Origin of the sequence: Streptomyces sp. NPDC052020, from assembly GCF_040680575.1 — a bacterium.
In the GTDB taxonomy this organism is placed as follows: domain Bacteria; phylum Actinomycetota; class Actinomycetes; order Streptomycetales; family Streptomycetaceae; genus Streptomyces.
Genome location: NZ_JBFAWY010000030.1, coordinates 1 through 80,839, shown reverse-complemented (window position 1 = coordinate 80,839; position 80,839 = coordinate 1). Strand labels below are relative to the sequence as shown.

The following is an 80,839-nucleotide window of genomic DNA, read 5'->3' as shown; positions in this document are numbered from 1 at the left end:
CTTCCTGGAGATCGGCCCCGACGCGGTCCTGACCGCCATGGCCGCCGACACCCTGCCCGACGACACCACGCGGTGTGTCCCGCTGCTGCGCCGGGCCCGGCCCGAACAGCCCGAAGCCCTCACCGCCCTGGCCCGCCTCTGGGCCCACGGACACACCGTCGACTGGACCGCCCCGCACACCGGCAGCCCCGCCCGCCACGTCGACCTGCCCACCTACCCCTTCCAGCGTCGGCGCTACTGGATCGACGGCTACTCCCCGTTCGGCGCGGCCTCGGGCGGTGGCGACCATCCGCTGCTCGGCGCGGCCGTCGTCCTCGCCGAGACCGACACCCTGGTCTTCGGCGGGAAGCTCTCCACCCGCACCCAGCCCTGGCTGGCCGACCACACCATCGGCGACACCGTGCTGTTCCCCGGCACCGGGTTCGTGGAGATGGCCGTCGCCGCCGGTGACCAGGCGGGCTGCCCGGTGCTCGCGGAGATGACGCTGGAGACGCCGCTGGTGCTCCCGGAGCGCGGTGCCGTCCACACCCAGCTCGTGGTGCGGGCCCCCGACGACTCGGGCCACCGCACCTTCACCGTCCACTCGCGTGCTGACGGCACCGTGGACGAGGCGCCCTGGGTGCGGCACGCCTCGGGTGTGCTCGCCACCGCGGCGCCGGCCGCCTGGGACGGCACGGAGTTCGCCGTCTGGCCTCCGGCAGGCGCGGTGCCGGTGCCGGTCGAGGGGGTGTACGAGCGGTTCGCCGAGGGCGGCCTGTCGTACGGCCCCGTCTTCCGCGGCCTGTGCGGCGCCTGGCGGCTCGGTGACGACGTGTTCGCCGAGGTCGCGCTGCCGGACGGCGTGGCCGTCGACGGGTTCGGCGTGCACCCGGCGGTGCTCGACGCGGCGCTGCACGCCGTGGCGCTCAGCGGCGCGGGGGAGCGGGCCGGGCTGCCGTTCGCCTGGACGGGCGTGGAACTGTTCGCCACGGGTGCCACGGCACTGCGGGTGCGGGTGCGCCCGCTGGGCCAGGGCGCGGAGTCCGGCGCCGGGGCGGTGTCGCTCGCGGTGGTGGATGCCGCCGGGCAGCCGGTGGCGTCGGTGGAGCGGCTGGACGTACGGCCCATCTCCGAAGAGCAACTGGCGCGGGCGCGGACCGAGTTCATCGAGTCCCTCTACCGGGTGGACTGGACCCCGCTGCCCGCCGTCGCCGACGCCGCCGGCACCGGGAAGTGGGTGGTGGCCGGCAGCGGTGCCGCCGCGTGGTCGGAGGCACTGGCCACGGTGGTGGGCAGCACGGCGGTGGTGCCGGAGGTCGAGGACGCGGGCGACGCGGACATCGTCGTCCTGCCGGTCCTCGGCACCCCTGTCACCACCGACGCCACCGACGCCGCGGGCGCCGTGCGCGAGCTGACGCACCGGACGCTCGCCGGCCTCCAGACCTGGCTGGCGGACGACCGGTTCGCCGCCGCGACGCTGGTGGTCGTCACCCAGGGCGCGGTGCCCGCCGCCGACGGGGATGTCACCGACCTCGCGGCCGCCACCGTGAGCGGGCTCGTACGGTCCGCGCAGATGGAGCACCCCGGCCGGATCGTGCTGGCCGACGTGGACGGCACCGACGCCTCGCTCGCCGCCCTGCCGGCGGCGGTCCGCTGCCAGGAGCCGCACGTCTCGCTCCGCGGCGGCGCCTTGACGGTCCCGAGGCTGGCCCGCGTCCCCGCCGTCCCCGCCTTTGCCGGACCGGAGGAGCGGGCCTGGGACCCGGAGGGCACCGTGCTGGTGACCGGCGCGACCGGCGCCCTGGGTGCCCTGGTCGCGCGCCACCTGGTAGCCGAGCACGGCGTCCGCCGCCTGCTGCTGACCAGCAGGCGGGGCCAGGACGCGCCGGGCGCCGCCGAGCTGCGCGCGGAACTGACCGAGCGCGGCGCGCACGTCACGCTCGCCGCCTGTGACGCCGCCGACCGGTCCCAGCTGGCCGGCCTGCTGGCGACGGTCCCCGCCGAGCACCCGCTGACCGCGGTCGTGCACGTCGCGGGAGTGCTCGACGACGGCGTCATCGGCTCGCTGACCCCGGAGCGCCTGGACCGGGTCCTGCGGCCCAAGGCCGACGCCGCCTGGAACCTGCACGAACTGACCCGCGACCTCGACCTGTCGGCGTTCGTGCTCTTCTCCTCCATCGCCGGCGCGCTCGGCGTCCCGGGACAGGGCAACTACGCCGCCGCCAACTCCTTCCTCGACGCCCTGGCCCAGCACCGGCGCGCCCACGGCCTGGCGGCCACCTCGCTGGCCTGGGGCCTGTGGGCGGACGACGGCGGCATGGCCGGCCGGCTGAGCGGCACCGACACCCATCGCATGACCCGCTCCGGCGCGGGCGCGCTCACCGCCGAGCAGGGCCTCGCCCTCTTCGACACCGCCGTCCTCGGCACGGAGCGCACCGGCGCCCCCGCCGACGCGCTCCTCGTCCCCGTCGCGCTGGACGTACGGGCCATGGCGCAGGGCGGCGACAGGGACCTGCCGCCGCTCTTCCGCGGCCTGGTCCGGGTGCCGGGGCGCCGCGCCTCCCAGGCCGTCGCGGCGGCGCCCGCCGGCCCGCAGGGGCTGCGCGCCCGCCTCGCCGGGACGCCCGCGGCCGAACGGATGGACCTGCTCATCGAGGAGGTGCGCGGACACGTCGGAGCGGTGCTCGGCCACGCCGACGCCGAGGGGGTCGACGCCGACCGGTCCTTCAGCGACCTGGGCTTCGACTCGCTGTCCGCCGTGGAGTTCCGCAACCGCCTGGGCGCGGCGACCGGGCTGCGCCTCCCGGCCGCGCTCATCTTCGACTACCCGAGCGTCCGGGCCGCGGCGGGCCACCTGTGGGAGGAACTCGCCGCCGGTGCCGGGGAAGACGCGGACGGCACGGACGGCGACTCGGCCGAGGCCCGCGTCCGCGGCGCCCTCGCGGCCATCCCGCTGTCCCGGCTGCGGGAGGCGGGACTCATGGAGAGCCTGCTGGAACTCGCGGGGATCGCGGCGGACGCCTCGGCCACCGGGGACGCGGACGCCACCGACTCCATCGACGCCATGGACGCCGACGCACTGATCAGCATGGTGCTCGCGGACTCCGGCCCCGGCGGCGGCACCGAGGGGGAGGGCGACGCGGACGACGCGTACGGATACGACCAGGACGAGTTCGACGTCAACGACACGACGTGGGAGAAGTGACACCGCCATGACCGAGACCACTCGTCCGGGCCGGGCAGCCCAGCCACCCGGGCCCGATGGGTCCGGCGCGAAGCTCGTCGACGCGCTGCGGGCATCAGTCAAGGAGACCGAGCGGCTGCGCGAGCAGAACCGCAAACTGACCGCCGCCGCGCGGGAACCCCTCGCCATCGTCGGGATGGCGTGCCGCTACCCCGGCGGGGTCCGCTCCCCCGAGGACCTGTGGCGACTGGTCACCGAAGGGGGCGACGCCATCACCGAGTTCCCCGCCGACCGCGGCTGGGACCTCGACACCCTCTACGACCCCGACCCGGAGCACGACGGCACGACGTACTCCCGGCACGGCGGGTTCCTCCACGACGCGGGGGACTTCGACCCCGCCTTCTTCGGCGTGGCGCCGCGCGAGGCCCCCGCGATCGACCCCCAGCAGCGGCTCCTGCTGGAGGTCGCCTGGGAGGCGCTGGAGCACGCCCGGCTGGTGCCGGGCCGACTGCGCGGCAGCCGCACCGGCGTCTTCGCCGGGGTGATGTACCACGACTACATCAACAGCTACGGCAGCGGCAGCGTCGTCCCCGGCCGGGTCTCCTACACCTTCGGCTTCGAGGGCCCCGCGGTGACGGTGGACACGGCGTGCTCCTCGTCGCTGGTGGCGCTGCACCTGGCGGCCCAGGCGCTGCGCAACGGCGAGTGCTCGCTCGCGCTCGCCGCGGGCGTCACGGTGATGTCCACGCCGGGGACGTTCGTCGACTTCAGCAGGCAGCGCGGGCTCGCCGCCGACGGCCGGTGCAAGTCGTTCGCCGAGGCCGCGGACGGCACCGGCTTCTCCGAGGGCGTCGGCGTGCTGGCCCTGGAGCGGCTCTCCGACGCCCGGCGCAACGGACACCGGGTACTCGCCTTGGTGCGCGGCTCCGCCGTGAACCAGGACGGCGCCAGCAACGGCCTCACCGCCCCGAACGGGCCCGCCCAGCAGCGCGTCATCCGGGCCGCGCTGGCGAACGCCCGGCTCTCGGCCGACCAGGTCGACGCAGTGGAGGCGCACGGCACGGGCACCGTCCTCGGCGACCCGATCGAGGCCCAGGCCCTGCTGGCCACCTACGGCCGCGACCGCGCGGCCGGCCGGCCGCTGTGGCTCGGCTCCATCAAGTCGAACATCGGCCACACCCAGGCCGCCGCGGGCGTCGCCGGCGTCATCAAGATGGTCATGGCCATGCGCCACGGCGTCCTGCCCCGCACCCTGCACGTGGACCAGCCGTCGTCCAAGGTGGACTGGTCGGCGGGCCGGGTCGAGCTGCTGACCGAGGCCAGGCCGTGGGAGAGCGACAGGCCGCGGCGCGCCGCCGTCTCCTCCTTCGGCATCAGCGGCACCAACGCCCATGTCATCCTGGAGCAGGCCCCGGGCGCCGGGGCGGCACAGGAGGACGGCCCCGCGCGGAAGGGCACCCGCACGCCGGTGCTCTGGCCGATATCCGGCGCCACCGCCCAGGCCCTGCGCGACCAGGCCGCGGCCCTGCGCGCCCGTATCGAGGACCCCGCGGCCCCCTCGCTCGCCGACCTCGGCTACTCCCTCGCCACCACCCGCGCCCACCTCGACCACCGCGCCGTCGTCACCGCCGCCGACGCCGCCGAACTCACCACCGCCCTCACCGCCCTCACCGACGACGCCCCCGCGCCGAACCTCGCCCGTGCCACCGCCCATACGAGCGGCAAGACCGCCTTCCTGTTCACGGGCCAGGGGGCCCAGCGCGTCGGCATGGGCGCCGGACTCGCCGCCGCCTACCCCGTCTTCGCGCAGGCCCTGGACGAGGTGTGCGCGCACCTCGACCCGCTGCTGCCGCGCCCGCTGAAGGACGTACTGTTCGCGGCCGAGGGCACGGCGGAGGCCGCGCTGCTGGACCGCACCGAGTACGCCCAGCCCGCCCTCTTCGCCGTCGAGGTCGCCCTGTTCCGGCTGGTGGAGTCCTGGGGCGTGCGCCCGGACGTGCTGGCCGGGCACTCCATCGGCGAGATCGGCGCCGCCTGCGCGGCCGGGGTGTTCTCCCTCGCCGACGCGGCGGCCCTGGTGGCGGCGCGGGGCCGGCTGATGCAGGCCCTGCCGGACGGCGGTGTGATGGCCGCCGTGCAGGCCACCGAGGACGAGGTGCGCGCCCTGCTGGACGGGGTGGACGACGCCGCCGTCGCCGCCGTCAACGGCCCCCGCTCCCTCGTGGTCTCCGGCGCCGCCGCCTCGGTGGAGGCGGTCGTGGCGGCCGTGAAGACACAGGGCGGCAAGACCTCCCGGCTGAAGGTCTCCCACGCCTTCCACTCGCCCCTGATGGAGCCGATGCTCGCGGAGTTCGAGGAGGTGGTGAGCGGCCTGGCCTTCCACGAACCCTCCCTCCCCGTCGTCTCCACCGTCACCGGAGACCTCGCCGACCTCGCCGCCCCCCGGTACTGGGTCACCCACGTCCGGGAGACGGTCCGCTTCGCCGACGCGGTGCGGTCCGCCGGGGCGCGGGGCGTCACTCGCTTCGTGGAGATCGGCCCCGACGCGGTGCTTTCCGGTCTCGTCCAGCCCAGCCTGAGCCCCGAGGACGCCGAGCGGGCCACCGTGGTGCCTTTGATGCGCAAGAACCGTGCCGAGGCCGGCACCCTCCTCGCCGGAGTGGGACTGCTGCACGCCGCCGGGGCCGGGGTGGACTGGCAGGCGCTCTACGAGCACAGCGGCGCACGGGCGGTGGACCTGCCCACCTACGCCTTCCAGCACCGCCGTTACTGGACCGTCTCACCCGCGCTCTTCGGCGGGGCCGTGCCGGACGCGCTCGAACCTGCGGCCGTCAGCGAGCCCTCCGACGGCTTCGCGGCCGGCAGGCTCCGCGCCCGGCTGGACGCGCTCCCCGAGCCCGAGCGGGAGAAGCTGCTGACCGAGGTCGTCATGGAGCACGTGGCCGTGGTCCTCGGCCATGACTCCGCGGAAGCACTCGCCCCGGAACGCGGCTTCCTCGAAGTGGGCGTCGACTCGCTGTCCGCGGTGCGACTGCGCGAGAACCTCCGGCGGGCCACCGGCCTGGAGATCCCCGCCGCCGCGGTCTTCGACCTCGGCACACCGGTCCGCCTCGCCGCACACCTCGCCACCGAACTGCGCTCCGCGCCACCGGTGGAAGCGCCCGGAACCCCCGCACCGGCCGCCGCCGCACCGGCCCGCGTGCCGGAGGCCGTCGGCGAGCTGTTCCGAGCCGCTGTCCGCGACGGCAAGATGGTCGAGGGAATGGCCCTGCTGGGCGCCGTGGCGGAGCTGCGCCCCGCCTTCACGACGGCCGCCGAGGCCGGTGACGTCAGCCCGCCGGTGCGGCTGGCCAAGGGCCCCGAGAGCCCCATGCTCATCTGCTTCCCGTCCCCGATGGCGCTCGCCGGAGCCCAGCAGTACGCGCGGCTCGCCGCGGGCTTCCGGGACGTGCGCGACGTGCATGTCGTCGCCCCGCCCGGCTTCGTGGACGGCGAACCGCTGCCCGTGTCGGTGGACGCCATCGTCGACCACTTCGCGAGGAGCGTGCGGGAGCTGGCGGGCGACACGCCCTTCGTCCTGGCCGGCTACTCCTCCGGCGGCCAGTTCGCGCACGCCACCGCCGGCCGACTGGAAGGCGACGGTGCGCCGCCCGCGGGGGTCGTGCTGCTCGACACCTACCTCCCCCTCGACGGCGACGACGAGCGGGCCACCGGTGCCGCCGACGCAGGCGACGGGCTGTGGGCCCGCATGCTGGACGGAATGATGGCGCGCGAGGACCACTTCGGCGTGTTCTCCACCACCCGGCTGTCGGCGATGGGCCGGTACGGCACCCTCATGCGGCAGTGCGCTCCCGAGGAGATCACGGCACCCGTCCTGTTCGTACGGCCAACGGAGTCGTTCGTCGACGAGAGGGAGGGGACCGGCGGATCCGCGGCCGCCACCGGGGCCGAGGACGACAGCTGGCGCTCCTCCTGGCCGGCCCCGCACACCCTGCGCGAGGTGCGGGGGAATCATTTCACCCTGCTGGAGAGTTCGGCCCGGGCCACCGCCGGGACCGTCGAGGAGTGGCTGCGCTCTCTCCGGGGCGGCGGTTCGTCCTGACCACCGCGCCCCGCGGGGCCGGGCGGATGGTTCGCCGGTCAGTGCGGAGGGGCGCGGCGCCGCCGCCAAGAGCCCTGGCGGGGCCTGGCGGGGCCTGGCGGTGAGCTCGTCGATCCGCCGGGCCCCCGGCCGGGCCCCTGACCGCCGCGCCGTGGTACGGCGACACCGTGACCGGGCAGGAGCGCGAGCCCCGCCGGCCGCCTGAGGAACCGGGCGCCGGCACGCCGTCCCGGGCCGAGTTTCTCGGCCATTGCGGTCCCGTATGCCGTCCCGAAGCGTATCCGGGCCCCAGGCGCGGAAACGCCGGCCTCCGGATACCCGGCGGGACTACGGTGACCAGCGCATTCCGCGGGCTGCCGACCGTATCCGCGCGCCGCCTGCCCCGGTCGGCCGCGGACGTAATCCCGCCTCCGCGCTCGCGGATCCGCCCGGAAAACCCCGGTCTGCCACCCGACCGAAAACCGGCTTCTATACCGCCGAGTAGGACGCTCTTTCAGCCACCCCTGCCACGCCAGGACAACGACAACACCCAGCTCAAGACACCAATCGCCGCTAGAGTGCCAATCCCGGCCATGTGATCAAGACACCTTCGGACATTCAAATCCGTTTGCTATCTTTACCTCTCCCGAGGGGATATGGACGTGTACGGGGGATGGTATGGAAACACGGCCAACGACGCAGCTTGTCGACCGCGAGCGTGAACTGGTCGCGCTCACCGCTTTGCTCAGCGACTCCGCGGGAGGGCGGAGTGGTATCGCTCTGGTCAGTGGACCGACGGGCAGCGGAAAGACGCAGTTAATCCAGACTTTCTGTAAACAAGCGGAGGCGACCGGTGCGACCGTACTGACCGCGGCCGCCTCTCCGGCGGAGCAGGACGTCTCGCTCGGTGTGATGGACCAGCTCTTCAGGAGCGAGGAGCTGCCGCTGGAGCTGCGGGACCGGGTCAGCGAGCTGCTGACGGAGGAGCTGTCCGCCAGCCGGGGCCGCGATCCCATCCTGGCGAGCCAGCCGAGCATCACGGTGGCCCACGGGCTGCGGTCGGTCCTGCTGGAGCTCGGCAGACGCGGGCCCGTCGTCCTGAGCATCGACGACCTCCAGTTCGCGGACGGCCCGTCCTTGCAGATGCTGCTGTTCCTCCAGCGCAGGACGAAGGCGTCGCGCACGCTGCTGCTGCTCGCCGAGGAGTCCACGACCCGCTCGCCGCACCCGGTGTTCCACGCGGAGCTGTTCCGGCAGCCCAACTGCCGCAAGATCCGCCTGCGGATGCTCTCCCGCGCCAGCACCCGCGCCGTGATCGCGGCGAGACTCGGCCCGGCCAAGGCGGTCGAGCTGACCGACACCTACCACGAGGCGTCGGGCGGCAGTCCGCTCTTCCTGTCCGCGCTGCTCGACGACTACGAGGCGGCCCACCGCACGACCGCCGGCGACCACCGGAACGAACCGTCCATCCCCGACGAGGCGTTCCGCAACGCGCTGACGGGATGCCTGTTCCTGGCGAGCCCCGCGGTGCTCGACGTCGCGCGCACCGTGGCCGCGGCGGGCGAGGTCATGCCCTCGGCGTCCATCGCCCACATCCTCGGCCGGAACACCGCCACCGTCGAGCACGCGGTCGCCACGCTCACCGCCACCGGCCTCCTGAACGCCGGCCGGTTCCGCCACCCCACGGCGCGTACGGCCATCCTGGAGCAGGTGCCCCCGGACCGGCGGCAAGAGCTGCACCTGCGGGTCGCGACCGTGCTCCAGAACGAGGGCACGCCGCCCGTGGCCGTCGCCGATCAGCTTCTCGCGGCGGGCAAGGCCCCCGAGAGCTGGATGATCAGCGTGCTGAGGGACGCGGCCCGCGCCGGACTGGCCGCGGGCCGGACGGAGACGGCCGGCGAATATCTCAGGCTCGCGCTCACGTACGGCACGAACAGCCGCCAGCTCGCCGCGCTCATCGCGGACCGTACGCGCATCGACTGGCGGAAGTCACCCCTGCGCGCGATGCGCCACACCACCTGGCTCAAGGACGCGCTGCGCCGCGGGCACCTGTCGGGGCAGGACTCCGGCCTGCTGATCCACAACCTGCTCTGGCACGGCCGGTACGCCGAGGCGCGCGAGTCGCTGGCGCTGTGGGAGAAGAACGAGGCGGAAGACCACGGCGCCCCCTCGGAGGAGCTGTCGGCCTTCCACTGCTGGGTCGCGTACACGCATCCCTCGCTGACCCCCGCCACCGGGAACGCCCCGGGGGCCGGGGGAGCGGCGGACCCGGCGGGGGCCGCGGGCGGCCGGCCGGGGAACGGGGCGACGGCCACGGACGTCCGGGCCGCCGTCGAGCCGGTGGGGTCGCTGGGCCGCAAGGCGATCACCGAGCTGGCCCGGCTGCTCGGCCAGGGCGTCGACGACGACACGGTGACGTCCGCGGAAGGCGTCCTGCACAGCGTCAGCCTGGACGACGACAGCCTCGTACCGCTCCACACGGCGCTGCTCACCCTGCTCTACGCCGACCGCCCCGACAAGGCGGCGGCCTGGTCGGAGGAGCTGCTGAAGGTCGCGGCGGCGCACGGGTCGGCGTCCTGGCAGGCGCTGTTCGCGGCGGTCCGCGCGGAGGCGGCGCTCCGGCAGGGGGACATGGCGACGGCCGTTCGGTACGGGGAGGCCGCGCTGAGGCACCTCCCTCCCACCGGCTGGGGGGTGGCGCTCGGCGGCACGCTGGCCATCCTGATCCTGGCCAACACCTACATGGGGCGGCACGAACAGGCAGTGGAGTACATACGGCTGCCGGTGCCGGACACGCTCTTCGAGGGCCGGTACGGGCTGCCCTACCTCTACGCGCGCGGGCAGTTCCACCTGTCGCGGAACAGGCCCACCGCCGCGCTGACCGATTTCGAGAGCTGCGGGCGGCTGATGGACGCCTGGGACCTCGACCTGCCGTCATTCGTGCCCTGGCGCGGCGGCGCGGCGGAAGCGGCGCTGGCCCTCGGGCAGCACGGGAAGGCGCGGTCCCTCATCGAGGACCAGGCGAGCCGCACCGGCACACATCTGCCGAGCACCAGGGGCGCCTCACTGCGCGTGCTGGCCGCGACATCGGACCTGAAGGAGCGCCCGGCGCTGCTGCACCAGGCGATCCGGCTGCTCCACCCGGACATCAGCCGGTTCGAGCTGGCCCGCGCGCTGTCCGATCTCAGCGACGCCCACCGGCAGTCGGGCGATGACGGCCAGGCCAGAACGCTGGCGGACAACGCGGCGGAGATGCTGCGGTCGTGCTCCGCCGCCGCGGAGTGGGAGCGGCCCTCGCCGGTACCGGCGCCCGCGCGCCCGCCGCTGCCCGCGGCGGCGACCGGAGAAACGCAGGCCGGGCCCGACGGCGCCGAGCTGCTGACGGAAGCGGAGCGACGGGTCGCCGAGCTCGCCGCACTGGGCTCCACCAACCGGGCGATCGGCCGCAAACTGTACATCACGACCAGCACCGTGGAGCAGCATCTCACGCGCGTCTACCGGAAGCTGAGCGTCAGCCGACGGGCGGACCTGGCGGAGCGGCTCAACATCGTCTCGCCGGACGACGCCGAATCGGCCTGATCCCGCGAGGCCCCGTCCCCGCGGGCCCTGACCGCCGGCCGGGGGCCCGCCGCCGCGGGTCCCGTCGGCCGCGGGCGGGGCCTATGGCCCGTAGCTCCACTCCAGATAGCACTCGATCTCGTCGGCGGCACGTCGCGCGCCTCCCGCACGGCGCACCCGCCGTTGGAACTCCCGGACGGAGCGGGTGATGTCGGGGTCCTCCACGACGGCGGCGACGGCGTCGGCCAGCGCGGCGAAGTCGGCGTCCTCGGGGGCGACCTGGACGCCGAGGCCGAGTTCGGTGACCCGGTCGGCCACCGCGCGCTGCCAGCGCGACGTCGGCACGAGGACCAGCGGGGTGTTGAAGTACAGCGACTCTATGACGTTGTTCGGATCCGCGTGGCAGACGACCGCTGCCGCCCGGCGCAGCACCACGGCCTGGGGCACGTTCTCGTGGACCTCCACGACGGAGGGCTGCCCGCCTTCCGGGAACAGGGTCTCCGGATCACCGTCCGCCGCGATCACCAGATGGAACGGTTTCTCGGCGAAGGCGGCGGCACAGCCGTGGAGGAAATTTTGGGGATCTCCGGTGAATGTATGGTCGAGGGTGAGGAACACGATGGGCCGGTCCGTGGCCGGCGGCACCCACCGTTCGGCCATCGTGCGCTCGGGTATGCAGGGCCCGACGAAAACCACGTGGCCGTCGAAGTGGTCACTGTCGGCCTGGAACTCCGGGGGCAGGAGCACTATCGACAGGGGTTCGGGCTTCGTATGGAAGTCGCGCGGGGATATACCGGCCTTTCCCGCCGGCGAGAGGAACCGGAGAAGCCGCTCTCGGACGCGGGCGGGCAGGGTTTCGACGCAGGCGGCGCTGTCGGCGTCCGGCATCGCCCGGGGCGCTTCGTCGCCGCCGACGACCATGTCGCCGTGGGCGAACGACGGGAGTATCTGCACGGCGGGCCGGTTCCAGCGGCTCGTCAGGAGGCGGGCGGTGATCCGCGCCGACGCGTCGTAGAGCACCAGGTCGGGTATGTCGTCGACGAGTGCGGCGTGGATGTCCTCGGCGCAGTCGAGGGTGTCCGCGACCGAGACGGGGTCGGCCGTGCCGCCGCACGCCCAGGTGTCCACCTCCAGACCGTAGGTGGGGCAGGACTCGTGCACGAGGACGTCGACGCCGGCGGCGACGGCGCGCGGGGCGAAGTCCCGGGTCGTCACGTAGGTGATCCGGTGTCCGCGGCGGCGCAGTTCCTGGGCGATCGGCAGCGTCGAGCGGGTCCGCCGCTCGGCTGGGGCATTCAGGATGACGATGCTGTAGCGCGGCGTGGGGAATTCGTCAGTCATGACGACGTCCTCCCCTGCCCATGGCCACCGCGGCGCGGATGGTTGTCGGCTCACGCACTATCGGATCGCATCCTGTGATCGGGCGCCGGGGCTTATCCCGCACAAGGCGCCACGCGAACGTTCGCACTCTTACAATCGAATGCTTCGACTGTAATCGACGGCCCACGGAACGACATACCCCCTCACCCCCCTAAGGGGGTGCGTATTGGCGCATTCTCGCCAGCTTTCCCGGCTTATTCGGTCGAGTCCCGCCGGAAACGTTTACCGGACTTCGAGAGGTGATGCCGTCCCGATTCGGGGGACAGCATGCCGGTCGGTGCGCTATCCGAATGTATCGTGCGATACCCGCAAGGAGCGGGCCGGCCGGCTCCGGGAGCGTGGCGCCGGGGAACGGATGCGGCCCCGCCGGCCACCCCCCGCCGGCGATCACCCTCGGTTACTATGGTCACTTCATGCCGGAGGCGGACGCCAGGTGCGCGACGGCCGTTCACGAGCTTGCTGGAGAGACAGGGAGGACCGCATGTCAGTCGGGACTCCCCGGTCCCTTCCCGGGGGCGGCGACGGGACAGGCCCGTGCGGGGCACCCGTGAGCGCGTCCGTGGGCCGCGAGGACGAAGAGGCGGGTGGCCTGGGAAAGTGCTGAGAGAGGTCACCGCGACCCGCTACATCGAGCCTCTCCGCACCGGCGGCTCCGTCCCCGGTGTCGTCGAGGCCGACGACCTGGGTACGTACGTCGTCAAGTTCACGGGCTCCGCGCAGGGCCGCAAGGCGCTGGTCGCCGAGATGATCGTGGGGGAGCTGGCGCGGGCGCTCGGGCTGCGCGTGCCCGAGCTGGTCCTGGCCCGCTTCGACCCGGCGCTCGGCGCGCACGAGCCGCACCAGGAGGTGCGGGACCTGCTGCACGCCAGCGCGGGACTCAACCTCGGCATGGACTACCTGCCGGGCGCCCGGGACTTCACGCCCGAGGTGGCGAAGTCGTTCCCGGTCGGCTCCCTGGAGGCGGGCCGGATCGTCTGGCTGGACGCCCTCACCGTCAACGTCGACCGCACGGTCCACAGCTCCAACCTCATGGTCTGGCCCACCCTCGGCACGGCGCCGGCCCGCCTGTGGCTGATCGACCACGGGGCGGCCCTCGTCTTCCACCACCGCTGGGACACCTCCGCGCCGGAGAAGTCCTACGACTTCCGCCACCACGCCCTCGGCCACTGCGCGCCGGACGTACGGGCCGCCGACGCCGAGCTGGCACCGAAGGTCACCGACACGCTCCTGCGGCAGGTCGTCGCCGAGGTGCCCGACGCCTGGCTGGAGGGAGAGCCGGGGTTCGCGACGCCGGACGAGGTGCGCGGCGCGTACGTCGACTACCTGTCCGCGCGCGTGAAGGCGTCCGGCGAGTGGCTGCCCACGGACTTCCCCAGCCGTGAGGAGCTCGCCGCCGAGGAGGCGCGCCGCGCGGCGCGGACCCGGCAGGGCCGGCCGGACTGGCTGAAGCGGGTCCCCGACCTGCACGGCAAGCCGGCCGCGGAACAGGATTGGTCGGTGCACCTGGGATGACGGACGCGCGGACGGACGTACGGCGGGTCGAGATCGAGTACTGCACCCGGTGCCGCTGGCTGCCGCGGGCGGCCTGGCTGGCGCAGGAGCTGCTGACCACGTTCGAGGCCGAACTGACGGAGCTCGCGCTCAAGCCCGGAACGGGCGGGGTCTTCGTCGTCCGGGTGAACGGGGAGGTGGTCTGGGACCGCCGTGAGCAGGGCTTCCCGGAGCCCACGGCCGTGAAGCGGGCGGTGCGCGACCGGATCGCGCCGGGGAAGTCCCTCGGCCACGCGGACCGCGCGGACGCCTGACGCACGCGCCCCCGGTGCTGTGCGGTACCGGAGGCGCGGGCGGCTGGGCGCGGGGGATCAGCCCTTGAGCTGCTCGTACGCCGGCAGGGTGAGGAAGTCGGCGTAGTCCTCGTCGAGGGAGACCTTCAGCAGCAGGTCGTGGGCCTCCTGCCAGTGGCCGGCCGCGAACGCCTCGTCGCCGATCTCGGCGCGGACGGCGTCCAGCTCCTTGGCGGCGACCTCGCGGGCCAGGTCGGCGGTGACCTTCTCGCCGTTGTCGAGGACGACCCCGGCGTTGATCCACTGCCAGATCTGCGAGCGGGAGATCTCGGCGGTGGCCGCGTCCTCCATCAGGTTGAAGATGGCGACGGCGCCGAGGCCCCGCAGCCACGCCTCGATGTACCGGATGCCCACCTGCACGGCGTTGACCAGGCCCGCGTACGTCGGCTTGGCGTCGAGCGCGTCGATGGCGATCAGGTCGGCGGCCTTGACGTCGACGTCCTCGCGCAGCCGGTCCTTCTGGTTCGGCTTGTCGCCCAGGACCTTGTCGAAGGACTCCATGGCGATCGGCACCAGGTCGGGGTGGGCGACCCAGGAGCCGTCGAAACCGTCGTTCGCCTCGCGGTCCTTGTCGGCGCGGACCTTCTCGAAGGCGACCTTGTTCACCTCGGGGTCCTTGCGGGACGGGATGAACGCGGCCATGCCGCCGATGGCGTGCGCGCCGCGCTTGTGGCAGGTGCGCACGAGGAGTTCGGTGTACGCCCGCATGAACGGGGCGGTCATCGTCACCGCGTTGCGGTCCGGCAGGACGAACTTGGCGCCGCCGTCACGGAAGTTCTTGACGATGGAGAACAGGTAGTCCCAGCGGCCCGCGTTCAGCCCGGCGGCGTGGTCGCGCAGCTCGTAGAGGATTTCCTCCATCTCGTACGCCGCCGTGATCGTCTCGATCAGGACGGTGGCGCGGACGGTGCCCTGCGGGATGCCGACGTAGTCCTGGGCGAAGACGAAGATCTCGTTCCAGAGGCGGGCCTCCAGGTGCGACTCCGTCTTCGGCAGGTAGAAGTACGGGCCCTTGCCCAGGTCCAGCAGGCGCTGGGCGTTGTGGAAGAAGTACAGGCCGAAGTCGACCAGGGCGCCGGGGACCGGCACCCCGCGCTCGTCGACCAGGTGCCGCTCGTTCAGGTGCCAGCCGCGCGGGCGCATGACGACGGTCGCCAGCTCCTCGTCGGGCCGCAGGGCGTAGGACTTGCCGGTCCGCTCGTCCGTGAAGTCGATCTCGCGCTTGTAGGCGTCGATCAGGTTGAGCTGGCCGAGGACGACGTTCTCCCAGGTGGGCGCCGAGGCGTCCTCGAAGTCCGCGAGCCAGACCCTGGCGCCCGAGTTGAGGGCGTTGATGGTCATCTTGCGGTCGGTCGGGCCGGTGATCTCGACGCGGCGGTCCTGAAGGGCGGCCGGGGCGGGGGCCACCTTCCAGGAGTCGTCCTCGCGGACCGAGGCGGTCTCCGGGAGGAAGTCGAGCGTGGAGGTGCGGGCGATCTCGGCGCGGCGCTCCGCGCGGCGGGTGAGGAGCTCGTCACGCCGGGGCGTGAACCGTCGGTGCAGCTCTGCCACGAAGGCGAGCGCAGCCTCGGTGAGGACCTCCTCCTGCCGGGGCAGGGGCTCGGCGTCGACGATGGCCAGCGGGGACGGCGCTGGTGCGGACATGAGCTGTCACTTCCTTCAGCGAGCTTCGTGGCACGGGGTGTCAGGGGCCCGGACAGGGCGGTCGGCGCCCCGCAGAGCGGTCGGGCGCTTCTGAACAGTGGATAGTAGTTTCCTCATGGTGGAAGTTCAATGGTTTGTTGATGTCGAGATTCTCTGAATCGAGGGAAGGTGGCGCAGGGTGCCACGCTCCTCACTCAAGGTGGACCAGGTCCTCCTCGGTGTCGATGTCATAGGGCCGGGCCACATCCCCGCACTCGACGAGCGCGACCGACTCCTCGTGCTCCTTCAGGTAGGCGCGTGCCCCCCGGTCCCCGGTCGCAGTCGCGGCGATGCCGTCCCAGTGCGCCGCACCGAAGAGCACGGGGTGCCCGCGCACCCCCGCGTACGCGGCCGAGACCAGCGACGTCTCGTCCCGGTAGGCGGCCCGTACCCGCGCCACCGCCTCCGGGCCGATGCCGGGCTGGTCCACGAGCGACACCAGCGCCGCCCGCGCCCCGGTCCCGGCCAGTGAGGCGAGCCCCGCCCGCAGCGACGTCCCCATTCCCCGCTCCCACGCGGGGTTGTCCACGAGCACGCATCCGTCGAGCGCGGCGCGTCGGCGTACCGCGTCGGCGCGCGCCCCCAGCACCACGTGCACACGGGAGCATCCGGCGGTCCGCAGGGCGGCGACCGCGTGTTCGACAAGGAGTCGCCCCCGGTGTTCCAGCAGCGCCTTCGGGCGGCCGCCGAGCCGTCGTCCGCCCCCGGCGGCGAGGAGCAGCCCGGCGACCTGGTCTTCGTTGTCCGTCATGGCTCCTGCATACCCGACCGTGCGCCGGGCGGGAGGACGCGGCGCAACCCGGCAGGGTGAGCGCCCGGTTTCGTGAGGCTGAATTTCGGTCCTCACGGTGGCGCGTCGCCTGCCGGGTGGCGTTTACTGACCCGCGTCCCCCGCGCCCGCCCAGCGCTTTGGGGGGCGCGCGGCGCAAGGACGGCGTGGAGGCGCACAACGGCGTGCGAGGGGGAGGGGCTGTGTTGCGGAGCGTCGAACAGGGGTCGGAGCAGAGGCAGGTCGCCGCCGGCGGCGGCGAGGACGTGAGGGTGGCGGAGCTGCGGACCGCCGTGTCCCGGTTACGCCGTCAGCTCGCGGCACTCCCGGCCGAGTTCCCCGACCGGGTCATCGCCGAGGAGGAGCTCGCTGCCCTCGCCGCGATGGCGGCGCACGGCGTCCCCGAGGTGCCGCGGCTGCGCCGCTCCCTGCTGCTGATCGCCGGGGCGATCGGTTCCGTCAGCGCTCTGTCGAGGGGACTGACCGACGTCCGCCACGCCGTGGAGCTGTTCGGGGAGCCGCCGCGACGGCGCTGAGGCGGCGCTGAGACGGCGGCGGACGGCTGCCGGCCGGCGGGGGCGGGGTCCCGGGCCAGTGTCCGCGAGGGCCCCGCGAACCGTGGTCGTCGACCTCCGTCGCCGGCCTGGCGCGAGGGCGGTCAACGGGGGCGCGGGAGCCCGCCGGTGCGAGGCTGGTTCAGGCCGCGCGTGAGGCCGACGGCGCGGCCGGCCCCCGGGGCGCGCGGCCGCCGCCCGGACCCGGGGAGGACGTGCGGCCCGGCCGCCGGATCACCGCGGCGCGCGGGCCGCCGCCCTGGGCCTCAGCCGGCCGGGTTGCCGTTCGAGGTGATGAGGGCCTCCGACAGCTCGGCCGCCACCTGCTGGAGCACCGGCACGATCTTCTCCGTCGCCGCCTCCGTGACACGGCCGGCCGGCCCGGAGATCGAGATGGCCGCGGCGGTGGGGGAGTCGGGTACGGGGACGGCCAGGCAGCGGACGCCGATCTCCTGCTCGTTGTCGTCGATCGCGTACCCCTGCCGCCGCACGTCCTCCAGCGCCGCCAGGAACCCCTCCGGCGTGGTGATCGTCTTGTCGGTCGCGGCGGGCATGCCGGTCCGGGCGAGCAGCGCCCGCACCTCCTCCGGCGGGAAGCCGGACAGCAGCGCCTTGCCGACGCCGGTGGAGTGCGGCAGGACGCGCCGGCCGACCTCGGTGAACATGCGCATCGAGTGCTTGGACGGCACCTGGGCGACGTACACGATCTCGTCACCGTCGAGCAGCGCCATGTTCGCCGTCTCGCCGGTCTCCTCCACCAGGCGGGCCAGGTAGGGGCGCGCCCAGGTGCCCAGCAGCCGGGAGGCCGACTCGCCGAGCCGGATCAGGCGCGGGCCGAGCGCGTAGCGGCGGTTGGGCTGCTGGCGTACGTAACCGCAGGCCACCAGGGTGCGCATCAGGCGGTGGATGGTGGGCAGCGGAAGACCGCTGCTCGCGGACAGTTCGCTCAGGCCGACCTCCCCGCCCGCGTCCGCCATCCGTTCGAGCAGGTCGAAGGCGCGCTCCAGGGACTGGACGCCACCGCTGGCGGAGGACCTGGCGGTGTCGGTGGTGCTGGCGCTGGACGTCGGCACGGCGCGTTCCTTTCGGGGCTGGCGGAGGGCAGAAGCCTACCCGGCAGACGGTTGACTCCCCGCTTGTACATAGCTACGTTCTGCTTGCCGGAATTCTAATTCCGCTTTGTGGAAACGTCCAGGGGTTGTTCCTGCCGGCGTGCCCGCGAAAAGTGTGCCCTTGACGGGGCCGAAGAGGGAGTGAAGACTCCTTCAACAGAACGTTGAAATCCGTTGTGTGACGGTTGATCCCGTTTCCCGTGAGGGATCCCGGCGGCAGACCGCCCGGGGGCGGACCCGGCAGACCAACGGCGGCAAGAGAGGGGTTCGGGTGTCCGACGCTGAACTGGTGCTGCGCTCGACGCGTGTCATCACTCCCGAGGGGACGCGCGCCGCTTCGGTCCACGTGACCGGAGGGACGATCACGGCCGTGCTGCCGTACGACGCACCCGTCCCGGACGGCGCCCGCCTGGAGGACGTCGGCGACCACGTCGTCCTGCCCGGCCTGGTCGACACCCACGTGCACGTCAACGACCCCGGCCGCACCGAGTGGGAGGGCTTCTGGACCGCCACCCGCGCCGCGGCGGCCGGCGGCATCACCACCCTCGTCGACATGCCGCTGAACTCGCTCCCGCCCACCACGACGGTCGACAACCTGCGCGTCAAGCGGAAGGTGGCCGCCGACAAGGCCCACATCGACGTCGGCTTCTGGGGCGGCGCCCTGCCCGACAACGTGGCGGACCTGCGTCCGCTGCACGAGGCCGGCGTCTTCGGCTTCAAGTGCTTCCTGTCGCCGTCGGGCGTGGACGAGTTCCCGCACCTGGACCAGGAGCAGCTCGCCCGGTCGATGGCCGAGATCGCCTCCTTCGGCGGCCTGCTCATCGTGCACGCCGAGGACCCGCACCACCTCGCCGCCGCCCCGCAGCAGGGCGGCCCCAAGTACGCCCACTTCCTCGCCAGCCGCCCGCGCGACGCCGAGGACACGGCCATCGCCAGCCTGATCGCGCAGGCGAAGCGGTTCGACGCGCGCGTGCACATCCTCCACCTCTCCTCCAGCGACGCGCTGCCGCTGATCGCCGAGGCCCGGGCCGAGGGCGTCCGCGTCACCGTGGAGACCTGCCCGCACTACCTCGCCCTCACCGCCGAGGAAGTACCGGACGGAGCCAGCGAGTTCAAGTGCTGCCCGCCCATCCGCGAGGCCGCCAACCAGGATCTGCTGTGGCAGGCGCTGGCCGACGGCACCATCGACTGCGTCGTCACCGACCACTCGCCCTCCACGCCCGACCTGAAGACGGACGACTTCGCCACCGCTTGGGGCGGCATCTCCGGCCTCCAGCTCAGCCTGGCGGCGGTGTGGACCGCGGCCCGCAAGCGCGGGCACTCCCTGGAGGACGTCGTGCGCTGGATGTCGACCGCCACCGCCGGGCTGGTGGGCCTGGACCGCAAGGGCGCCATCGAGCCGGGCCGCGACGCCGACTTCGCCGTCGTCGCCCCCGACGAGACCTTCACCGTCGACCCGGCGGCCCTCCAGCACCGCAACCGCGTCACCGCCTACGCGGGCCGCACCCTGCACGGCGTCGTCAAGTCCACCTGGCTGCGCGGTGAGCGCATCGTGGCGGACGGCGCCTTCACCGAGCCGAAGGGGCGGCTTCTGACCCGGACGCCCTGAGCGCACCCGCCGGCGTCCCTCCCGACCATCCGCATCCGCGAACGCACCGACTCCCGAAAGGCAGGACCTGATCACCGTGACGGCGATTCCCAGCTTCACCGGCGACGCGAACCCCTACGGAGGCGGTGACCCGTACGCGGACTACCGCACCGCCGACCTCCCCTTCACCCAGTACGCCAACCTCGCCGACCGCCGGCTCGGCGCCGGTGTGATCGCCGCCAACGACGAGTTCTTCGCCCAGCGCGAGAACCTGCTGGTGCCCGAGCGCGCCGAGTTCGACCCCGAGCACTTCGGGCACAAGGGCAAGGTCATGGACGGCTGGGAGACCCGCCGGCGCCGCGGCGTGTCCGCCGAGCACCCCTGGCCGACCGAGGACGACCACGACTGGGCGCTGGTCCGCCTCGGCGCGCCCGGCGTGATCCGCGGCATCGTCGTCGACACCGCCCACTTCCGCGGCAACTACCCGCAGGCGGTCTCCGTCGAGGGCACCTGCGTCCCGGGCTCCCCGTCGCCCGAGGAACTCCTCGCCGACGACGTGAAGTGGACGACGCTCGTCCCGCGCACCGCGATCGGCGGCCACGCGGCGAACGGCTTCGCCGTCGAGGCCGAGCAGCGCTTCACCCACCTGCGCCTCAACCAGCACCCCGACGGCGGCATAGCCCGCCTGCGCGTGTACGGCGAGGTCGTCCCCGACCCGAAGTGGCTCGCGGCGCTCGGCACCTTCGACGTGGTCGCCCTGGAGAACGGCGGCCAGGTCGAGGACGCCTCCAACCTCTTCTACTCGCCCGCCACCAACACCATCCAGCCGGGCCGCTCCCGCAAGATGGACGACGGCTGGGAGACCCGCCGCCGCCGCGACCAGGGCAACGACTGGATCCGCTACCGGCTGGTGGACCGCTCGCAGATCCGCGCCATCGAGATCGACACCGCCTACCTCAAGGGCAACTCGGCCGGCTGGGCGTCGGTGTCGGTCAAGGACGGTGAGGACGGCGAGTGGCGCGAGGTGCTCCCGCGCACCCGGATGCAGCCCGACACCAACCACCGCTTCGTCCTGCCGGAGCCGGCCGTCGGCACCCACGCGCGCGTGGACATCTTCCCCGACGGGGGCATCTCCCGCCTGCGCCTGTTCGGCTCGCTGACCGAGGACGGCGCGGCCCGCCTCGCCGCCCGCCACCAGGAACTGGGCGGCTGACCCACCCCGACCCGCGGGGCGCCCCGGCCTGACAGCACCGGGGCGCCCCGCGCGCCTCACCTCACCCCGCGGCGGCTCGTGCCGCGCGCGGGCTCATGCCGCCTGACCGCCGTCCACGGCGAACTCCGCGCCCGTCACATACGTGGCCCCGGCCAGGTACGCGACGAGCGACGCCACCTCGTCGGCCGACCCGTACCGGCCCAGCGCGGTCATCGCCGCCTGGCCCTCCGCCCAGGGGCTGTCCGCCGGGTTCATGTCGGTGTCGATCGGGCCCGGATGCACGATGTTCGCCGTGATCCCGCGCGGGCCCAGCTCCCGGGCCAGCGCCTTGGTGAGGCCCACCAGGGCGGCTTTGCTCATCGCGTACAGCGTCCCGCCGGGGCCCGGCACCCGCAGGGTTATGCAACTGCCCACGGTGATGATCCGGCCGCCCTCCGCCATCCGCGCCGCGGCGGCCTGCGAGGCGAGGAAGACCCCGCGCACGTTGACCGCGAGGACCCGGTCGACATCGGTGAGCGACAGGCTCTCCAGCGGACCCATCAGTCCCACGCCCGCGTTGTTCACCAGGATGTCCAGACGGCCCCCGAACGCCGCCGCCGTCCGCTCCACGGCGCCCGCCGCCTCGCCCGCGTCGGCGGAGTCCGCGCGCAGCGCGACCGCCCGGCGCCCCAGCGCCTCGACGGCCCGTACGACGTCCTCGGCCGCGTCCTTCCCGTTGACGTAGGTCACGGCCACGTCCGCGCCCTGACGGGCCAGCCGCAGCGCCGTCGCCGCGCCGATGCCCCGGCTGCCGCCGGTGACGAGGGCGGCCTTGCCGGCGAGGTCCTCGCGGACGGCCGCCTGAGCGTCTTCTTGGTGGTGCACGTAAGAGTTCATGCGCCCATTCCAGCGGCCGCCGGGCCCGGCGCGCTAGCGGTGAACGGACGTGGACGCCCGTCCGCACGGGCATGCACGCCCCGCCGACGGCCACCGGCCCCGGCCGCACCCGGCCGCACGGACGGAACTCCCGGCCCGCCCTCCCGCGTTCTCCCGTCGTGACACTTCGGCAAGAGATCGTCGGCAACGCCATGCAGATGGCGGTCGTCCGCCTGCGTCCCGGGCAGACCGTGTACTGCGAGGCCGGCAAGTTCCTGTTCAAGACGGCGAACGTGACGATGGAGACCCGCCTGAGCGGCCCGTCGAACGGCGGCGCGCGGCAGTCCGCGTCCGGCGCGGGCGGCCTGCTGCGCCAGGCCATGGGCACCGCCATGCAGGTCGGCCAGCGCGTCCTGGCCGGGGAGTCGCCGGCCTTGCAGTACTTCACCGCCCAGGGCGACGAGGGCACCGTCGGCTTCGCGGGCGTGCTGCCCGGCGAGATGCGGGCTCTGGAACTGGACGGCACGCGCGCGTGGTTCGCCGAGAAGGACGCCTTCGTCGCCGCCGAGTCCACCGTCGACTTCGGCATCGCCTTCCAGGGCGGGCGCACCGGCACGAGCGGCGGCGAGGGCTTCGTCCTGGAGAAGTTCACCGGGCACGGCACGGTGATCATCGCGGGCGCCGGCAACTTCATCGACCTCGACCCCGCCGACTTCGGCGGCCGCATCGAGGTCGACACCGGCTGCGTCGTCGCCTTCGAGGAGGGCATCCGGTACGGCGTCCAGCGCGTCGGCGGCCTCAACCGCCAGGGCCTGATGAACGCCGTCTTCGGCGGCGAGGGCCTGTCCCTGGCCGCCCTGGAGGGCCAGGGCCGCGTGATCCTCCAGTCCCTGACCATCGAGAGCCTGGCCAACGCCCTGAAGAAGGCCCAGGGCGGCGACAAGCAGGGCCCGGCCGGCGGACTGTTCTCCACACACGCCGGGTGAGGGGCCGCCCGGGTGCCGGGCCGGGGCGGCAGGTTAACCGCCCGCGAACACACGGGAGTTGGGGTGAACTTCTGTCGCTTGTCGTTGACATGACAGCGTCTACGCGCGTCATCATGACGCCATGAGATTCCCCCCACGCGCCACTCGGATCGGCGCCGCAGCCGCCCTCCTGGCCGCCCTCCTCACGGGCGGCACCGTCTCCGCGACCACGGCCGCCGCCGCCCCCGCGGCGGTCGGCAGCATCTGCTACAGCGCCCTGCCCTCCCAGGCCCACGACACGCTCGACCTGATCGAGCAGGGCGGGCCCTTCCCGTACCGGCAGGACGGCACGGTCTTCCAGAACCGGGAAGGCATCCTGCCCTCCCAGCCGACGGGCTACTACCACGAGTACACCGTGATCACGCCCGGTTCCTCCACGCGCGGCGCGCGCCGCATCGTCACGGGTGAGGAGTACCGGGAGGACTACTACACCGCCGACCACTACGCCTCGTTCGACCTGGTGAAGTACGGCTGCTGAGCGCCGCCGCACCGCCCGGCCCCGCGGACCCGCACGGAAGGCGTCCGCGGGCAGGCGCCCCGGCGCCGGGCGACGGGAACCGAGACGACCGGTGACTCCCCGGCACCGGGGCGGTCCCCCGTCTCCCTCCGGCGCGGGGCGCCGGCCCGGCGGCGGGCTCCCGCGTTCAGCGGGGCGTCCGGGACCCGGCGGCGCACAGGGCGAAGCCCAGCGCGAGCAGCGCCACGCTCGCGTAGACCTCGTAGCCGTCGAGGAAGCCGATCCGCCGCACCACACCCCAGCGCAGATCGGTGACCTCGTGCAGCAGGCCCATCACGCCCTGCGTCAGGGCGAGGAATCCCAGCAGTCCAAGTAGCCGCTTCATGCCCTGACCCTCGCCCGGCCGGCCGCCGCTCCGCATCGGCCGCGGGGCGAGACGGCGCCGACGAAAGCAGCCGGTCTCCGCGGCCGCGCGGGCCGGAAGTCGCCGGCGGCGCGACTTCGGTCGGCCGGCCCCGGCGAAGGAGGGTGGGCCGGGCCGCCCGTGCGTAGATTTGTCGACCGTGACAGCCGACAGTACGCAGCAGACAGGCCCGGCCTTCGAGGGACGCCGGTGGCTGTTCCCGTCCGCCCTGGTCCATGAACTCGTCCCGGACACGGGGCGGCCCGGACGGCCGCCCCGGCGCACGGCGCGCGACTGGGTGGTCGACTTCACCTGCTTCCTGCTGGCCGTCGGCCTCGGCCTCGCCGGCGCGGACACCGTGTCCGGCGACCCCGGCACCCCGGACGCCGTGGCCGCCGCCGACCAGGTGCTGGGCGCGCTCGCCTGCGCCGCCCTGTGGCTGCGCCGCCGCCTGCCGGTCGCGCTCGCGGTCGTGCTGACGCCCGTCGGCATGGTGTCCCTCACCGCGTCCGGAGCGGCCCTGCTCTCCCTGTTCACGCTCGCCGTCCACCGGCCCTTCCGCTACACGGCGTGGATCGGCGGCGTCAACGTCGTCACCATCCCGCTCTACGTCTGGCTGCACCGGGATCCCGGGCTCCCCTTCGCCGCGGACGTCGTGCTGACCGCCCTGCTCACCGTCTCGGCCATCGGCTGGGGCCTGTTCGTCCGCGCCAAGCGGCAGCTCATGCTGAGCCTGCGCGACCGCGCCCGGCGTGCCGAGACGGAGGCGCGGCTGCGCGCCGAACAGGCCCAGCGGCTGGCCCGGGAGGCCATCGCCCGGGAGATGCACGACGTCCTCGCGCACCGGCTGACGCTGCTGAGCGTCCACGCGGGCGCCCTGGAGTTCCGCCCCGACGCGCCCCGCGCGGAGATCGTCCGGGCGGCCGGTGTGATCCGGGAGAGCGCGCACGAGGCCCTCCAGGACCTGCGGGAGATCATCGGCGTGCTGCGGGCGGGCGAACCGGACGATGCCGGGGGCCGCCCGCAGCCGACCCTCGCCGCGCTGGACACCCTGGTCGACGAGTGCCGCCGGGCCGGCATGAAGGTCGCCCTCGACAGCCGGGTCGCCGACCCCGCGGCCGTGCCCGCCGCCGTGGGCCGGACGGTCTACCGCATCGCCCAGGAAGCCCTGACCAACGCCCGCAAGCACGCCCCCGGAACCGAGGTGACGGTGTCCGTCACCGGAGCCCGGGGCGAGGGCCTGGCCATCGTCGTGCGCAACTCCCCGCCCGAGGGCGACGTCCCGCCCGTCCCCGGCTCCGGCCAGGGGCTGATCGGCCTGACCGAGCGCGCCACGCTGGCCGGCGGGCGGCTGGAGCACGGCGCGGAGGCGGACGGCGGATTCGCCCTGCGGGCCTGGCTCCCCTGGAACTGAGCCGTCCGCCGCGCGGCGCGTCCCTGCTCGGGTGCCGCCGCGCCGCACGCCCCGCGGGGTTCCCGCGCGCGGCCCACCCCCCGGGTGGTGCCGGAACGCCGCCGGGCCCGCCCCCTCGCCCGCGACCGTGATTACGTGAGGCCATGACTACGATCAGACTGCTGCTCGTCGACGATGATCCGCTGGTGCGGGCCGGGCTGTCCTTCATGCTGGGCGGCGCCGACGACATCGAGATCGTCGGTGAGGCCGCCGACGGCGCGGAGGTCGCGGCACTGGTCGAGCGCACCCGCCCGGACGTCGTCCTGATGGACATCCGGATGCCGGCCGTGGACGGACTGACCGCCACGGAACTGCTGCTGGTCCGCGAGGACGCCCCGCAGGTGGTGGTCCTCACCACCTTCCACGCCGACGAGCAGGTGCTGCGCGCCCTGCGCGCGGGTGCCGCCGGATTCCTCCTCAAGGACACCCCGCCCGCCGAGATCGTCGACGCCGTGCGCCGGGTGGCGGCCGGCGATCCCGTCCTGTCGCCCGCCGTCACCCGCCAGGTGATGCGGCAGGCGGCCGGCTTCGCCGCCGGCGCCCGGCGCTCCCGCGCGCGTGAGCGACTCGCCGTCCTCAACGACCGTGAACGCGAGGTCGCCGTCGCGGTCGGCCGGGGCCTGGCCAACGCCGAGATCTCCGCCGAACTGTTCATGAGCGTCGCCACGGTCAAAGCCCACGTCTCCCGCGTCCTGACCAAGCTGGACCTCGGCAACCGGGTCCAGATCGCGCTGCTGGTGCACGACGCCGGCCTGCTGGACGAGGACGGCGCCGGGGAGCCCCGCAGGTGCTGACGGCACCGGGCGGCACCGGATCGCCGCGCGGCACAGACGGGCGCCGACGGGTGCCGTCGCGCGTTGGACGGGACCTCCACGCCGGAAGTCATCGGCCCGGGCGCGGCGGCTCACCCCGGCAGGGACTCCGCCGCTCCCGCGATCTCCGCCAGGCGGACCGGCCGGCGCTCCCGCCGGGACAGCTCGCACGCCTCCGCGATCCGCAGGGCCTGCAACGCCTCACGCCCGTCGCAGGGGTTGGGCCGCTCGCCGCGCACCACTTCGACGAAGGCCGACAGCTCCGCCTCGTAGGCGGGCCCGAAGCGGTCCACGAACCCCGTCCACGGCTTGTCGGCGGCCGGCGGGCCGGCCGGCTCGGTGGACGCGATCGGCGTACGGTCGTCCAGTCCGACGACGATCTGGTCCAGCTCGCCGGCCAGTTCCATGCGGACGTCGTAACCCGCGCCGTTCAGCCGTGTCGCGGTCGCCGTGGCGAGCGTGCCGTCGGCGAGGGTGAGCAGCGCCGCACCCGTGTCGACGTCGCCCGCCGCGCGGAAGACCGGCGGACCGGCGTCGGAGCCGGCCGCGTACACGTCCACGACCTCCTGCCCGGTCACCCAGCGCAGGATGTCGAAGTCGTGGATCAGCGTGTCCCGGTACAGCCCCCCGGACACCGGCAGATAGGCGGCCGGCGGCGGCTCGCGGTCGCTCGTCAGCGCGCGGACGGTGTGCAGCCGGCCGAGCCGTCCGCACCGTAACGCCTCCCGCGCCCCCGCGTAGCCCGCGTCGAAACGGCGCTGGAAACCCATCTGAAGGACCGTCCCGGCCGCCTCCACCTCGGCGAGCGCCCGCAGCGTCCCCGGCAGGTCGAGGGCGATGGGCTTCTCGCAGAACACCGGCAGCCCCGAGCGCGCCGCCCGGGCGATCAGCTCGGCATGGGCCGCGGTCGCCGTCGCGATCACCACGGCGTCCACACCCCACCGGAAGACGTCGTCCAGCCCCGGCGCCGCCGTCTCACCCAGCCGCTGCGCCAGCCGCTGGGCACGCGTGGCGTCCGCGTCCGTCAGGATCAGCGAGCCGACGTCGCGATGGCGGCTGAGGGTGTTCGCGTGGATGGTGCCGATGCGGCCCGTACCGATGACCCCGATGCGCATGTCATCAAAGTGGGCTCCCGCCCCACTCCCTGTCAATGTCCATGTCCGGACAACCTGACTACACGACTTCCCGTCATCAGCGCACGGAGCTACGCTCGGGCCGTGCCGAAATCAGAAGGGGCCCCGACCGTGTCGCTCGACCTCACCGTGGACCGCGGCAGTCCGGTACCGCTGTACTTCCAGCTGTCGCAGCGGCTGGAGGCGGCGATCGAGCGCGGGGACCTGACGCCCGGCAGCCTGCTGGGCAACGAGATCGAACTCGCCGCACGTCTCGGCCTGTCGCGGCCCACCGTCCGCCAGGCCATCCAGTCGCTCGTCGACAAGGGCCTGCTCGTGCGCCGCCGCGGCGTCGGCACCCAGGTCGTGCACAGCAGGGTCAAGCGCCCCTTGGAGCTCAGCAGCCTTTACGACGACCTGGAGGCGGCGGGGCAGCGCCCGGCCACCAAGGTGCTGGTCAACACGGTGGTCCCCGCGACCGCGGAGGTCGCGGCCGCCCTCGCCGTCCCCGAGGGCGGCGAGGTGCACCGGGTGGAGCGGCTGCGGCTGGCGCACGGGGAGCCGATGGCGTACCTGTGCAACTTCCTGCCGCCCGGCCTGCTCGACCTCGGCACCGGGCAGCTGGAGGCCACCGGCCTGTACCGGCTGATGCGCGCCGCGGGGATCACGCTGCACAGCGCCCGCCAGTCCATCGGGGCCCGCGTGGCCACCGCCGCCGAGGGGGAGCGGCTCGGCGAGGCGGAGGGCGCCCCGCTGCTGACCATGGAGCGCACCACGTTCGACGACACCGGCCGCGCGGTGGAGTTCGGCACCCACATCTATCGGCCGTCCCGGTACTCCTTCGAGTTCCAGCTGCTCGTGCGGTCGTGAAGCGTGCTGCCCGCGCGGGCGGCGCGACGGGCGTCCGGCGTGCGGTCCGGGAGGCTTGCGCCCGGCCGGGAGCCCGCCCGGACCGCCGACGCAATAGTCATGATGTCATGACAAAGTGACTGGCGTATGCTCCCCGGAGGCGTGGTGCCCAAGGCCCATGTCCGACAATGGGGCGTTTGCGGCCGGTCGGAGAACCGGCCCCACCTACGACAGAGCACGGCAAGAAGGGCACGGCCTCGTGGCACGGTTTCGGACCTGGGTAGGCATCGCGGTGGCAGGAGCGCTGTCGTTGTCGCTCGCCGGATGCAGCAGCACCGGCGGCAAGCGCGCCGAGGACGCCCGCAAGGCCGCGGCGGCCCAGGGCAAGGCGGCGGTGAACACACCGCGCTGGACCTTCGCGATGATCACCCACTCCGGTGATGGCGACACGTTCTGGGACATCGTCCAGAGCGGCGCCGAGCAGGCCGCCGTCAAGGACAACATCAACTTCCTGTACTCGCACGACGACGAGGCGCAGCAGCAGGCGCAGCTCGTGGACGCGGCCGTCGACAAGAAGGTCGACGGGATCATCGTCACACTCGCCAAGCCGGACGCGATGAAGGCCGCCGTGGCCCGCGCCCGCAAGGCGGGCATCCCGGTGATCACCGTGAACTCCGGCTCGGCCGAGTCCAAGGAGTTCGGCGCGCTCACCCACATCGGCCAGGACGAGACGATCGCCGGTGAGGCGGTCGGCGAGCAGCTGAACGAGCGGAAGCGGAAGAAGGCGGTCTGCGTCCTGCACGAGCAGGGCAACGTCGGCCACGAGCAGCGCTGCGACGGCGTGGAGAAGACCTTCGACGGCACCGTCCAGCGGCTGTACGTCAACGGCACCAGCATGCCGGACGTGCAGTCCGCCATCGAGGCCAAGCTCCAGACGGACAAGTCCATCGACACCGTGGTCACGCTCGGCGCCCCCTACGCCGACACCGCCGTGAAGGCCAAGCAGGGCGCGAACAGCGACGCCGAGATCGACACCTTCGACCTGAACGCCAAGGTGGCCGCCGGGCTGAAGGACGGCACCCTCGGCTTCGCCGTCGACCAGCAGCCCTACCTCCAGGGCTACGAGGCGGTCGACCTGCTGTGGCTGTACAAGTACAACGCCGACGTCCTCGGTGGCGGCCGGCCGGTGCTGACCGGCCCGCAGATCATCACCAAGGACGACGCCGACGCGCTGGCGGACTTCACCAGGCGGGGGACGCGATGAGCGCCACCACCGACGCGAAGACCTCCGGCGCGAAGGACGAGAGGACGCTGCGGACCTCGCCGCTGCGCAAGCTGCTGGGCCGTCCCGAGCTCGGCTCGGTGGTCGGCGCCCTCGCGGTGTTCGTGTTCTTCGCCCTGGCCGCCGACAGCTTCCTGCGCGCCTCCAGCCTCAGCACGGTGCTGTACGCCGCCTCCACCATCGGCATCATGGCCGTGCCCGTCGCGCTGCTGATGATCGGCGGGGAGTTCGACCTGTCCGCCGGTGTCATGGTGACCACGTCGGCGCTGGTGTCGTCGATGTTCAGCTACCAGATGACCGCGAACGTCTGGGTCGGCGTCGGGGTGTCCCTGCTGGTCACCCTGGCGATCGGCGCCTTCAACGGCTTCATGCTGACCCGGACGAGACTGCCGAGCTTCATCATCACGCTCGGCACCTTCCTGATGCTGACCGGCATGAACCTCGGCTTCACCAAGCTGATCGACGGGACCGTCTCCACCAAGACCATCGCCGACATGGAGGGCTTCCCCTCCGCCCGCGAGGTCTTCGCCTCGACGCTCACCGTCGGCGGCGTCGACATCAAGATCACCATCGTGTGGTGGCTCGCGCTGGTCGCCGTCGCCAGCTGGATCCTGCTGCGCACCCGCGCGGGCAACTGGATCTTCGCGGTCGGCGGCAACAAGGACGCGGCCCGCGCCGTCGGCGTCCCCGTGCACAAGACCAAGATCGGTCTCTACATGGGCGTGGCCTTCGGCGCCTGGGTCGCCGGCCAGCACCTGCTCTTCTCGTACGACGTCGTGCAGTCCGGCGAGGGCGTCGGCAACGAGCTGATCTACATCATCGCCGCCGTCATCGGCGGCTGCCTGATCACCGGCGGCTACGGCAGCGCCATCGGCTCGGCGGTCGGCGCGCTGCTGTTCGGCATGACCAGCAAGGGCATCGTCTTCGCCGAGTGGAACCCGGACTGGTTCAAGTTCTTCCTCGGAGCCATGCTGCTCCTCGCGACCCTGCTCAACGCCTGGGTCCGCAAGCGCGCGGAGGCCACCAAGTGACGCAGACCGCACCGCGTACGGCGCTCGTCGAGCTGTCCGGCGTCGGCAAGCACTACGGCAACGTCCGCGCCCTCGAAGGGGTCTCGCTGGAAGTCCACGCCGGCGAGATCACCTGTGTGCTGGGCGACAACGGCGCCGGGAAGTCGACGCTCATCAAGATCATCGCCGGGCTGCACCAGCACGACGGCGGCACGCTGGCCGTCGAGGGGGAGGAGACCCGCCTGTCCTCCCCGCGCGAGGCCCTGGACCGCGGCATCGCCACCGTCTACCAGGACCTGGCCGTCGTCCCGCTCATGCCGGTGTGGCGGAACTTCTTCCTCGGCTCCGAGCCGCGCAAGGGAAGCGGGCCGTTCAAGCGCCTGGACGTCGACCTGATGCGCGAGACCACCCGCGCCGAGCTCCTCCGCATGGGCATCGACCTGCGCGACGTGGACCAGCCCATCGGCACCCTGTCCGGCGGCGAGCGCCAGTGCGTGGCGATCGCCCGCGCGGTGTACTTCGGCGCGAAGGTGCTGGTCCTGGACGAGCCCACGGCGGCGCTCGGCGTGAAGCAGTCCGGCGTCGTGCTGAAGTACGTGGCGGCCGCCCGCGACCAGGGCCTCGGCGTGGTGCTCATCACCCACAACCCGCACCACGCGTATCTGGTCGGCGACCGGTTCGTGCTGCTGAAGCGGGGGACGATGGTGGGCAACTACACACGGGACGAGATCACCCTCGACGAGCTGACCCGCCAGATGGCGGGCGGCAACGAACTGGACGACCTCCGCCACGAGTTGCAGCGGCCCTAGGGACGAAGGCAGCGGTGCCATCCGGCGCGCCGCCCGCGCGGGCGGCATGGCGCGCACCGCCCCGTCGCTCCCCGTACGACACGCAGCGTGAGCGTACGGCAGAATCGGCCCCGATGAGCACCTACCGCGACCTCACCGCCCCCATCGGCTCCCGCCGGGCCACCGTGCTGCGCACGGTGGGCACCCGGGAGCGCCGCTCGCACCTGACGGCGCCCCGCGTGCCCACCGTCGGCATCGACATCGGCGGCACCAAGGTGATGGCGGGCGTCGTCGACGCCGACGGCAACATCCTGGAGAAGCTGCGCACCGAGACCCCGGACAAGTCCAAGAGCCCCCAGGTCGTCGAGGACACCATCGTCGAGCTGGTCCTGGACCTGTCCGACCGGCACGACGTGCACGCGGTCGGCATCGGCGCGGCCGGCTGGGTCGACGCCGACCGCAACCGCGTGCTGTTCGCCCCCCACCTGTCCTGGCGCAACGAACCCCTCCGGGACCGCCTCTCCGGCCGGCTCTCGGTGCCGGTCCTGGTCGACAACGACGCCAACACCGCCGCCTGGGCGGAGTGGCGCTTCGGCGCCGGCCGCGGCGAGGACCACCTCGTCATGATCACGCTCGGTACCGGCATCGGCGGCGCGATCCTGGAGGACGGGCAGGTCAAGCGCGGCAAGTACGGCGTCGCCGGCGAGTTCGGCCATATGCAGGTCGTCCCCGGCGGCCACCGCTGCCCGTGCGGCAACCGCGGCTGCTGGGAGCAGTACAGCTCCGGCAACGCCCTGGTCCGGGAGGCCCGCGAGCTGGCCGCCGCCGACTCGCCGGTGGCGTACGGGATCATCGAGCACGTCAAGGGGCAGATCCCCGACATCACCGGCCCGATGATCACCGAGCTGGCGCGCGAGGGCGACGCCATGTGCATCGAGCTGCTCCAGGACATCGGGCAGTGGCTCGGCGTCGGCATCGCCAACCTCGCCGCCGCCCTCGACCCTTCCTGCTTCGTGATCGGCGGCGGGGTCAGCGCCGCCGACGACCTGCTGATCGGCCCGGCGCGCGATGCCTTCAAGCGCCAGCTCACCGGCCGCGGCTACCGCCCCGAGGCCCGCATCGTCCGGGCCCAGCTCGGCCCCGAGGCCGGCATGGTCGGCGCCGCCGACCTGGCCCGCCTGGTCGCCCGCCGCTTCCGCCGGGCCAAGCGCCGCCGGGTGGAGCGGCACGAGCGCTACGAGAAGTACGCGGAGGCCCGCCGGTCGGCCCGGGAGGCGTCGTGACCGGTGACCTGCCGCACCAGGCCGGCTCACCGGAGGGCCCCGGCGGGCCCGCCGGGGAGCGCCGCCGGGTGATCCGCCGCCGGGCCCTGACGCTGCTCATCATCGTGCTGCTCATCGGCATCCCGGCCGGATACCTGGTGATCTCCGCCAACCAGAGCCGCGACAGCGGCCGGGACAAGGAGGAGAAGTACTCCGCGACCGGCCTCACCACGGGCTGGCCGTCGAAGCTCCAGCGCCGCCTCTACCAGGTGCCGGTCCCGCACCCCGCCGCCAAGGTCGCGTACTACGAGACGAACAACTGGAAGACCAGCCGTCTGTACGTCCAGTTCGAGACCACCGGCGCCGGACTGGACGCCTTCCTCGCGGGCGTGGGCGTCCACCGGGGCGACCTGGAGCGGGACGCCGTCACCATCAGCGCCCGCGACCAGCGGATCACCGGCTGGGACTTCACCGGGCCCGGCCCCTGGCAGGGCCTCGTCCACGAGCAGGAGAACCCCGCCCCCACCCACGACATAGTCGTCAACACGGCCGACCCGGACCGCCCGATGGTGTACGTCGTCTCCCGCACGGTTCCCTGACCCCCGGGCCCGGGCCGGGCTCCCGCGTGGAGCCGGAGGCCGGGGCCCAACGTTCAGAGGTTCGGGCGGGGCATCCCGCGGTGGTCCCGTTGTCCCGGCCCCGGGGTGTCCCGCCGACGCCCGGCCGTCCTCCGGACCGGCCTCCGGGGCCGATTGTCAGACCCCGCCCGTACAGTCGAAGACATCTGGTCGGACACACGGGCGGGAGGTGACAGGACGTATGAGCGACAGGGCCGCGCCACCGGCGCCCGCGCGGGCGCCGGGGGAGTCCGCCCCGGACGTCCCCCTCCGGCTCGCCGCCGTGTTCCTGCCCGCACCCCTCCCGCGCCAGGGCCGCGTCGCCTTCTGGGATCCCGAGGGCGGTGACCTGCCCGCCCACGATACGGAGCTCACCGTCGTACGGCGGCACGGCACCGGTGTGCGGCGCGGGACCGCGCCCGCGCGGGCGCTCCCGCTCGCCGAGGCCCTGCCCCTGCTGGTCCGCGCCCGCCACACCCCGGCCGCCCACCCCGCCACCGCCTGCTGGGGCGCCGCCGCCCTGCACGCCCTGCGGCTCACCGCGCGCGGCCGGCTCCTGCCCGGCCTGACGGCGACGGGCCACGACGCCTGGCGTGCCGGGCCGCTGGAGCCGGACGACCTCGCGCACCTGCGCGCGGTGGCCGCCGCCCTGCCCCCGGAGGGACACGCGGTGCCGCTGGAGGGCCCGGGACCGATCCGCCTGCCCGAGCCGGAAGCGCTGATGCGCTCCTTCCTGGACGCCGTCGCGGACACCCTGCCCCGCACCCCGGCCGCGCCGCACGTCTCGGGCGGGCCCTTCGCCGGGCAGGACCCCCAGCACCTGCCCGGGGCCCACGACTGGGCCGCGGAGGTCGCCGCCGGCATGGACGCCGGCGTGCGGATCTCGCTCCGCCTGGACCTGTCGGCGTACGACCTGTTCGACCGCGGCGACGACAGCGGCGTGCGCGGCGCCGGTGCCGCGATCGTCCAGGTGCACAGCCTCGCCGACCCCACCCTGGTGACCGACGCCGCCGACCTGTGGGCGGGAGCGGCGGACGCGGCCTTCGGGCCGCGCGCACGCGTGGACGCCGCCCTCGCGGTGCGCCGGGCGGCCCGGGTCTGGCCGCCGCTGGACCGGCTCGCCCAGCAGGACGTCCCCGACATCCTCGCCCTGTCCGAGGAGGAGCTCGGCGACCTGCTGGGAGTGGCGGCCACCCGGCTCGCCGCGGCCGGCGTCGCCGTGCACTGGCCGCGCGACCTCGCCCAGGACCTGACCGCGACGGCGGTGGTCACGCCCGCCCCGGGCTCGGCGACCGACGGCACCGGGTTCTTCGAGAGCGGAGAGCTGCTGCGGTTCCGCTGGCAGCTCGCCCTCGGCGGCGATCCGCTGACCGAGGCCGAGATGGACACGCTCGCAGAGGCCCACCGGCCCGTCGTACGGCTGCGGGACCGCTGGGTCCTGGTCGACCCGGCCCTCGTCCGCCGGGCCCGCAAGCGGGAGCTGGGCCTGCTCGACCCCGTCGACGCGCTGTCCGCCGCGCTCACCGGCACCGCCGAGGCCGACGGCGAGACGGTCGAGGCGGTGCCCGTGGGCGCCCTGGCCGCGCTGCGCGACCGGATCACCGCGGGGGTGCGCCCGGCCGAGCCGCCGCCCGGCCTGCACGCCACCCTCCGCGACTACCAGCTCAAGGGCCTGGCCTGGCTCGACCTCATGACCTCCCTGGGCCTCGGCGGCTGCCTCGCCGACGACATGGGCCTGGGCAAGACGGTCACCGTCATCGCCCTGCACCTGAAGCGGGCGCGCGGCGAGCCCACGCTCGTGGTCTGCCCGGCCTCGCTGCTCGGCAACTGGCAGCGGGAGATCCACCGGTTCGCCCCCGGCGTCCCCGTGCGCCGCTTCCACGGCCCCGACCGCACCCTGGACGGCCTGACCGGCGGCTTCGTCCTCACCACCTACGGCACCATGCGGTCGGCGGCACCGGAACTGGCCGGGCGGCCCTGGGGCATGGTCGTCGCCGACGAGGCGCAGCACGTGAAGAACCCCTACTCGGCCACGGCGAAGGCTTTGCGCACCATCCCCTCCCCGGCCCGCGTGGCCCTCACCGGCACCCCGGTGGAGAACAACCTCTCCGAGTTGTGGGCCCTGCTCGACTGGACCACCCCCGGGCTCCTCGGCCCCCTCAAGTCCTTCCGCGCCCGGCACGCGCGCGCGGCGGAGAACGGCGAGGACGCCGAGGCGGTGCGGCGCCTGGCCCGCCTGGTCCGCCCCTTCCTCCTGCGCCGCCGCAAGTCCGACCCCGGCATCGTCCCCGAGCTGCCGCCGAAGACCGAGACCGACCACCCCGTCCCGCTGACCCGCGAGCAGGCCGCGCTGTACGAGGCGGTGGTGCGCGAGTCGATGCTGGCCATCGAGACCGCGCAGGGGATGGCCCGCCGGGGACTGGTGCTCAAGCTGCTCACCTCCCTGAAGCAGATCTGCGACCACCCGGCGCTCTTCCTGAAGGAGGAGCACCCGTCGCAAGCGGGCGACCGGCAGGCCGCCCGCTCCGGCAAACTCGCCCTCCTCGACGAACTGCTGGACACCCTGCTCGCGGAGGACGGCTCGGCGCTGGTCTTCACCCAGTACGTCGGCATGGCCCGGCTCATCACCTCCCACCTGGCCGCCCGCGCGGTCCCGGTGGACCTGCTGCACGGCGGCACGCCCGTGCCGGAGCGGGAGCGCATGGTGGACCGCTTCCAGGCCGGGCAGAACCCGGTGCTCGTGCTCTCCCTGAAGGCGGCCGGCACCGGCCTGAACCTCACCCGCGCGGGCCACGTCGTCCACTTCGACCGCTGGTGGAACCCGGCCGTCGAGGAGCAGGCCACCGACCGCGCCTACCGCATCGGCCAGACCCAGCCCGTCCAGGTCCACCGCCTGATCACCGAGGGCACCGTCGAGGACCGCATCGCCGAGATGCTGGAGTCCAAGCGGGCCCTGGCCGACGCGATCCTCGGCTCCGGCGAGTCCGCCCTCACCGAACTGACGGACCGTGAGCTGTCCGACCTGGTGTCCCTGCGGAGGCCGTCATGACGCCCGGACCCGCCGACGAGGCCCGCCGCGCCCTGCGGGCCGCACGGGAGCGGCTGGAGACCACGCCGGGGCGGCCCCCGGCGGCCGACGCCGGGCCCCCGCGGCACCCGGCGGCGGAGCAGACCCCGGCCGCCGCCGGTGCCGCACACCCGGAGGACCCCTCGGACGCCGCCGACGCGGGGGCGGCCGGCGACCCCGTCCCACCCGGCGACGCGGCGGCTCCCGCCGGTGCGGCACCGGCCCACCCCGGCCCCCGTCCGGCCGACGCGGCCCGCGCGGCGCTGCGGCAGGCGGCGTCCCTGCGGCACGCCGTGCCACGGGGCGCCGAGGACTCACCGGCCGCGGGCGCGGCCGCCGGTGGCACGGTCACGCTTGACGCCTCCGCGAACACCCCGGAGGCGGAGCCGGACGCCGTCCCGCCACGGGACCCGCGCCCGTCCGGCGCCGTACCCGACCCCGCCCGGGCGGACCGGCGCTCCCGAGACGACCGAGCCGGAGCCCGCCCCGGGGACGCCGCGCGCGAAGCCCTGCGGGCGGCCCTCGACGCGCGGCAGGCACGGACCGCCGACGCGGCCGAGGACGCCGGGAGCGCCTCGCGCCCGCCGCGCCCCGCACCGTCCGCCCCCAGCGAGGCCGCCGTCCGGGCCCGCGCGGTACGGGAGCTGCTCGCGGACGCGTTCCGGCTGCCGGCCGGCACCGGCCCCGCCGCGGAGACGCCCGCCCCCGCCGCCGATCCCTCCGAGCCGTCCGCCCTCCCCGGGAGCAACGACCTCACCGGTATCCCCGAGCCGCCCCCGGCCCCCCGGCCCGGCGCCTCCCGCCCACCGGAGCCGTCCCGTCCGCAGTCGGCCGGCCCGCCCTCGGCGCCCCCGGCCGTGAGGCACCACGCCGACCCGGAACAGGCACGCCGAGACCACCCCGCGCCACCCGCCGCACCCCGGGCTCCCCGCTCCATGGCCGCCCCCGGGCGCGACGGCGAGCACCGGCGCACCTTCCCGGCCCTCCCCACCCGCACGACGCCCGACGGGGCGTTCGCCGAGACCTGGTGGGGCAACGCGTGGGTCGCCGCGCTGGAGGAAGGGGCGCTGGACGCCGAACGGCTCGCGCGGGGACGCGGATACGCGGAGCGGGGGCACGTCGACGCGATCACCGTGACCCCCGGGCTCGTACTGGCGTATGTACGGGGCAGCCGGCCGCGCCCGTACCGGGTGCAGGTGCGGCTGCGCACCCTCGACGACGCCGGGTGGGAGCGGTTCCTGGACACCGCCGCCGAACGGCCCGGACACATCGCCGCCCTCCTCGACAAGGAACTGCCCCATTCCCTCGCGGACTGCGGCGTCCCCCTCCTGCCCGGCCCCGGCGACCTCGTTCCGCGCTGCAACTGCCCCGACTCCGGCCATCCCTGCAAGCACGCCGCCGCCCTCTGCTACCAGACGGCACGACTGCTGGACGCCGACCCCTTCGTGCTGCTCCTGCTGCGCGGACGCGGCGAACGCGAGCTGATCGACGCCCTGTCCCGGCTGAGCGCCGCCCGAGCGGCCCGCGCCGCCCGGTCCGGGCAGCCGGCACCGCTGCCCGGCATACGCGCGAGCGACGCGCTGGCGCCTCGTCGGCTTCCGCCGCTGCCGCCGCCGTTGCCCGCGCCCCCGCACCCCGAACAGCCTCCCGTCTACCCGGCGGCGCCCGGTGGACCGGATCCCTTCGCGCTGGACCAGCTGGCCACCGACGCCGCCGCCCGGGCGCACACGCTGCTCACCACGGGCCGAGACCCGGTGGGTGAGCTGACGCTGTGGCAGGACGCCGTCCGCCTCGCCGCGGCCCGCCCCGGCTCCGGTCTCACCGCCGCCACCCGGGCCCTGTACGCCTCCCTCGCCGCGGCCACCGGCCGCACCACGGCCGACCTGGCGCGCGCGGTGGCCGCCTGGCGACAGGGCGGCCTGGAGGGCCTCACCGTCCTCGAAGCGCCCTGGGACCCGCCGGCCGGCCGCTTCGACCGGGCCCGGCCCCTCCTGCTCGCCGCCGACCTCCCCGCCTTCCGGCCCTGGCGCAACCGCCTCACCCACCCGCACGGCCACATACAGCTCCGCCTGGGCCGTGACGGCCTGTGGTACGCCTACGAGTCGGAACCGGGCCATGACGACTGGTGGCCCCGCGGCACCCCCGACCTCGACCCGGTCGGCGCCCTGACGGGCCTCGGCGTCCCCGGCGACTCCTGACACCCGTCGGCCGGCCTCTCTCACACGGCTCGCACCGGGTGCCGTACGACCGCGTCGAACAGATAGCCCTGGGTGTTGTGGACCGTGGTGTCCGGCTGGGTGCGGCCACCGCTGTCCGTCGCTCTGGCCAGCAGGGTGTACGGACCCGGCGCCGGCGGCCGCCAGAGGACCGACCACCGGACCCAGCCGTCGCGGCGGGGTGTGTCGTGCATCCGGGCCGGGCGCCAGGTGCCGCCGCCGTCGGTGCTGACCTCGACACGGACCACACCCCCCGTGCCGGACCAGGACCGGCCGGTCAGCCGGTGCTCGGTCCCCGCCCGCAGACCGGCGTCCCAGTCGAGCTCCCAGGCGCTCTTGATCGTCTGTCGGGTCAGCGGTTCACTGCCCTGTGCCGGATGGGAGTCGCCGAACAGGCGGTAGAGGTCGGTGTTCCAGGGCGAGTACAGCGGCCGCGCGGACACCTGGATGTCGCCGACCCATTTGATGGAGGCGATGCCGATCCAGGACGGTACGAGCACGCGCACCGGGTGCCCGTGGTCGTGCGGCAGCGGCTCGCCGTTCATCTCGTGCACGAGCAGGACGTCGTCCAGCGCCTTGGACAAGGGCAGCGGCCTGCGGACCCGGCCGAGGTTCGTGCCGTCGGCGGTGAGGTAGTCGGCGTCCAGACCGCGGGGCATCACGTCCACGGCCCCAGGACCGAGTCCGGCGCGGCGGAGCACGTCGGCGAGGCGGACGCCGCGCCAGCGGGCGGCGCCGATCGCCCCGAGCGTCCAGGCGGTGCCGCTGACGCTCTGGCCCTGCTGGGCCGCGAAGAGGCCGCGGCCGTTGCCGGCGCACTCGACGAACGCGCTGCGGGTGACGGCGGGCAGCCGCTTCAGGTCGTCCAGGGTGAACTCGACGGGGCGGCCGTGCGAGAGGCCGTCGCCCCAGACGGTGAGTGACCAGTCGTCGGCGGTCAGTACCGGGGTCGCCGTGTGATTGCGTACGAAGAAGCGCTCGTTGGGAGTGTGGTAGCCGGTCTCGGCGAGCGAGGCGAACCGGGTCTCGGCGTTGGTCCCGCGGACCGTGAACCACGCGCCGGGCAAGGGCTTGACGATACCGGGCGCGTCCGCCGCACCGGGCGCGTCCGCCGCGCCCGCGGAACCGGCCGCGCTCCCCGGGCCCGCGGCGGCGGGGGCGCCGAGCGGCAGGGGCACGGAACCGGCGAGACCGGCCGTGGTGAGCAGCCGGAGCATGGTACGCCGCGAGACCCCGGCGGCTCGGGCCTCACCGGCCAGCCACTGGCGCAGCCGGCGGCGGTCGTAGGCGGATTCCGGGGAACGCATGGGCGGCCTGCCTTTCACGGGCGGTCTCACGGGGGGTGCGTCTCTTCCGGGGACACCGGAGTGCCTCGGAGGCGGGCGGGCAGGCCGGCCTCCGAGGCACCGTGGTCCGGATACGGCGAGTACAGGATCACCGGCGGGCCGAGGACCCGGGGGTCACGGCACGAGCCTCAGCAGCCGGTTCGGCGAACCCGAGCCCGGGCCGGTCACCTTGCCGGTGGTCGCACCGCTCACCAGGGCCGAGGCGACCTGGGCCGGGGCGGCGGAGGCGTGGCCGGCCAGGTAGACCGCTGCCGCTCCGGCGACGTGCGGGGTCGCCATCGAGGTGCCGGAGATGGTGTTGGTCGACGTGTCGCTGGTGTGCCAGCCGGCCGTGATCGACGAGCCGGGGGCGAAGATGTCCAGCACCGACCCGTAGTTGGAGTAGCTCGCCCGGGCGTCCGCGCTGGTCGTGGCGCCCACGGTGATGGCCTCGGCGACCCGGGCCGGGGAGTAGGAGGAGGCGTTGGCGTTGCTGTTGCCCGCGGCGACCGCGTAGGTCACGCCGCTCGCGATCGAGTTGCGCACGGCCGTGTCCAGGGTGGCGGACGCACCGCCGCCGAGCGAGAGGTTGGCGACCGAGGGACCGGAGTGGTTCCTGGTGACCCAGTCGATGCCGGCGATGACCCCGGCGGTGGTCCCGGACCCGTTGTTGTCCAGCACCCGTACGGCGACGATCTTCGCCTTCTTGGCCACGCCGTAGGTGGATCCGGCGATGGTGGTGGCCACGTGGGTGCCGTGGCCGTTGCCGTCGGAGGCGGTGGTGTCGCCGTCCACGGCGTCGTACCCGTAGCTGGCACGACCGCTGATCTGCTGGTGCGTGATGCGGACGCCGGTGTCGATGACATAGGCGGTGACACCGCTGCCCGCGCTGTCCGGGTAGGTGTAGGTACCGGACAGCGGCAGCGAGGTCTGGTCGATGCGGTCCAGGCCCCACGGCGCGTTGGACTGCGTGGCGTCGGCGATGCTCACCCGCTGGTCCTGCTCGACGGAGGCGACCGCGGGGTCGGCCGCCAGGCGCCTGGCCTCGGCGGCGGAAAGGGTGGTGGTGTAGCCGTTCAGCGCGCTGCCGAACGTCGCCCGCACGCTGCCGCCGTACCGCTTGACCAGGCTCTTGCCCGCGGCCGAGGACGCCTTGAACCCGGCGCCCTTCTTCAGCGTCACGATGTAGCTGTCCTTGACCGCCGTAGGGGAGCCGGCGGCGAGTACCTCGCCCTCGGCGGGAGCGGCCTGGGCGGGAGTCGAGGTGAGCCCACCGGCCAGGGCGGCCGCCGCGACACCGGCGATCGCGGCCAACCGTATTCTCTTGCTACGCAGTCGTGCCATTACGAGGGAATCCTCCTCTAGGCGGCGCGCCTGGGTGGGGCGCGCGTCTGTGGGGGCGGGTGCGCGTGATCGCACACCCCCCGCTCGGGAGCGTTGCGTTCCGCTCCGGGCTGCGCTCAACATTCACCCATGACTCCCCGGCCGGACAAGGGAGTTGAACACCTGTCAACAAAGCCGTCATGAGCACGACATACGGCGGGTCCTCGGAAACCCGGCGCGGTCCCCCGGCGTCGGTTCATCGACCGGCTCGTCGCCGACTCCCGCCAGGTCGCCCTCAACCACACCGCCGGGCTCTCCCTGCCCCAGCAGGTCATGATGAGCCTGTTCTCCCTCTTCGGCCTCCTGCCGGAGGGCCAGGCGTACAAAGAGCGCGTCCGTGCCCTCGTCCGGCAGCGCCTCGACCTGCTCCTCGAAGGCGCCCGTATGAAGATCGCCGACGACCCCGGCCGGGCCGGCCACCACGTCGAACTCGACCTGCTCGCCGAGGCGCGGCGCGTGCACGGCGACGACCTCGCCACCTATCTCGAGACCTACGAGCCCATCGACCCCCTCTTCCGGCTCGCCGAGCAGACCGGCGTCGTCCTGCTCGACGGCGGCGGCTTCGACGGGCCCGAGTGGTCGGTCCGTGTCTCCCTCGCCCACCTCGACGACCTCGACTACCTCAAGATCGGTCACCATCTGCGGCGCGTCTTCGACGACTACGCCGCCGAATGGCGGTCGACCGCGCCGGGGCGGCCGTGACCGCTCAGGCGGCGGAGGGGCCGGCTTCCCCGCCGGGGTCCGAGTCCTGGTCCGTGGAGGCCGGCGGGGCGCCGGTGCCCTCCCCCTCGGGGCCGCTGCCGGTGCCGTTCTCCGCGGCCGGGGTGTCCGGCGGGGGGACGGTGCGGTCGTCGAGGGTGATGGTGACCGGTTCGCCGCTGGGGGTGAGGCCGGTCAGACTCTCCTCGATCCGCTCGTACAGGGTGGCGGCGAGCTCCCGGTCGCCGTCGCCGTCACTGGCCGTGTACCGGGTGGAGTGCAGGCTGATCAGCAAGGCGATCAGGGAGCGGCCGGACAGCGCGGCGCGGATCCGCTGGTCCCCCTCGTCGGCGACCTGCGGCGGTACCCGGAAGTGCGGGTGCCGTCCGGCGCGGGCGGTGACGAACTCCCAGATGTCGCGGTGGCACAGCAGGCCGGCGGAGGAGACGCGGGCCGCCGTCTTGAGCAGGGCGCTGTGCTCCGCGCTCACGCCGGCGGACGCGGTCCCGGCGGTGGCGTCGGGCCGGGTCCGCAGCTCCGCCACGTCGGCGCGCAGATCCGCGACGTGCCGTTGCAGACAGACGAGTCCGGCGCGGGCTTCCTCCAGGGCGGTGCCGAGCTCCTCCTTGATCTCCTCGGCCGCCGTGCGCATCTGGTCCGCGACGGCCCGCTGGTCGCCGGCCGGGTCGTCGCTGCCGCTGTCCGGGGAGGTGAGCGCGGTGAGCACGGGCGCTAGTTCCTCGGCGAGGATCTCGCGGACGGCCTGACGGACCGCTTCGACCGACAGCGCCGGGCCGGGGGAGGAGTCCTGATCGGCTGCGCGCTGCGCCGGGATCGCGGCGGGGGCGGTCTCCGCGGGCGGTTCGTCGGTGGCGGTGGCGGCCGGCGCAGGGGCGAGACCGGTGTGCTCGCCCCCGGTGCCGGACATCTGCTGGAGGGCCGAGGCGGGGGAGGGCGAGGGGGTGAGCGGGGACGGTGCGGGCGGGGTGAGGTCTGCCAGCGTGACGCGGATCTCCCGCAGTTCGGTGCGCAACTGGGCGACGACGTCGCTCACCTGGCTGCTGAGCGTGTCGCCGTCGGAGTTCAGCCTGTTGTAGACGTCGCGGAAGTTGGTGCGCATCCGGCCGAGCTCGTCGACGACCTCCTTGGCCGTCTTCTCGTGGGCGGCCCGGCCGGCCGACTCCAGCTTCTCCACGCTCTTGTCGAGCTCGTCCCGGATGTTCTTGTCCGTGTGCATGACGGCGGTGTGGAGCATCGCCAGGGTGTTGCTGAGGTCCGGGTTCGGCTGGCGGGCCATCATCCCCCATTTCGTCGCGGTGAGTAACTGATCGCCTTCGGTGCGTATGCTGCCCCAGGCGGGGCTGTCCGCGTGGAGGGATCGGACAACTGGTCTGAGATCGCCGTTATCCGTACCGAGGTCGGTCACATCGGGACGAGCGGCAGACACGCGTATCGCCCGGCCGGGGGCCTCGCCCGGCACCCTCCGGAAGGCGGCTGCCCCCGGCCCCGCCGGTCACCCCGGTCGCCGCGGCGACGCGCCGCACGCCATCTCCGTGTCCGTCCGGAGCGGGGCGCCGATGGGGGTGGTCAGCGGGGGCTCAGCGGCCTGCACGCCGTACTCCGCCTGGAGTCCCACCTGACCATGAAGGAGATCAAGGACAACGGGTAGGGGCGGCCGGGGGCGGCCGGCCCATGGGCGGCCCCGCGGCCAGGGCCGCGGGCGGTCCTGTGGTCAGGGGGCGTCGCCGCAATAGTGGAAGCGGCACAGCACACCCGGGCCGGGTGTGCGCGGCTCGCCGGGGCGCGGTTCGTACAGGGCGCGGCCGCCGGGCCACCGTGACAGCTCGGTGGAGAGGGCCGCGCCGTCGTCGACTTCCTCGGTCCGCCACCCGGTGATGTCCAGCAGCAGCCCGTCCAGCGGCCCGCCGGTCAGCGCCGCGTACGTCCGGTGCGGAAGCGGGCCCGGGTACTGGTCGTCGTGATCGCGGCCGTAGACCCGGCCGCGCAGCAGCTGCTCATCGCCGTTCATCACCCCAGCTTTCCAGCCGCCACTGACAACGCGGGCTCGCCCCGGGCCACCTCGGGCTCGCCCGCGCTGCCGTCGGCCTGCCGCGGAACGACGACGTACCGAGCTCAGGCCGGCCAGCCACCCGCGGCGGCCGTGGACGCGGCGAACTCGGCGAAGGTCCGCGGCGGGCGGCCAAGGGCCCGCCGCACGCCGTCGGAGACGTACGCGTCCGTGCCCTTGGCGAGTGGCTCGATGACGTCCGCGAAGGCCCGGGCGTCCGCGAGCGGCACACCCCGCTGAACGAGTTCCGCGACGTAGTCCTCGACGGAGAGCGGGACGTAGCGGATGTCACGGCCGGTGGCCTCGGAGATGGTGGCGACGGCCTCGGCGAGCGTCACCGCCCGGGGGCCGGACAGCTCGTAGATCCGGCCCGCGTGCCGGTCGTCGGTCAGCGCGGCGACCACCACCGCGGCGATGTCCTCGGCGTCGACGAAGCTGGCAGCCCCGTCACCAGCGGGCAGCCGCAGCTCACCGGCGCGGATGGCGTCGGCGAAGAAGCCCTCGCTGAAGTTCTGCGCGAACCAGCCCGGCCTGCTGATCGTCCACTCCAGGCCGCTCTCCCGCACAGCGGCCTCGCTGTCGCGGATGCCCTCCAGCACGCCGCCGCCGTCCTTCGCGTAGTCCGGATCGTCGATCCCGCGCCCCGAGGCCAGCACGAGCCGCCGCACCCCGTGCCGCACGGCTCGCTCGACGAACGGGCGCACCAGCTTCGTGCCGTCCAGTTGCACGATGTAGACGGAGCGCACGCCCTCCAAAGCGGCGTCCCAGGAGCCGCGGTCGGCCCAGTCGAAGACGTGCTCGCCGTTGCGGGAAGCCGCCCTGACCGGCAGCCCCCTGGCCCGCAGCCGGCTGACGACGCGGCGGCCGGACTTGCCGGTCGCCCCGGTGACAAGGATGGGATGTTCAGTCATGGCCCCAGTCAACCGGCCGGCGTCGAGACGCTCCATGTCTGATCGGCTCCGCTCGATGTCCGTGCGTCTACGCTGTCGGCATGGACGCCGTATCGGAGCTGTTGGCCGACGTGCGGGCGCGCGGTGCCGTCTTCCGGCAGACGATCATGCAACCGCCCTGGGCCCTGCGGATGGCCAGCGGCGCCCCGCTGACGCTGGCCACGATGCTGCGCGGCCGGGCCTGGATCGTTCTCGACCAGCGCGCACCGGTGCCCCTCGAGACCGGCGACATCGCCGTCGTCCGCGGCGACGCGCCCTACACGGTGGCTGACGACCCCGCGAGCACACCCTCGCTGGTGGTGACCGACACCGACTACTGCCCCGGAGCCGGGGGCGTCGAGCACGCGTCCGGGCCGGCCCGGACCTGCGGCACACCGGCCGACGGAGCCGCCGTACTGCTCAGCGGGGCCTTCGAACGACGGGGGGAACTCAGCGAACGACTGCTGCGGGCCCTGCCCGCCGTGCTGGTGGTGCCGGCCGAGGGCCGTCTTCGCCCATCGACGGAGATGGTGGCCGAGGAGATCGCCCGGGACCGGCCGGGACGGCAACTGGTGCTGGACCGCCTGCTCGATCTGATGCTGGTCTCCGCCCTGCGCAGCTGGTTCGACGATCCGGATGCCGATGCACCGGCCTGGTGCCGCGCGCTGGGCGACCCGGTCGCCGGTGCCGCGCTGCGGCTGCTGCACGACGCGCCCGCCCGCCCGTGGACGGTGGCGGACCTGGCGGCCGGGGCGGGGGTGTCGCGGGCCACGCTCGCCCGGCGGTTCACCGCGCTGGTCGGCGAACCGCCGATGGCCTACCTCGCGAGCTGGCGGATCGACGTGGCCGCGGACCTGCTGCGGAAGACCGACCACACGGTGGACGCGATCGCGAGGAAGGTGGGATACGCCAACGCCTTCGCGCTGAGCGTGGCGTTCAAGCGGCTGCGCGGCACCCGGCCCAGTGATCACCGGAACGCGGAACCAGGGCCGCGAACCGGACAGGACCCGCCCCCCGGCCGGCGGACGGCCCGCGGGGCAGGCGGCCGGCCGGCGTGAGCGCCCGGTGAGGCCGTCGGAGCCGTCGCCGGTGCCGCTGACGGTGAACGGCGTGCCGAAATGTCCGACGTGTGAGTGACTAAGCCGCACTCGTTCATGAAATGAGGGACTTGGCGGGACGCAAGTGGCATGGTGTGGCCGATTCCGGGTGTGCGCCCCGTCGCCGCACGACGGCGAACGCTCGCCACCCCTGCTTCGCCCCTCCTCCTTCGCCCGACTCCCCGAGGACGACGCATGCGCGCACAGATCATCGAGGCCGTCCGTAAACGGTCGCAGGACCGGGGCTTGGACGCCTACATCGCCTACACGCCTTCCAACGTCTTCTATACGACGGGCTTCCAGAGCTTCTTCCTGATGGAGTGGTGGAGGATGCTGGGCACGGTCCTCGCCGTCATCCCGGCCGACCCCGCCCAGCCGCCCGCCTTGGTGGTCAGCGACTTCGAAGCGGTGCAGGCCCGTGAGGAATCCGGATTCGAGGATGTCCGGCCGTTCCGGGTGTGGGTGGAGCTGCGTGACGCCCGCGACCTGGCCGACCCTTCGTCCGCCGCCGCACCCGGCGGCCGTCCGGCCCAGTACGACGTCGCCGAGCAGGACGCGCTGCTGTACTCCGTCCTGGCGGACCGCGGCCTGCTCAGCGCCCGGATCGGCACGGATCTGCGGTACGTCCTGCACGACACCGTACGCCGGGTCGCCGCCTTCGCCCCCCAGCTGACCTGGGAAGACATGACAGAGGACCTGTATGGACTGCGCAGTGTGAAGTACGACTTCGAGATCGAGAGGCTGCGGCGGGCCACGGAACTGTCCGAAGCGGGCATGAGCTTCGCCGTCCGCGACCTGCGTCCCGGCCTCACAGCCGTCGATCTGCGCCACCGCTACCAGCGGGGCGTCCTGGCGGCCGCCATGGGCGATCCCCGCTACGCCGGCCACAGCGACCAGTGGGTGCTGCCCGCCGTCGGCCCCTCGACCGGGACCGGTCCCGGTCTCGCGGACGGCGCCCTCATCAAGTTCGACTGCGGTGTCACCGTAGGCGGCTACCGCGGCGACGGCGGACGCACCTTCGCCTACCGCGCCGTCCAGCCCGCCGCGCGGCGTCTTTACGACGTCCTGCTCGGCGCCCACCAGGCCGCTCGGTCCGTCATCCGTCCCGGCGTCGCCGCCCGCGAGGTGTTCCAGGCCGCGCAGCGGCACATCCGCGCGGGCGGTTACCCCTCCTTCACCCGCGGCCACTACGGCCACTCGGTGGGGATCGACACCTTCCACGAGGAACCGCCCTACCTCAGCGCCGACGAGGAACGGCCGCTGCTGCCCGGCATGGTGCTCGCGGTGGAGACCCCCTCGTACTCCTCGGACACCGGCGCCATCATGATCGAAGACCTGTTGGTGGTGACCGATGACGGCCACGAGGTGCTCCACCGGCTGCCGTACGAGCTGGCAGTGGTGGGCTGACCACGTCGGATCGGGCGACCACCCTCGCTCGCCGTCGACCGGGGCCGCGGCAGCGCCCGGCCGGTTCCGCCCCGCTCCGAGGCGACGGACCCCGGGGAATGCCGGCGATGCCGCTCGCGCGCCGGGGCGACCCGGAACCGGCGGGGGCCGGCCCGTGGCACCGTCCGCGCGCCGGGGCGTCACCGCAGGGCGGGGGCCCGTGGCGCCGCTCGCGCCACGGGCCCCCGCGGATGCCCGGCCGGGGCGAAGGGGTGCCGTCCCCGCAGCCCCTGGCCTGCCGGCCGGGCTCACCGGCCCGCCGGCTCCTCAGTGAGAGGCCGCCCGCGGGGTGCGCCGCACACCGGCGGCGGCCACCACCGCGCCCAGGACGCACAGCACGCCGGCGACCAGCACGGCGATGTGCACGCCGCTCATGAACGCCTGGTGGCTGCCCTCGACGACGGCGGCCTTGAGCTGGGCGGGCATGTCGCCGGAGACCGGGGCGACGCCCATGGCCACCGCGTCCTTCGCCTCGGCCAGGCCGGCCGCCGCCGGTGCGGGCACGCCCGCCGAGGTCAGTTCGCCGGTGAGGGAGGAGCCGACGCGGCTGCTGATGAGCGACACCAGCACGGACGTGCCGAGCGCGCCGCCGATCTGGAGCGCGGTGGCTTGCAGGCCGCCCGCCACGCCGCCGTCCCTGACCGGCGCGTTGCCGACGATGGCGTCGGAGGAGGACGACATCACCATGCCCACGCCCAGGCCGAGCGCGATGAACGGCGGCCACATCGTGGCGTACGAGGAGTCCGGGCTCCAAGCGAGCATGACGAAGCAGGCGACCGCCTGGAGCGCCATGCCGAGCGGCATGGTCAGCCGCGGCCCGAACCGGTCCGTGAGCGCCGCACCCAGCGGGGAGGCGACGACGGAGGCGAGGCTCAGCGGCAGCGTGCGCACACCGGCCTCCACGGGGGTGAAGCCGCGCACGTTCTGCAGGTAGAGCATCACGAAGAAGATCACGCCGAGCAGGACGAAGAAGTTCAGCGCGGTGATGACGGTGCCGATGGTCAGCGCCGGGTTGCGGAACAGGCGCATCGGCAGCAGAGGGTGGGCGACGCGGGTCTCGTAGAAGCCGAAGACGAGCAGGATCACCAGGCCCGCCCCGATGGCGCCCAGGGTGCCGCCCGAGGTCCAGCCCCAGGTCTCGCCCTTGACGACACCGAAGACGACGGCGAGCAGCCCCAGGGCCAGCAGGACGACGCCGGGGATGTCGAACCTCTCGTCGGCGGCGGCGCCGTTCTTGGACTGCGGCAGGACGATCATGCTGAAGACGAGCGCGATGACGCCGATGGGGAGGTTGATGTAGAACACGGACTCCCAGTTGACGTGCTCCACCAGCAGGCCGCCGACGATCGGGCCGAGGGCGGTGGAGACCGAGGAGACCATCGCCCAGATGCCGACCGCCATGCCGAACTTCTTCGGCGGGAAGACGGCGCGCAGCATGCCGAGCGTGTTGGGCATCAGCAGGGCGCCGAAGAAACCCTGGAACGCGCGGAAGGTGATGACACCCTCGATGGACCCGGACAGGCCGATCGCGACGGAGGCGGCGGTGAAGCCGACGACGCCGATCAGGTAGAAGGTGCGGCGTCCGAACCGGTCACCGAGCTTGCCGCCGAGGATGAGCGCGGCGGCGAGGGCCAGCAGGTAGGAGTTGGTGACCCATTGCAGATCGGCGGTGGAGGCGTTCAGGTCCCGGCCGATCTCGGGGTTGGCGATCGAGACGACCGAGCCGTCGAGACCGACCATGAACAGGCCGAAGGCGACGGCGATCAGCGTCAGCCACGGGTTGGCCCGCAGGCCGCGCGGCTGGTCCCCGGGCGGGGCCTGGGTGCCCGGCGCGGAGGAACGGGTGGTGGCGGAGGACATGAGGGTGCTGGTTCCTTTGCAGACTTTCGCAGAATGGGGAGGAGGGCGGCCGGCGCGGGCCCGCCCGGTCCGCGGGACACGGGACAGGCGGGAGCCGGCGTTCGGCGGTCGCCGGCCCACGGCCCCGACCGGTGACCGGTGCCGGTGATCCACGGTCGCGACCGGTGACCGGCGACCGGCGGCTGCCGGCACAGGAAAAGGCCGGGGGGACGCGAGGGGCGCCCGTCAGCGGACCGCACCGGCCGCCGGGGCCGGTGCGCGGGGTCAGTGACGGGGCTGGAGGCGGCGGCCGAGTGCCACGAGCGCGCTCAAAGCGGAGCCGAGGGCGTCCTGTTCGCCGTCGGTCAGGGCGCGCAGCGCCCGGGCGACATGGGCGCCCATCAGGTGTTCGACCTCGGCGACCCGCCGACGGGCGGTCGGGGTGAGATGCAGGTGCGCCACCCGCTTGTCGGCCGGGTCCTGCCGGCGCTCCAGCAGCCCCTGCTCGGTCAGCTGGGTGACCAGCGCGCTGACGTTGTTCGGCTTCATCAGCAGGGCGTCGGCCGCCGCGCGGACGGTGACGCCGTCGTGGGCCTCGACGTGCCGCAGCAAGGCGAGCTGTGCCTCGGGGGGCCTGGGGTGGGCGTAGTCCTGGCCGACCTGCCGGTCGAGGGCGCGAGCCAGTGCGGGCAGGCATGCCGCGAGCCCTGCGGCTACGCGGTCGATGTCCTGGCCGGACGCACGGTACTCGGGCATGCCGAACACCATAGCTATAGACATATACCTATGTCAACGTACCCATCCCTCTGGTGATCGTGTCCGACGCCGGCTATGGCCGCGGGCGGCCCCTTCCGGCTCGCTCAGGAAGAACGCGCTTTCCTCACTGGTGCCAGCGTCGATGAGCAGAGCAGGTCACGCTCACGCCCCATCAGGTCATCCGCCTGCTGCCCGGTGACGAAGGAGCACAGGCGAGCGTGCTCAGCCGAACAGCCGCGAACCGAGCGGGTGTTGCCGGTCGAAGCCGGGGAGGATCAGGAAGGCCGCGCTCGCGGTCGTGGTGGTGAAGGGCAGCAGCGCGTCGGAGGTCTCCATGTGGGTGAGGGTGGCGGTGAAGGTCCGCAGGTCGTTCTGGAAGCTGATGAAGAACAGGCCGGGGGCGGGCTCGTCGGTGCTGTAGGAGCGGCGGAGCATGAACCCGACCCCGACCGCGGTGGAGTGCGCCCTGCGCACATGGGCGTCCGCGGGGACGAGATAGCGCCCGTCCGGTGTCTTGGCTCCCAGGTCCGGGCCCGAGGCGGCGGTGCCGCCGGAGAGGGGGACGCCGCTGGCCCGGCGCCGCCCGATCACCGCTTCCTGTTCGGCTGCGGACAGGGCGGCGAACCGCGGCAGGTCGAGTTCCATACGCCGCAGTACGGCAAGGGTGCCGCCGGCGACCGCGGGGGGCCCCGCCAGCCACAGGTCGCGTCGTTGTTCGGCGGTCGTGTGGGGGCCCACGATGCCATCGATGAATCCGAGCGGATTGCGGGGCGCGGTGATGCCGTTGCCCACGGACACGTTCGTACCGCGGTGTGCGGACTGGCGCCAGCGTTCGCGGACGCGGTCACCGGCCTGGTCCATAAGCGCGGCGGCGACGACCGGCAAGAGCAGCGCGTCGCTGGCGCAGATCTGTATCAGCAGGTCACCGCCGCGTGCGTGCGGGGCGATCCGCTCACGGGAGAACCGCGGGAGGCCGGCCGCGCCGGGCAGTGAGGCACCGGCCGTCCGCACCAGCCGGGGGCCCACGCCCACGGTCACGGTCAGGTCGCCCGGCGGCAGGCCCAGCAGCCGCGTGTCGGTCCCCGCCGTGAGGGTGCGGATGGCCTGGCCCAGCTCGGCCAGTAACGGCCCGGGGGCCACGGTGGCACCGAGGTCGGCCACCACGGCGAGCAGGTGGGGCTGGGCCGGCTTGGGGAGGGTGATGCCCGCCTGATGGCGGCCCGTCGCCGGGACCGGCATCGGCGTGGCGCCCGGGGTAGGGGCACGCCGGCCTGGCCGGGCGGAGTCCGATGTGCACCCGGCGGTCAGACCGGCGGCCATCATGGCGCCGGTGACCTCGAGGAACGTGCGGCGTGTCGGGCGGTGATCGGCTCGGCGCATGGGGTGCAGAGTGCCACACTCGAATCGCGGGTGCCGGTCAACCCCGCTTTCCTGGCGTGGAATTGGGCGTCATGCCAGACTGGGATCATGCCTCGATTAGCTCTTCGCGTGCTGGCGCCGGTAGTGGGCACGCTGACCCTGGTGGCCGGCTGCGGCGGCGATGGCGGATCGGGTGAGGGACCGGGCGAAGGCCGGCGTCCGGCCGGCGCGCGGGTGACGATCCGGGTACCTGCCGACGCCCCGACGATCTCGGACGCGGTGTCCCTGGCTCGGCCCGGTGACCTGGTACTGGTCGCGCCGGGCGTGTACCACGAGTCGGTGAGGATCGACACGGCGCGCATCACTCTTCGCGGTCTGTCCCGGGACAAGGTCGTCATCGACGGGCGGTTGCGGCAGCCCAGCGGCGTCGTCGTCTCGGCACCCGGGGTGGCCGTGGAGAACCTGACCGTGAGGAACAACACGCAGAACGGGGTCCTGGTCACCGGTTCGGCGAAGGCGGCCGCCGGCCTGCCCGGGGGAAGCGGCGGCTACGACACCGGCGACGAGCCCGTCACCTTCCTGAAGTCGTTCCTGGTCTCCCACGTGACCGCGACCCGCAACGGTCTGTACGGCATCTACGCGTTCTCCGCCCAGAACGGTGTCATCGCGCACTCGTACGCGTCGGGCGGCGCCGACTCGGGGATCTACGTCGGCCAGTGCAAGCCCTGCAACATCGTGGTGCGGGACAACGTCGCCGAACTCAACGCGGTCGGTTACGAAGGCACCAACGCCAGCGAGAACATGTACGTGGTCGGCAACCGCCTGGTCGGCAACCGGGTGGGACTCACCACCAACTCCAACCACCAGGAGAAGCTGCTTCCGCAGAAGGGCTCCCTCATCGCGGGCAACCTGATCGCCGCCAACCAGCAGACGGCCACCCCGGAGCAGGCCGACGGCGGATGGGGCATCGGCGCCGGCATCGACGGCGGCAGCGACAACCGGTTCCTCCGCAACCGCGTCGCCGGCAACCGCACCGCCGGGCTGGTGATCACCGCGACCGCCGACATACCTCCGGTCGGCAACCAGATCGTGGACAACGCGTTCACCGGCAACGGCGTCGACGTCGGCTGGACGTTCCCCACCGCCACGCGGGGGCGGGGCAACTGCCTGCGCGGCAACGACCTGCGCACCACCGTGCCCGCCCGGCTCGCGACGACCGCGGCCTGCCCGCTTCCGGCCGGGGCGTCCTCGCCGGGCGGCACCTGGGCGACGCCGACGGCACCCGGCGGCATCCCGTTCACCGAGGTCGCGGCGCCCGCTCCGCAGCCGCAGTTCCCCGACGCCGCCACCGCGGGCGCGACCGTCGTCCCGCCCGTCCCGGCCCTGCCGAAGACGGAGGGCATCCGGCTGCCGCCGGCGTCCCTGCTCGCCGCGCACGCGCGGGTGCGGACGTCCTGAACAGCGGCTACCGGGTCGGGGTCGTTCCGGGTACCGGCTCGACCGGAACGTAGGTGTGGGTGTCGAATTCGATGACCACCGGCTCGGGCTGCGAACCCACGCTGACGCGGACCCGGTACATCGTGCCGTCGGAGCCGATCCAGTAGCGCACGTTGCCCGCCGTACCGGAGCGGTCAGGGGAGGACGGCCCGGCCATCACGTCCACCGAGCGTCCGTCCACCCGCTCCCGCCCCCACCAGGCGGCGCCGTTCTGCGGCAGCAGTTCGGCGTTGTCCGGCCGGTCGCCGCCAAGGCCGAGCGCGATGGACAGGGAGGTGTCCAGCGCGCTGCCGGACGACAGCAGCGGACGGTCGTACCAGCCCGAACGGGGCGGTGACGCGGGGGCGTGCGCCGGAGCGTCCGTCATCGGGCGGAACCGCACCGAGGCGGGTGTCCACTGGATCAGCCCGTCGCTGGACCTGCCGCGTCCGGTTCCGTGCACCACGCCGTAACCGACCTTGCGCCGGTAGTCGACGGACCCGGTGACGGTCAACCCGCCGGCGGTGCCCGGCACGGTGATCGTCAGCGCGCGGCCCTGCGCCTGGTAGTTACGGAATCGCGTGATCGCCAGCCGGTTCGCCTCATCCGTCGTCAGCGGGCGCGGACCGCCTCCGCCGGAGCCGCCGTCGGCGACCAGAAACACGGCCACCGCGGCCACCGCGGCCACCGCGACACCGAGGACGGCCGCGGCCCGGCGCGACGGCGGCCATCGGCGCCGGTCGGCCGGACGCCCCGGTGGGGCCTGCCGGATTCTCCCGCTCCGCACGCGGTTCGACGCTGACACGCTCCGATTTCACCCTTTCGCTCACCGCACCGTCCGGCCGCCGCGGACACGCGGCGGCCGGACGGTGCGGTGGCAGACGACGCCGAGGCCGGCCCTCGTGGGCCGGCCGAGACGTGATCTGCCCGTCCGCGCCATCCGGGGCGCGGACGGGCAGATCACCGTTGTGCGGTTCGTTCAGTGTCGCCGGGCGTGACGAGTCCGGGTCACGAACGCGATGACCAGACCCGCACCCACCAGCAGACCGGCGATGCCGATCATCTCCGCCAACCCGGGCGTACCGGTGTTCGCCAGCGAACCCCCGCCTCCGCCGGCCGGGGCCGGGCGGTTGGCAGGCGGCGCGGGCGACGGCGGTGTGGAGGCCGCCGGCGGCGTCGGAGCCGCTGTCGGGGTGGGAGTCGGTGTCGGGGTGGGAGCCGGGGTCGGTGTGGGGGTCGGGGTCGGGGTCGGTGTTTCCTTGGGGATGTACACCCCGGCGTCGATCGTGTGATCCACACCGCCCGGCTTGTCCGGCGCCGTGACCGGCGCGTAGCCGTTGCACAACGGACCGGTGGTCGGCGGGGTCACATTGGAGTCGTGCGCACGGTTGGCACCGGCCCGCGGCAGCGTGAACCTCAGCTCACTCGCCGAGGGCTGCTCGGGCACCCGGCTGGTGTCCGCGGTGCACACGTCGAACTGCACCGTGTACTTCGCGCCCGGTGTGAGCTCGTACGCGGCGCCGACACCACCGAAGTAGTACTCGCCGGCGGCATTGGTCCTGGTCGTGGCGACCTGTTTGCCGTCCGCGTCCAGCAGGTTGACCGTCGCCCCCGGCAGCAGCACGTGCCCCGGGTCCTGGATCCCGTTGCGGTCGCCGTCGAACCACACGACGTTGCCGATCTGGATCGGCGCGTTCGCCGCCGCGTAGGCGATGTCGCCGAGCCCGCCGGCCTTGCCGAACCCGCCTTGTTCCCGGCTGACGAACTGGAAGCCGTTGGCGGTCGGGTTGTTGCCCGGGCCCTGACCGGTCGCGATGTGGTGGTACCCGGTCCCCGAGGTGGCGACGTTGACGACCGGGTCGAACTCCGTGCTGACGACCCACTGCTGCTGCGGGATGTAGGCCACCGATCCCAGCGCGGTCTCCTGGTGCGCGTTGGCGAAGAAGTCGCCCGGGAAGTATTCGACGACGTCGGCGGGCTGGCCGCCGTTGTTGGCGGGGGTGGCGTGGTTGGGGCAGCTGCCGGTGCCTTCCCACTGGTATTCACCGGTGGGAGTGGCGCAGACCATGACGATGTCACCACCGGACATGCCGTTCTCCGGCGTGTCGTTCCCCGGGCGGGGGTCCAGCCCTCCCCAGCCGAGCACGTCCATGAACCGGTCGCGGAATCCCAGGATCATCGAGCCGTCGCGGGCGAAGGCGAGGGAGGCCAGCACCGGCTGCGGATCGATGAAGACGTTGCCCGACTTCCGGTCGTCCCACGTGTCCAGGCTGGTGTTCCACGGGTTCCAGTGGGTGGCCCGGTCGCCGGAACCGAAGACGGTTCCGCGCTTGTCCGTGAGCGGCCGGCTCAGCACCGTGGTGAACCGCTCGCCGTCGTAGGTGGAGACGAAGGCTTTGAGGTCCGCGCGCCGCTGCGTGCTCTCCGCGCTGCACACGCCGCCGACGTACAGCGTGTTGTTGTGGACCTGGAGACCGAACGGCCGCCAGTCGTCGGGGCTCGCGCACCCCGGGTCCGGGATCGGGACCGTCGCCTTGGGCGCCGCGGCGGTGGCCCCTGTCGCGTCGAAGCTCACCAGGTCGCGGGTCCGCAGGTTCACCGCGTACAGCGTGGAGCCGTCGTCGGACAGGGCCAGACCACCGATGCTCTCCTTGCCGGGCGCGTCGGTGAACCCGGCGTCCTTGATCATGTTGGCGGTGTCGTGTCGCGTCACCGCGGCGTCCGGCACCCGCGCGAACAGCCGCGGCGCACCCGTGCCGTTGACCGGCACCGTGTAGATCGCGCCTCCGCCCTGCGGCCCGTACGGGGCGTACCGGCGGGCGAACGCGCTCTGGAACAGCCGGGTCCGGTACTTGTCGTAGGCCAACCCGAACGTCGTGCCGACCTGGTCCTGCGTGGCCAGCGTGGTCGGGCACGCCACATCGGTGGGACACGTGCCCCGGGTCTTCGTCCCGAACGCCACCAACGCCCGGTTGTCGTTCCCGTTGGGGCCGTTGTGGACCGGCACGAAGTACCGCGAGTCCGGCAGCGCGTAGTCGGCCGGATTCCACACCCCCGTCACCACCGAGGCGTTCTTTCCGTCCGACACGTCCACGAACGACGTGAAGCTGTCGAAGTGGTTCTCCGCCGTCGACGCGGGCGCCGCCTGGAGATAGCCGCTGTACGGCGCCGGGACGCTGACGTCGACGCGGTACTGGCCGCCGCTCAGCACGGTCGACCGCGACACCACGACCTTTCCGGTGGCATCCGTGACACCGGTGACCACGTGCCCGGCGGGGTCGGAGACCGCCACCTTCATGCCCCGCTGCGGCACGTCCATCGTCGCGTTGATCACGCCGGTGCCGAAGAAGTCGCGCAGGACCTCGACCGTCAGCGTGCCGTCGGCGGTCGAGGCGGCGGCCGGCCCGGCCGTCGCTCCCACGGCGCCGCCTGCCAGCAAAAGAACGGATAACGCGATGCGCGCCGGCGGCTCCGCGAGCCTCCAGGGTAACCGGCGCGAGTCTCTGCCCAATCGGTTCATGGCATCACACTCCACACTTCTCTTGTCGTGAAAACGAGGCCCTCGCTTCTCGCCGCACGTCCGCTTCGTGACCCCAGGCGCGGACGCCGGTCGCGAACGTCACGGAAGAAAAAAGGGGCCCACCGCTGTCGCGGGGACCGCTTCGTGGTGATCGCAGGAGGATATTGTGGGTGAGTTGTAAGCGCCGCGGGCCCGGAAAAGCAAACGCGCGTTCACGACCTCGGGAAGGACCGCTGCGAGTCGTGTGTTTGTGCAGCTCAACCACGGTGCCTTCCCCCAACCCCCGACCTCACCGACCGCCAACGCGAGCAGCGCGCGATATCCTAGCCCCTGGCGTCTCGCGGTCACCAGCAGAACCCCTCGAATCCATCGGGATCCGCCATCGTCTCCGAACGCTCGGAGAATGGCGATCGGAAGAATGTGCGACAGTGAAGTGATGGCCGAATTCGGCCCCCCTTCAGGCCGTGCCGTCCGGATGACGCGTCTGGGATGTACTCGTCACACAGGGGCGTTGCCCAAAGGGGCGTTGACTGCCTGATCACCCAGCCCGTGGAACTCCCCGGCCCGCTCCTCGACCGCGCCTGACCCCCGCCACGGTCCGCTCTGCGGTGGCTCCTCAGCGGCCGAGGGCCTCCAGCACGCGGCCGAGCTGCCGCACCGGCTCGGCCCCGGCCATCCGCAGAACGACCGCGTCCGCACCGGCCGCCGCCAGCTCCCGGACCCGGTCGGCGGCCTCCCCGGCGCGGCCGGAGACGGTGAACACCTCCTCCGCCGGGCGTCCGAGCCAGGCGCCCTGGCCCTCCACCTGAGGCCGCAGCGTCTCCTCCACCTGCCGCGGATCATCACCGACGCAGCAGAAGGCGAGCACCGTCAGGGTGTGGCCGGGACCGGCCCCGCCCTTCTCGGCCAGCGCCCGCGCCGCAGCCACCTCACGCGGCCCGTGCCCCTCGGCGATCACCGTGCCGTCCGCGACCCGCCCGGACAGCTCCAGGGAACGAGGCCGCACCACGCCCGCGACCACCGACGGCGGTCTGGCCGGCGGATGCACCAATTGCACGCCGTCCAGCCGCACTTCCCGGCCCTCCAGCTCAACCCGGTCCCCGCGCAGCAGCGCACGGACCGAGCCGATGGTCTCCTCCAGCAGGGCCAGTGGTGAGCGCGGCGCGGCACCGACCGCGACCATCCACTCCCGCACCCCGTGCCCGATCCCGGCCACCAGCCGGTCGGGGAAGACCCGCGCCAGCGTGGCCAGTTCCATCGCCAGCAGCGCCGGACTGCGCAGCGGCGCGGGCGTGATCCCGATCCCGACCCGCACCCGCTCGGTCGCCCCCAGCGCCACGGCCGCGGCGGACACGCCGCCGTTCCACCCGAGGTCCTCGACCACCCAGAGGTCGTCCACCCCGAGCGCCTCGACCTCCCGGGCGAACCCGGGCAGCCCCTCCGGGGCCCAGTCGCGGTCGTACATCACGCCGATTCGTAGGGTCGTCATGGACCGCAACCTATGGTGCGCCCGGTGATTGATCAACACTGCGGCGGTGGTCCCGGGCGCCGGACGTCACGCCGGCAGTCCGCGGCGGCAGGCGTAGACGACGGCCCGGACGCGGTCGTGGAGCCGGACCGGCCTGGTCGGCGTTCCGCCTGGCCCGGACGAGTGGTGGAAGGTACTCCGCCTCAACCCCTGGCCAGTTGCAGTTGCAGCATCCATTCCACGACTTCCGTGTGGTGCCGCGCTTGCCGAGGGTCCGCGCCCCACACGTACAGTCCGTGCCCCGCCACGACGACAGCCGGCGTGTTCGGATCACGGGCGGCCTCCAGGCGGTCGCCGAGGACGGTCATGTCCTGACTGTTCCCGATGACCGGAAGAACCACTTCATCGGCGTGCGTCGGCCGGCCGATTCCCTTGAGCATTTCGAGGTCGCGGAAGACGATCCCCTCGGGGCAGCGCTCCGCGACGGCGACCGAGGCGATGGTATGGACGTGCACCACGGCCCCCGCACCGGTCAGCCGGACCACCCGGGCGTGCAGCGCCGCCTCGGCCGACGGCCTGCCGCCGCTGACGGCATGGCCGGCGGCGTCGACCAGGACCACATCGGTGGCCGTCAGCTCCCCCTTGTCCAGGCCGCTGGCGGTGACCGCGAGGCGCAGAGGGTCACGGCTGGTCACCACCGACAGGTTGCCGGAAGTGCCCCGCATCCAGCCGAAGGAGGCGAAGCGGGCCGCCTCGCGGGCCAGCACCGCTCCAGCCTCGGCCAGGCCGGCGTCGAGGTCCGTCGTACGTTCGGTCACCGCGGGTTCCTCGCATCCTCGCCGTCGGTCCGGCGGACTCGGACATCGGCGAACGACTCGATCAGCGGGTGGCCACCTGCGCCGTGCCGGTGGTACGGCTCGCCGGGACGCCGCACTCCCGCGGTGAGCCAGCCGGCTTCCCGCGCCGCGTCGAGTTCGGCCGGCCGGTCGGAGAGGAACAGGATCCGGCCGGGGGGAGTGGTGAGGGCCTCGCTGATGGCCCGGTACGACTCGGGGGACTGCTTGGGGCCGGTGTTCTCGGTGTCGAACAGTCCGTCGATGAGGGGCAGCAGGTCGCCACCGGCGCTGTGGGTGAACCAGGCGCGTTGCGCCGCCACCGAACCGGACGAGTACACATGAAGCCGTACGCCCTCGGAGTGCCAGAGGCGCAGGGCGGGCGCCACGTCGTCGTAGAAATGCGACACCAGATCGCCACGCGCGAATCCCTCGGCCCAGACGATGCCTTGGAGCGTTTTCAGCGGCGTGACCTTGCGGTCCTCGTCCAGCCAGGTGTTCAGAGCCCTTTCGACGCCCGTCAGGTCTGCCCGCGGGTCGCCGAGCAGTCGCCGTACCTGGTCGATCGCTCGTCGGACGTCGGCTTCCTGGTTCCGTTCGTTCAGCAGTGCGCCGAACCGCCGGCGCGAGTACGGGTACAGCACCTCGGTCACGAATCCGGTGGCGCTGGTGGTGCCCTCGATGTCGAGCACCACGGCGTCCGCTTCGAACGTGACGGTCACGCCTTCCGCTCCGCGGTGAAGCCGGCGTGGATGGTGTCGAAGTCGGGGAACCGGGACGAGATGTCGGAGCCGGTGAAGTTGCCGATCCAGCCGTCTTCCTCATGGAAGAAGCGGATCGCGGTGAAGCTGGGCCGAGTGCCCATGTCGAACCAGTGGGTGGTTCCCTTCGGCACCCCCAGCAGGTCGCCCCTCTCGCAGTACACGGCATGGACCTCGCCGGACGTGTGCAGGTAGAAGATCCCGGCTCCGGCGACGAAGAAGCGCACTTCGTCATCGTCGTCGTGGGTGTGTTCGTTGAGGAACTTCTCGCGAGCGGCCCGGGCCCGGGCCGGCCAGTCGTGGGCGGTTTCGGGGTGCAGGGAGACGACGTCGACGGTGACGAACCCCTCTTCCCCGCTCAGCCTGTCGATCTCGCCGCGATAGGCGGCCAGGACGGTGTCGCCGTCCGCGTCCGCCGGCACGTCGTGACGCACGGGCCACTGCTCGTAACGCACCCGGAGCGGGGCGAGGGCGGCGGCGATCTCGACTGGCTCGGACGTGCGGCGGAGAACGGTCTGCGGGCCGGACTCGGGCCAGGTGATCAGGAGTGTCATATCAGCCCCCATGAAGCCATGTAGGTGACGGATGGACGCAGTTGCCGTAGGGCGAGTTCTCCGGTCCGGGCCGAGGGAGAAAGCCACCCGCCCTCCGTCCGCGTCACGTTCCGGAATCCCTGGTGCGGGGACGGGAAACCGTCCTTTCCTCGGAGACCGCCGCCGTGACGAGGCTCGCGGGAGTGACGTCGAACGCGGGGTTGTACACGCCTGCGCCGACGGGTGCCAGAGCCGTGCCCGCGCAGTGGGTGACCTCGGCCGGGTCGCGCTCCTCGATGAGGATGGCCGATCCGTCGGGCAGGGTCCGGTCCCAGGTGGACTCGGGGGCGACGACGAGGAACGGAATCCGGTGGTGGGCCGCCGCCAGGGCGAGCCCATAGGTGCCGATCTTGTTCGCCACGTCGCCGTTGGCGGCTATCCGGTCGGCTCCCACCAGCACGCAGTCCACCAGCCCCCGGGCCATGGCGGCCGCCGCGGCGGAATCGACGCAAATGCGGTAGGGCACGCCCGCCTCGCCCAGCTCCCACGCGGTCAGGCGGCTGCCCTGGAGGAGCGGCCGGGTCTCATCGACGAGGACTTCGGCCACACAGTCGCGTTCCGCCAGTTCGAGGATGGCTCCCAGCGCCGTTCCACCCGCCGCGGTGGCGAGCCGTCCGGTGTTGCAGTGCGTGAGGATGCGCAGCGGACGCCTTTGTGTGAGCGACAGCACCAGGTCGGCCGCGCGCAGAGCCGCGGCACGGTTGGTCGCCGCGTCCTCCTCGATCATCGCGAGTGCCTCGGCCAGTACGGCATCCGGGCCGTCGCCGAGCCGGCCGAGCGCACGGCGGACTCCCCACTCGAGGTTGACCGCGGTCGGACGAGCCCGCGCGATACGGCCCGCGTCGGCCGTCACCGCCTCCGTGGCATCGTCCCCCGTGGTCTTGCGCCGCAGTGCGGACAGGGCCACCCCCAGGGCACCGGCCAGGCCCAGAGCGGGCGCCCCCCGGATGGCCAACGACTGGACGGCCTCGATGAGTTCGTCCACCGTAGCCAGCCGCAGCAGGCGGTACTCTCCCGGCAGCGCGCGCTGATCCACTGCGATGACGGCTTCGCCGTCCCAGCTCAGCGAGGTCTTCATCCGCTCTCTCCCCGGTCAGCGAGAGGTGAGGCGCACTCGGACAGGGCCGGCGGCACGCATCGTCATCCCGAGTTCCAGCGGGATCTCGGTATCGACCGCTGTCAGGGTGAAACGCTGGAGGAGGGTCGCCAGAGCGAGGGTGGCCTCCAGCATCGAGAAGTGCTGGCCGATGCAGGCCCGGGGGCCGCCGCCGAACGGGAAGAACGCATAGCGCGGGCGGTCCGCCTCCGCCTGCGGAGTGAAACGCTCCGGATCGAACGCCTCCGGGTCGTCCCAATAGGCGGGGTGCCGATGTGTCACGTAGGGGCTGACATAGACGTCGGCGCCCGCGGGAATGCGGAAGCCGCCGATCTCCGTGTCGGTGACGGCTTTGCGGCCCATGATGGCGACCGAGGGGTAGAGCCGCATCGCCTCCTTCAGCACCATCGTGAGGTACGGCAGCCGGTCGAGGTCGTCGGCCGCCGCAGCCCGGCCGCCGAGGACGTCGTCGAGCTCTGTCTGGGTCCTTTCCTGCGCCTTGGGGTGCAGGGCCAGCAGGTGCAGGGCGAAGGCGAGCGCCGTCGCGGTGGTCTCGTGGCCGGCGAGCAGGAAGACGAGTACCTGATCCCGCACCGCCTGGGCGTCCAGGATCGAGCCGTCCGCGTCCCGGGCTTTGATCAGCAGGGTCATCATGTCGTCGCCGTCGCCTTCCGGCGCCGTACGGGAGGCGTGCCGCTCGGCGATGATGCGGTCGCAGATGGCGTACAGCTCACGCTGGGCCGCGGCGGCGCGACGGTTGGCCGGGGTGGGCCAGCTCCTGGGCGAGCGCAGGGGGTTGGCCCCTCGGTTCAGAACGTGCTCGCCCAGGACCGGGAAGCAGCGGCGGACCACATCCACCGTCTCGTCCAGGTCGGCGCCGAACAGGATGCGGGAGATGGCCCGCAGCGCGAACTCGGCCATCTCCGAGGCGACGTCCACGGTCGCGTCGGGCCGGGCGGCCCAGCGGTCGGCGACGGCCGCCGCCTCGGTGTGGACGGCCGCCGCGTAACCGTCGACGCGGCGGCGGGTGAACAGCGGCTGGACGAGCCGGCGCTGGAAGAGGTACTCGTCGTCCTGACTCGTCAGCAGCCCGTTGCCTATGGAGGCCCGGATCTCGGCGTAGACGGAGTTTTCCTTGCGGAATCCGGCCGCCCGGGTGCCCAGGACCTGCTGCACCCCGTCCGGGGAGAACACCGCGTACAGATGGGCGCGCAGCCCTGGGGGGCCGACCGGGAAGCGCACGACATCCCCGTAGTCCCGCCGGGCGCGCAGATATGCCCTCAAGGTGTCGTCGCGCAACTCCACCAGTGTGCCGAGCATTCTGCTCCCCGCCACCTGAGGGGCTTCCCTGGTCATGCCGACGCCTCCAGTCCTTGCACTTCCTTGCGCTACGAGATCGGGGTCGTGCTGTCGTCCGACGCCGGCCGGTTCCGGTTCAGCCGACGATGTCTCCGGGCGTCGCCTCCGGGGCGGGGGACAGCAGATGGACCAGACCGTCCGCCGTGTAGGACCCGAGCAGCAGGAACTCACTGGTGCGCCCGGCGATCCGCTTGTCGGGCAGGTTGATCACACCGATGACCAGCCGGTCCTTCAGCTCTTCGGACGAGTAGTTCGTGATCTGCGCACTGGTCCAGAGCACTCCCGCGGTCCCGAAGTCGACCTGGACCCGGTAGGCCGGCTTGCGCGCCTCCGGGAAGTCCTGGACATCCAGGATCCGCCCCACCCGGAGGTCGGCGGAGAAGAAGTGATCGGCAGGGATCCGGTCCTTGCGGTCCTTCATCGCGTTCCGTTGTTCCGATCGTTCAGTACGTTCTTGCGGTTGGTCAGTACGTGGTCGATCAGGCCGTACTCAGCCGCCTGTTCGGCCGTGAGGATCTTGTCGCGCTCGATGTCCTGCTCTATCTGCTCCACCGGCCGGCCGGAGTGACGGGCCAGGATGGTCTCCACCAGCTTGCGCACGCGCTGGATCTCCTGGGCCTGGATCGCCAGGTCGGAGATCTGCCCGCGCTCTCCCTGACTGTGCGGCTGGTGCAGCAGCACGCGTGCCCCGGGCAGCGCCGCCCGCTTGCCGGGGGTGCCGGCGGCCAGCAGCACGGCCGCCGCGGAGGCGGCCTGACCGATGCAGACCGTCTGGATGTCGGGCTTCACGAACTGCATCGTGTCGTAGATCGCCGTCATGGCGGTGAGGGAACCACCGGGCGAGTTGATGTAGAAGGCGATGTCCCGGTCGGGATCCATCGACTCCAGACAGATGAGTTGCGCCATGACGTCATTGGCGGAGGTGTCGTCGATCTCCGCTCCGAGGAACACGATGCGCTCCTCGTAGAGCTTGGAGTACGGGTCGTACTCGCGCGTTCCCTGTGCCGTGCGTTCGACGAACCGGGGCACTATGTAGCGGGCTTGGGGCGGCGTACCGCCGAATGTCAGGGCCGGGCGATCGTGCAGGGCCATGGTCTTCTGTTTCCCTCGGGTTCGGGTGCGGCTGCGGTAGCTGGACGCGGTGGGCCCGGCTCGGCCCCCGATGTGCGACAGGGCGGTCCTCGCCGGGCCGTCGCCCGTTTTTCAGGACACCTGCGTGCCACCGGCCCCGGGGATGCCCGAGGCCGACTTCATCACCGCGTCGATGAGCCCGTACTCCGCGGCCTCCCGGGCCGTGAACCACTTGTCCCGGTCCGAGTCCCTGGTGATGGTGTCGACGTCCTGCCCCGAGTGCAGAGCGATCAGCTCCGCCATCTCACGCTTGGTGCGCAGCAGTTGTTCGGCGTAGATCTTGATGTCACTGGCCGAGCCGCCGAGTCCGGCGGACGGCTGATGCATGAGTATCTTGGTGTTGGGAAGGGCATACCTCTTGCCCTTGGTGCCGGCGGTCAGCAGGAACTGGCCCATAGACGCGCAGAAGCCCATGGCGATCGTCACCACATCGTTCTTGATGTAGTGCATCGTGTCGTACACGGCCATTCCCGCGGTCACCGAACCGCCGGGAGAGTTGATGTAGAGGTAGATGTCCTCATCGGATTCCGCGGCGAGCATCAGCAACTGCGCCGTGAGCTTGTTCGCGATGTCGTCATCGACTTCCTGGCCGAGGAAGACGATGCGGTCGCGCAGGAGTCGGCTGAATACCTGGTCGCCCATTCCCATGCCGCTCATCCCGCCCTCGCCCCGCGGCATCCGCGAGTCCGACGAATAGTCGCGCGCTAAGGTCACTGGACCTCCAAAGCTCTTGGAGGCGACGCTTGCAGCAGCCGCCCGAAGTCTTTCTCGTGTCTTTGTGCCCGCCGCCCCAACACGCCCTGCCCGTGCGTGTTTTGGTCCGCAGCGGATACGTTCCCGACGCTAACACGGCAGTCAGGGCCTGTCCTGGGTTCCCTGAGCACTTCGCTGACAGCAGAGCATCGTCAGGCGGCCGACTCGGCCGCGTCCCGAAAACGGGTGATGGCCGAAATGTGCTGTGCTCGAAGCTCCGTGTCGCTCACCCCTAGCCCCTCCCCGGGGGCCAGACAGAGGACGCCGACCTTTCCGTGGTGCCGGTTGCGGTGGACGTCGTACGCGGCCTGGCCGCTGTCCGCCAGTGGATAGACCCGGGACAATGTGGGATGGATCCGCGCCTTGCAGATCAGGCGGTTCGCCTCCCACGCCTCGCGGTAGTTGGCGAAATGGGACCCGACGATCCGCTTCAGTGACATCCACAGGTAGCGGTTGTCGTACTCGTGCAGGTAACCCGTGGTGGACGCGCAGGTCACCACCGTGCCACCGCGCCGAGTCACGTAGACGGAGGCTCCGAAGGTGTCCCGGCCGGGGTGTTCCAGGACGATGTCGACGTCCTCACCGCCGGTGAGCTCGCGGATACGGCTGCCGAACCGCCGCCACTCGCGCGGGTTCTGCGTCCCGTCCGCGTTCCAGAACCGGTAGCCCTCGCTCGTGCGGTCGATCACCGCCTCCGCGCCCATCCGGCGGCACAGGTCCGCCTTCGCCCGGTCGGAGACCACGCAGACCGGCTGGGCGCCGCCGGCCAGGACGAGCTGGGTCGCGTACGACCCCAGGCCCCCGGCCGCCCCCCAGACCAGCACATTGTCGCCCTGCTTCAGGCCGGCGCCGTTGCGGCTGACCAATTGCCGGTACGCGGTGGAGTTGACCAGCCCCGAGGCGGCGGCCTCCTCCCACGTCAAGTGGGCCGCCTTGGGCATGAGTTGATTGGCCTTGACCAGAGCGATCTCGGCCAGTCCGCCGAAGTTCGTCTCGTAGCCCCAGATCCTCTGCTCCGGGTCGAGCATGGTGTCGTCGTGGCCGTCCGCGGACTCCAGTTCCACGGACAGACAGTGTGCGACGACCCTGTCGCCCGGCCGCCAGGCGCGCACGCCCGGTCCGGTGCGCAGCACATATCCCGCGAGGTCGGACCCGATGACGTGGTACGGCAGGTCATGACGGCGCGCGAGCGGCGAGGTACGGCCGTAACGCTCCAGGAAGGCGAAGGTGGGCACCGGCTCGAAGATGGCGCTCCACACGGTGTTGTAGTTGACGGAGCTGGCCATCACGGCGACCAGCACCTCGCCCGGTCCCGGCTCGGGCACCGGCACCTCGGTCAGGTGCATGGACTTGCGGGGGTCCTTGTCGCGCCTGTCGAGACCCGCGAAGAGTTCGGTCTCGTCCCTGCGCAGGGTGATGGCCCGGCACGACTCGGGAACCGGCAGTGCGGCGAAGTGGTCGGGATCCGCCGCCTGAGTGACGGCGGCCAGTAACTCGTTCATGGAGGCTCCTGTGGGCAGGGCGATCCCCATGGGGAGGGAGCGGTCGGCCGATCCGCTCGGAGATTCTTGCCGACCGTGCCTGTATTCCGCTACGGCCGCTCGGAAAAAAGTCCGCGGACTTCGTGCCGCCCACGGGGTCACCCGATCAACCCGGTACACGCTGTGGGGAATTGCCGTGGCTGGTACTGCGGCTACCAGGCTGCTGAATTTCTGGATGGAGTCCGACGTGCCAGGCAGAGTTCATCACCGCTGAACGGCGGCCGACTCCGGGAGCTGAGGGCAATCCGTGACAGAGTCCATTCCTTTGACAGCTTATCAGCGCGATATCTGGGTGGCGCACGAGCTGTTTCCCAGCAGTCCGCAGTTCACGATCCACCTGAGTCAGCGATTTAGCGGGGAAATCGATCACGATCGGCTGCTGGCCGCGCTGCGGCGCACGGTGCGGGCCAACGACGCCTTTCGGCTGCGGTTCGAGGAGCGGGACGGCACTCCGTTTCAGCGGACCGACGGATCACCGCCCGAGGTCCAGGTGGTGGATTTCTCCGGCGACGCCGACCCCCGGGCGAGCTGTGAGGCGTGGATCGCCGCCGAATCCTTACGGCCCTTCGACCTGCACGACGGGCCGCCGAGCCGGCCGGCGCTGCTCAAGGAGGGAGCCACCGCCGTCCGGGTCTTTCTCTCGGCGCACCACCTGATCACCGACGCCTGGGGGCTGCACCTGTTCTTCGACCAGGTCAGGCGGGATTACGCGGGCCTACGGGCGGCCGAACCGCCGAGCTTCGCGGCCTGCGTCGCGGACGAGCGGCGCTATCGCTCCTCGGCTCAGCACGCCGAGGACCGGGAGTTCTTCCGCCGGACGCTGGACGCGGTCGAGCCCGCTCTGTTCCCGCGTCGCGCGCCGGCCGGAGCGCGACGCAGCCGGCGTTACTCCTTCACGCTGCCGGGCGAGCTGACCGAGCGCGTCAGGGAGCGAGGCGAGACGCCGTTCGCGTTCCTCGCGGCCGCGTTCGCCGTCTACCTGTCACGCGTGCACGGGGCCGCGACGGTGGTCCTCGGCGCGCCGCTGTTCAACCGCAGGGGCAAGGACGAGCGACGCGCGGTGGGTCAGTTCGCCAACACCCTGCCTCTCGTGGTCGAGGTGGGCGCGGACGTGCCCTGGCGGGACCTGGTCGCCGCCGTGCAGCGCGACACCCGCGAGCTCCAGCGGCACGAGCGGCTCGCCTTCGGCGACCTGCTCGGCGACCGGCCCGGCCACTCCCGCCAGGTCTTCGACGTGACGCTGTCGTACGCGCAGTGGCCGCAGGGCAGGCCGCTGCCCGGCCTGCGGGTCGAGTCGTCGGGCGCCACCAAGGCCCACGACCAGGACGCCCTCGCCATAGTCGTCAACGAGCAGGGCGGCACCGGCGAGGTCGTCGTGGACCTCGACTACGCCACCGACGTGTTCGACGCCGACTTCCCCATCGAGGCGCTCGCCCGCCATGTGCGCACCCTGCTGCTCGGCGCGCTGGAGGACCCGGACCGCGCCGTCGCCGCCGTCCCGATGCTGGACGACGCCGAGCGCGCCGCGGTGGTCCACGAGGTCAACGCCACGGACCGCTCCTTCCCGGACGACCGGACGCTGCACGCCCTGTTCGCCGTCCAGGCCGCGCGCACCCCGGGGCGCACCGCCCTGGTCGAGGCCGCCACCGGCATCCATCTCGACTACTCCGACCTGGACGCCCGCGCCGAGCGACTCGCGGCGGCCCTGCGCGCCGACAAAGTGGCCCCGGGCGACCGGGTCGCCGTGCTCCTCCAACGGTCGCGGCACACCGTGGTCGCCGTCCTGGCCGTGCTGAAGGCGGGGGCCGCCTATGTGCCTGTCGACGCCGGCTACCCGCCCGAACGGATCGCCTACGTCCTCCAGGACAGCGGGGCCCGCACGGTGCTGACGGGACCGGGGGCGCCGCCGCTGGACGTGCCGGCCGGGGTCGTGGTCCGACGCGTGGACGAGGAACCCGCACCCGCCGGCCCGCTGCCGCCCCCGTCCGCCCCCGCCGGCCCGGACGACCTCGCCTACGTCATCTACACCTCGGGCTCCACGGGCCGGCCCAAGGGCGTCATGGTCGAACACCGGGCCGTCGTGAACCGGCTCACCTGGATGCAGCGCCGCTACCCCATCGGTGCGGACGACGTGATCCTGCACAAGACACCGATCGCGTTCGACGTGTCCGTCTGGGAGCTGTTCTGGTGGGGCATCGCGGGCGCCCGCGTCGCGCTGCTGCCGCCGGGCGCGGAGAAGGACCCGCGGGAGCTGCTGCGCACCATCGCCGCCGAGCGGGTGACGGTGCTGCACTTCGTCCCCTCGATGTTCGGAGCCTTCCTCGAACTGCTCAGCGCCGAACCCGAGCTGCGGGAGCAGGCCGCGTCCCTGCGGCGGGTCTTCTGCAGCGGGGAGGCGCTGCCGCCGGAGCAGGTCGCCGCCTTCCACCGGATCTTCGGCGCCGGCGGCCCGAAGCTGACCAACCTCTACGGGCCCACCGAGGCCACCGTCGACGTCTCGTACCACGACTGCCCCCACGGCGCCCCCGTCGACCGGGTGCCCATCGGGCGGCCGATCGACAACCTGCGGCTGTACGTCCTGGACCGGTTCGGCGACCCGCAGCCGGCGGGCGCCGCCGGCGAGCTGTGCATCGCCGGTGCCGGACTGGCGCGCGGCTACCTCGGCCGGCCCGAGCTGACGGCCGAGCGGTTCACCCACGACCCGTTCGTGCCCGGGGAACGGATGTACCGCACCGGCGACCTGGCCCGCCGGCTCGCCGACGGCACCCTGGAGTTCCTGGGACGCGTCGACCGGCAGGTCAAGGTCCGCGGCAACCGGGTGGAGCTCGGGGAGATCGAACACCGGCTCTCGCGGCTGCCCTCGGTGCGGGCCGCGGTCGTCACGGACCGCCCCTCGCCGGGCGGCGGCGTGCGGCTCGTCGGGTACTACGTCGCCGATGCTCCGATCGAGGACGCGGAGATCCGTGCCCGGCTCGCCGCCGCCCTGCCGGAGTTCATGATCCCGGCGCACTTCGTGCGGATCGACCGCGTCCCGCTGACGCCCAACGGCAAACTGGACCGCGCGGCCCTGCCCGCACCCGTGCCGGACGGCGAGCCGGCCGCGTACGCCGCTCCCGCGACGGACGTCGAGCGGGCCCTGGCCGAGGCGTGGGCCGAGGCGCTGGGCGTGGAACGGGTCGGCGTCCACGACGAGTGGTTCGCGCTGGGGGGCGACTCCCTGCTGCTGCTCAGGGTCCGGGCGGCGGCCGAGCGGCGCGGGCTCGGCCTGACGCTGGCCGACATGGTCCGCCACACCACCGTGGCCACGCAGGCGCCGCATGCCACCGCGGGGCGTGCCGACGCTCTGCCCCAGCCGTTCGAGCTGGTCACGGGCGCCGACCGGGCCCGGCTCAGCGACGTGGGCCTGGTCGACGCCTTCCCGGTGACCCGGCTCCAGCTCGGCATGATCTACCACAGCCGGGAACAGGCCGGCTCCCCGCTCTACCACGACGTCTTCCACTACGCCTTCGCCCTGGACGCCGTCGACTGGGAGGAGCCCGTCTTCCGCGCCGCCTTCGACCGCCTCGTCGCCCGGCACGCGGCCCTGCGCTCCGCCTTCGACCTCACCGGCTGCTCGGAGCCCCTCCAGACGGTACGGGCAAAGGCGGCCGGCGGTCTGCGGATCGTCCACGTCACCGACGCCGACGCGGAGGCCGCGATCGCCGCCTGCGTGGCCGAACGGCGCGTCCACCGCTACGACTTCGAGCGGCCGCCGCTGTACGAGTTCCGGACCCATGTCCGCCCGGGACGGCTGGATCTCGTGCTCAGCTTCCACCACGCGATCCTGGACGGCTGGAGCGTGGCCGTGCTGGTCCGCGAGCTGTTCCAGGACTACCTGCACGGGCTGGGCGCCGGCGTCGAGCCGGTGGACGACACACCGCTGCCGTCCTTCGCGGCCTACGTCCGTTCCGAGCGCGCCCGCCTTGAGTCGGCCGCCGACCGCTCGTACTGGCAGCGGCTGCTGACCGGTGCCGAGCCCGTCCGGCTCGATCCGTACGTACCGCACGAGCCGCCCCGGGAACCCGGGCTGATCGTTCGGCACGTCGAGCTGCCCGGCGAACTCGCCCGCGCCATCCAGGACTTCACCCGCCGGTACGCGGTGCCGACGCGGCTGCTGATGTTCACCGCGCACTGCCTGACGCTGCGGCTGCTCGCCGGCTCCCCGGACGTCACCACCGGACTGGTCACCCACGGCCGGCCCGAGGTGGCCGGAGCCGACGGCATGACCGGGCTGTTCCTGAACACCATGCCGTTCCGGCTGGAGAAGCTGGAGAGGACCGACGGCTCCTGGCTCGACGTGGTGCGCGCGGTGGTCCAGCAGGAACAGGAGTCCTTCCCGCACTCGGCCTACCCGCTCAGCGCCATCCAGACCGACCTGGGCGGCCCCGTCACCGAGACCGCCTTCAACTTCGTACGGCTGCACACCCTGGAGGCGGTGCTCGGGCACGGGAAGCTGTCCCTGCTCGACCTCGCCACGTACGAGGAGACCAACCTCGCGCTGCTGGCCAACGCGATCGTGGATCCCCGTGACGGGCGGACGATACGGCTCAGGTTCGACTGCGACGGCCGGTCGTTCAGCCCCGGGCAGGCCGACCGGCTCGCCGCCGTCTTCCAGCGGATCCTCGGCCGTATGGTCGAACAGCCGGACGAGACCGTCGACTTCTCCTTCCTGACGGACCCGCTGCCCGCGCCCGCCGCGCTCCCCGACCCGGTGGACGTGCTCACCCTCATCGACGAGCGGATACGGCTGCGGCCCGACGCGGCGGCCGTCACCTTCGGCCCGGTCACCTGGACCTACGAGCGGCTGGACCGGGCCGCCGACCGGGTCGCCGCGGAACTGGCCGGGCTCGGCGCTCCGGCCGGAGCGCCGGTGGGCATCGCGATGGACCGCTCCCCGGAGACGGTCGCCGTGGTACTGGGCGTGCTGCGCGCCGGAGCGGTCTGTCTGCCGCTCGACGTGTCCTACCCGGCGGAGCGGCTGGCGCGCATGATCGAGCGGGCGCGGCCGTTCCGGGTCGTCGCCCACACGCGGCACGCCGGACTCGTACCGGATCCGGCGCTGCTCCTGCCCGTGGAGTCGCTGGCCCTGGCGGGACCCGGCGACGACGGGCCCACGGCGGGCGCGCGGCGCCGGGTCGGCCTCGACGACCCCGCCCTGCTGCTGTTCACCTCGGGCTCCTCCGGCGAGCCCAAGGGGGTGGAGCTTCCGCACCGTCTGTGGGCCAACTACGTGCGCTGGCAGCTGGGCGCGGCCACCGCGGCGGCGGGGGACCGCACGCTGCAGTTCGCGCCGCTCAGCTTCGACGTGTCCTTCCAGGAGATCTTCTCCACCCTCGCCGGCGGCGGCACCCTGGTGCTGGTCTCCGAGCCGGACCGGCGCGACCCGTCGACGCTGCTGCGACTGCTGGAGGAGCAGCGCGTACGCCGGGCCTTCCTGCCGTTCGTCGCGCTCCAGCAGCTCGCGGACGCCTCCGGGGAGCTGGGCCTGCGCCCGTCGCACCTGTCGGTGCTGGTGTCCTCGGGCGAGCAGCTGAGGGTGACCGACGAGATCCGCCGCTTCTGCGCGGCCCTGCCCGGCACGGTCCTGGAGAACCAGTACGGGCCGACCGAGACCAACCTGGCGAGCTCCTACGTGATGACCGGCGACCCGGCGGGATTCCCCGCGCTGCCGCCGATCGGCCGGCCCATCGGCGGCACGGACATGTATGTGCTGGACGAGCGGCTGCGGCCGGTCCCGCCCGGGGTGCGCGGGGAGATCCTGCTCGGCGGGGCCTGCCTCGGCCGGGGCTACCTCGGGCGCCCGGACCTGACCGCCGAGCGCTTCGTCACCGCGCCCTGGGGGGCCCGGCTCTACCGCACCGGCGACCTCGGCCGCACCCTGCCCGGCGGGGACGTCGTGTGGCTGGGCCGCGCCGACGACCAGGTGAAGGTGCGGGGCTTCCGCGTCGAACCCGCCGAGGTCGAGCTGGCCATCAGGGCACTGGACCAGCCGGGGATCGAGGAGGCCGCCGTGGTGGCCCGCCGCCGGGACGACGGCGACTCCTCTCTGGCGGCGTTCCTGGTGGGCACCCCGGAGACGGTCGATCTGGCCGAGGTGCGCAGCCTGCTGCGGGCCGCCCTGCCCGACCACATGGTGCCTCGCCTGGCTGCCCGCCCTGCCGCTCACCCCCAGCGGCAAACGCGACGACGCCGTCCTGCGCCGCCGTCCTCTCCAGAGCGCTCCCGCAGCCGGGCGCACCGCACCCCGGGACGCCCAGGAGCGTGCCGTGGCGGACATCCTGGGCGAACTCCTCGGCATACCGGCTCCCGGCGTCGACGACGACTTCTTCGAACTCGGCGGCACCTCGCTGACCGCGATGCGGCTGATGGTGGCCGTGGAGAAGCGGTTCGGGGTGCGTGTCCCGCTCGCGGCGTTCGCCACCGCTCCGACCGTGGCGGCGCTGGCGGCACGGTTGCGCTCCCAGGACGCCGTCGCCGCCTTCGACGCGGTGGTGCCGATCCGCACCGAGGGACCCGAGCGACCGCTCTTCCTCGTCCACCCGCTCGGCGGCAACGTCCTGTGCTACGTCCGGCTCGCCCGGCACCTGCCCGCCGACCAGCCGGTGTACGCGCTCCAGGCGGCCGGCACCGAGCCCGGGACCGAGCCGGTCGAGACGATGAGCGGCATCGCCCGCGGCTATGTGGAGGCGATCCGCCGGGTCCAGCCGGAGGGCCCCTACCGGCTGGCCGGTTGGTCCTTCGGCGGCTTCGTCGCCTTCGAGATGGCCTGGCAACTGCACGCCTCGGGGACGGGGCAGGTGGAGCAGCTGGTGCTGCTCGACTCGATCGCGCCCGATCCGGGGGAGAGGCCCGAGGTGGCCGACCGAGCGATGCTCGAGTGGTTCTTCTGGGAGCTGATCTGGGTCGACCGCGGCGGCGACGCCCCCGTCGAACCGCTCCCCGCCACACTGAGGAGCGACGAGGACCGCCTCGACTTCATCGCCGACCGTGCGGCCGCCGCCGGCGTCCTCGCACCCGCCACCGCCCGCTCGGCGGTGCGCCGCCTGTTCCGCGTCTACAAGGCCAACTGGGCGGCGCTGCGCGACTACCAGCCGGGCCCCCTGCCGCTCGACGTCACCCTCGTCAAGGCCACCGGGGAGCTGCCCGACGCGCTCAAGCCCATGCACGGCGCCGCCCGCACCCTGCACCGGGACCCCCTCAACGGCTGGTCCACCCTCACCAGCGGCAAGGTCCGTCTGATCGAGGTACCGGGCGACCATCTGAGGCTGCTCGACGAACCGTACGTCCAGGAAGTGGGCCGAGCCCTCACGGAAGAGAGGCTACCGAAGTGACGCCACGTCCCCCTGTCCGCGCCCTGGTCGTCGGGGCCGGCATCGGCGGCCTCACCGCCGCCGCCACCCTGCGCGGCGTCGGCGTCGACGTCGAGGTGTACGAACGGGCGCGGGAACTCAAGCCGGTCGGCGGCGCGCTGTCGCTGATGTCGAACGCGGTACTGGCCCTGCGGACCCTCGGTATCGATCTGAGGCTGGAGGAAACCGCAGAGATCCTGGAGCGGCTGCACTTCCGCACCAAGCGGGGCAGGCTGATCCGGACCCTGGAGTTCAAGGAGATCTGCGACCGCCTGGGCGCCCCCAGCTTCGGCCTGCACCGCGCCGAACTCCAGCGTGCGCTGCTGGAAGCGGTGAAGGACGTCCCCCTCACGCTCGGCGCCCAGGCCACCGGCTTCGAGGCCGACGACGACGGCGTGCGCGTGTTCTTCGCGGACGGCACCGAGGCCCGCGGCGACGTCCTGATCGGCGCGGACGGCTTCGACTCGGCGATCCGCCGCACCCTGGTCGGCCCCGAGACGCCCTACGAGCCCGGATACATCTGCTGGGTCGCCACCCCGCACCTGTCCCACCCCGCCATCCCGAAGCAGTACGGCGCCCACTACTGGGGCCGGGGCCGCCGCTTCGGCATCGCCAACATCGGCAAGGGCCAGGTGTACTGGTGGGGCACGAAGAACATGCCCGCCGCGCGAGCCCGTGACTGGCAGGGCACACGAGACGAGATCGAACGGACGTACGCCGGCTGGGCTCCGGAGGTCGTGGCGTGCGTCCGCGCCACGCCCGAGGACCAGATCACCGCCTTCCCCGCCCGGGACCGGCCCTTCCTGGAACGCTGGGGCGAGGGCCGGGTCACCCTGCTCGGCGACGCGGCCCACCCGATGATGACGAGCCTGGGCCAGGGCGCCGCCATCGCCATGGAGGACGCCGTCGTCCTCGCCCGCCACCTGGAGGGTGCGACCGACCTGCCGGGCGCGCTGCGTGCCTACGAGCGCGCCCGGCTGCCCCGCACCCGGAAGACCGTCGCCGCGGCCCGCTCCCTGAGCGCGCTGGAACAGACCGAGTCCTGGCCCCGACTGCTGGGGCGCCGGCTGTTCTTCACCTTCGCGCCGCGCTCGGTGCTCGACAAGCAGAACATCGAACTCCTCGACTACCACGCCGTCCTCGCCACGGAGGTGAACCGGTGAAGCCCGCCGCCGAGGCCGCACGGCCGCTGACCCCGCTGGAGCGCTGGTACTGGATCTGTGACCAGATCTCCCCGCTCAACGTCATCGGGCACGTCCGCGTGCGTGGACGTCTCCCCGAGGAGGTGCTCGGCCAGGGCCTGGACGCCCTCCAGGCCCGACACCCCCTGCTGCGGACCGCCATCCACGCCGAGGCCGACGGCAGCAGGCCGCGCTTCGTGCCGATCGCCGGACGGCCCATCCCGCTGCGCACCGTCTGCGTGCCCGAGGGCGAGGAGACGGGGGAGCCGCGCTGGCAGCGCGAGCTGAACGAGCACGAGTTCATCGAACCCGTCGACTGGGCCACCGGCCCGCTCGCCCGGGCCGTCGCCATCTCACGGGGCGAAGTCCACGATCTGATCATCACCGTCCCGCACTGCGTCGCCGACGGGACGACCGTGCTGAGCCTGCTGCGCCAGTGGCTGCACCTCGCTGCCCGCTGCCAGACCGGTGACGCGGATGGGAGCGCGGTACACGAACCGGCGCGCGCCCTGCCAGGACCCGAGGGACTGCTGCCACCGGAGTACCGGGGCCTGAAGGGGGCGGCCAAGGTCGCCGCGCAGATGCTGGCCGACCAGTCGGCGGCCAGGCGGCTCAAGCCCAGCCGCCTGGAGCCGAGCCGCGGCGTGCCCTTCCCGCAGCGCACCACACGGCTGATCCACCACGAACTCGACGGGCCCGGGGTCGAGGGTCTCACCCAGGCCTGCAAGCGCGAACGCACCACGGTCCACGGACTGCTGGCGGCGGCCATGGTGACCGCCGTCGCCGAGGACGCCGGCACCGGACCGGGCCACCTCACCATCGGCTCCCCGATCACCTTCCGCGAGGCCCTGGAGCCCTCCGTGACGGACGACGAGCTGGGCACCTACGTCGCCACCGTGCCCTCCGTCGTCGCCTACCGGCCGGGGCAGTCACTGTGGCCCATGGCCCGGGCCATCAGCCGCGACCTCGCCCGCCGCCGCAACCGCGGCGAACACCTCACCGCCATCGCGACCATGGGGTTCGTCGCACCCAAAACCGTCGCCAAGAGCGACCGGTTCCTCCGCTTCATGCAGGACAAGGGGCCCATCACCCTGTGCCTGTCGAACCTCGGCCGGTTCGACTTCCCCCACCGGATCGGCCCGTGGCAGGTCAGCGACGCCGAGTTCGTCACGGGCCTGTCGGTGAACGCGTACTTCGTGGCCACCGTCAACACCAGCCACGACCGGCTGGCCTGGAACTTCACCCACGTGGACCAGGCCGTCCCCCGGGACCGCGCCGCACGCATGGCCGACGCCAGCGTCGAGGCCGTGCTGGCCGCCCTCACCTGACAGGAGCCTTCATGCCCACCCGAATCCCGAGCCCTCGCGGGCGCGCCGTGGTCGTCACCGGGGCCTCCTCAGGCCTGGGCAAGGCGTGTGCCGAGCACCTGGCGGCAGCAGGTTTCAGGGTCTTCGCCGCGGTGCGCCAACCGGGCGGCGAGCCGCCCCGCCCCCGAGTGGAACAGCTCATCCTCGACGTCACCGACGCGGCGTCGATCGCCGCCGCCGAGGACGTGGTACGCGACAGGGTGGGCGACACCGGCCTGTGGGGACTGGTCAACAACGCCGGCATCTGCGTTTCGGCGCCCCTGGAGTGCCTGCCGCTGGAGGACCTGCGGCGACAGCTGGAGACCAGCGTCGTCGGCCAGGTCGCCACCACCCAGGCCTTCCTGCCGCTGCTGCGCGACGCGGGAGGCCGCGTCGTCAACGTCACCTCCGGACTCGGCAACGTCGCCATCCCCTACCTCGGCGCCTATGCCGCCGCCATGTGGGCCAAGGAGGCGTTCAGCGACGCCCTGCGGCGGGAGGTCGCCCCGAGCGGTGTCCGGGTGAGCGTCGTCCAGCCCGGCGCCATCCTCACCCCGATCTGGGACAAGGTGTCCGACACCGGCACACGCATCCTCGACGCCGCTCCCGAGCGGTTGAGGGAGCTGTACCAGGACACCTTCCCGCGCTTCCTGAAGAGCAACGAGCACAGCGCGCGCACCAGCAGGACCACCCCGGAGGACTTCGCCCGTACCGTGCTGCGCGCCCTGTCCGACCGGCGACCGCGCACCCGGTACGCCGTCGGCCGTGACGCCGCGGCGGGCCGCGTGCTCACCCGGCTGCTGCCCGACGCGGCGCTCGACCGCGCCTTCCGTTCCCTCGTCACCCCATCAGGAGGAACCCTGTGACCAACCCCGCGCCCGACAAGCTCAAGGAGACGTTCACCACGAGCCTGGCGTTGCTTCAGGAGGGCCGCGTCGAGGAGTGGATCGCGCTGTTCGCCCCCGACGGCGTCCTGGAGTTCGCCTACGCCCCGCCCGGATTCCCCACCGTCATGCGCGGCGCGGACCAGCTGCGCGCCCAGATGACCGTGATGCCGCAGCAGCTCAAGATCGAGTACGGCGAGCCCGTCTTCCACGCCGTCACCGCGGAGGGAGTGCTCGTCGCCGAGTTCCCCGGCGACTGCACCCTGCTCGCCACCGGAGGCCGGTACCGGCAGGACTACCTCTCCGTCGTCCGCTTCGAGAACGGCCTGATCACCCACTACCGCGACTTCTGGAACCCCTGGCTGCCCATGGCGGCGATGGGCGGCGAGGAGGCGTGGAACCAGGCGCTGCAAGCACTCAAGGGCTGATCCCCGCCACCGGCTGCCCGGCGACCGCGACCCAGGCGGCGCCGGGCACCGGCGCGACACGAGACACCCGCGACACGAACGACGAGGGACGAAGGCAGGCATGAGCGACACCACCAGGACCGTTGCCACCCCGGACGAGCCCATCGCGGTCATCGGCATGTCCTGCCGGCTGCCGCGGGCCGACGATCCGGCCGCCTTCTGGCGGCTGCTGCGCGACGGTGTCGAGGCCGTCGGCGAAACCCCCGCCCACCGCTGGGACCCCGCCGCTCTCGGTTCCGCCGACGCGACCGCCCTCTCCCACGGAGCCTTCCTCGACCACGTCGACCGCTTCGACGCCGCCTTCTTCGGCATCGGCCCCGCCGAGGCGGCCACCATGGACCCCCAGCAGCGCCTCGTGCTCGAACTCGCCTGGGAGGCGCTGGAGGACGCCCGCGTCGTCCCCGACCGGCTCGCCGGCTCCAGCACCGGCGTCTTCGTCGGCGCGATCTGGGACGACTGGTCCCGCCTGCTGCACGGACACGGCCCCGGCGTCGCCGGCCAGTACGGCCTCACCGGCACCCACCGCGGCATCATCGCCAACCGCGTCTCCTACGCTCTCGGCCTGCGCGGCCCCAGCCTCACCCTCGACAGCGCCCAGTCCTCCTCCCTGGTGGCCGTGCACGCCGCCTGCGCCAGCCTGCGCAGCGGCGAATCCACGCTCGCCCTCGTCGGGGGCGTCAACCTGAACCTGCTCCCCGAGTCCGCCGCCGCCCTGGGCCGGCTCGGCGCCCTCTCACCCGACGGTCACGTCCGCCTCCTCGACGCCGACGCCGGCGGCACCGTGCGTGGCGAGGGCGGCGCCCTCGTCGTCCTCAAGCCGCTGCGTGCCGCCCTCACCGACGGGGACCGGGTGATCTGCGTCATCCGCGGCAGCGCCGTCAACAACGACGGCGCCACCGACGGCCTCACCACCCCCGACCCCGACGCCCAGCGCGCCGTGATCCTCGCCGCCTGCCGGCGTGCCGCCGTCGACCCCACCGACCTCCAGTACGTCGAACTCCACGGCACCGGCACCCCCGTCGGCGACCCCGTCGAGGCAGGCGCGGTCGGCCGCGCCGCCGGAGCCGGCCGCGCCGACGGACCCCTGCTGGTCGGCTCCGTGAAGACCAATCTCGGCCACCTCGAAGCCGCCGCGGGCATCGTCGGCCTCCTCAAGGTCGCCCTCAGCCTCCGCCACCGCGCCCTGCCGCCCACCCTCAACCACGTCCGCCCCCACCCCGACGCCCGGCTGGACGCCCACCACCTGCGCGTGCGGACCGAACACGGGCCCTGGCCCCACCCCGAGCGGGAACTGATCGCGGGCGTCAACTCGTGGGGCATCGGGGGCACCAACTGCCACGTCGTGCTCTCCGAGGCACCGGCCGCCCCGGAGGCGGCCCCGGCACCGGCGACGGACGGTCTGCCGCGCGTCTGGCCGGTGTCCGCCCGTACCGGGACCGCCCTGCGCGCCCAGGCCGGCCGCCTGCACACCCACCTCACCGACACCGACCCCTCGGCCACCCCCGACCAGGTCGGCCACGCCCTCGCCTTCACCCGCACCGCGTTCCGCCACCGGGCCGCCGCCGTCGGCACCACCCGGGCGGAACTCCTCGACGGTCTGCGCGCCCTCGCTGAGGGAACCGCCTCCGCGCACCTGGTCACCACTGGCGCACCGGCCGCCGGCCCGGCCCCCCTCGCCGTGATCTTCGGCGGCGGAGGCAGCCAACGCCCCGGCATGGGCGCCGAGCTGTACGCCACCCACCCGGTGTACGCCGCCGCCTTCGACGCCGTCTGCGACGAACTCGACCGCCGTCTCCCACGCCCCGTCCGCCCGTTGATCCTCGCCGAGCCGGACACCCCGGAAGCCCGGCTGCTCGACCGCACCGACTTCGCCCTCCCCGCGCTGCTGGCCGTCGAGGTCGCCCTCTACCGCCTCTACGAGAGCTGGGGCCTGCGCCCCACCCACCTCACCGGCCACTCCATGGGCGAGCTGACCGCGGCCCATATCGCCGGCGTCCTCACCCTGCCCGACGTCTGCGAACTCGCCGTCGCCCGCGCCCGGCTCATCCAGTCCGCGGCCGGCGGCGCCATGGCCGCCGTCGAGGCCTCGGAGGAGGAGGTGCTGGCGGCCCTCGACGAGTTCTCCGCCGCCGTGTCCATCGCCGGTGTCAACGCACCCGACTCCACGGTCATCTCCGGCGACGAGGACGCCGTGCTCGAGCTGTGCGCACGGTGGCGCTCCCGGGGACGCAAGACCAAGCGCCTGGCGGTCACCGTCGCCGGCCACTCCCCGCACATGGACGGCATCCTCGACGAGTTCCGCACGGTGGCCCGCCGCCTGTCCTACTCCCCGCCCCGCATCCCGGTCGTCTCCAACGTCACCGGCACCGTGGCCGCCGCCGGCCAGCTCACCGACCCCGAGTACTGGGTCCGCCACGTGAGGGCGACCGTCCGTTTCGCCGACGGGGTGCGCACCCTGCACGCCGAGGGTGTCACCACCTACCTGGAACTCTCCCCGAGCCCCGTCCTGGCTCCCGCCGTCGGCACCTGCCTGGACGGCGAGGAGCGCAGGCCGGTCGTCATCACGACCCTCCAGCGCGACCGCGCCGACGCGCTCGGCGCGGCAAGCGCCCTGGCCGCCCTGTTCACCGCCGGTCATGACGTCGACTGGTCCGCGGTCCTCCCGCACGGCACCCCGGACTGCGATCTGCCGACGTACGCCTTCCAGCGACGCTCCTACTGGCCGCAGCTGGCCACCACGGCCCGTCCGGATCGCGCGGTGTCACTCGCCTCGGGGCCCGCGCGGCCGACGGAGGCCGAGGAGGCCGAGGAGGCAGGGGGAGGGCACCCGCTGGCAGGGCTGCGCGGAGACGCCCTGCGGACCGCCGTACGCGACCTCGTCGAGACGGCCGTCACCGCGGTGGTGGGCGAGGACGACGAACCGGAACGGCGCCCCGGTGACGGCCGAGGAGCGCACCAGACGTTCAAGGACCGGGGCTTCACCTCCCTGCGCGCCGTCGAGATGCGCGACCGGCTGGAGGCGGCGACGGGCCTGCGCCTGCCGTCCGGCCTGCTGTTCGACCACCCCACCGTGGACATGCTCGTCGACCATCTGTGCCGCACGCTGTCGGGGGATGCCGGGGTGTCCGCGGCGGTGGTGGGTGAGGTGGCGGCGGTGGATGAGCCGCTGGCGATCGTGGGGATGGCGTGCCGGTTCCCGGGTGGTGTCGAGGGTCCCGATGACCTGTGGCGCTTGGTGGCCGAGGGGCGGGATGTGGTGGCCGGGTTCCCGACGGACCGGGGCTGGGATCTGGAGGGTCTGTTCCATCCGGATCCGGAGCACGCGGGGACGTCGTATGCCCGTGAGGGAGGCTTTCTGGGGGGTGCGGCGGAGTTCGACGCGGAGTTCTTCGGGATCAGTCCGCGTGAGGCGCTGGCGATGGATCCGCAGCAGCGGCTGCTGCTGGAGACCGGGTGGGAGGCGCTGGAGCATGCCCGGATCAACCCCCAGACACTGCGCGGCAGCCGCACCGGCGTCTTCACCGGCCTCATGAACAACGACTACGCCACTGGCCTGGGACAGGGCGGGTCCACGACCGAGGGCATCGACGGCTACCTGCTGACCGGCCGCTCGACCAGTGTGGCGTCGGGCCGGTTGGCGTATGTGTTCGGGTTCGAGGGTCCCGCGGTGAGTGTGGACACGGCGTGTTCGTCGTCGCTGGTGGCGTTGCATCTGGCGGGTCAGGCGCTGCGGCTGGGTGAGTGTGATCTGGCGTTGGCGGGCGGGGTGACGGTGATGTCGACGCCGTCGACGTTCGTGGATTTCAGCCGTCAGCGGGGGCTGTCCGCGGACGGCCGGTGCCGCGCCTTCTCCGCGGACGCGGATGGTACGGGCTGGTCCGAGGGTGTGGGTCTGCTGGTGGTGGAGCGGTTGTCGGACGCGTTGCGGCGTGGGCACCGGGTGTGGGCTGTGGTGCGGGGCAGCGCGGTGAACCAGGACGGTGCGTCC

Annotated in this window: 56 protein-coding genes and 2 pseudogenes; 31 read left to right on the top strand and 27 right to left on the bottom strand. The window is 73.1% G+C overall.

The features are described from left to right. From AB0L74_RS26510 to AB0L74_RS26500, 3 genes are all read left to right on the top strand, one after another. Window positions 1-3,184, top strand: a 3,184-nt coding sequence (locus AB0L74_RS26510; RefSeq protein WP_365657319.1) for a type I polyketide synthase, incomplete at its 5' end; no start/stop codon positions are given. Between the two features lie 7 nt (window positions 3,185-3,191). Beyond that, window positions 3,192-7,265 (top strand): beta-ketoacyl synthase N-terminal-like domain-containing protein, encoded by a 4,074-nt coding sequence (locus AB0L74_RS26505; RefSeq protein WP_365657316.1) that lies wholly within the window; start codon window positions 3,192-3,194, stop codon window positions 7,263-7,265. Window positions 7,266-7,922: 657 nt separating this feature from the next. Beyond that, window positions 7,923-10,823 (top strand): AAA family ATPase, encoded by a 2,901-nt coding sequence (locus tag AB0L74_RS26500; protein ID WP_365657313.1) that lies wholly within the window; start codon window positions 7,923-7,925, stop codon window positions 10,821-10,823. A gap of 81 nt (window positions 10,824-10,904) precedes the next feature. Here AB0L74_RS26500 and AB0L74_RS26495 read toward each other — a convergent pair whose 3' ends face one another. Continuing rightward, window positions 10,905-12,143 (bottom strand): nucleotide disphospho-sugar-binding domain-containing protein, encoded by a 1,239-nt coding sequence (locus tag AB0L74_RS26495; RefSeq protein WP_365657310.1) that lies wholly within the window; start codon window positions 12,141-12,143, stop codon window positions 10,905-10,907. A gap of 636 nt (window positions 12,144-12,779) precedes the next feature. Here AB0L74_RS26495 and AB0L74_RS26490 point away from each other — a divergent pair. Together AB0L74_RS26490 and AB0L74_RS26485 are read left to right on the top strand one after the other, a co-directional pair. Continuing rightward, on the top strand, window positions 12,780-13,694 hold the full coding sequence (locus tag AB0L74_RS26490; RefSeq protein ID WP_365657307.1) for a HipA family kinase: 915 nt from the start codon (window positions 12,780-12,782) through the stop codon (window positions 13,692-13,694). Continuing rightward, window positions 13,691-13,987 (top strand): SelT/SelW/SelH family protein, encoded by a 297-nt coding sequence (locus tag AB0L74_RS26485; RefSeq protein WP_365657304.1) that lies wholly within the window; start codon window positions 13,691-13,693, stop codon window positions 13,985-13,987. Before AB0L74_RS26490 ends, AB0L74_RS26485 begins: the two co-directional genes overlap by 4 nt. Before the next feature lie 57 nt (window positions 13,988-14,044). On the opposite strand, the gene aceB is transcribed toward AB0L74_RS26485, so the two are convergent. Then, window positions 14,045-15,670, bottom strand: coding sequence for a malate synthase A (gene aceB, locus AB0L74_RS26480; protein WP_365657301.1), 1,626 nt, complete (start codon window positions 15,668-15,670; stop codon window positions 14,045-14,047). Window positions 15,671-15,860: 190 nt separating this feature from the next. Next, window positions 15,861-16,460 (bottom strand): nucleotidyltransferase family protein, encoded by a 600-nt coding sequence (locus AB0L74_RS26475; protein WP_365657298.1) that lies wholly within the window; start codon window positions 16,458-16,460, stop codon window positions 15,861-15,863. Between the two features lie 224 nt (window positions 16,461-16,684). On the opposite strand from AB0L74_RS26475, the gene AB0L74_RS26470 reads away from it, so the two are divergent. Beyond that, a complete protein-coding gene (locus AB0L74_RS26470) occupies window positions 16,685-17,014 on the top strand; it encodes a DUF5955 family protein (protein ID WP_365657295.1) in 330 nt (109 codons plus the stop codon). A gap of 284 nt (window positions 17,015-17,298) precedes the next feature. On the opposite strand, the gene AB0L74_RS26465 is transcribed toward AB0L74_RS26470, so the two are convergent. Then, a complete protein-coding gene (locus AB0L74_RS26465; protein ID WP_365657292.1) occupies window positions 17,299-18,105 on the bottom strand; it encodes an IclR family transcriptional regulator in 807 nt (268 codons plus the stop codon). A gap of 310 nt (window positions 18,106-18,415) precedes the next feature. Between AB0L74_RS26465 and allB the strand changes: the two genes are divergently transcribed. Together allB and alc are read left to right on the top strand one after the other, a co-directional pair. Continuing rightward, window positions 18,416-19,753 carry an allantoinase AllB gene (gene allB, locus AB0L74_RS26460; protein ID WP_365657289.1) on the top strand — a complete coding sequence of 446 codons (1,338 nt, stop codon included), beginning with the start codon at window positions 18,416-18,418 and terminating at the stop codon, window positions 19,751-19,753. A 76-nt stretch (window positions 19,754-19,829) separates the two neighbouring features. After that, window positions 19,830-20,945, top strand: coding sequence for an allantoicase (gene alc / locus AB0L74_RS26455; RefSeq protein WP_365657286.1), 1,116 nt, complete (start codon window positions 19,830-19,832; stop codon window positions 20,943-20,945). A gap of 93 nt (window positions 20,946-21,038) precedes the next feature. Here alc and AB0L74_RS26450 read toward each other — a convergent pair whose 3' ends face one another. Beyond that, a complete protein-coding gene (locus tag AB0L74_RS26450; protein ID WP_365657283.1) occupies window positions 21,039-21,821 on the bottom strand; it encodes an SDR family oxidoreductase in 783 nt (260 codons plus the stop codon). 158 nt (window positions 21,822-21,979) lie between these two features. Here AB0L74_RS26450 and AB0L74_RS26445 point away from each other — a divergent pair, with 158 nt between their 5' ends. Together AB0L74_RS26445 and AB0L74_RS26440 are read left to right on the top strand one after the other, a co-directional pair. After that, entirely contained in the window at window positions 21,980-22,786 is an 807-nt protein-coding gene (locus AB0L74_RS26445) for an AIM24 family protein (protein WP_365657280.1), read from the top strand. Between the two features lie 121 nt (window positions 22,787-22,907). Continuing rightward, entirely contained in the window at window positions 22,908-23,303 is a 396-nt protein-coding gene (locus AB0L74_RS26440; RefSeq protein ID WP_365657277.1) for a ribonuclease domain-containing protein, read from the top strand. Window positions 23,304-23,469: 166 nt separating this feature from the next. Here the strand turns inward: AB0L74_RS26440 and AB0L74_RS26435 are convergent, their stop codons facing one another. Then, on the bottom strand, window positions 23,470-23,667 hold the full coding sequence (locus AB0L74_RS26435; RefSeq protein ID WP_365657274.1) for a hypothetical protein: 198 nt from the start codon (window positions 23,665-23,667) through the stop codon (window positions 23,470-23,472). A 169-nt stretch (window positions 23,668-23,836) separates the two neighbouring features. Here AB0L74_RS26435 and AB0L74_RS26430 point away from each other — a divergent pair, with 169 nt between their 5' ends. Together AB0L74_RS26430 and AB0L74_RS26425 are read left to right on the top strand one after the other, a co-directional pair. Next, window positions 23,837-25,099, top strand: a complete 1,263-nt coding sequence (locus AB0L74_RS26430; protein WP_365657271.1) for a histidine kinase — start codon at window positions 23,837-23,839, stop codon at window positions 25,097-25,099. 143 nt (window positions 25,100-25,242) lie between these two features. Next, a complete protein-coding gene (locus tag AB0L74_RS26425; protein ID WP_365657268.1) occupies window positions 25,243-25,932 on the top strand; it encodes a response regulator transcription factor in 690 nt (229 codons plus the stop codon). Between the two features lie 110 nt (window positions 25,933-26,042). Here AB0L74_RS26425 and AB0L74_RS26420 read toward each other — a convergent pair whose 3' ends face one another. Further along, window positions 26,043-27,065, bottom strand: a complete 1,023-nt coding sequence (locus AB0L74_RS26420) for a Gfo/Idh/MocA family oxidoreductase (protein ID WP_365657265.1) — start codon at window positions 27,063-27,065, stop codon at window positions 26,043-26,045. A 129-nt stretch (window positions 27,066-27,194) separates the two neighbouring features. Here AB0L74_RS26420 and AB0L74_RS26415 point away from each other — a divergent pair, with 129 nt between their 5' ends. The 8 genes from AB0L74_RS26415 (at window position 27,195) to AB0L74_RS26380 (ending at window position 38,135) form a co-directional block, all read left to right on the top strand. Continuing rightward, a complete protein-coding gene (locus tag AB0L74_RS26415; RefSeq protein ID WP_365657330.1) occupies window positions 27,195-27,932 on the top strand; it encodes a GntR family transcriptional regulator in 738 nt (245 codons plus the stop codon). 238 nt (window positions 27,933-28,170) lie between these two features. Further along, window positions 28,171-29,175, top strand: a complete 1,005-nt coding sequence (locus AB0L74_RS26410) for a sugar ABC transporter substrate-binding protein (protein WP_365657262.1) — start codon at window positions 28,171-28,173, stop codon at window positions 29,173-29,175. Further along, window positions 29,172-30,224: an ABC transporter permease gene (locus AB0L74_RS26405; RefSeq protein WP_365657259.1), complete on the top strand. Its 1,053-nt coding sequence runs from the start codon at window positions 29,172-29,174 to the stop codon at window positions 30,222-30,224. The genes AB0L74_RS26410 and AB0L74_RS26405 overlap by 4 nt, the downstream gene beginning before the upstream one ends. Next, entirely contained in the window at window positions 30,221-31,012 is a 792-nt protein-coding gene (locus tag AB0L74_RS26400) for an ATP-binding cassette domain-containing protein (protein ID WP_365657256.1), read from the top strand. Before AB0L74_RS26405 ends, AB0L74_RS26400 begins: the two co-directional genes overlap by 4 nt. 113 nt (window positions 31,013-31,125) lie before the next feature. Further along, window positions 31,126-32,274, top strand: coding sequence for an ROK family glucokinase (locus AB0L74_RS26395; RefSeq protein ID WP_365657253.1), 1,149 nt, complete (start codon window positions 31,126-31,128; stop codon window positions 32,272-32,274). After that, window positions 32,271-32,852, top strand: a complete 582-nt coding sequence (locus AB0L74_RS26390; protein WP_365657250.1) for a sugar kinase — start codon at window positions 32,271-32,273, stop codon at window positions 32,850-32,852. Before AB0L74_RS26395 ends, AB0L74_RS26390 begins: the two co-directional genes overlap by 4 nt. Before the next feature lie 220 nt (window positions 32,853-33,072). Continuing rightward, entirely contained in the window at window positions 33,073-35,919 is a 2,847-nt protein-coding gene (locus AB0L74_RS26385; protein WP_365657247.1) for a DEAD/DEAH box helicase, read from the top strand. Further along, window positions 35,916-38,135 carry an SWIM zinc finger family protein gene (locus tag AB0L74_RS26380; RefSeq protein WP_365657244.1) on the top strand — a complete coding sequence of 740 codons (2,220 nt, stop codon included), beginning with the start codon at window positions 35,916-35,918 and terminating at the stop codon, window positions 38,133-38,135. The genes AB0L74_RS26385 and AB0L74_RS26380 overlap by 4 nt, the downstream gene beginning before the upstream one ends. Window positions 38,136-38,155: 20 nt before the next feature. Here the strand turns inward: AB0L74_RS26380 and AB0L74_RS26375 are convergent, their stop codons facing one another. Together AB0L74_RS26375 and AB0L74_RS26370 are read right to left on the bottom strand one after the other, a co-directional pair. Then, window positions 38,156-39,460, bottom strand: coding sequence for a sulfite oxidase (locus AB0L74_RS26375; RefSeq protein WP_365657241.1), 1,305 nt, complete (start codon window positions 39,458-39,460; stop codon window positions 38,156-38,158). 153 nt (window positions 39,461-39,613) lie between these two features. Then, window positions 39,614-40,822: a S8 family peptidase gene (locus AB0L74_RS26370; RefSeq protein WP_365657238.1), complete on the bottom strand. Its 1,209-nt coding sequence runs from the start codon at window positions 40,820-40,822 to the stop codon at window positions 39,614-39,616. 231 nt (window positions 40,823-41,053) lie between these two features. Here AB0L74_RS26370 and AB0L74_RS26365 point away from each other — a divergent pair. Beyond that, a pseudogene (locus AB0L74_RS26365) lies at window positions 41,054-41,563 on the top strand (aspartate 4-decarboxylase); the annotation flags it as partial. 4 nt (window positions 41,564-41,567) lie between these two features. Here AB0L74_RS26365 and AB0L74_RS26360 read toward each other — a convergent pair. From AB0L74_RS26360 to AB0L74_RS26350, 3 genes are all read right to left on the bottom strand, one after another. Further along, window positions 41,568-42,860: a hypothetical protein gene (locus AB0L74_RS26360; protein ID WP_365657234.1), complete on the bottom strand. Its 1,293-nt coding sequence runs from the start codon at window positions 42,858-42,860 to the stop codon at window positions 41,568-41,570. Window positions 42,861-43,292: 432 nt separating this feature from the next. Beyond that, window positions 43,293-43,589: a hypothetical protein gene (locus AB0L74_RS26355; RefSeq protein WP_365657231.1), complete on the bottom strand. Its 297-nt coding sequence runs from the start codon at window positions 43,587-43,589 to the stop codon at window positions 43,293-43,295. Between the two features lie 104 nt (window positions 43,590-43,693). Next, a complete protein-coding gene (locus tag AB0L74_RS26350) occupies window positions 43,694-44,539 on the bottom strand; it encodes an SDR family oxidoreductase (RefSeq protein ID WP_365657228.1) in 846 nt (281 codons plus the stop codon). A gap of 80 nt (window positions 44,540-44,619) precedes the next feature. Between AB0L74_RS26350 and AB0L74_RS26345 the strand changes: the two genes are divergently transcribed. Continuing rightward, window positions 44,620-45,615 carry an AraC family transcriptional regulator gene (locus tag AB0L74_RS26345; RefSeq protein WP_365657224.1) on the top strand — a complete coding sequence of 332 codons (996 nt, stop codon included), beginning with the start codon at window positions 44,620-44,622 and terminating at the stop codon, window positions 45,613-45,615. A 234-nt stretch (window positions 45,616-45,849) separates the two neighbouring features. Continuing rightward, complete coding sequence (locus tag AB0L74_RS26340) at window positions 45,850-47,061, top strand: Xaa-Pro peptidase family protein (RefSeq protein WP_365657221.1); 1,212 nt, start codon at window positions 45,850-45,852, stop codon at window positions 47,059-47,061. 306 nt (window positions 47,062-47,367) lie between these two features. On the opposite strand, the gene AB0L74_RS26335 is transcribed toward AB0L74_RS26340, so the two are convergent. The 3 genes from AB0L74_RS26335 to AB0L74_RS26325 form a co-directional block, all read right to left on the bottom strand. Next, entirely contained in the window at window positions 47,368-48,960 is a 1,593-nt protein-coding gene (locus AB0L74_RS26335; protein ID WP_365657218.1) for an MFS transporter, read from the bottom strand. A gap of 264 nt (window positions 48,961-49,224) precedes the next feature. Continuing rightward, entirely contained in the window at window positions 49,225-49,695 is a 471-nt protein-coding gene (locus AB0L74_RS26330) for a MarR family winged helix-turn-helix transcriptional regulator (RefSeq protein WP_365657215.1), read from the bottom strand. A 222-nt stretch (window positions 49,696-49,917) separates the two neighbouring features. Beyond that, a complete protein-coding gene (locus tag AB0L74_RS26325) occupies window positions 49,918-51,075 on the bottom strand; it encodes a Dyp-type peroxidase (RefSeq protein WP_365657212.1) in 1,158 nt (385 codons plus the stop codon). An 87-nt stretch (window positions 51,076-51,162) separates the two neighbouring features. Between AB0L74_RS26325 and AB0L74_RS26320 the strand changes: the two genes are divergently transcribed. Continuing rightward, the gene (locus AB0L74_RS26320; RefSeq protein ID WP_365657209.1) at window positions 51,163-52,512 is read left to right on the top strand and encodes a right-handed parallel beta-helix repeat-containing protein; all 1,350 of its coding nucleotides are present in this window, start codon (window positions 51,163-51,165) and stop codon (window positions 52,510-52,512) included. 7 nt (window positions 52,513-52,519) lie between these two features. Here AB0L74_RS26320 and AB0L74_RS26315 read toward each other — a convergent pair whose 3' ends face one another. From AB0L74_RS26315 to ccrA, 12 genes are all read right to left on the bottom strand, one after another. Then, on the bottom strand, window positions 52,520-53,200 hold the full coding sequence (locus AB0L74_RS26315) for a hypothetical protein (protein ID WP_365657206.1): 681 nt from the start codon (window positions 53,198-53,200) through the stop codon (window positions 52,520-52,522). Between the two features lie 309 nt (window positions 53,201-53,509). Beyond that, a complete protein-coding gene (locus tag AB0L74_RS26310) occupies window positions 53,510-55,951 on the bottom strand; it encodes an SdrD B-like domain-containing protein (protein ID WP_365657203.1) in 2,442 nt (813 codons plus the stop codon). Between the two features lie 715 nt (window positions 55,952-56,666). After that, window positions 56,667-57,539 (bottom strand): LLM class flavin-dependent oxidoreductase, encoded by an 873-nt coding sequence (locus tag AB0L74_RS26305; protein ID WP_365657200.1) that lies wholly within the window; start codon window positions 57,537-57,539, stop codon window positions 56,667-56,669. A gap of 182 nt (window positions 57,540-57,721) precedes the next feature. Continuing rightward, window positions 57,722-58,336, bottom strand: coding sequence for a methylthioribulose 1-phosphate dehydratase (mtnB, locus tag AB0L74_RS26300; RefSeq protein WP_365657197.1), 615 nt, complete (start codon window positions 58,334-58,336; stop codon window positions 57,722-57,724). After that, on the bottom strand, window positions 58,333-59,073 hold the full coding sequence (gene mtnC / locus AB0L74_RS26295) for an acireductone synthase (RefSeq protein WP_365657194.1): 741 nt from the start codon (window positions 59,071-59,073) through the stop codon (window positions 58,333-58,335). Before mtnC ends, mtnB begins: the two co-directional genes overlap by 4 nt. Further along, the gene (locus AB0L74_RS26290; protein WP_365657191.1) at window positions 59,070-59,666 is read right to left on the bottom strand and encodes a cupin; all 597 of its coding nucleotides are present in this window, start codon (window positions 59,664-59,666) and stop codon (window positions 59,070-59,072) included. The genes mtnC and AB0L74_RS26290 overlap by 4 nt, the downstream gene beginning before the upstream one ends. Window positions 59,667-59,769: 103 nt before the next feature. Further along, entirely contained in the window at window positions 59,770-60,783 is a 1,014-nt protein-coding gene (gene mtnA, locus AB0L74_RS26285; RefSeq protein ID WP_365657188.1) for an S-methyl-5-thioribose-1-phosphate isomerase, read from the bottom strand. A gap of 15 nt (window positions 60,784-60,798) precedes the next feature. Further along, window positions 60,799-62,157: a cytochrome P450 gene (locus tag AB0L74_RS26280; protein ID WP_365657183.1), complete on the bottom strand. Its 1,359-nt coding sequence runs from the start codon at window positions 62,155-62,157 to the stop codon at window positions 60,799-60,801. Window positions 62,158-62,236: 79 nt separating this feature from the next. Beyond that, the gene (locus tag AB0L74_RS26275; protein WP_365657180.1) at window positions 62,237-62,581 is read right to left on the bottom strand and encodes a tRNA-binding protein; all 345 of its coding nucleotides are present in this window, start codon (window positions 62,579-62,581) and stop codon (window positions 62,237-62,239) included. Further along, entirely contained in the window at window positions 62,578-63,252 is a 675-nt protein-coding gene (locus tag AB0L74_RS26270) for an ATP-dependent Clp protease proteolytic subunit (RefSeq protein ID WP_365657177.1), read from the bottom strand. Before AB0L74_RS26270 ends, AB0L74_RS26275 begins: the two co-directional genes overlap by 4 nt. A 111-nt stretch (window positions 63,253-63,363) precedes the next feature. Next, window positions 63,364-63,969, bottom strand: coding sequence for an ATP-dependent Clp protease proteolytic subunit (locus AB0L74_RS26265; RefSeq protein WP_365657327.1), 606 nt, complete (start codon window positions 63,967-63,969; stop codon window positions 63,364-63,366). Window positions 63,970-64,196: 227 nt separating this feature from the next. Continuing rightward, the gene (ccrA, locus tag AB0L74_RS26260; RefSeq protein ID WP_365657174.1) at window positions 64,197-65,546 is read right to left on the bottom strand and encodes a crotonyl-CoA carboxylase/reductase; all 1,350 of its coding nucleotides are present in this window, start codon (window positions 65,544-65,546) and stop codon (window positions 64,197-64,199) included. A 286-nt stretch (window positions 65,547-65,832) separates the two neighbouring features. On the opposite strand from ccrA, the pseudogene AB0L74_RS26255 reads away from it, so the two are divergent. The 7 genes and pseudogenes from AB0L74_RS26255 to AB0L74_RS26225 form a co-directional block, all read left to right on the top strand. Continuing rightward, window positions 65,833-71,577, top strand: a pseudogene (locus AB0L74_RS26255) (amino acid adenylation domain-containing protein); the annotation flags it as partial. Between the two features lie 313 nt (window positions 71,578-71,890). Then, the gene (locus AB0L74_RS26250) at window positions 71,891-72,955 is read left to right on the top strand and encodes a non-ribosomal peptide synthetase (protein WP_365657325.1); all 1,065 of its coding nucleotides are present in this window, start codon (window positions 71,891-71,893) and stop codon (window positions 72,953-72,955) included. Next, on the top strand, window positions 72,952-74,136 hold the full coding sequence (locus tag AB0L74_RS26245; RefSeq protein ID WP_365657322.1) for an FAD-dependent monooxygenase: 1,185 nt from the start codon (window positions 72,952-72,954) through the stop codon (window positions 74,134-74,136). The genes AB0L74_RS26250 and AB0L74_RS26245 overlap by 4 nt, the downstream gene beginning before the upstream one ends. After that, on the top strand, window positions 74,133-75,482 hold the full coding sequence (locus AB0L74_RS26240) for a short-chain dehydrogenase (protein WP_365657171.1): 1,350 nt from the start codon (window positions 74,133-74,135) through the stop codon (window positions 75,480-75,482). The genes AB0L74_RS26245 and AB0L74_RS26240 overlap by 4 nt, the downstream gene beginning before the upstream one ends. Before the next feature lie 11 nt (window positions 75,483-75,493). Continuing rightward, window positions 75,494-76,366 (top strand): SDR family oxidoreductase, encoded by an 873-nt coding sequence (locus tag AB0L74_RS26235; protein ID WP_365657168.1) that lies wholly within the window; start codon window positions 75,494-75,496, stop codon window positions 76,364-76,366. Continuing rightward, window positions 76,363-76,812: a nuclear transport factor 2 family protein gene (locus AB0L74_RS26230; protein WP_365657161.1), complete on the top strand. Its 450-nt coding sequence runs from the start codon at window positions 76,363-76,365 to the stop codon at window positions 76,810-76,812. The genes AB0L74_RS26235 and AB0L74_RS26230 overlap by 4 nt, the downstream gene beginning before the upstream one ends. Window positions 76,813-76,912: 100 nt before the next feature. Continuing rightward, window positions 76,913-80,839, top strand: a 3,927-nt coding sequence (locus AB0L74_RS26225) for a beta-ketoacyl synthase N-terminal-like domain-containing protein (protein WP_365657158.1), incomplete at its 3' end; no start/stop codon positions are given.

Bases quoted from the DNA above. Each gene is read 5' to 3' on its own strand.
- AB0L74_RS26505 (WP_365657316.1), top strand. From the start codon at position 3,192: ATGACCGAGACCACTCGTCCGGGCCGGGCAGCCCAGCCACCCGGGCCC.
- AB0L74_RS26500 (WP_365657313.1), top strand. From the start codon at position 7,923: ATGGAAACACGGCCAACGACGCAGCTTGTCGACCGCGAGCGTGAACTG.
- AB0L74_RS26495 (WP_365657310.1), bottom strand. From the start codon at position 12,143: ATGACTGACGAATTCCCCACGCCGCGCTACAGCATCGTCATCCTGAAT.
- AB0L74_RS26485 (WP_365657304.1), top strand. From the start codon at position 13,691: ATGACGGACGCGCGGACGGACGTACGGCGGGTCGAGATCGAGTACTGC.
- aceB (WP_365657301.1), bottom strand. From the start codon at position 15,670: ATGTCCGCACCAGCGCCGTCCCCGCTGGCCATCGTCGACGCCGAGCCC.
- AB0L74_RS26475 (WP_365657298.1), bottom strand. From the start codon at position 16,460: ATGACGGACAACGAAGACCAGGTCGCCGGGCTGCTCCTCGCCGCCGGG.
- AB0L74_RS26450 (WP_365657283.1), bottom strand. From the start codon at position 21,821: ATGAACTCTTACGTGCACCACCAAGAAGACGCTCAGGCGGCCGTCCGC.
- AB0L74_RS26440 (WP_365657277.1), top strand. From the start codon at position 22,908: ATGAGATTCCCCCCACGCGCCACTCGGATCGGCGCCGCAGCCGCCCTC.
- AB0L74_RS26435 (WP_365657274.1), bottom strand. From the start codon at position 23,667: ATGAAGCGGCTACTTGGACTGCTGGGATTCCTCGCCCTGACGCAGGGC.
- AB0L74_RS26425 (WP_365657268.1), top strand. From the start codon at position 25,243: ATGACTACGATCAGACTGCTGCTCGTCGACGATGATCCGCTGGTGCGG.
- AB0L74_RS26420 (WP_365657265.1), bottom strand. From the start codon at position 27,065: ATGCGCATCGGGGTCATCGGTACGGGCCGCATCGGCACCATCCACGCG.
- AB0L74_RS26405 (WP_365657259.1), top strand. From the start codon at position 29,172: ATGAGCGCCACCACCGACGCGAAGACCTCCGGCGCGAAGGACGAGAGG.
- AB0L74_RS26395 (WP_365657253.1), top strand. From the start codon at position 31,126: ATGAGCACCTACCGCGACCTCACCGCCCCCATCGGCTCCCGCCGGGCC.
- AB0L74_RS26385 (WP_365657247.1), top strand. From the start codon at position 33,073: ATGAGCGACAGGGCCGCGCCACCGGCGCCCGCGCGGGCGCCGGGGGAG.
- AB0L74_RS26380 (WP_365657244.1), top strand. From the start codon at position 35,916: ATGACGCCCGGACCCGCCGACGAGGCCCGCCGCGCCCTGCGGGCCGCA.
- AB0L74_RS26375 (WP_365657241.1), bottom strand. From the start codon at position 39,460: ATGCGTTCCCCGGAATCCGCCTACGACCGCCGCCGGCTGCGCCAGTGG.
- AB0L74_RS26370 (WP_365657238.1), bottom strand. From the start codon at position 40,822: ATGGCACGACTGCGTAGCAAGAGAATACGGTTGGCCGCGATCGCCGGT.
- AB0L74_RS26360 (WP_365657234.1), bottom strand. From the start codon at position 42,860: ATGATGGCCCGCCAGCCGAACCCGGACCTCAGCAACACCCTGGCGATG.
- AB0L74_RS26355 (WP_365657231.1), bottom strand. From the start codon at position 43,589: ATGAACGGCGATGAGCAGCTGCTGCGCGGCCGGGTCTACGGCCGCGAT.
- AB0L74_RS26350 (WP_365657228.1), bottom strand. From the start codon at position 44,539: ATGACTGAACATCCCATCCTTGTCACCGGGGCGACCGGCAAGTCCGGC.
- AB0L74_RS26345 (WP_365657224.1), top strand. From the start codon at position 44,620: ATGGACGCCGTATCGGAGCTGTTGGCCGACGTGCGGGCGCGCGGTGCC.
- AB0L74_RS26340 (WP_365657221.1), top strand. From the start codon at position 45,850: ATGCGCGCACAGATCATCGAGGCCGTCCGTAAACGGTCGCAGGACCGG.
- AB0L74_RS26335 (WP_365657218.1), bottom strand. From the start codon at position 48,960: ATGTCCTCCGCCACCACCCGTTCCTCCGCGCCGGGCACCCAGGCCCCG.
- AB0L74_RS26330 (WP_365657215.1), bottom strand. From the start codon at position 49,695: ATGCCCGAGTACCGTGCGTCCGGCCAGGACATCGACCGCGTAGCCGCA.
- AB0L74_RS26325 (WP_365657212.1), bottom strand. From the start codon at position 51,075: ATGCGCCGAGCCGATCACCGCCCGACACGCCGCACGTTCCTCGAGGTC.
- AB0L74_RS26320 (WP_365657209.1), top strand. From the start codon at position 51,163: ATGCCTCGATTAGCTCTTCGCGTGCTGGCGCCGGTAGTGGGCACGCTG.
- AB0L74_RS26305 (WP_365657200.1), bottom strand. From the start codon at position 57,539: ATGACGACCCTACGAATCGGCGTGATGTACGACCGCGACTGGGCCCCG.
- AB0L74_RS26290 (WP_365657191.1), bottom strand. From the start codon at position 59,666: ATGACACTCCTGATCACCTGGCCCGAGTCCGGCCCGCAGACCGTTCTC.
- mtnA (WP_365657188.1), bottom strand. From the start codon at position 60,783: ATGAAGACCTCGCTGAGCTGGGACGGCGAAGCCGTCATCGCAGTGGAT.
- AB0L74_RS26280 (WP_365657183.1), bottom strand. From the start codon at position 62,157: ATGACCAGGGAAGCCCCTCAGGTGGCGGGGAGCAGAATGCTCGGCACA.
- AB0L74_RS26275 (WP_365657180.1), bottom strand. From the start codon at position 62,581: ATGAAGGACCGCAAGGACCGGATCCCTGCCGATCACTTCTTCTCCGCC.
- AB0L74_RS26270 (WP_365657177.1), bottom strand. From the start codon at position 63,252: ATGGCCCTGCACGATCGCCCGGCCCTGACATTCGGCGGTACGCCGCCC.
- AB0L74_RS26265 (WP_365657327.1), bottom strand. From the start codon at position 63,969: ATGCCGCGGGGCGAGGGCGGGATGAGCGGCATGGGAATGGGCGACCAG.
- ccrA (WP_365657174.1), bottom strand. From the start codon at position 65,546: ATGAACGAGTTACTGGCCGCCGTCACTCAGGCGGCGGATCCCGACCAC.
- AB0L74_RS26235 (WP_365657168.1), top strand. From the start codon at position 75,494: ATGCCCACCCGAATCCCGAGCCCTCGCGGGCGCGCCGTGGTCGTCACC.